The sequence below is a fragment of the Acidovorax sp. GW821-FHT09B03 genome, assembly GCF_059418305.1.
In genome coordinates, this window is record NZ_JBWKPP010000002.1 from 108,269 (window position 1) to 220,677 (window position 112,409).

The 112,409-nt window shown below is 69.2% G+C and carries 98 protein-coding genes, 1 tRNA gene and 1 riboswitch (2 of these 100 running past the window's edge); of the genes, 58 read left to right on the top strand and 41 right to left on the bottom strand.

Annotation, left to right across the window (positions count from 1 at the left end; all coding sequences use genetic code 11):
- The 16 genes from AC07PA_RS03860 to AC07PA_RS03935 all read left to right on the top strand — a co-directional run.
- Positions 1-1,394 carry the 3' portion of an FdhF/YdeP family oxidoreductase gene (locus tag AC07PA_RS03860; RefSeq protein WP_494604282.1) on the top strand. It extends 943 nt beyond the left edge of the window, so the window shows 1,394 of its 2,337 coding nt (coding positions 944-2,337); its start codon lies off the left edge, out of view; it ends in the stop codon at positions 1,392-1,394.
- A complete protein-coding gene (locus AC07PA_RS03865) occupies positions 1,391-1,690 on the top strand; it encodes a hypothetical protein (RefSeq protein WP_494604284.1) in 300 nt (99 codons plus the stop codon). The genes AC07PA_RS03860 and AC07PA_RS03865 overlap by 4 nt, the downstream gene beginning before the upstream one ends.
- Positions 1,687-2,586, top strand: a complete 900-nt coding sequence (fdhD, locus tag AC07PA_RS03870) for a formate dehydrogenase accessory sulfurtransferase FdhD (protein WP_494604286.1) — start codon at positions 1,687-1,689, stop codon at positions 2,584-2,586. Before AC07PA_RS03865 ends, fdhD begins: the two co-directional genes overlap by 4 nt.
- 60 nt (positions 2,587-2,646) lie before the next feature.
- Entirely contained in the window at positions 2,647-3,201 is a 555-nt protein-coding gene (locus tag AC07PA_RS03875; protein WP_494604288.1) for a DUF3305 domain-containing protein, read from the top strand.
- A complete protein-coding gene (locus tag AC07PA_RS03880) occupies positions 3,194-3,865 on the top strand; it encodes a DUF3306 domain-containing protein (RefSeq protein ID WP_494604290.1) in 672 nt (223 codons plus the stop codon). The genes AC07PA_RS03875 and AC07PA_RS03880 overlap by 8 nt, the downstream gene beginning before the upstream one ends.
- Positions 3,825-5,894, top strand: a complete 2,070-nt coding sequence (locus AC07PA_RS03885; RefSeq protein ID WP_494604722.1) for a 4Fe-4S binding protein — start codon at positions 3,825-3,827, stop codon at positions 5,892-5,894. Before AC07PA_RS03880 ends, AC07PA_RS03885 begins: the two co-directional genes overlap by 41 nt.
- A 20-nt stretch (positions 5,895-5,914) precedes the next feature.
- A complete protein-coding gene (locus AC07PA_RS03890) occupies positions 5,915-6,520 on the top strand; it encodes a TorD/DmsD family molecular chaperone (RefSeq protein WP_494604723.1) in 606 nt (201 codons plus the stop codon).
- Between the two features lie 301 nt (positions 6,521-6,821).
- Complete coding sequence (locus tag AC07PA_RS03895) at positions 6,822-7,034, top strand: formate dehydrogenase (protein WP_145695590.1); 213 nt, start codon at positions 6,822-6,824, stop codon at positions 7,032-7,034.
- Between the two features lie 14 nt (positions 7,035-7,048).
- Positions 7,049-10,018, top strand: coding sequence for a formate dehydrogenase subunit alpha (locus tag AC07PA_RS03900; protein WP_494604292.1), 2,970 nt, complete (start codon positions 7,049-7,051; stop codon positions 10,016-10,018).
- A gap of 34 nt (positions 10,019-10,052) precedes the next feature.
- On the top strand, positions 10,053-10,673 hold the full coding sequence (fdh3B, locus tag AC07PA_RS03905; protein ID WP_007861300.1) for a formate dehydrogenase FDH3 subunit beta: 621 nt from the start codon (positions 10,053-10,055) through the stop codon (positions 10,671-10,673).
- Entirely contained in the window at positions 10,670-10,906 is a 237-nt protein-coding gene (locus AC07PA_RS03910) for a hypothetical protein (protein ID WP_494604294.1), read from the top strand. Before fdh3B ends, AC07PA_RS03910 begins: the two co-directional genes overlap by 4 nt.
- Positions 10,907-10,919: 13 nt before the next feature.
- Positions 10,920-12,116, top strand: a complete 1,197-nt coding sequence (locus AC07PA_RS03915) for a formate dehydrogenase subunit gamma (RefSeq protein WP_494604296.1) — start codon at positions 10,920-10,922, stop codon at positions 12,114-12,116.
- A gap of 14 nt (positions 12,117-12,130) precedes the next feature.
- Complete coding sequence (locus tag AC07PA_RS03920) at positions 12,131-12,514, top strand: hypothetical protein (RefSeq protein ID WP_494604725.1); 384 nt, start codon at positions 12,131-12,133, stop codon at positions 12,512-12,514.
- Between the two features lie 64 nt (positions 12,515-12,578).
- Entirely contained in the window at positions 12,579-13,463 is an 885-nt protein-coding gene (locus AC07PA_RS03925; RefSeq protein ID WP_035206378.1) for a formate dehydrogenase accessory sulfurtransferase FdhD, read from the top strand.
- 36 nt (positions 13,464-13,499) lie between these two features.
- A complete protein-coding gene (locus AC07PA_RS03930) occupies positions 13,500-15,077 on the top strand; it encodes a C13 family peptidase (RefSeq protein WP_494604298.1) in 1,578 nt (525 codons plus the stop codon).
- Positions 15,078-15,162: 85 nt separating this feature from the next.
- Positions 15,163-17,682 carry an ABC transporter permease gene (locus AC07PA_RS03935; protein ID WP_494604300.1) on the top strand — a complete coding sequence of 840 codons (2,520 nt, stop codon included), beginning with the start codon at positions 15,163-15,165 and terminating at the stop codon, positions 17,680-17,682.
- A gap of 15 nt (positions 17,683-17,697) precedes the next feature.
- Here AC07PA_RS03935 and AC07PA_RS03940 read toward each other — a convergent pair whose 3' ends face one another.
- The 4 genes from AC07PA_RS03940 to AC07PA_RS03955 form a co-directional block, all read right to left on the bottom strand.
- Positions 17,698-18,441 (bottom strand): amino acid ABC transporter ATP-binding protein, encoded by a 744-nt coding sequence (locus AC07PA_RS03940; RefSeq protein ID WP_494604302.1) that lies wholly within the window; start codon positions 18,439-18,441, stop codon positions 17,698-17,700.
- Entirely contained in the window at positions 18,438-19,178 is a 741-nt protein-coding gene (locus tag AC07PA_RS03945; protein ID WP_494604304.1) for an amino acid ABC transporter permease, read from the bottom strand. Before AC07PA_RS03945 ends, AC07PA_RS03940 begins: the two co-directional genes overlap by 4 nt.
- A gap of 9 nt (positions 19,179-19,187) precedes the next feature.
- Complete coding sequence (locus tag AC07PA_RS03950) at positions 19,188-19,886, bottom strand: amino acid ABC transporter permease (protein ID WP_494604306.1); 699 nt, start codon at positions 19,884-19,886, stop codon at positions 19,188-19,190.
- A 155-nt stretch (positions 19,887-20,041) separates the two neighbouring features.
- On the bottom strand, positions 20,042-20,869 hold the full coding sequence (locus AC07PA_RS03955) for an ABC transporter substrate-binding protein (protein ID WP_494604308.1): 828 nt from the start codon (positions 20,867-20,869) through the stop codon (positions 20,042-20,044).
- Positions 20,870-20,987: 118 nt separating this feature from the next.
- Between AC07PA_RS03955 and AC07PA_RS03960 the strand changes: the two genes are divergently transcribed.
- The 3 genes from AC07PA_RS03960 to AC07PA_RS03970 all read left to right on the top strand — a co-directional run bounded on the left by AC07PA_RS03960 (position 20,988) and on the right by AC07PA_RS03970 (position 22,573).
- The gene (locus AC07PA_RS03960; RefSeq protein WP_494604310.1) at positions 20,988-21,407 is read left to right on the top strand and encodes a group II truncated hemoglobin; all 420 of its coding nucleotides are present in this window, start codon (positions 20,988-20,990) and stop codon (positions 21,405-21,407) included.
- A gap of 87 nt (positions 21,408-21,494) precedes the next feature.
- The gene (locus AC07PA_RS03965) at positions 21,495-22,076 is read left to right on the top strand and encodes a hypothetical protein (RefSeq protein WP_145695579.1); all 582 of its coding nucleotides are present in this window, start codon (positions 21,495-21,497) and stop codon (positions 22,074-22,076) included.
- A 26-nt stretch (positions 22,077-22,102) separates the two neighbouring features.
- Complete coding sequence (locus AC07PA_RS03970; protein WP_035206374.1) at positions 22,103-22,573, top strand: RidA family protein; 471 nt, start codon at positions 22,103-22,105, stop codon at positions 22,571-22,573.
- A gap of 12 nt (positions 22,574-22,585) precedes the next feature.
- On the opposite strand, the gene AC07PA_RS03975 is transcribed toward AC07PA_RS03970, so the two are convergent.
- From AC07PA_RS03975 to radC, 3 genes are all read right to left on the bottom strand, one after another.
- Positions 22,586-23,578, bottom strand: coding sequence for a Bug family tripartite tricarboxylate transporter substrate binding protein (locus tag AC07PA_RS03975; protein ID WP_494604312.1), 993 nt, complete (start codon positions 23,576-23,578; stop codon positions 22,586-22,588).
- Between the two features lie 114 nt (positions 23,579-23,692).
- Positions 23,693-24,337, bottom strand: coding sequence for a Smr/MutS family protein (locus AC07PA_RS03980; RefSeq protein ID WP_494604727.1), 645 nt, complete (start codon positions 24,335-24,337; stop codon positions 23,693-23,695).
- Positions 24,338-24,648: 311 nt separating this feature from the next.
- On the bottom strand, positions 24,649-25,362 hold the full coding sequence (gene radC, locus AC07PA_RS03985; protein ID WP_007861327.1) for a RadC family protein: 714 nt from the start codon (positions 25,360-25,362) through the stop codon (positions 24,649-24,651).
- 87 nt (positions 25,363-25,449) lie between these two features.
- On the opposite strand from radC, the gene AC07PA_RS03990 reads away from it, so the two are divergent.
- Together AC07PA_RS03990 and ispH are read left to right on the top strand one after the other, a co-directional pair.
- Positions 25,450-25,914 carry an FKBP-type peptidyl-prolyl cis-trans isomerase gene (locus tag AC07PA_RS03990; protein ID WP_494604314.1) on the top strand — a complete coding sequence of 155 codons (465 nt, stop codon included), beginning with the start codon at positions 25,450-25,452 and terminating at the stop codon, positions 25,912-25,914.
- Complete coding sequence (ispH, locus tag AC07PA_RS03995; protein WP_494604316.1) at positions 25,914-26,909, top strand: 4-hydroxy-3-methylbut-2-enyl diphosphate reductase; 996 nt, start codon at positions 25,914-25,916, stop codon at positions 26,907-26,909. Before AC07PA_RS03990 ends, ispH begins: the two co-directional genes overlap by 1 nt.
- A gap of 27 nt (positions 26,910-26,936) precedes the next feature.
- Here ispH and AC07PA_RS04000 read toward each other — a convergent pair whose 3' ends face one another.
- On the bottom strand, positions 26,937-27,632 hold the full coding sequence (locus AC07PA_RS04000) for a CBS domain-containing protein (RefSeq protein ID WP_108016318.1): 696 nt from the start codon (positions 27,630-27,632) through the stop codon (positions 26,937-26,939).
- A gap of 179 nt (positions 27,633-27,811) precedes the next feature.
- Between AC07PA_RS04000 and AC07PA_RS04005 the strand changes: the two genes are divergently transcribed.
- From AC07PA_RS04005 to AC07PA_RS04015, 3 genes are all read left to right on the top strand, one after another.
- Positions 27,812-28,753 (top strand): threonine/serine dehydratase, encoded by a 942-nt coding sequence (locus tag AC07PA_RS04005; RefSeq protein ID WP_494604318.1) that lies wholly within the window; start codon positions 27,812-27,814, stop codon positions 28,751-28,753.
- A 33-nt stretch (positions 28,754-28,786) separates the two neighbouring features.
- On the top strand, positions 28,787-30,109 hold the full coding sequence (gene serS / locus AC07PA_RS04010; RefSeq protein ID WP_494604320.1) for a serine--tRNA ligase: 1,323 nt from the start codon (positions 28,787-28,789) through the stop codon (positions 30,107-30,109).
- Between the two features lie 169 nt (positions 30,110-30,278).
- On the top strand, positions 30,279-30,791 hold the full coding sequence (locus AC07PA_RS04015; protein ID WP_494604322.1) for a DUF1993 domain-containing protein: 513 nt from the start codon (positions 30,279-30,281) through the stop codon (positions 30,789-30,791).
- 33 nt (positions 30,792-30,824) lie between these two features.
- Here the strand turns inward: AC07PA_RS04015 and AC07PA_RS04020 are convergent, their stop codons facing one another.
- On the bottom strand, positions 30,825-32,228 hold the full coding sequence (locus AC07PA_RS04020) for an RtcB family protein (protein WP_494604729.1): 1,404 nt from the start codon (positions 32,226-32,228) through the stop codon (positions 30,825-30,827).
- Between the two features lie 258 nt (positions 32,229-32,486).
- Between AC07PA_RS04020 and AC07PA_RS04025 the strand changes: the two genes are divergently transcribed.
- Positions 32,487-32,576, top strand: a tRNA-Ser gene (locus tag AC07PA_RS04025).
- Between the two features lie 231 nt (positions 32,577-32,807).
- A complete protein-coding gene (locus tag AC07PA_RS04030; protein ID WP_494604324.1) occupies positions 32,808-33,443 on the top strand; it encodes an SPRY domain-containing protein in 636 nt (211 codons plus the stop codon).
- Positions 33,444-33,452: 9 nt separating this feature from the next.
- Here the strand turns inward: AC07PA_RS04030 and AC07PA_RS04035 are convergent, their stop codons facing one another.
- On the bottom strand, positions 33,453-34,415 hold the full coding sequence (locus AC07PA_RS04035; protein ID WP_494604326.1) for a cation diffusion facilitator family transporter: 963 nt from the start codon (positions 34,413-34,415) through the stop codon (positions 33,453-33,455).
- Positions 34,416-34,450: 35 nt separating this feature from the next.
- Positions 34,451-35,869: an aminotransferase-like domain-containing protein gene (locus tag AC07PA_RS04040; protein WP_494604328.1), complete on the bottom strand. Its 1,419-nt coding sequence runs from the start codon at positions 35,867-35,869 to the stop codon at positions 34,451-34,453.
- A 38-nt stretch (positions 35,870-35,907) separates the two neighbouring features.
- Between AC07PA_RS04040 and AC07PA_RS04045 the strand changes: the two genes are divergently transcribed.
- The 5 genes from AC07PA_RS04045 (at position 35,908) to AC07PA_RS04065 (ending at position 42,094) form a co-directional block, all read left to right on the top strand.
- Positions 35,908-37,308: a hydroxymethylglutaryl-CoA reductase, degradative gene (locus AC07PA_RS04045; RefSeq protein WP_494604330.1), complete on the top strand. Its 1,401-nt coding sequence runs from the start codon at positions 35,908-35,910 to the stop codon at positions 37,306-37,308.
- A gap of 73 nt (positions 37,309-37,381) precedes the next feature.
- Complete coding sequence (locus AC07PA_RS04050; protein WP_494604332.1) at positions 37,382-38,599, top strand: ABC transporter substrate-binding protein; 1,218 nt, start codon at positions 37,382-37,384, stop codon at positions 38,597-38,599.
- A 37-nt stretch (positions 38,600-38,636) separates the two neighbouring features.
- Positions 38,637-39,554, top strand: a complete 918-nt coding sequence (locus tag AC07PA_RS04055) for a branched-chain amino acid ABC transporter permease (RefSeq protein WP_494604334.1) — start codon at positions 38,637-38,639, stop codon at positions 39,552-39,554.
- A gap of 7 nt (positions 39,555-39,561) precedes the next feature.
- A complete protein-coding gene (locus AC07PA_RS04060; protein ID WP_494604336.1) occupies positions 39,562-41,373 on the top strand; it encodes a branched-chain amino acid ABC transporter ATP-binding protein/permease in 1,812 nt (603 codons plus the stop codon).
- Positions 41,374-41,383: 10 nt separating this feature from the next.
- Positions 41,384-42,094 carry an ABC transporter ATP-binding protein gene (locus AC07PA_RS04065; RefSeq protein ID WP_494604338.1) on the top strand — a complete coding sequence of 237 codons (711 nt, stop codon included), beginning with the start codon at positions 41,384-41,386 and terminating at the stop codon, positions 42,092-42,094.
- On the opposite strand, the gene AC07PA_RS04070 is transcribed toward AC07PA_RS04065, so the two are convergent.
- Positions 42,076-42,474, bottom strand: a complete 399-nt coding sequence (locus AC07PA_RS04070) for a LysE/ArgO family amino acid transporter (protein WP_494604731.1) — start codon at positions 42,472-42,474, stop codon at positions 42,076-42,078. The two genes, AC07PA_RS04065 and AC07PA_RS04070, sit on opposite strands and share 19 nt — an antisense overlap.
- Before the next feature lie 24 nt (positions 42,475-42,498).
- Positions 42,499-42,696: a hypothetical protein gene (locus AC07PA_RS04075; RefSeq protein ID WP_494604340.1), complete on the bottom strand. Its 198-nt coding sequence runs from the start codon at positions 42,694-42,696 to the stop codon at positions 42,499-42,501.
- 215 nt (positions 42,697-42,911) lie between these two features.
- Between AC07PA_RS04075 and AC07PA_RS04080 the strand changes: the two genes are divergently transcribed.
- Positions 42,912-43,223, top strand: coding sequence for a hypothetical protein (locus AC07PA_RS04080; protein WP_007851564.1), 312 nt, complete (start codon positions 42,912-42,914; stop codon positions 43,221-43,223).
- Positions 43,224-43,242: 19 nt separating this feature from the next.
- Here the strand turns inward: AC07PA_RS04080 and AC07PA_RS04085 are convergent, their stop codons facing one another.
- From AC07PA_RS04085 to AC07PA_RS04105, 5 genes are all read right to left on the bottom strand, one after another.
- Positions 43,243-45,594 (bottom strand): CHASE2 domain-containing protein, encoded by a 2,352-nt coding sequence (locus tag AC07PA_RS04085; protein WP_494604342.1) that lies wholly within the window; start codon positions 45,592-45,594, stop codon positions 43,243-43,245.
- Between the two features lie 14 nt (positions 45,595-45,608).
- The gene (locus tag AC07PA_RS04090; protein ID WP_494604344.1) at positions 45,609-47,327 is read right to left on the bottom strand and encodes a FecR family protein; all 1,719 of its coding nucleotides are present in this window, start codon (positions 47,325-47,327) and stop codon (positions 45,609-45,611) included.
- Positions 47,328-47,411: 84 nt separating this feature from the next.
- Positions 47,412-48,110, bottom strand: a complete 699-nt coding sequence (locus AC07PA_RS04095) for a response regulator transcription factor (RefSeq protein WP_007856662.1) — start codon at positions 48,108-48,110, stop codon at positions 47,412-47,414.
- A 97-nt stretch (positions 48,111-48,207) separates the two neighbouring features.
- Positions 48,208-49,290, bottom strand: coding sequence for a formylglycine-generating enzyme family protein (locus tag AC07PA_RS04100; RefSeq protein ID WP_494604346.1), 1,083 nt, complete (start codon positions 49,288-49,290; stop codon positions 48,208-48,210).
- Between the two features lie 5 nt (positions 49,291-49,295).
- On the bottom strand, positions 49,296-49,553 hold the full coding sequence (locus AC07PA_RS04105) for a hypothetical protein (RefSeq protein WP_494604348.1): 258 nt from the start codon (positions 49,551-49,553) through the stop codon (positions 49,296-49,298).
- Positions 49,554-49,690: 137 nt separating this feature from the next.
- Between AC07PA_RS04105 and AC07PA_RS04110 the strand changes: the two genes are divergently transcribed.
- Both AC07PA_RS04110 and AC07PA_RS04115 read left to right on the top strand, forming a co-directional pair.
- The gene (locus AC07PA_RS04110) at positions 49,691-51,667 is read left to right on the top strand and encodes a CHASE2 domain-containing protein (protein ID WP_494604350.1); all 1,977 of its coding nucleotides are present in this window, start codon (positions 49,691-49,693) and stop codon (positions 51,665-51,667) included.
- A gap of 20 nt (positions 51,668-51,687) precedes the next feature.
- Positions 51,688-55,089 carry a FecR domain-containing protein gene (locus AC07PA_RS04115; RefSeq protein ID WP_494604352.1) on the top strand — a complete coding sequence of 1,134 codons (3,402 nt, stop codon included), beginning with the start codon at positions 51,688-51,690 and terminating at the stop codon, positions 55,087-55,089.
- Positions 55,090-55,146: 57 nt separating this feature from the next.
- Here AC07PA_RS04115 and AC07PA_RS04120 read toward each other — a convergent pair whose 3' ends face one another.
- Both AC07PA_RS04120 and AC07PA_RS04125 read right to left on the bottom strand, forming a co-directional pair.
- Positions 55,147-56,451 carry a tryptophan--tRNA ligase gene (locus AC07PA_RS04120; RefSeq protein WP_494604354.1) on the bottom strand — a complete coding sequence of 435 codons (1,305 nt, stop codon included), beginning with the start codon at positions 56,449-56,451 and terminating at the stop codon, positions 55,147-55,149.
- A 45-nt stretch (positions 56,452-56,496) separates the two neighbouring features.
- The gene (locus tag AC07PA_RS04125; RefSeq protein WP_035204385.1) at positions 56,497-57,165 is read right to left on the bottom strand and encodes a site-2 protease family protein; all 669 of its coding nucleotides are present in this window, start codon (positions 57,163-57,165) and stop codon (positions 56,497-56,499) included.
- A 188-nt stretch (positions 57,166-57,353) separates the two neighbouring features.
- On the opposite strand from AC07PA_RS04125, the gene AC07PA_RS04130 reads away from it, so the two are divergent.
- On the top strand, positions 57,354-58,553 hold the full coding sequence (locus AC07PA_RS04130) for a methyl-accepting chemotaxis protein (protein ID WP_494604356.1): 1,200 nt from the start codon (positions 57,354-57,356) through the stop codon (positions 58,551-58,553).
- A 166-nt stretch (positions 58,554-58,719) separates the two neighbouring features.
- On the opposite strand, the gene AC07PA_RS04135 is transcribed toward AC07PA_RS04130, so the two are convergent.
- Entirely contained in the window at positions 58,720-59,355 is a 636-nt protein-coding gene (locus AC07PA_RS04135; RefSeq protein WP_494604358.1) for an L-threonylcarbamoyladenylate synthase, read from the bottom strand.
- An 8-nt stretch (positions 59,356-59,363) separates the two neighbouring features.
- Positions 59,364-60,233: a 3',5'-nucleoside bisphosphate phosphatase gene (locus AC07PA_RS04140; RefSeq protein WP_007856653.1), complete on the bottom strand. Its 870-nt coding sequence runs from the start codon at positions 60,231-60,233 to the stop codon at positions 59,364-59,366.
- 202 nt (positions 60,234-60,435) lie between these two features.
- On the opposite strand from AC07PA_RS04140, the gene AC07PA_RS04145 reads away from it, so the two are divergent.
- The 5 genes from AC07PA_RS04145 (at position 60,436) to AC07PA_RS04165 (ending at position 67,143) form a co-directional block, all read left to right on the top strand.
- Positions 60,436-62,220: a methyl-accepting chemotaxis protein gene (locus AC07PA_RS04145; RefSeq protein ID WP_494604360.1), complete on the top strand. Its 1,785-nt coding sequence runs from the start codon at positions 60,436-60,438 to the stop codon at positions 62,218-62,220.
- A 256-nt stretch (positions 62,221-62,476) separates the two neighbouring features.
- A complete protein-coding gene (locus AC07PA_RS04150; protein WP_494604362.1) occupies positions 62,477-64,246 on the top strand; it encodes a methyl-accepting chemotaxis protein in 1,770 nt (589 codons plus the stop codon).
- A 96-nt stretch (positions 64,247-64,342) separates the two neighbouring features.
- Entirely contained in the window at positions 64,343-64,567 is a 225-nt protein-coding gene (locus AC07PA_RS04155; RefSeq protein ID WP_007856801.1) for a tautomerase family protein, read from the top strand.
- A 72-nt stretch (positions 64,568-64,639) separates the two neighbouring features.
- Positions 64,640-64,733, top strand: a riboswitch (cyclic di-GMP riboswitch).
- Between the two features lie 182 nt (positions 64,734-64,915).
- A complete protein-coding gene (locus tag AC07PA_RS04160; protein ID WP_494604364.1) occupies positions 64,916-66,643 on the top strand; it encodes a methyl-accepting chemotaxis protein in 1,728 nt (575 codons plus the stop codon).
- Positions 66,643-67,143: a chemotaxis protein CheW gene (locus AC07PA_RS04165; RefSeq protein WP_494604366.1), complete on the top strand. Its 501-nt coding sequence runs from the start codon at positions 66,643-66,645 to the stop codon at positions 67,141-67,143. The genes AC07PA_RS04160 and AC07PA_RS04165 overlap by 1 nt, the downstream gene beginning before the upstream one ends.
- Before the next feature lie 29 nt (positions 67,144-67,172).
- Here the strand turns inward: AC07PA_RS04165 and recJ are convergent, their stop codons facing one another.
- Positions 67,173-68,888, bottom strand: coding sequence for a single-stranded-DNA-specific exonuclease RecJ (gene recJ, locus AC07PA_RS04170; RefSeq protein ID WP_494604368.1), 1,716 nt, complete (start codon positions 68,886-68,888; stop codon positions 67,173-67,175).
- Positions 68,885-69,835 carry a phosphoglycerate mutase gene (locus AC07PA_RS04175; protein ID WP_494604370.1) on the bottom strand — a complete coding sequence of 317 codons (951 nt, stop codon included), beginning with the start codon at positions 69,833-69,835 and terminating at the stop codon, positions 68,885-68,887. Before AC07PA_RS04175 ends, recJ begins: the two co-directional genes overlap by 4 nt.
- A gap of 76 nt (positions 69,836-69,911) precedes the next feature.
- Between AC07PA_RS04175 and AC07PA_RS04180 the strand changes: the two genes are divergently transcribed.
- The 4 genes from AC07PA_RS04180 to AC07PA_RS04195 all read left to right on the top strand — a co-directional run bounded on the left by AC07PA_RS04180 (position 69,912) and on the right by AC07PA_RS04195 (position 76,200).
- Complete coding sequence (locus tag AC07PA_RS04180) at positions 69,912-71,162, top strand: lipoprotein-releasing ABC transporter permease subunit (RefSeq protein WP_494604372.1); 1,251 nt, start codon at positions 69,912-69,914, stop codon at positions 71,160-71,162.
- A gap of 18 nt (positions 71,163-71,180) precedes the next feature.
- A complete protein-coding gene (locus AC07PA_RS04185; RefSeq protein WP_494604374.1) occupies positions 71,181-72,434 on the top strand; it encodes a lipoprotein-releasing ABC transporter permease subunit in 1,254 nt (417 codons plus the stop codon).
- Complete coding sequence (lolD, locus tag AC07PA_RS04190) at positions 72,427-73,155, top strand: lipoprotein-releasing ABC transporter ATP-binding protein LolD (protein ID WP_494604376.1); 729 nt, start codon at positions 72,427-72,429, stop codon at positions 73,153-73,155. Before AC07PA_RS04185 ends, lolD begins: the two co-directional genes overlap by 8 nt.
- Positions 73,156-73,296: 141 nt before the next feature.
- Positions 73,297-76,200, top strand: coding sequence for a sensor domain-containing diguanylate cyclase (locus AC07PA_RS04195; RefSeq protein ID WP_494604378.1), 2,904 nt, complete (start codon positions 73,297-73,299; stop codon positions 76,198-76,200).
- Between the two features lie 4 nt (positions 76,201-76,204).
- Here the strand turns inward: AC07PA_RS04195 and AC07PA_RS04200 are convergent, their stop codons facing one another.
- Genes AC07PA_RS04200 through AC07PA_RS04215 form a run of 4 tightly spaced genes read right to left on the bottom strand, consistent with a single transcriptional unit; the run spans position 76,205 to position 80,238 of the window.
- A complete protein-coding gene (locus AC07PA_RS04200; RefSeq protein ID WP_494604380.1) occupies positions 76,205-77,248 on the bottom strand; it encodes a VWA domain-containing protein in 1,044 nt (347 codons plus the stop codon).
- A 19-nt stretch (positions 77,249-77,267) separates the two neighbouring features.
- Positions 77,268-78,275 (bottom strand): DUF58 domain-containing protein, encoded by a 1,008-nt coding sequence (locus AC07PA_RS04205; protein WP_494604382.1) that lies wholly within the window; start codon positions 78,273-78,275, stop codon positions 77,268-77,270.
- Complete coding sequence (locus AC07PA_RS04210) at positions 78,256-79,272, bottom strand: AAA family ATPase (RefSeq protein WP_494604384.1); 1,017 nt, start codon at positions 79,270-79,272, stop codon at positions 78,256-78,258. Before AC07PA_RS04210 ends, AC07PA_RS04205 begins: the two co-directional genes overlap by 20 nt.
- A gap of 30 nt (positions 79,273-79,302) precedes the next feature.
- Positions 79,303-80,238, bottom strand: a complete 936-nt coding sequence (locus AC07PA_RS04215; protein ID WP_494604386.1) for a S1C family serine protease — start codon at positions 80,236-80,238, stop codon at positions 79,303-79,305.
- 101 nt (positions 80,239-80,339) lie between these two features.
- Between AC07PA_RS04215 and AC07PA_RS04220 the strand changes: the two genes are divergently transcribed.
- The 11 genes from AC07PA_RS04220 (at position 80,340) to AC07PA_RS04270 (ending at position 94,041) form a co-directional block, all read left to right on the top strand.
- Complete coding sequence (locus AC07PA_RS04220) at positions 80,340-81,200, top strand: TatD family hydrolase (protein ID WP_007852830.1); 861 nt, start codon at positions 80,340-80,342, stop codon at positions 81,198-81,200.
- A gap of 71 nt (positions 81,201-81,271) precedes the next feature.
- The gene (locus tag AC07PA_RS04225) at positions 81,272-81,820 is read left to right on the top strand and encodes a DNA-deoxyinosine glycosylase (RefSeq protein WP_007852832.1); all 549 of its coding nucleotides are present in this window, start codon (positions 81,272-81,274) and stop codon (positions 81,818-81,820) included.
- A complete protein-coding gene (locus AC07PA_RS04230; RefSeq protein ID WP_007852834.1) occupies positions 81,821-82,582 on the top strand; it encodes a class I SAM-dependent methyltransferase in 762 nt (253 codons plus the stop codon). It abuts the gene before it with no gap.
- A gap of 60 nt (positions 82,583-82,642) precedes the next feature.
- On the top strand, positions 82,643-84,451 hold the full coding sequence (tfpB, locus tag AC07PA_RS04235; protein WP_494604389.1) for a type IV pilus assembly ATPase TfpB: 1,809 nt from the start codon (positions 82,643-82,645) through the stop codon (positions 84,449-84,451).
- A gap of 130 nt (positions 84,452-84,581) precedes the next feature.
- Complete coding sequence (locus AC07PA_RS04240) at positions 84,582-85,070, top strand: tripartite tricarboxylate transporter TctB family protein (RefSeq protein WP_145695535.1); 489 nt, start codon at positions 84,582-84,584, stop codon at positions 85,068-85,070.
- Between the two features lie 18 nt (positions 85,071-85,088).
- Positions 85,089-86,600 (top strand): tripartite tricarboxylate transporter permease, encoded by a 1,512-nt coding sequence (locus tag AC07PA_RS04245; RefSeq protein WP_494604391.1) that lies wholly within the window; start codon positions 85,089-85,091, stop codon positions 86,598-86,600.
- 127 nt (positions 86,601-86,727) lie between these two features.
- The gene (locus AC07PA_RS04250; protein ID WP_494604393.1) at positions 86,728-88,023 is read left to right on the top strand and encodes a DUF3422 family protein; all 1,296 of its coding nucleotides are present in this window, start codon (positions 86,728-86,730) and stop codon (positions 88,021-88,023) included.
- 157 nt (positions 88,024-88,180) lie between these two features.
- On the top strand, positions 88,181-89,113 hold the full coding sequence (locus AC07PA_RS04255) for a DMT family transporter (RefSeq protein WP_494604395.1): 933 nt from the start codon (positions 88,181-88,183) through the stop codon (positions 89,111-89,113).
- A 107-nt stretch (positions 89,114-89,220) separates the two neighbouring features.
- Positions 89,221-90,024, top strand: a complete 804-nt coding sequence (locus AC07PA_RS04260) for an SDR family oxidoreductase (RefSeq protein WP_494604397.1) — start codon at positions 89,221-89,223, stop codon at positions 90,022-90,024.
- 250 nt (positions 90,025-90,274) lie between these two features.
- Positions 90,275-91,384, top strand: a complete 1,110-nt coding sequence (locus tag AC07PA_RS04265; protein ID WP_494604399.1) for a TRAP transporter substrate-binding protein — start codon at positions 90,275-90,277, stop codon at positions 91,382-91,384.
- Positions 91,381-94,041 (top strand): bifunctional diguanylate cyclase/phosphodiesterase, encoded by a 2,661-nt coding sequence (locus AC07PA_RS04270; protein WP_007852854.1) that lies wholly within the window; start codon positions 91,381-91,383, stop codon positions 94,039-94,041. The genes AC07PA_RS04265 and AC07PA_RS04270 overlap by 4 nt, the downstream gene beginning before the upstream one ends.
- A gap of 11 nt (positions 94,042-94,052) precedes the next feature.
- Here AC07PA_RS04270 and AC07PA_RS04275 read toward each other — a convergent pair whose 3' ends face one another.
- Positions 94,053-94,952, bottom strand: a complete 900-nt coding sequence (locus tag AC07PA_RS04275; RefSeq protein ID WP_035202930.1) for a DMT family transporter — start codon at positions 94,950-94,952, stop codon at positions 94,053-94,055.
- 87 nt (positions 94,953-95,039) lie between these two features.
- Between AC07PA_RS04275 and AC07PA_RS04280 the strand changes: the two genes are divergently transcribed.
- A complete protein-coding gene (locus tag AC07PA_RS04280) occupies positions 95,040-96,023 on the top strand; it encodes a quinone oxidoreductase family protein (protein WP_494604402.1) in 984 nt (327 codons plus the stop codon).
- Entirely contained in the window at positions 96,020-96,835 is an 816-nt protein-coding gene (locus AC07PA_RS04285) for an NUDIX hydrolase (RefSeq protein WP_494604404.1), read from the top strand. Before AC07PA_RS04280 ends, AC07PA_RS04285 begins: the two co-directional genes overlap by 4 nt.
- 9 nt (positions 96,836-96,844) lie before the next feature.
- Here AC07PA_RS04285 and AC07PA_RS04290 read toward each other — a convergent pair whose 3' ends face one another.
- The 10 genes from AC07PA_RS04290 to AC07PA_RS04335 form a co-directional block, all read right to left on the bottom strand.
- Positions 96,845-98,503 (bottom strand): Na/Pi cotransporter family protein, encoded by a 1,659-nt coding sequence (locus AC07PA_RS04290; protein WP_007852862.1) that lies wholly within the window; start codon positions 98,501-98,503, stop codon positions 96,845-96,847.
- 319 nt (positions 98,504-98,822) lie between these two features.
- Positions 98,823-99,650, bottom strand: a complete 828-nt coding sequence (locus tag AC07PA_RS04295; protein WP_494604406.1) for a phosphodiesterase — start codon at positions 99,648-99,650, stop codon at positions 98,823-98,825.
- Positions 99,651-99,668: 18 nt separating this feature from the next.
- Positions 99,669-100,736, bottom strand: coding sequence for an ABC transporter ATP-binding protein (locus tag AC07PA_RS04300; protein ID WP_494604408.1), 1,068 nt, complete (start codon positions 100,734-100,736; stop codon positions 99,669-99,671).
- Positions 100,726-101,526, bottom strand: a complete 801-nt coding sequence (locus tag AC07PA_RS04305) for an ABC transporter permease (protein WP_494604410.1) — start codon at positions 101,524-101,526, stop codon at positions 100,726-100,728. Before AC07PA_RS04305 ends, AC07PA_RS04300 begins: the two co-directional genes overlap by 11 nt.
- A 7-nt stretch (positions 101,527-101,533) precedes the next feature.
- Positions 101,534-102,349: an ABC transporter permease subunit gene (locus AC07PA_RS04310; RefSeq protein ID WP_145695522.1), complete on the bottom strand. Its 816-nt coding sequence runs from the start codon at positions 102,347-102,349 to the stop codon at positions 101,534-101,536.
- Positions 102,350-102,354: 5 nt separating this feature from the next.
- Positions 102,355-103,368 carry an ABC transporter substrate-binding protein gene (locus AC07PA_RS04315; RefSeq protein ID WP_145695521.1) on the bottom strand — a complete coding sequence of 338 codons (1,014 nt, stop codon included), beginning with the start codon at positions 103,366-103,368 and terminating at the stop codon, positions 102,355-102,357.
- 49 nt (positions 103,369-103,417) lie between these two features.
- On the bottom strand, positions 103,418-104,410 hold the full coding sequence (locus tag AC07PA_RS04320; protein ID WP_145695520.1) for a LacI family DNA-binding transcriptional regulator: 993 nt from the start codon (positions 104,408-104,410) through the stop codon (positions 103,418-103,420).
- 132 nt (positions 104,411-104,542) lie between these two features.
- Positions 104,543-105,049 carry a signal peptidase II gene (gene lspA / locus AC07PA_RS04325; RefSeq protein ID WP_007852878.1) on the bottom strand — a complete coding sequence of 169 codons (507 nt, stop codon included), beginning with the start codon at positions 105,047-105,049 and terminating at the stop codon, positions 104,543-104,545.
- Positions 105,049-107,907 (bottom strand): isoleucine--tRNA ligase, encoded by a 2,859-nt coding sequence (gene ileS, locus AC07PA_RS04330; RefSeq protein WP_494604413.1) that lies wholly within the window; start codon positions 107,905-107,907, stop codon positions 105,049-105,051. The genes lspA and ileS overlap by 1 nt, the downstream gene beginning before the upstream one ends.
- 113 nt (positions 107,908-108,020) lie before the next feature.
- Entirely contained in the window at positions 108,021-109,073 is a 1,053-nt protein-coding gene (locus tag AC07PA_RS04335) for a bifunctional riboflavin kinase/FAD synthetase (RefSeq protein WP_494604415.1), read from the bottom strand.
- 169 nt (positions 109,074-109,242) lie between these two features.
- On the opposite strand from AC07PA_RS04335, the gene AC07PA_RS04340 reads away from it, so the two are divergent.
- Entirely contained in the window at positions 109,243-109,800 is a 558-nt protein-coding gene (locus tag AC07PA_RS04340) for an HNH endonuclease (protein ID WP_007852885.1), read from the top strand.
- Between the two features lie 149 nt (positions 109,801-109,949).
- Here AC07PA_RS04340 and AC07PA_RS04345 read toward each other — a convergent pair whose 3' ends face one another.
- Positions 109,950-111,344 carry an alpha/beta fold hydrolase gene (locus AC07PA_RS04345; protein ID WP_494604417.1) on the bottom strand — a complete coding sequence of 465 codons (1,395 nt, stop codon included), beginning with the start codon at positions 111,342-111,344 and terminating at the stop codon, positions 109,950-109,952.
- A 79-nt stretch (positions 111,345-111,423) separates the two neighbouring features.
- On the bottom strand, positions 111,424-112,409 hold the 3' portion of the coding sequence (locus AC07PA_RS04350; protein ID WP_007852896.1) for an acyl-CoA dehydrogenase family protein. 130 nt of this gene lie beyond the right edge of the window; only the last 986 of its 1,116 coding nucleotides appear in the window; its start codon lies beyond the right edge, outside the window; its stop codon occupies positions 111,424-111,426.

Sequence of the window (112,409 nt, forward strand, 5' to 3'; positions counted from 1 at the left end):
CCACAGGCTTCGACGCCCTGGCGGCGGACCTGCGCGCCGAGTCCTGGGAGCTGCTGGAGCAGGAGTCGGGCCTGACGGAGGAACAGATGCGCTCCGCGGCCGACATCTACATCGGCGCCAAGAACGTGATCGCCTGCTGGGGCATGGGCATCACCCAGCACAAGTACGCGGTGGCCACGATCCAGGGCATCGTCAGCCTGCTCATGATGCGCGGCAACATCGGCCGCGAGGGCGCGGGCCCCTGCCCGGTGCGCGGCCACAGCAACGTGCAGGGCGACCGCACCATGGGCATCTGGGAGAAGCCCCCGGCGGCGCTGCTCGACCGGCTGCGCGACGTGTTCGGCTTCGAGCCGCCGCGCGAGAACGGCGTGGACACGGTGGAGGCCATCCGCCACATGCTGGACGGCAAGGGCAAGGTGTTCTTCGCCCTGGGCGGCAATTTCGCCGCCGCCACCCCCGACACCTACGAGACCTGGAAGGCGCTGCAGCGCTGCGACCTCACGGTGCACGTGACCACCAAGCTCAACCGCAGCCACATCGTGCACGGCAAGGAGGCGCTGATCCTGCCCTGCCTGGGCCGCACCGAGATCGACGTGCAGGCCGGCGGTCCGCAGGGCGTGACGGTGGAGGACTCGATGAGCATGGTGCACATCTCGGTGGGCATCAACCCGCCGGCCTCCGAGCACCTGCTGTCCGAGCCGGCCATCGTGGCGCGGCTCGCCGCGGCCACGCTGGCCGGGCGCAGCAATGTTCCCTGGATGTGGCTGGTGGAGGACTACGCGCGCATCCGCGACCAGATCGAGAAAGTGTTCCCCGACTTCAAGGACTTCAACCAGCGCGTGGCGGTGCCCGGCGGGTTCCGGTTGCGCAACACGGCCAGCGAGCGCGTGTGGGCCACGGCCTCGGGCAAGGCCAGCTTCCATGCCCACGCCGTGCCGCGCGACACGCCCTCGCACATCGCGCGCGAACGCTACAAGGATGCGGTGGTCTTCACGCTGCTGACCACGCGCTCGCACGACCAGTACAACACCACCATCTACGGCATGGACGACCGCTACCGCGGCGTCTACGGCCAGCGCCGCGTGGTGTTCATCAACGACAAGGACATCCGCGCCCTGGGCATGCAGGACGGCGACTGGGTCGACATCCAGACCGTGTGGAGCGATGGCCAGGAGCGCCGCGCGGACCGCTTCAAGCTCGTGGCCTACGACATCCCGCGCGGCAACCTCGCGGCCTACTACCCCGAGACGAATCCGCTGGTGCCGCTGTCGGCCGTGGCCGATACGGCGGGCACGCCCACCTCCAAGTCCATCCCGGTGCTGCTGCTGCCGCATGGGCCGGGCGCGGCGACCCTGGCGGGCGCCGCCGTGCCGGCGCAGGCCGAGGCGCCATGACCGCCCAGGAGGAAACCCTGGCCTGCGCCATCCTGCGTGCGCTGGCCGAAGAGTCCCGCGGCCAGGACGGGGCGGCGGCGCCCGGTGTGTCGCTGCCGCGCCTGGGCAAGCGCCTGGGGCAGGGCGTGAGCGTGCTCCTGCGCGAGCTCACGCTGATGAGCGGTGCCGCCGTGGGCGGCCAGCGTGGCCCCGGCTGGGTGCGCGTGGACCAGGTGGGCGAGCGCTGGGTGGCCCACCTGACCGACGCCGGCCGCGCCGTGGCGCGGGAGTTGCCGGCCGCGGGGGAGGCCCGATGAGCGCGCAGCCGTTCTCCCTGCCCGACGGCGAGGCCGATGCGGCGCTGGAACTGCCGGCGCTGGCCCAGCGCCCCGTGCGGGTGTTCGGCGAGGCGGGCGTGCCGCAGGACGGGGCCCTGCGCTCCGATACCCTGGCGGCGGAGATTCCCGTAGCGCTGGTGTTCAACGGCGTCTCGCACGCGGTGATGATGGCCACGCCCGAGCAGCTCGAAGATTTTGCGCTCGGCTTTGCGCTGAGCGAAGGCATCCTCGACCAGGCGCAGGACTGCCGCGGCAGCACGCTGCAGCTGGCGGACGCCCTTGCGGCGCACCTGCCTCCCGGCGTGCCGGGGGTCGAGGTGCACCTGGAGATCTCGGCGCGCAGCTTCGAGCGCCTCAAGGACCGGCGCCGCAGCATGGCCGGCCGCACGGGCTGCGGCGTGTGCGGCGTGGAGAGCTTTGCCGCGCTCGACCTGGCGCCCGAGCGCCTGCCGGCGCGCGACTGGATCGGGCGCGTGGACCTGCCCACGGTGCTGCGCGCCTTTGCCGACCTCAAGGCGCTGCAGCCGCACAACGCGCAGTCGGGCTCGCTGCATGCCGCCGGTTGGGCCACGCTGGACGGGCGCCTGGCCCGCGTCTGCGAAGACGTGGGCCGGCACAACGCCCTGGACAAGCTCATCGGCTGGCTGTCGCGCAGCGCTCGCCTGGCCGAGCCCGGCTTCGTCGTGCTCAGCAGCCGGGGCAGCCACGAGCTGGTGCGCAAGTGCGCCCGCGTAGGTATCTCGGCGCTGGCAACCATCTCGGCCCCCACCGCCACCGGCGTGCAGGTGGCCGAACTGGCCGGGCTGCGGCTGTGGGGCCTGTGCCGCGCGCCGCGCGCGGTGCTGTATGCGCCGGGTGCGCATAAGGGGACCTGAGCGACAGGGGAAAACCCTCGCCGCCGCAGGCAGTACCGGCTTGCGCAGTACAGTCGGGCCATGTCCCAGCGCCCCACCCTCGAAGTCGCCGTCACCATGCGCCGCGAGCGCCTGGACAACCGCTGGCAGCCCTGGCGCTGGGTGCTCGACGGCGTTGTGCCCGGCGAAACCGCCTTCGGCGACGTGCCGCGCCTGCTGCGCGAGGACGCGGACCAGGCCCTGTGGCTGTTCCCGGGCTTTGCGGTCGAGCTGTTCAAGGACGATGGCGAGGGCTACCACCTGAACCTGTCGGCACCCGCGCCCTGCTGGTTCGTGCTCTGGCGCATGGACGAGGAGGGCAGCGTTGCCGAGCCGCTGGCGCGCCCCGTGGCCGTGAGCCTGAGCTACCACGATGCCGGCCGCTGGCTCGATGCGCAGGAAACGGTGGAGCAGGTGCCCGCGCCGCCAGAGGTTCTGGCCTTGCTGCAGGCCTTTGTCGACGAGCACTATGCGCCCGAGCCCAAGCGCCGCCGGCGGCCCGACAGCTTCCAGTCGCTCACCGACCGCTTCGGCAATCCGGCATCGGTCTCCACCGACAAGCAGCGCGGTGGCCGGGGCGGCCAGCACCATGGCTGACGGCTTTCTCTCGCGCTGGTCGCGCCGCAAGCAGGAGGTGGCGGCAGGCCGGCCCGTGCAGGAGCCGGAACTCCCGCCCGCGCCCGAGCTGCCGGCATCGCCGGTGGCCACCCCTGCCGCAGAGCAGCCGCCCGTGCCCGCCGCCGTGGAGCCCGAACCGCCCACCCTGGCCGATGCCCAGGCGCTGACGCCCGAATCCGACTTCAAGCCCTTCATGGGCCGTGGCGTGGCGCCCGACGTGCGCAACACGGCCATGAAGAAGCTGTTTGCCGACCCCCACTTCAACGCCATGGACGGCCTGGACATCTACATCGATGACTATTCCAAGCCCGACCCGCTGCCCGAAGGCATGCTGCGCCAGATGGCCAGCGCCCATTTCATGGGCTTCTTCGACCATGAAAAGGAGGCCGCCGGCACGCCCGCGCCGGCAATGGCCCAGCAGGATGCTCAGCCTCGGGATGATGCGGAGTCGGCTGTGCCGCCAGACGTGGCACAGTCCGAGGTATGCACCGCCATTCCTAGCTCGCCAGTACTGGCCGCCACGCCCCCGCAAGGGGACGCAGCGGCCAGGGTAGCCAGCCATACCGAACATGACCACGCTGATCTGCGACTGCAACCAGACGATGCCCCTCGACGCGAAGGCGTTGGGCGCGGCCCTGCATGAGGATCTGACGCTCCACTCCACGCTGTGCCGGCGCGAGGCCGGCGCCTTCCAGGGCGCCATCCGCACCGGCCAGGAGGTGGTGGTGGCCTGCACCCAGGAGCAGCGCCTGTTCGGCGAACTCGGCGCGCAGACCGAAGGCGCGGTCTCGCCAATCCGCTTCGTGAACATCCGCGAGACCGGGGGCTGGAGCCGCGATGCCCGCGAGGCGGGCCCCAAGATCGCTGCGCTGCTGGCCGCCGCGCGCCTGCCCGAGCCGCCGCCGGTGGCCACCGTCACCTACAAGAGCACGGGCCGCCTGCTGGTCATCGGCCCGCTCGACGCGGCCGAGCAGGCCGCGGCGCTGGTGGCCGACGTGCTCGACGTGACCCTGTTCGCGCAGGGCCCGGGCCAGGCCGGCGGCGCCCAGGCGCGGCGCTTTCCCGTGCTCGCGGGGCGCCTCACGGGGCTGTCGGGCTGGCTCGGGGCCTTCGACGTGCAGTGGTCTGCCGACAACCCCATCGACCTGGACCTGTGCACGCGCTGCAATGCCTGCATCGTGGCCTGCCCCGAGAACGCCATCGGCCTGGACTACCAGGTGGATCGGTCGGCCTGCGATGCCAACCGCGCCTGCGTGCGCGCCTGCCAGGTGGCCGGCGCCATCGACTTCGGCCGCGAGGCCGGCGTGCAGCAGGAGCGCTTCGACCTGGTGCTGGACCTGCGCCCGGCCACGGCCGAGCCGACCTTCACCCAGCATGCGTCGCCGCAAGGCTATTTCCGCAGCGACGGGCGCGACATGGCCGTGCTGCTCAAGCTGCGCGAGCTGGTGGGCGAGTTCGACAAGCCCCGCTTCTTCGCCTACAAGCAAAAGCTCTGCGCCCACAGCCGCAACGAGACCGTGGGCTGCAATGCCTGCATCGAGGTCTGTTCTGCCGAGGCCATTTCCAGCGACAAGGGCCGCCAGCAGATCAAGGTCAACCCCCACCTGTGCGTGGGCTGCGGCGCCTGCAGCACGGTGTGCCCCACCGGAGCGCTGTCGTTTGCCTACCCAGGTGCCACGGAGCAGGGCGCGCGCTTCAAGGCCCTGTTGTCCACCTACGCGGCCGCAGGCGGCAAGGATGCCGTGCTGCTGCTGCACAGCCAGGAGCGCGGCCAGGCCCTGGTCGATGCGCTGGGCCGCGCCGCCCAGCTGCGGCGCGCCCAGGGCGTGCCGGCCCAGGTGATCCCGGTGCCGCTGTGGCACACGGCCAGCACCGGCGTGGACCTGTGGCTCAGCGCGCTGGCCTATGGTGCCTCGCAGGTGGTGGTGCTGGCCACGCACGAGGAGGCACCCCAGTACCTCGCCGGCCTGCAGGAGCAGATGGACGTGGCCCAGGCCATCCTGCACGGGCTGGGCTACACCGGCAGCCACCTGCGGCTGCTGCGCGCGGACGACGCGGCAGCGCTCGATGCAGGCCTGCAGTCCCTGCGCCATACGCGCCAGCTGCTGCCGCCCGTGGCCGCGCGCCATGGTGTGGCCCAGGAAAAGCGCGCCACGCTGGAGATGGCGCTGGACCACTTCACCGCCCATGCGCCGCTGCTGAAAGACGGCCTGCCCGAGGCCATCGCGCTGCCGGCAGCCGGCGCGCCGCTCGGGGCCATCACGGTCGCCAAGGACCGCTGTACGCTGTGCCTGAGCTGCGTGAGCGCCTGCCCCGCGGGGGCGCTTCAGGACAACCCGCAGCTGCCGCAGCTGCGCTTTCTCGAAAAGAACTGCGTGCAGTGCGGCCTGTGCGCCACCACCTGCCCCGAGGACGCCATCGCCCTGCAGCCGCGCCTGCTGCTCACGCCCGAACGCGCGCAGCTGCGCGTGCTCGCCGAGACCCAGCCCTGGGCCTGTGTGCGCTGCAGCAAGCCGTTTGGCACGCTCAAGGCCATCGAGGCCATGCTGGAGCGGCTCGCGGGCCACGCCATGTTCCAGGGCGAGGCGCTGGAGCGCCTCAAGATGTGCAGCGACTGCCGCGTGATCGACCTGTATTCTTCCCAAAGCGAAGCGAAAGTGACGGACCTGTGAGCGCCACCGCCCCCCTGACCATGGCGTCCAGCGCTGCCCTCGACGAGGAAACCGCGCGCGCCGAACTCTATGGCCTGCTGGCGCAGCTGTACTACAGCGCGCCGCCCCCGGAGCTGCTGGCCCTGCTGCGCGTGGCCATGACCGAAGCGCCTGCGCAGGGCGGCTTGCTCGAAGACCCCTGGCAGCAGCTGGTGGGGGCTGCCCGGGCGCAGGGCGATGCGGCCATCGCCGCCGAGTTCGAGCGCCTGTTCGGCGGCGTGGGCAAGCCCGAGGTCTTCCTGTACGGATCGCACTACCTGAGCGGCTTTCTCAACGAGAAGCCGCTGGCGCGCCTGCGCAGCGACCTCGACGCGCTGGGCCTGGCCCGCAGCGAGGCCATGCCCGAGACCGAGGACCATATCGCCTACCTGTGCGAAGCCATGCGCTACCTGATCGCCGGCGACGACATGGCGGTGTGCAACCTTGCGAACCAACGGGACTTTTTTGCCGCCCACCTGCAGCCCTGGCTGCCGGCCCTGTGCGACGTGCTCGAGGCCCACCCCGCCGCCCCCTTCTATGGCGCGCTGGCCCGCTTCACACGGGCCTTTGCGGCCGTCGAGGCCCAGGGTTTCGACATGCTGGAATAGAAATGAAGCACCCCCTGAGTCGCTTCGCGCCTTCACCCCTCTCTCGACTCGCTGCGCGAGTCGGGAGGGGGACGCCCCCAGCGCGGCGGGGCGGCCCTTGCGCGGGGGCGCTGGTCTCGGTTGCGCCAGTCTCATGGGTGGCGCGTAATTCGATGACAACCGGAAATGTTGCAGTGCGAGAACGTCGCCCTAAACCCGAGTGCAAACCTATGGGGTGGCCATACCCGATTGCAGCGGGCCGGACACTCGCATAGACTGTATGAACGACATTGCATAGCCGCAAGCCCTCCTGGAGACAACGATGCAGGATAGCCAGCCCCAACCTTCCCGCCGCCGCTTCTTTGCAGGTGCAGCCACCGCAGGGGCTGCCGCCGCAGCCGTCGCGGCCTTGCCGCACATCGCAGCGCCCGATGCCACTGCCGTGGCCGAGCCGGTACCGGCCCCGCCCGAGCGCGGTGGCGGCTACCGCCTCTCGGCGCACGTCCAGCAGTACTACAAGACCACCCAACTCTGACCGCGGGGCGCACCATGTTGCTCACCAAGAAGTCTTCCCACGCCCGGGAGGGCGCTGCGGCCTCCTCCCCTTTTGTCCACAGCCTGCAGCGCGGCCTGGCCAAGGCCCTGCCCACCATGGACCGGCGCGCCTTCCTGCGCCGCTCGGGCCTGGGCGTCGGCGTGGGCATCGCCGCCTCGCAACTCGCGCTGGTCAAGAAGTCCAGCGCCGCCGAGGGCGCCAAGGTCGGCCTGGGCGACAGCAAGATCGAGGTGCGCCGCACCATCTGCACCCACTGCTCGGTCGGCTGCGCGGTGGATGCCGTGGTCGAGAACGGCGTCTGGGTGCGCCAGGAGCCGGTGTTCGACTCGCCCATCAACCTGGGCGCGCACTGCGCCAAGGGCGCTGCGCTGCGCGAGCACGGCCATGGCGAGTACCGCCTGCGCTACCCGATGAAGCTGGTCAACGGCAAGTACGAGCGCATCAGCTGGGACACGGCGCTCAATGAGATCACGGCCCGCATGCAGGATCTGCGCAAGGCCAGCGGGCCCGACAGCGTGTACTTCGTGGGTTCGTCCAAGCACAACAACGAGCAGGCCTACCTGCTGCGCAAGTTCGTGAGCTTCTGGGGCACCAACAACTGCGACCACCAGGCGCGCATCTGCCACTCCACCACGGTGGCCGGGGTGGCCAACACCTGGGGCTACGGGGCCATGACGAATTCGTACAACGACATGCAGAACAGCAAGGTCGCGATGTACATCGGCTCCAACGCGGCCGAGGCCCACCCGGTGAGCATGCTGCACATGCTGCACGCCAAGGAGATCGGCTGCAAGATGATCGTGGTGGACCCGCGCTTCACCCGCACGGCGGCCAAGGCCGACGAGTACGTGCGCATCCGCTCGGGCACCGACATCCCCTTCCTGTTCGGCCTGCTGTACCACATCTTCAAGAACGGCTGGGAAGACAAGCAGTACATCAACGACCGTGTCTACGGCATGGACAAGGTGCGCGAGGAGATCCTGGCCAAGTGGACGCCCGACAAGGTCGAGGAGGCCTGCGGCGTCAAGGAGGAGCAGGTCTTCAAGGTGGCCAGCCTGCTCAACGCCCACCGCCCCGGCACCGTGGTCTGGTGCATGGGCCAGACGCAGCACACCATCGGCAACGCCATCGTGCGCGCTTCGTGCATCCTGCAGCTGGCGCTGGGCAACGTGGGCAAGTCCGGCGGTGGCACCAACATCTTCCGCGGGCACGACAACGTGCAGGGCGCCACCGACGTGGGCCCCAACCCCGACTCGCTGCCCGGCTATTACGGCATTGCCGAAGGCGCCTGGAAGCACTTCGCGGCCGTCTGGGGCGTGGACTTCGAGTGGATCAAGGCCCGCTATGCGAGCCCGGCGATGATGACCAAGTCGGGCCTCACGGTCTCGCGCTGGATCGATGGCGTGCTCGAGAAGAACGAGCTGATCGACCAGGACGCCAACCTGCGCGGCGTGTTCTTCTGGGGCCATGCGCCCAACTCCCAGACCCGGGGCCTGGAGATGAAGCGCGCCATGGACAAGCTCGACCTGCTCGTCGTGGTCGATCCCTACCCCTCGGCCACCGCGGCCATGGCCGCCATGCCCGGCCGGGCCGAGGACCTGAATCCGAACCGCGCTGTCTATTTGCTGCCTGCGGCCACGCAATTCGAAACCAGCGGTTCGTGCACCGCCTCCAACCGCTCGCTGCAGTGGCGCGAGAAGGTGATCGAGCCGCTGTGGGAGAGCCGCTCCGACCACATGATCATGTACCAGTTCGCGCAGAAGCTGGGCTTCGACAAGGAACTGGTCAAGAACTACAAGCTGCAGAAGGTGCAGGGCATGGACGAGCCCGTGATCGAGGACATCCTGCGCGAGATCAACCGCAGTGTCTGGACCATCGGCTACACCGGCCAGAGCCCCGAGCGCCTGAAGGCGCACATGAAGAACATGCACCTGTTCGACGTGAAGACCCTCAAGGCCAAGGGCGGCAAGGACAAGGAGACCGGCTACGACTTCACGGGCGACTACTTCGGCCTGCCCTGGCCCTGCTACGGCACGCCCGAGCTCAAGCACCCCGGATCGTCCAACCTCTATGACAATTCCAAGCATGTCATGGATGGCGGCGGGTGCTTCCGCGCCAACTTCGGCGTGGAAAAGGACGGCCAGAACCTGCTGGCCGAAGACGGCTCGTACTCGCTGGGCTCCGACATCACCACCGGCTACCCCGAGTTCGACCACGTGCTGCTCAAGAAGCTCGGCTGGTGGGATGAACTGACCGACGCCGAGAAGAAGGCCGCCGAGGGCAAGAACTGGAAGACCGACCCCACGGGCGCCATCATCCGCGTGACCATGAAGAACCATGGCTGCCACCCTTTCGGCAATGCCAAGGCGCGCGCCGTGGTGTGGAACTTCCCCGATGCCATCCCGCAGCACCGCGAGCCGCTGTACGGCACCCGGCCCGACCTGATGGCGAAGTACCCCACGCACGACGACAAGAAGGCCTTCTGGCGCCTGCCCACGCTCTACAAAAGCGTGCAGGACAAGAACATCGCCGACAAGGTGCACGAGAAGTTCCCGCTGATCCTGACCTCGGGCCGGCTGGTCGAGTACGAGGGCGGCGGCGAGGAAACCCGCTCCAACCCCTGGCTGGCCGAGCTGCAGCAGGAGTCGTTCGTGGAAATCAACCCCAAGACCGCTGGCGAGCGCGGCGTGCGCAACGGCGAGCGGGTGTGGCTCAGTTCGCCCACAGGCGCCCGCATCAACGTGCAGGCGATGGTGACCGAACGCGTGGCACCCGACACGGTGTGGATGCCGTTCCACTTCTCGGGCCACTGGCAGGGCGCGGACATGCTGGCCCACTACCCCAAGGGCGCGGCCCCGGTCGTGCGCGGCGAGGCCGTGAACACCGCCACCACCTATGGCTACGACAGCGTGACCATGATGCAGGAAACCAAGACCACGGTTTGCAACGTGGAACGCGCGTGAGCACGCAGCACAAGCAGCGACCAGGAGACACCCCATGGCACGAATGAAATTCATCTGCGATGCAGAGCGCTGCATCGAATGCAACGGCTGCGTCACCGCCTGCAAGAACGAGCACGAAGTGCCCTGGGGCGTGAATCGCCGCCGGGTGGTCACGCTCAACGACGGCGTGCCCGGCGAAAAATCCATTTCGGTGGCCTGCATGCACTGCAGTGATGCGCCCTGCATGGCCGTGTGCCCGGTGAACTGCTTTTACCGCACCGACGAGGGCGTGGTGCTGCACGACAAGGACGTCTGCATCGGCTGCGGCTACTGCAGCTATGCCTGCCCGTTCGGCGCCCCGCAGTTTCCCTCGCAGGGCACCTTCGGCGTGCGCGGCAAGATGGACAAGTGCACCTTCTGCGCCGGCGGCCCCGAGACCCATGGCAGCCAGGCCGAGTTCGACAAGTACGGCCGCAACCGCCTGGCCGAGGGCAAGCTGCCGGCCTGCGCCGAGATGTGCTCCACCAAGGCCCTGCTGGCCGGCGATGGCGACGTGGTGGCGGACATTTTCCGCAACCGCGTGGTGCAGCGCGGCAAGGGTGCCGAGGTCTGGGGTTGGGGCACGGCCTACGGCTCCAAGCAGGCCGGCCAACCCACACCGGGAGCCAAGTCATGACCGGGCGCAGCGCGCTGACCCTCTGTGCAGCCTGCGGGCTGCTGGCGCTGGCGGCCTGCACCGAGAAGCCGCAGACCGGCGGCGGCGTGCGCGTCGATGCGCCGCCCTATGCCGGCACGGGCAGCAACTTCACGCAGCCCGGCTGGAAGGCCGGCGACAAGGCAGGCTGGGAGCAGCAGCTCAAGGCGCGCCAGCAGTACGGCCAGAACGAATACACCCGAAGCACCCGCTAGAGCGAGGCCTGCCATGAAAACCATCCTGTGCAGCATGGCCCTGTGTGCCGGACTGGCCTGGGGCACGGTAGCCGCCCAAGCGCCGGCCGATGCGGCCTCGGCGGCCACGCCGGCCGCCGCCGCCGTTGCGCCCGCGCCAGGCGGTATCCAGGGCCAGAACATCTTCCAGGTCAAGCCCGATGCCAGCGAGGAGCCGGGCTATGCCCAGCAGAGCAACGGCGAGCGCGCCAAGGTGCAGCCGGGCAACAACGCGCCGATGTGGCGCCAGGTGGGCGAGGGCGTCACGGGCTACAGCAGCCTGCCCAAGAGCCAGGCGCCCGAGGCCGGCAACCTGATACAGCCCTTCGTGCAGTACCCCGGATCGCGCGTGACCAATGCGGGCGAGGCCTGGCGCCAGGTGCGCAACCAGTGGATCATCCCCTACGGCGGCTCGCTGCTGCTCATCGTTGCGGGCGCCATCGCGCTGTTCTACTGGCGCAAGGGCACCATGCACCTGCACGGCGCCGAGACGGGCCGCAAGATCGAGCGCTTCACGCCGTTCGAGCGCTCCGCCCACTGGGCCAATGCCATCGCCTTCGTGGCGCTGGCCATCTCGGGCCTGGTGATGGCCTTCGGCAAGTTCTTCCTGCTGCCCATCCTGGGCGGCACGCTGTTCGGCTGGCTGGCCTACGTGCTCAAGAACGTGCACAACTTCGCCGGGCCGCTGTTCGCGGTGTCGCTGCTCATCGTGTTCCTCACCTTCGTCAAGGACAATTTCCCGCGCCGCGGCGACCTCACCTGGCTGCTCAAGGGCGGCGGCATGCTCTCGGGCCAGGAGGTGCCATCGCACCGCTTCAATGCCGGCGAGAAGCTGATCTTCTGGGGCGGGGTGCTGTTCCTGGGTGCCATCGTCGTGGCCTCGGGCCTGGTGCTGGACAAGCTCGTGCCCGGGCTCATCTACGAGCGCGGCACCATGCAGATCGCGCACATGGTCCACGCCGTGGCCACGGTGGTGATGATGGTGATGTTCATGGGCCACATCTACCTGGGCACCATCGGCATGCAGGGCGCCTACAAGGCCATGAAGACCGGCTACGTGGACGAGACCTGGGCGAAGGAGCACCACCAGCTCTGGTACGAGGACATCCAGGCCGGCAAGATCCCCTCGCAACGCAGCAGCAGTGCCGAGCCCGCGGGCGAGGCCACTGCTGCCAAGCCCGTTCAGGCATGAGGTCCCCCATGACGATGAACCACCTCCCCCGCACTTTGCTGCTGGCCCTTTCCGCCGCCTGCGCCTGCAGTTCCGCGCTGGCCAAATTGCCGCCGCCACCGCCCGAGGCGGCAGCCAAGGCGGCCGAAGCCGCCGCCAAGGCCGCCTGGGCCGGCAAGGTCGACAATTACAAGCTGTGCCAGTCGCAGGACAAGGTCGCGGCCCACTACCGCAAGACCAACCCCGCCGCCAAGCCTGCCGCTACGGGCGCGGCCTGTGCGGACCCCGGCCCGTTCGCCTACACACCGCCCGAAGCCAAGCCCATCGAGGCGGCGGGGGCGCACTCGCCACCGGGCACGGCCAGCAGCCCGCCCAGTACCCAGACACCCGCGGCGGCCGCTTCGGCCCCCAAGTCCTGAGCACCGCACGGCATCGGCGGGCATGCCCCCGCTGCACCCTGCGGGGATGGGGTACGCTGTGCCCATGAGCACGCCCCTGCCTGCCACCGACCTTCGCCTGCCGCGCCTGACCCAGGCACGGGCGCCGCTGACCCACCGCGTCGAGGTGGTTAACGAACACGGCGAGCGCGAAGAGCTGTCCATCCCCGCCGAGCGGCCGCTGACCGTGTATGTCGACAACCGCGAGCTCGTCACGCTGATGACCCTGGGCGCGCACCCCGAGCTGCTGGTGTTGGGCTACTTGCGCAACCAGCGCCTGGTGGAGTCGGTGCAGGACATCGAATCGATCACCGTGGACTGGGAGGTCAACGCCGCTGCCGTGCGCACGCGCCACGGCATCGCGCGCATCGAGGAGCGCACGGCCAGCAAGGTGGTCACCACCGGCTGCGGCCAGGGCAGCGTGTTCGGCGGCCTGATGGACGAGGTGGACCGCATCGTGCTGCCCGAGGCTCGGCTCACGCAGGGCCAGCTCTACGGCATCGTCAACGCCATCCGCCTCAAGGAGAGCACCTACAAGTCGGCCGGCTCGGTGCACGGCTGCGCGCTGTTCCAGGGCGAGGAGCTGCTGGTCTTCGTCGAGGACGTGGGCCGCCACAATGCCATCGACACCATCGCGGGGTGGATGTGGATGGCCGCGGGTGACGCGGCACCGATGGCGGGCGCCGACAAGGTGTTCTACACCACGGGCCGGCTGACCAGCGAGATGGTCATCAAGTCCGCCCAGATGGGCGTGCCCATCGTGGTCTCGCGCAGCGGCATGACGCAGATGGGGCACGCCGTGGCCGAGCAACTGGGCCTGTGCGCCATCGGCCGCGCCACCAACCGGCGCTTCGTCTGCTACAGCGGCGTGCAGCGGCTGGTGCTGCAGCCCGAACTGGCGCAGGCAACTGCTGCCTCCTCTTCCAGCTGACACCGGGCCGCCGCACGGCGATGGCATGATTGGGTGATGCGCGACCAGAAATCCACCCACGCATGGCCGGACACCTTGCCCAGCCAGTTTGGCCCCTACGACCTCGACGAGGTGCCGGACACCCATCGCATTCCTGTCGAATCCGTACCGGCGGCGACGGACGGGGCCCAGCCCCCACCGGCCACCGCAATGCCTGCTGCGGCGGCCGTGCCCGAGCGGCTGGCCGGGGTGCGCTGGCTGCGCGAGGGGCTGCGCGCATCCGTGCTGAAGCGGCCCCGCACGGGGGCTGCTGTGCCTGCGCCCGGGCAGGCGATCCTTCTCGTCCTGCTGTGCAGTGCCCTGCTCCTGGGCCTGGAGCGCCTGCACATTCCTGGCCCCGCGGCCTTTTACTTCGGGGGCTGGCTCACGCTCTGGTGGTCCTTGCCTGCGTTGCTCGCTGCCGCCTGGTGGGCCCTGTCGCGCCCGCCGGCTGGTGACGCCGGGGGGCAGCCCTCGGGGGGCGTGCCGGCCTGGCTGGTGCTCTCCACCGTGGCCGTGCTGCCCGCCTCGGTCGTGGTCTATGGGCTCATGGCACTGGGGGCGCACTATCCCGCACGCTGGTCCACCGGCTATGGATACTGGGCCTTCTGGGCCATCTATGGCGCGACCTTGCTGTGGGACGTGCTGGTCCATACCGTGCTGATGGCACGCCTCACGCGGTCCCGGGGGCGCACCGCCGTCTTCGTGCTGGCGCTGCTGGCCGTGACCGGGGGCAGCCTGTACTACGTGTCGTCGCAATCGTGGGTGGCCAGGCCGGCGGACAACGGCGAGGACGCACCGCAGCCGGCGCGCCTGCACCTGTCGCAGGCCCTGTTCGAGGCCCAGCAGGACCTCATGCAGCAACAGGCCGAGGCGCTGGTGCCCGAGCGCCCCGGCGTGACCGACGTCTACGCCCTGGTGTTCGCCCCCTACGCCCGCGAGAACGTGTTCCGCCGCGAGAGCACCATGGTCAGCCAGGTCCTGCAGGAGCGCTTTGACGCGCAGGGCCGGGTGCTGCACCTGCTCAACCATGCCGAAACTGCCGACACCCATGTCTGGGCCACACCCGAGAACCTCGATCGCGCGGTGAACGCCCTGGCCGCGCGCATGGACAAGGAGAACGACGTGCTCGTGGTCTACATGACCTCGCACGGCGCCAAGAACCACCAGCTCGCGGCCTCGCACTGGCCGCTGGAGGTGCCGCCCATCAGCCCCGAGATGCTGCGCGAGGCGCTGGACACGGCGGGCATCCGCCACCGCGTGATCGCCATCTCGGCCTGCTACTCGGGCGGCTGGATCGACACCCTGGCCACGCCCTCGACGCTGATCATGACGGCGGCCGACGCCACCCACACCTCGTATGGCTGCGGCGCGCTGTCGGAGCTGACCTTCTTCGGCCGGGCGGTGTTCGACGAACAGCTGCGCAGCACGCATTCCTTCGAGGAGGCGTTCAAGAAGGCCGTGCCGCTGATCCAGCAGCGCGAGGTCGAGGCCGGCAAGACCGATGGCTTCTCGAACCCGCAGATCCGCGTGGGGGTCGAGATCGGGCCGGTGCTCAAGGGGTTGGAAGAGCGCCTCACCACCGCGCCACGCTGAGCCCGCCGGCCCGAAAGGGCCTGCGCGCCGGCTGGAAATGTTTCATGGCCGTGGTTTGGCGCCCTTTTGCGCTAATGTCACGCCCATGAACCTCTCTTTTATCCGCCTGGGCTGGCGCACCCTGCTGCGCGACCTGCGCGCGGGCGAGCTGCGCCTGCTGGTCGTGGCCGTGACCCTGGCCGTCGCCGCGCTCACCTCCGTGGGCTTCTTTGCCGACCGCCTGCAGGGTGGCCTGCAGCGCGATGCCCTGCAACTGCTGGGCGGCGATGCCGTGGTGGCCAGCGACAACCCCACGCCCACGGTGTTCGCTGAACGCGCCAAGGCCCTGGGCCTGCAGAGCGTGACCACCATGGGCTTCCCCACCATGGGGCGGGCCGGCGACGACAAGGGCGGGGCCAGCAAGCTCGTGGCCTTGAAAAGCGTGCAGCCCGGCTACCCGCTGCGCGGCACCCTCACCGTGGCCGTGGGCCCGGGCGCGGCCGAGCAGACCACGCGTGACATCCCGGCGCGCGGCGAGGTTTGGGTCGATGCACCGCTGCTCGAATCGCTGGGCCTGGCCATGGGCGACATGCTGCTGCTCGGCGATTCGCAGCTGCGCATCACGCGCATCATCGTGATCGAGCCCGACCGGGGTGCCGGCTTCATGAGCTTTGCGCCGCGCGTCATGCTCAACGCGGCCGACGTGCCCGCCACCGGCCTGGTGCAGCCCGCCAGCCGGCTGACCTACCGCTTTGCCGTGGCCGGGCCGGCCGCCGCGGTCAAGGCCTTCAGCCAATGGGCTGCGGACGAGGCCAAGAAGCCCGAGCAGCACGGCGTGCGCGTCGAGTCGCTCGAAAGCGGCCGCCCCGAGATGCGCCAGACGCTGGACCGGGCGCAGAAGTTCCTGAGCCTCGTGGCCCTGCTGGCCGCGCTGCTCTCGGCTGTGGCCGTGGCGCTGGCCGCGCGCGGCTTCGCCACCGACCACCTCGACGCCTCGGCCATGCTGCGCGTGCTGGGGCAGAGCCAGCGCACCATCGCCGGGGCCTACACCTCGGAATTCGCGCTGATCGGCCTGTTCGCCAGCACCCTGGGGGTGGCCGTGGGCTACCTGGTGCACTACGTCTTCGTGCTGCTGCTGGCCGGCCTGGTGGAGTCGGCCCTGCCTTCTGCCAGCCTGTGGCCCGTGGCCTTCGGCCTGGGCATGGGGCTCACCCTGCTGTTCGCCTTCGGCCTGCCGCCCGTGCTGCAGCTGGCCCAGGTGCCGCCGCTGCGCGTGATCCGGCGCGACGTGGGCGGGCTCAAACCGGCCTCCATGGCCGTGCTGGGCGTGGGCGTGGCCGGCTTTGCGGCCCTGCTGCTGGCCGTGAGCAGCGACATCAAGCTGGGCCTGATCGCCGTGGGCGGCTTTGCCGGTGCCGTGGCCTTGTTCGCGGGCCTGAGCTGGGTGGCCGTCAAACTTTTGCGCCGCAGCGTCAACGAGGCCACCGCGCCGCGCTGGCTGGTGCTGGCCACGCGGCAGATCTCCGCGCGCCCGGCCTATGCCGTGGTGCAGGTCAGCAGCCTGGCCGTGGGCCTGCTGGCGCTGGTGCTGCTGGTGCTGCTGCGCACCGACCTCATCAGCAGCTGGCGCCAGGCCACGCCGCCCGACGCGCCCAACCGCTTCGTGATCAACGTCATGCCCGAGCAGGCCGACGCCTTCCAGCAGAGCCTCAAGGATGGCGGCGTCAAGCGCTACGACTGGTACCCCATGATCCGCGGCCGCCTGCTGGCCGTGAACGGCAAGGCCGTGGGCCCGGCCGACTATGCCGACGACCGCGCCAAGCGCCTGGTGGACCGCGAGTTCAACCTGTCCACCGCCGTGCAGCAGCCGCCCCACAACCAGGTCGTGGCCGGCAAATGGACCGAGAACGAGCAGGGCACCATCAGCGTGGAAGAAGGCATTGCCGAAACCCTGGGCCTGAAGATGGGCGACACGCTGCAGTTCGACATCGGCGGCGTGCAGAACGAGGCGCGCATCACCAGTCTGCGCAAGGTGGACTGGGGCTCCATGCGCGCCAACTTCTTCGTGATGTACCCGGTGGACCACCTCGAAGGCGTGGCCGTGACCTACCTGGCGGCCTACCGTGCGCCCGACAAGGCAGGCTTCGACAATGCGCTGGTGCGCCAGTTCCCCAACATCACCAACGTGGACATGGGCGCCACCATCACCCAGGTGCAGCGCGTGCTCGACCAGGTGATCCGCGCGGTGGAGTTCCTCTTCGCCTTCACCCTGGCCGCCGGCCTGGTGGTGCTGTTCGCTGCCGTCACCGCCACGCGCGAGGAGCGCGCGCGCGAGTTCGCCATCATGCGCGCCGTGGGCGCCCGCGCCAGCCTGCTGCGCCAGGTGCAGCGCGCCGAGCTCATGGGCGTGGGCCTGCTCGCGGGCTTCCTGGCCAGCACGGTGGCCGTAGTCGTGGGCTGGGCCTTGGCGCGCTTCGTGTTCGACTTCACCTGGACGGCATCGCCCTGGGTGCCGCTGGCCGGTGCGGTGGCTGGGGCCGTGCTGGCGCTGGCTGCGGGCTGGTGGGGGCTGCGCGACGTGCTGCGCCGACCCGTGGTGGAAACGCTGCGCCGCGCCTCGGAGTAAGGCCGCCAAGGCGGCTTATGCCGCCTTGGCGAAGGGCGTGCGGATGTCCGAGAGGAACTGCTGCGCGCGCGGGTGCTGCGGGCGGTTGAAGAACTCGCCGGGCGTGGCGCGTTCCAGCACGCGGCCCTCGTCCATGAAGAGCACGCGGTCGGCCACCTCGCGGGCGAAGCCCATCTCGTGCGTCACGCAGACCATGGTCATGCCGTCGCGGGCCAGGTCGCGCATGACCACCAGCACCTCCCCCACCATCTCGGGGTCCAGGGCGCTCGTGGGCTCGTCGAACAGCATCAGCGGCGGCTCCATGGCCAGGGCGCGGGCAATCGCCACGCGCTGCTGCTGCCCGCCCGAGAGCTCGCTGGGCCAGGCATGGGCCTTGTGCGCCAGGCCTACGCGCTCGAGCAGGGCCAGGGCGCGCTGCTCGGCCTGCGGGCGCGACAGGCTGCGCAGCTGGATCGGGGCCAGCGTGCAGTTGTCCAGCACCGACAGGTGCGGGAACAGGTTGAACTGCTGGAACACGAAGCCGATGCGCGAGCGCAGCGTGTTCACGTTCACGCCCGGCCCGTAGATGTGGTGCCCGTCGATCAGGATGCGCCCGCCCTGGATGGGTTCGAGCCGGTTGAGCGTGCGGATCAGCGTGGACTTGCCCGAGCCCGAGGGCCCGCAGACCACCACCACCTCGCCTTGCTCGATGGTTTCGGTCACGTCCACCAGGGCGTGGTAGCTGCCATACCACTTGTTGACGTCGTGCAGTTCGATCATGTTGCGAGGGGCCGGGTGGGGGTGGTGGAGGAAGAGGCGGAGGAGGCCGATGGCGCTGCGCCGCGCCGCGCCAGCCGACGCTCGAGCGCGTAGGCCAGGCGCGACAGGCCGAAGCACAGCACAAAATAGGTGAAGCCCAGGATGCCGAAGACCTCGGCGGGCCGGATGAAGACCTGGCTGTTGATCTGGGTGGCGATGAAGGACACCTCGGTCAGGCCGATGATGTAGCCCAGCGAGGTCTCCTTGATGGTCGAGACGAACTGGTTGACCAGCGAAGGCAGCATGCTGCGCAGCGCCTGCGGCAGCACCACCAGGCGCATGGCGCGCGGGTAGGACAGGCCCAGGGCGCGCGCGCACTCCATTTGCCCGCGCGGCACGCCGAGGATGCCGGCGCGCACGATCTCGGCCAGGTAGGCCGCGTTGAAGATGACCAGGGCCAGCAGCATGGTGGTGAACTGGCCGGTCTTCACCCCCGTCACGCTGGGCAGGAAGAAATAAGCCCAGAAGATCACCATCAGCAGCGGCGTGCCGCGCACCACGAAGACGATGCCCGTGACGGGCCAGCGGATCCAGCGCCAGGGGCTCACGCGCGCCAGGCCGAAGAGCACGCCCAGCGGCAGCGCCAGCAGCAGGGCACCGGCCGCCAGCAGCAGCGTGAGCGCCAGCCCGCCGAGGGGACCATTGGGGTATTGGCCAACCAGGAAGTACAGCCAGTAGGTGTCGATGAGTTCCAGCATGCTTGGGAGTCAGATGGTGCGTACTGGGTAGCGGTGGTGGTACCAGCTGGCCAGCCCCGTGATGAGCAGCGACACCGTGAGGTAGGCCGCGCTCGCGAAGGCAAAGGCCTCGATGCTGCGGAAGGTGGCACTCTCCACCTTGGCGGCCTGGTACATCAGCTCGGCCACGCCGATCACGGTGGCGATCGAGGTGTTCTTCCAGAGGTTCAGTGCCTGCGAGATCAGCGGCGGCACGGTCACGCGCAGCGCCTGCGGCAGCACCACGCGGCGCATGGTGGCCAGGAAGCCAAAGCCCAGGGCGCGGCCCGCCTCCATCTGCACCGTGGGAATCGAGCGGATGCCGCTGCGGATGTCCTCGGCCATGAAGGCCGCGGTGTAGAGCGCCAGCGCCACGATGGCGGCCGCGGCCTCGGCATGGCCGCTGTCGTAGAGCCACTGCTTGGCCGCCTCGGGCAGCAGCTCGGGCGCGCCGAAGTACCAGAACAGCATGTGCGCCAGCAGCGGTACGTTGCGGATGCCTTCGACGAAGGCGAAACCGGCCCAGCGCAAAGGGGCCGCCGGCGCCAGGCGCAGCAGCGCCACCACCAGCGCGATGGGCAGGGCCGCGAGCAGCGCGGCGGCCAGCAACTGCAGCGACAGCAGCAGGCCCCCCACCATCATCAGGTGGTACTTGCCGCTCAGCAGCAGGGAATAGTCAAACAGGGGCATGCATGCCAGTCGTTCAGAAAAGCGGCACGCGCCAGGCGTGCGCGGCGGCATGCCAGCCGGGAGGCACGGGGAAGCGGCGTAGCGCGTGCACCAATGGCCCGCGCGCCATCCCCGTCCCAGCCCCGGCGATCACGCCGCCGTGGGTTCTCCATCCATCAACCGTCGATCTTGTCCGACTCGAACTTGAAGGGGCGGGTGGTGAACTTGATCTTGGTTTGGGGGCCGTACCACTTGAAGAAGATCTTCTCGGCATCGCCCGACTTCTCGAGTTCGCGCAGCGTGTCGTCCACAATGGATTTCACGGCGGTCTCGCCCTTCTTGATGCCCAGGGCCAGCGGCTCCACGCTCAGGTTGGTGGGCAGGATGGCGTAGTCCTTGTTGCGCTCGCCGAGCTTGCCGAAGTCGTCGATCAGCGAGGACTCGTCGTTCACGTAGCCCACGCCCTTGCCCTGCTGCAGCGCCAGGAAGGCCTGCTGCGTGGTCTCGAAGGTCACGACCTCCACGGTGGGCACGGCCTTGCGCACATTGGGTTCCTGCGTGCCACCCTTGACGGTGACCACGCGCTTGCCGGCCAGGTCGGCCACGTCCTTGATGCCGCTGGCCTTCTTGACCAGCACCTTCTGGCCCGTGACGAAGGTGGTCAGCGAGAAGTCGATCTGCGCCTCGCGCTCCTTGTTGTGGGTGAGCGAAGCGGCCAGGATGTCCACATGGCCCTGCTGCAGCTCGGGGATGCGCGCGGCCACGGCCAGTTGCTTGAACACGGGCTTGACGCCGATCTTTTTGGCGATGGCCTTGCCCAGGTCCACGTCGTAGCCGATCAGCTCGCGCGTCTTGGGGTCGATGAAGCTGTTGGGCTCGTCGGTGCCCAGCACGCCGACGACCAGCTCGCCCTTCTTCTTGATGTCGGCCAGCTGGTCGGCGTGGGCGATGCCCGACACGGCGAACGCGGCGGCGACCAGGGATGCAATGAAACGGATGCGCATGATTTCTCTCTCTCCAGACTTGTTGAAGCCCAAAGGCTACGCTTCCAACCGAGAGATATGAACATCGCATTTCTTATAATCAAACTCGCCAAACGTGCTTGGCGCAGACTGTGACCCCATGGACGACGACACCCCCGAAAACACCACGCCCTTCGAATGGATCGGCGGCGAAGAGCGCGTGCGCGCCCTGGTCGAGCGCTTCTACGACCTGATGGACCTGGAGCCGGGTTACGCCGCGCTGCGTGCTGCCCATGGCAGCGACCTCGCCAGCGCGCGGCAGAAGCTGTTCTGGTTCCTGTGCGGCTGGCTCGGCGGGCCGTCCTACTACACCGACCAGTTCGGCCACCCGCGCCTGCGGGCGCGCCACATGCCGTTTGCCATTGGCGCGGAGGAGAGCCGCCAGTGGGTGGCCTGCATGGACCAGGCCATGGGCGAGACGGGCGTGCCCGAGGCGCTGCGCACGCGCCTGCGCGAAAGCTTCACGGGCACGGCGGACTGGATGGTCAACCAGCCCCTGGTGACCAAGAAGCTGATGTGAGCGGCCGCGGGGGCGCACGGGCCTGAACCCCCGGGCTGCGGCCGCAGGCATACTGCGGCTGTCCATTCCACCCGAGGAACCCGCGCCATGAAGCCTTCCCTTGTGCTTGCCGCCAGCCTGCTGGCCTGTGCCCTGTCGCATGCCCAGCCGGCCCCCGCCGCTGGCGACACCTGGAGCAATGTGCCGCCCGCATCGGACGACCGCTTCACCAACCCCAAGAGCAAGCTCTACGCCGGGCCCAACGGCTGGCACAACTTCGGCGAGGTGCGGGCCGAGGTGGCCAATGCGGCCAAGAGCCGCTATGCCTTCAAGACCGGTCTCAATTACCTCTCGACCCCCAAGGCCTTCGTGTTTGCCACGAACTCCCAGACGCAACTGGTCGAGGTGGACTTTGGCACCGACCGCCCCGCACCTGGGGCCTACGAGGTGGCGGCCAAGCCGGACCCGGCCCAGAAGAAGGTGCGGGTCTCGCTGGTCGACGCCTCGGGCGGCAAGCTGCTGGGCTGGCAGAGCGGCGACAAGGCTGGCACCGTGGCGGTGTCCAAGGTGAATGGCTACCTGTACTTCACCGCGCGCAACCTGCGCCTGGCGCCCGTGGGAATGAGCAACACGGGTGATCTCAAGCAGCCCATGTCGCTGGGCTTCGAGGGCGCCGTGGCGCCCGAATGAATCTTTTGACGGGAGAACGGCTGTCCATGTCCTGCGATGAACGTTTTGCACAGGAGGCCCAGGCACTGGGCTACTCCTTCGACGGCGAGATCAAGATCGGCGGCAACTACGTGCCGCTGGTGCGCGATGGCCGCCACCTTTACCTGAGCGGCCAGATCCCGCGCGTGGGCGATACCGTGGTGGTCACCGGCGCGGCCGGCGCCGATGCCTCGCTGCAGGACGCGCAGCGTGCCGCCAAGGTCTGCGCCATGCGCGCCCTGGCGCTGCTGCAGCGCGCGCTGGGCACGCTCGACGCCGTCAGCGCCGTGCTGCGCATCACCGTCTACGTGCAGTCGGCCCCGGGTTTCACGCAGCAGAGCGAGGTCGCCGATGGCGCCTCGGAAGTGCTCTACCGCGTGCTCGGCCCGGTGGGCGCGCACACCCGCACCTCGGTGGGGGTGCTGCAGTTGCCCAAGAACGCGACCGTCGAGGTGGACCTCATCGCGACCACCGGCTGACGCAGCGGTGCTTCACTCCGCCTTGATGCCTGCGGTCTTCACGATCTGGGCATAGCGCCCGTATTCGGCCGCCACCTGGCGCTGGAACTGCTGCTGCGGCGTGCCCGTGGCGTCGATGCCCTGTGCCGCCAGCTCGGCCCGCGCGGCCGGCGTCTGCACGATGCGAGCGGCATCGGCGGCGATGGTGTCGAGCACGGCCTGGGGCGTGTTTGCCGGCGCGAACAGGCCGAACCAGGTGCCTGAGCGGTAGCCGGCGTAGGTCTCGCCGACCGTGGGCACCTCGGGCAGCAGCGTGTTGCGCTTCTCGCCCGTGGTGGCCAGCGCCACCACGCGGCCGCTGCGGATGTGCGGCAGGGCAGGGCCCAGGGCCACGAACATCACTTCCACCTGGCCGGCCACCACGTCCTGCAGGCCCAGGGGACCGCCGCGGTAGGGGATGTGGGTGGCGAAGAAGCCGGCCTGCTGCTTGAGCAGCTCCATGCTGAACTGCAGTGCGCTGCCGTTGCCGGCCGAGGCGTAGCTGTAGCGGCCCGGCTCGGCCTTGGCGGCCCGCACGAAATCGCCCAGGGCGCGGAACCCGGTCTTGGCGTTGGCCACGAGCACGAAGTCCACATGCCCGAGCGAGACCACGGGCACCAGGTCGCGCTGGGCGTTGTAGGGCAGGTTGTGCTGCAGGTTGGGCAGGATGGTGATGGGGCCGTCACCGCCCACGAGCAGGCTGTAGCCATCGGCGGGCGACTTGGCCAGCGCATCGGCGGCGACGATGCCGCCGGCCGCGCCACGGTTGTCCACCACCACGGGCTGCTTCCACTGCTCGGCCAGGCGCTGCGACAGGTAGCGTGCCAGCACGTCGGGTGCGCTGCCGGGCGAGTTGTGCACGGTCAGGCGAACGGTCTTGGCGGGAAACGCATTGGCGGCCGGTGGCTGCTGCGCCGCGGCCGTGAGGGCCACGCATGCGGTGGCCCAGGCCACGGCGATGGATTTGAGAGGGGCAGCAGCGTGCATGGCCGGTTCGCAAGGGAGTCGAGGAAGGCCGCGATTCTGGATCGGCCCCTTGCAAACAGGAACGATCCTTTTGTCACTTGCATAGCTGCAAATGATCTAAGCCGTCGCCCGCGGCTAAGCGTTCCGCGGTCCTGCAGGCTGCAACAGTACCAAAAGCGCGCCTGCACCCCCATCGACGGGCCGGGCCTGCACGAAGGCCAGCACCTCGTTCTTCTGCACCAGCCAGCGCTGCACCCGGCCCTTGAGCACGGGGCTCCTGCCGGGCGATCCCAAGCCCTTGCCGTGCACCACGCGCACGCAGCGCAGCCCGTTGCGGTGGGACTGGCGGATGAACTGGCCCAAGGCCTCGCGCGCCTCGTCCACGCGCAGCCCGTGCAGGTCGAGCTGGCCCTGGATGCTCCAGTAACCCGAGCGCAGCCGCTGCGTGACCTGCACGCCGATGCCGGGGCGCCGGTAGCTCAGCGCGTCGTCGGTGTCCAGCAGGGTGCTCACGTCGAAGTCGTCGCTGATGGATTCGAGCAGCACGCGCTCCTCGTCCAGCCAGTGCTGCAGCGGCAGCGGCTGGGGCAGGCGGCGCTGCAGGCGCGCCAGGTTGCGCACGCGCAGGGGCGTGATGGGCCCCACGCTGCGGCTGAACAGCTGGCGCTCTGAGTCCGCCCGGGCGGCCGCTTCGCGTTGGGCTTTTTCTTCGGCCTGCTCACGCTCGTGCTGCTCGCGCAACTGGCGCGCCACCGTGGCCAGCTCCTGCAGGTCGGTGATGCGCTGGCCGGCGCGCCGGGGCGCGGGTGCGGTCCGCCGCGGGAGCTTTGCCGCAGGGGCCGGGGCGGTGGCGGGGGGCCGGGGCACGCGCGCAGGCCGGGCAGCGGCCAGGCGGGCCGCCGCCGATGCACGCCGGGCGGCGCGCGTGGGTTCGGGCACCGGTGGCAGCGGGGCGGGCAGGGCGGCTGCCAGGGCGGGGGGCAGGGCCTCCTTGCCGGCGCTGTCGGCGGCGCGGGCCAGTGCCGTCTGCAGCGCGGTGGGCGCTGCGGGTGGCAAGGGGTGCGAGGGCGGGCGCGCCGGCGGTGCAGGGCTCACAACAGCCCCTTCTCGGCCATCGACAGGGCCTGCCCCGGGGCCACGATGACATGGTCGAGCACGCGCACGTCGATCAACGCCAGCGTGGTCTTCAAGGTCTGGGTCAGGGCCTCGTCGGCGCGGCTCGGCTGCACGCTGCCGCTGGGGTGGTTGTGGGCCAGCACCACGGCCGCGGCCTGGTGGTGCAGGGCGCGCAGCACCACCTCGCGCGGGTAGACGCTGGCCTGGGTCAGCGTGCCGCGGAACAGTTCTTCGAGCGCCAACAGGCGGTTCTGGTTGTCCAGGAACAGCACGGCGAACACCTCGTGCCCCTTGGCCGCCAGGTGCAGTTGCAGGTAGTGCTTGACGGTGTCGGGCGAGTCGAACACCTCGCGCTCGCGCAATTGCTGGGCCAGGGCGCGGCGCGCCAGCTCCAGCACGGCCACCAGCTCGGCGCGCTTGGCCGGGCCCAGGCCCTTGATGCGCGAAAGATCGTCCGCGCTGGCGTGGAGCAGGCCGGCGATGCCGCCAAAACCGCCCGTGACCTTGCCGCTGGCGGCGTCCAGCACCGGTGGGTCGAGCAGTTCCTGCGCCATCTGCAGCACGCCCTTGCCCACGATGCCGGTGCGCAGCAGGATGGCCAGCAGCTCCGCGTCGGCCAGCGCAGCAGGGCCACGCGCGAGCAGTTTTTCGCGCGGCTGGGCGTCGGGTGGGAGGTCTTTGATGGCCATGGCGTGCAGGAAATAAGGGGTCTCGGACACCCAGCCATGGGGGATTGCCCGTTTTTCTACAATAGAGGCCAGTTTATCGGGACTTTCATGACCTCTACCGCCACCGCCCTTCCCACCGTACAGCCGGGCTCCTTTCTCACGCTGCACTATCGCCTGGCAGGTCCGGCGGGGGATGTGATCAACACCTTTGCCGACAAACCGGCCACGCTGTCGCTGGGCACGGGCGAGCTGTCGCCCGCCATGGAGCAGCATTTGCTGGGCCTGGTGGAGGGTACGCGCGCCACCTTCGAGCTGGCCGTGGGCGAGGCCTTCGGCGAGCGCAACCCCGACATGCAGCAGTGGGTGGCGAAAAAGCTGCTCAGCGACCTGGGCAGTGCCGACGAAAAATACAGCCCCGGCGACGTGGTGCAGTTCCCCACCCCCGACGGCATGGGCAGCTATGCCGGTGCGGTGATGCAGGTGCGCGAGGATGGCGCCGTGCGCTTCGACTTCAACCACCCGCTGGCCGGTCAGCCCGTGACCTTCGAAGTGCATGTGATCGGAATCCTCTGATGCAGACCCCCCAGGAAATCCTGCTGGCCGAGCCACGCGGCTTCTGCGCTGGCGTGGACCGCGCCATCGAGATCGTCGAGCGCGCGCTGCAGAAGTTCGGCCGCCCGATCTATGTGCGCCATGAGATCGTGCACAACACCTACGTGGTCAACGACCTCAAGGACAAGGGCGCGATCTTCATCGAAGACCTGGCCGACGTGCCCCCGGGCGCCACCCTGGTCTTCAGCGCCCATGGCGTGAGCAAGGCCGTGCAGGAAGAGGCGGTGGCGCGCGGCTTTTCCATCTTCGACGCCACCTGCCCGCTGGTGAGCAAGGTGCACGTCGAGGTGGCCAAGCTGGCCAAGGAAGGCTACGAGTTCATCATGATCGGCCACAAGGGCCATCCCGAGGTGGAAGGAACCATGGGCCAGCTCGACCACGGCATCCACCTGGTGGAGGACGTGGCGGACGTGGCCCATGTGCAACCCGGGCAGACCGCCAAGCTCGCCGTGGTCACCCAGACCACGCTGAGCGTGGACGATGCGGCCGAGATCTCGGCCGCCGTGCGTGCGCGCTTTCCCCAGGTGCGCGAGCCCAAGCACCAGGACATCTGCTACGCCACGCAGAACCGGCAGGACGCCGTCAAGGTGCTGAGCCCCCAGGTGGACCTGGTGATCGTGGTCGGCAGCCCCACCAGCTCCAACAGCAACCGCCTGCGCGAGCTGGCGGCCAAGCTCGGCACCACGGCCTACATGGTCGACAGCGCGGAGGAGTTGAAGGCCGAGTGGTTCACCGGCGTGGCGCGCGTGGGCCTCACGGCGGGGGCCTCGGCGCCCGAGATCCTGGTCCGGCAGGTCATCGACCGCATCAAGGCGCTGGGCGCGGTGTCGGTGCGCAGCATGAACGGCATCGAGGAAACCATCAAGTTCCCGCTGCCCAAGGGCCTCAAGATCGATGCCGCCACCGGCTTCGAGATCAAGGAGCGCCAGCCCGAGACCGGGCCGGCCGCTCATTGAAGCCGGGTAAGTAGGCGCTCACAACGCCTACAGTGCCACGGCCGGGCCGCTCCACAGGTCCAGCGGCGGGTCGGCCGCCACCGCGCGCAGGATGTCGGTGCGCGAGATGAAGCCGGTGAGCCTGCCCGTGTCGTCCGTCACCGGCAGGCCGGGCAGGCCGGTGTCCAGCAGCACGGCGGCCACGCGGCGCAGTTCCGTATCGGCCGCCACGGCGGGCACGGGGCTCACCATCACCTCGGCCACGGGCCGGCGCGCCAGGTCGATGGCCTGCTTTACCGCACCGGGTTCGGGCAGCAGGTCCAGCGGCGCCATGTCGGCGCGCAGCAGCAGGCCCACCACGCGGCCCTGGGCGTCCACCACCGGGGCTTGGGCGACATGGTGCTCGGCCAGCGTCTGCCAGGCATCGTTGACCATGGCCTCGGGTGGCACGGTCAGGGCCTCCTGGGTCATCACGTCGCTCACCAGCGTCAGGGGCTTGCGCGCCTGCTGGGGGCCTTGTTCCGTCTGGGCATAGGCGCTCACGGCGTCTTGCAGGCGCAGGTTCACGGGTGGCGCCACGGGGTGGGCTGCCGGCTGAACGGGCAGCTCGGGCAGGGCCTGCTCGTCCAGCGAGCGGGTGCGCAGGGCCTGGGGGCGCTGCACGCGCCGCACCGGTGCCACGCTGGAGAGGTTTTCTGCCCCGCCACGGTACATCTGCCCCGAAGGGCCGAACACAAAGAACATGCCGCCAACCTCCTCAGGGGCAGGCCTGCAAAAATAATGGCTGCCCCCTGCCCATGTTATCGGCAGCAAAAAGGGCGGGGCACAGGCCAGGGTGTATCCGTGTGTGCCAAATGTGCGCGGCCGCGGGCATCTACACTCACCGGTTGTCCTGAACCGGGCCTTTGGGGCCCCCCATTTCCATGATCGACCGCGCTGCCATCTCCGCCGCCCGCACCCAGCTGGCGTCCCGCCCCGACTTCCTGCGCACCACGCCGCTGCTGCGCCTGAGCGGCCGGTCCCTGGGCGTGGACTGCGCCGAGGTCTGGCTCAAGCTCGAGCACCTGCAGGTGGGCGGCAGCTTCAAGGCGCGCGGCATGCTGTACCGCCTGCTGGCCAACCCCGTGCCCGAGAGCGGCGTCATCATCGCGTCGGGCGGCAATGCCGGCATCGCCGTGGCGGCCGCGGCCCGCGCCCTGGGTGTGCGCTGCGAGGTCTTTGTGCCCGAGGTCTCGCCCGAGGCCAAGCGCGCGCGGCTGCGCGCCCTGGGGGCCGACGTGGTCGTCACTGGCGCGGCGTATTCCGAGGCCTTCGAGGCCTGCGTGGCGCGCCAGAAGACCTCCGGCGCCCTGCAGGCCCATGCCTATGACCAGCCCGAGGTGGTGGCTGGCGCCGGCACCCTGGCGGCCGAGATCGAGGAGCAGGGCGGCCGCCTGCCCGACACCGTGCTCGTCAGCGTGGGCGGAGGCGGCCTGATCGGCGGCGTGGCCGCCTGGGTGGAAAGCCGCGCCCATGTGGTGGCGCTGGAGCCCGAGCGGGCGCCCACCCTGCACGCCGCCCGTGCCGCCGGCGCACCGGTGGACGTGGAGGTCGGCGGCATCGCCGCCGATTCGCTGGGCGCGCGCCGCATCGGCGCCATCGGCTGGGAGGTGAGCCAGCGCCATGTGCACGCATCGCTGCTCTTGCCCGACGAGGCCATCCGCTCGGCCCAGCAGTGGCTGTGGAAGGAGTTCAAGCTGGCCGTCGAGCCGGCCGCTGCGCTGGGCCTGGCGGCCCTGCAGACCGGCGCCTACAAGCCCCAGCCGCAGGAGACCGTGGCCATGATCCTTTGCGGCGCCAATTTCGATCCGGCAAGCCTTGCCTGAAGCGGCTTTGCGCCGCCCCTCTAAAATCCCCCCATGCTAGACATTCTTCTTCTCCGCAAAGACCTCGACACCGCCATCGCGCGCCTGGAAACCCGCAAGAAACCCCAGGCCTTCCTGGACGTGGCTGCCTTCCAGGGCCTGGAAGCCGAGCGCAAGACCCTGCAATCGCGCACCGAAGAGCTGCAATCGCAGCGCAACCAGCTGTCCAAGCAGGTCGGCATGCTGATCAGCCGCGGCGACAAGGACGCGGCCGAGGCCGCCAAGGCCCAGGTCACCGCCATGAAGGCGGAGCTGGAGCAATCGGCCGCCCGCCTGGAGCAGATCCAGGCCGAGCTGCAGGCCATCCTCGTGGCCGTGCCCAACCTGCCGCACGAGAGCGTGCCCGTGGGCTCGGACGAGTCGGGCAACGTCGAGGTGCACCGCTGGGGCACGCCCGGCACCTATGCCTTCGAGGTCAAGGACCATGTGGATGTGGGCACGCCCCTGGGCCTGGATTTCGACATGGGCGTCAAGCTCTCGGGCTCGCGCTTCACGGTGATGAAGGGCCAGATCGCCCGCCTGCACCGCGCGCTGTCGCAGTTCATGCTGGATGTGCAGACGCAGGAGCATGGCTACACCGAGTGCTACGTGCCCTATGCCGTCAACGCCGACTCGCTCAAGGGCACGGGCCAGTTGCCCAAGTTCGAGGGCGACCTGTTCGCCGCCAAGAAGGGCGGCCAGGACGGCGAGCCCGTGCCCGACAACGCGGCGCTCTACCTCATCCCCACCAGCGAGGTGCCGCTGACCAACTTCGTGCGCGACGTGATCGTGGCCGAGGCCGAGCTGCCGATCAAGCTCACGGCGCACACGCCGTGCTTTCGCTCCGAGGCCGGCAGCTACGGCCGCGATACGCGCGGCATGATCCGCCAGCACCAGTTCGACAAGGTCGAGATGGTGCAGATCGTACACCCCGAGAAGAGCTACGAGGCGCTCGAGGAAATGACCGGCCACGCCGAAGCCGTGCTGCAAAAGCTCGGCCTGCCCTACCGCGTGATGAGCCTGTGCACCGGTGACATGGGTTTCGGCGCCGCCAAGACCTACGACCTCGAAGTCTGGCTGCCCGCGCAGAACACCTACCGCGAGATCAGCTCGGTGAGCAATTGCGAGGCCTTCCAGTCGCGCCGCCTGCAGGCCCGCTTCAAGAACGCCCAGGGCAAGAACGAGCTGCTGCACACCCTCAACGGCTCGGGCCTGGCCGTGGGCCGCACGCTCGTCGCCGTGCTCGAGAACTACCAGCAGGCCGACGGCAGCGTGACCGTGCCCGAGGTGCTGCGCCCCTACCTGGGCGGCCTGGCCGTGCTGGCGCCGAAAGCCTGAGTTCACCTGCGGATCCAGCGCACCACGGGCCTTCGGGCCCGTTTTTCATGCCCGCAAGGGACTGCGGCGGCGCCGCAAGCAGCTTCTGGCGCGTTGTGGTGCAATCCGCTTCCGATGCGGGCGGCTGCCGCTGCATCGCTACAACACCTACCTACCAGGACCGATCTCCATGACCTACCCCATGCACACCTCCAGCATCCCCGTGTTCCGCCAGATGCTGGGCGCCCTGAAGGACGTGCTCGCCAAGACCGAGGCCCATGCCACCGCGCGCAAGATCGAACCCGACGCGCTGCTGCAGGCCCGCCTGTACCCCGACATGTTCCCCATGGCGCGCCAGGTGCTGATCGCCTGCGACTTCGCCAAGGGCGTGAGCGCGCGCCTGGCCGGTGTCGAGGTGCCGTCCTTCCCCGACGGCGAGCGCCCCGGCTTCGCCGAGCTCAACGAGCGCATCGACACGGTGCTGGCCTTCATCGAAGGCCTGCCCGCCGAGAACTTCGCCGAGGCCGCCACCCGCCAGATCACCCTGCAGCCCGGCACGCCGCGCGAACGGCAGTTCGAGGGCCAGGCCTACCTGCTGCACTACGGCCTGCCGCAGTTCTTCTTCCACGTGACGACCGCCTATGCGCTGGCACGCCACAACGGCGTGGAGCTGGGCAAGAAGGACTACATGGGCAAGGCCTGAGCCAAGGCCGCGGGCACCTTCCGGGGACCGGCGTCATGCCTTGAACGTCACCCAGGGCCGAAGCCGCACAGCCGGTCGCACCAGCCCTGCCGACTCCTGGGCGTCGATCACCGGCCCGATGGGTTTGTAGGCCTGCGGTGCCTCCTCGATGCGGCGCTCCTCGCGCAGCGTCACGCACTGCCAGCCCTGCTCGCCAGCGTTGGCCGGATCGGGGCGCATCGCCCGCATGGCCTGGCGCCGCATGCTTCGACCTGCGCCATGGCTGCAGGACCAGAGCCATTCGGCCGACCCCAGGCCTGTCACCAGGTAGGAGGCATCCCCCATGGACCCCGGAATCAGCGCGAAGTCGCCTTCGTTCGCTGGGGTGGCTCCCTTGCGATGGATGTTCATCCCTTTCTCTTGCAGGACCACGTTGTGCGGCACATCCACCACCAGGCGCGAATCGGACGCGCCGATGAGCTGTTCCAGGTCCTTGCGGACCAGCTCGGCCAGCACGACGCGGTTGGCCCAGGCGTACCGGGCGGCAACGCCCATGGCTTGCAGGTATTCCTCAGCCAGAGGCCCTGACAGACCATACAAGCCGCTGGCGGGGTGCCTCTGCCCGTGCGGCCATTCAGCCTTGGCGCGGTCCATCCAGGCCTGGCCCACGTAGAAGCCGATGTCGCGTGAGCCACTGTGGATCATCACCACCACGTCACCAGCGCGCAGTCCGGCATGGTAGGCGGCATGCCGGTCCAGGATCTTCTCGACCACCTGCAACTCGACGAAATGGTTGCCCGAGCCCACGGTGCCCAGGCAGGGGTCGCGGAACACGGCATGCCGTTCCTGCAAGTAGGCGTCGGGCGCGTAGCGTGCACTGCCACCGAAGCTCGCCAGGCCAATGCATTGATCGAGCTCGGCATGCAAGCGGGCCGTGTCGGTATGGGCCCAAATCCCGTCGCTACCCAACCGGTCGATAAAGGCCTGCGGCCCTTCATCGAAGAGCGCGCGGAACGCTCGGGTAGTCACAGGTACGTCGCGCCCGTTGTTCAGCAGACTTGCCGTGAGCAGATTGACCAGCCGCTCCTTGTGCGGGGCCAACTGGTCCAGCCGGGCGCCCGTGGTCAGCAGGCGAACGCTGCAGTTGATGTCCGTGCCGATGGCGGCCGGAATCACAAAGTCTGCGGGCGTGGCCACGATGCTGCCGACGGGCGCCACCGTGCCCGGGTGAAAGTCCGGTGTGGCGCAGGCCCGGCAGACAGCGGCGTGCCCATCCGGCCGCTGTACGGCTGCAAAGGCCAGGAGCTGGCGAACTGCCTTGTCCTCCAAGGGGAGGCTTTCGGGCAAAAGAATATGGGCCTCGGTCTGGCCATCGCGCACATGGTAGATGCCGTCGCGATAGTCCAGGGCGATGCCGGTGCGCGCAAAGGCGCGCTGAAGTCGTTGGTAGGTACCCATGGCTGCAAATTCCGCGAGGCCGGTTGGCACTCGCTGTGTCCGGGGCGCTTCGGTCGTGTGAAGCAGCCTGATCCCGGACGATGAAAGACACCCGGGGCCTGTGAGGGCCCGGGAAGCGTCCTTCTTGCAGCAGCAGGGTCAAGAAAGGAAAGGCGCGCAGTATATCCGTGCCGCTCCGGGCTGGGCAAGCGGGAGTGGCGGGCAATGCAATTGCAATACGCAAAAAAAGCCTGCTATAATCGCAGGCTTCGACACATAGGAGAGGTGGCAGAGTGGTCGAATGTACCTGACTCGAAATCAGGCGTAGTGGCAACACTACCGTGGGTTCGAATCCCACCCTCTCCGCCACTGACAAAGCCCCGTGCCATCGCAAATGGCTCGGGGCTTTTTCTTTTGCCCATCGCATCCTTGGCAGGGCTGGCTTGGTGCGCGCGCCCATGGGCCGTGGGATCGTGGGTCATGCTCGCTTTCTGCATCTCACCCGTTTGTCGCTATCTCTTGGGTTCTCTTCGTGTGAGAATTTGCAGGTAGATTCATTCGCCCTGCTTTGCCAGTTCCTGACGTCAAAAGGATGTGTTCATGATGCTTCGTAAAACTGCCGCTGCCTTCGCCTTCGTCGCTGGTGCGGTCATGATGTTGCCGGCCCACGCGGCCGACCCCGCCGTGTTCGACGCGGCCACGGGCCGCCTGCGCTTCCCCATCCTGCAGATCGACGGCAACCTCAAGTTCCGCGACGTGGTGATCCAGCTGGTCTCGCCCGGCCAGCTGCGCCTCAACGATTCCAGCGTGGGTGCGGACATCAGCTTCACCTCGGCGGGCAATGTGCTGCGCATTCCGCAGCTGAACTTCGGTGGCACCCTCTACCCTGCCGTCAGCTTGACCGGCCCCGGCTTCACGCTGGTGAGCTTCGGTGATGTGGTCATCGATGCCGGCACCCCCAGCAACGCCACCCTGGACATCCGCGTGACGGCCCAGGGCACGCCCGTGCCCCTGATCACCATCAACAACATGCCCAAGCCCAGCAACCAGGCCGCGTTCTGCAGCGATCCCGCGCTGCAGCAGACGGTGCTGGAAAACGCCGGCGCTGCGCAGGCCACCTGGACCATGTCGACCTGCACCTTCAGCGGCAACACCGGCCGCATGACGGGTACGCTGACCATCACCACGCCCGTGGCGGCCGCCATCCCTATCGTCGCGAACTTCACCTACCGCTGATCGGCCGGTTCAGTGCGGCTGGGCCTCGATGTGGCCCGGCGCATCCACCTGCACCGTGGCATGGCCGATGCCATGCGCGCGGCGCAGGTAGCCGGCCACCTGTGCCGGCAGGGCCAGCGGGTCGGTGCCCGGTGCGGGCGCCACATGCACCGTGGCCACGGTGCTCTCGTCCGTCAGGGTCCAGGCATGGAAGTGGCCCACCTCGGCCACGCCGGGCAGGGCGCGGATGCCCGCCGCCGCTGCCGCCAGGTCCAGCCCCTTGGGCACGGCCTGCAGCAGCACCACCAGCGCATCCGACACCAGCCCCCAGGCCGAGCGCACCACCAGCACGGCCACCAGCACCGAGAGCAGCGGGTCGAGCACCGTCCAGCCCGTGGCCATGATGCCGATGGCCGCCGCGATGGCGCCCACCGAGCCGAGCAGATCCCCGACCACATGCAGCAGGGCGCCGCGCAGGTTGCCGTCGTTGCGCTCGCCACGCATGAGGATCCAGGCGCCCACCAGGTTCACCGCCAGGCCGATGGTCGCCACGATGAGCATGGGTCCGGCCTGCACTTCCGAGGGCGTGCGAAGGCGCTGCACGGCTTCCCAGGCGATCCAGGCCACGAGCAGCAGCAGCGAGGCCCCGTTGGCCAGTGCCGCAAGCACGCGCGCGCGGTGAAAACCGTAGGTGCGCTTCAGGTCCGGAGTGCGCCGCGCCACGCGGTAGGCAATCAGCGCAAGCAGCAAGGCCGCCGCGTCGGAGACCATGTGCCCGGCATCGGCGATCAGCGCCAGCGAGCCCGACAGCGCCCCGCCCACGGCCTGCACCGCGGCATAGCCCGCCGTCATCAGGAAGACCAGGCGGATGCGCTGCTCGTTGGAGGCGGTGACCGACGGTGCATGGCTGTGCTCGCCGCCCTGTGAATGGCCGTGGTCGTGGTCCCCGTGCCCGTGGGGCTCGCCGGGTGCGTGGGCGTGTGGTTCGTGCATGGCGGTCATTCTGGACCAGGCGGAGCGGCTGTCCCTCAGGCCCGCCCGGCGGCCTCCGCCGCCTGCACCAGCGCCTGGCGCAAGGCTTTGGCAAAACGTGGGTCGGTCACCGCGCCCACGTTGAAGCGCGACCAGCGCGAGGTGGCTGCAAAGTCCACCGAGAAGATGCGCCCCGGTGCCATGACGATCTTGCGCGGCAGCATCTGCTGGGCGAAGGCCAGCGAGTCCTGCACTCCCGGCAGGGCCACCCACTGGTACAGCGACTGCGGGTTGCGTGTGAACACCTCGGCACCCACGGCGTCGAAGAGCTGCGTGGCGCTCTGCGTGGCCGCGGCCAGACGGTCGCGCAGGCGCTGGATGTGGCGCTGGTAGTGGCCTTCGCTCAGGATCACGTCCACGGTGCGCTCGCTGTACTCCGAACTGCTCACGTGGATCAACGCCTTGAGGTCGGCAATGTCGCTGGCCAGGTCGGCCCCGCAGGCGATGTACCCCACGCGCAGCGCGGCCGAGAAGGACTTGGAGAAGCTGCCGATGTAGATCGTGCGTTCGAGCTGGTCCAGCGAAGACAGGCGCGGCGCGCTGGTGGGCTTGAAGTCGGCCAGCGGGTCGTTCTCCACGATCATCAGGTCGTACTTCTGCGCCAGCTGCAGCACGCGGTAGGCCTTGGCCGCCGTGAGGTCCGAGCCCGTGGGGTTGTGCGCCACCGACTGGGTGAAGAACAGCCGCGGCTTGTGCACGATGAGCAGCTGCTCCAGCGCGTCGAGGTCGGGCCCGTCGGCCAGGCGCGGCACGCCCACGATGTGCGCGCCCGCCAGCTTGAGCTTGCCGAACAACGGGTAGTAGCCCGGGTCGTCCACCAGCACCGGCGCGCCCGGCGGCACGAAGTAGCGCACCACGATGTCCATGGCCTCGTTGGCCCCGTGCGTGAGCACGATCTGCCGCGGCTCGGTGCCGATGCCCAGGTCCGCGAGCTTGCGCACCAAGTGGTTGCGCAACGGCTCGTAGCCGAAGCGGTTGCCGTAGCGGAACAGGGCCCCGAGACCGGTGCGCACCACCTTGTGGTGGAACTTGTCCAGGCGCACGTCGGCCAGCCATTCCACGGGCGGAAAGCCATCGCCCACGGCCAGTTCGCCGGGCTCGGACTTGAGCTGCTCGCGCATCAGCCAGACGATGTCCATGGCGCGGCCGAGTGAGCCGGCCTCTTCCTCCTGGGCGGAGGCCTGGGGCTGCGCGCGCACGAAGTAGCCCGAGCCCCGGCGCGGCTCGATCAGCCCGCGCGCCACCAGCATCTCGAAGGCCGCGACGATGGTGTTCTTGGCATAGCCGTGCAGTTGCGCCAGCTCGCGCAGCGAGGGCAGCTTGTCCCCCGCCTGGTAGGCGCCGTCGCGGATCTGGCGGTCGATGGAGTCGGCCAGGGTGAGGGTCAGCGAGGAGGTCTTGGGCGCGGCTTTCATGGGGGTTCCAAAGCGGTTGGGCCACTATGACACAGCCCATGTGTACCCGGACAGATGGGACAACTGTCCCTGAAAACTGTACCTATCGACACTGGTACAGATGGCCTAGAGTCCGCCCCATCGCCCAACGACTTACATCCCGAGGACAACCCCAAATGGTCGCCGACTCCCGCCTTCCCCAGTTCCGTGCACTCAGCCCTGCCCAGCGTTTCGACCACGTGGTGCAGGCTGCGGGGCTCACCGCCGACGAGGCCGCGCTGCTGGCCCGGCCCGGCGCGCTGGGCGTGGAGCGGGCCAACGGCATGATCGAGAACGTCATCGGCACCTTCGAGTTGCCCTTGGCCGTGGCCGGCAACTTCCAGGTCAATGGCCGCGAGGTGCTCGTGCCCATGGTGGTGGAGGAGCCCTCGGTGGTGGCCGCGGCCTCGTACATGGCCAAGCTGGCGCGCGAGTGCGGGGGCTTCCAGGCATCGAGCACCGGGCCGCTGATGCGTGCCCAGGTGCAGGTGATCGGCGTCGCAGACCCGCATGGCGCGCGCCAGGCCCTGCTGCTGCAGCGCGAGGCGATCCTGGCCGTGGCCAACAGCCGCGACAAGGTGCTGATCGGCCTGGGCGGCGGCTGCCGCGACATCGAGGTGCATGTGTTCGACGACGCGCCGCGTGGCGCCATGGTCGTCATGCACCTCATCGTGGACGTGCGCGACGCCATGGGCGCCAACACCGTCAACACCATGGCCGAGGCCGTCTCGCCGCTGGTGGAGCAGATCACCGGCGGCACGGTGCGCCTGCGCATCCTGTCCAACCTGGCCGACCTGCGCCTGGCCCGGGCGCGCGTGCGGCTCACGCCCGAGGTGATGGCCACGGCAGAGCACAGTGGCGAGCGCATCATCGACGGCATCGTCGACGCCTGCAGCTTCGCCGTGATCGATCCCTACCGCGCGGCCACGCACAACAAGGGCATCATGAACGGCATCGACCCCGTCATCGTCGCCACCGGCAACGACTGGCGCGCGGTGGAGGCCGGCGCCCATGCCTACGCCTGCCGCGGTGGGCGCTACACCTCGCTCACGCGCTGGGAGAAGGACGCCAGCGGCGCCCTGGTCGGCAGCATCGAGATGCCCATGCCCGTGGGCCTGGTGGGTGGCGCCACCAAGACCCACCCGCTGGCGCGCCTGGCCTTGCGTATCCTCGGCGTGCAGTCGGCGCAGGAGCTGGGCGAGGTGGCCGTGGCCGTGGGCCTGGCGCAGAACCTGGGCGCGCTGCGCGCACTCTCCACCGAAGGCATCCAGCGCGGCCACATGGCGCTGCATGCCCGCAACATCGCACTGGTGGCTGGCGCCTCGGGGGACGAGATCGACCGCATTGCCAAACAGATGGCGCAGGAGCACGACGTGCGCGTGGACCGCGCGCTGGCGCTGCTGGCAGAGATCAGAAGCTGACAGAGCCCTCGGGCAAGCCCGGCAGGCCCGCAACAGGGCCGCCTTTTCCAATGACAACGACAGGAGACAAGACATGACGACGAAGACGCTGAACCACCGCATTCCCTCCCTGGTCCGGCCGCTGATCGCGGCCGCGGCGCTGGCGCTTGGCCTGTCCGCGGCCCAGGCGCAGGACATCCGCTTCGGCTTCAATGCCGACCAGTCGGGCACCGGCGCCGCCGAGCTGGGCGTGGCTGCGCGCCATGGCTTCGACCTGGCCATCGAGGACATCAACAAGGCCGGCGGCCTGTTGGGCAGGAAGGTCGTGGGCATCGTGCGCGACGACACGGGCCAGCCGCCCAAGTCCATCCAGAACATGACCGAGCTGATCGATAGCGAGAAGGTGGCCGCCGTGGTCGGGCCCACCAACTCGGGCAATGCGCTGGCCTGGCTGCACATCCCGCAGCAGAAAAAGGTGCCCGTGATCGTGCCCGTGGCCACGGCCACCGACATCACCAAACGCTACGCCAACGAGGCGCAGAACTACATCTACCGTGTCTCCATGGTGGACCGCGAGCAAGTGGCGCTGCTCATCGCCTACGCCGTCAAGGCCACCAAGAACCAGAAGATCGCCTTCATCGCCGACTCCACGGGCTTTGGCCAGCAGGGCGTGAAGGACCTGACCGAGGTGCTGGCCCTGCACGGCAACAAGGCCGTGGCGGTGGAGAAGTTCGGCCCCAAGGACACGGACATGACCTCGCAGCTGGCCAAGATCCGCGATGCCGGGGCCGACACGCTCATCGTCTACGGCCTGGCCGATGCCAATGCCCAGCTGCTGCGCAGCATGGAGAAGATCAACTACATGCCGACCACGCTGGGCACCTGGGGCAACATGAGCACGCCGCTGCTCAACACGGCGGGCAAGAAACTGGCCGAGCACATCATCTTCGCCACCTCCACGGCCGAGGACAGCAACCCGCGCGCCGTGGCACTGGCGGCCCGCGTGCGCGAGCGCTACCCGCAACTGCCCACCTTCGTGGCGGCCGCGCAGTCCTACGACTCGGTGATGCTGCTGGCCGCCGCCGTGAAGAAGGCTGGCAGCACCGATGGCGACAAGCTCGCCGCCACGCTGGAGAACGGCCTGCCCGACACCCAGGGCGTGGTCAAGCTCTACCAGAAGCCGTTTGCCAAGGGCGACCATGAGGCCCTGTCGGTCGCCGACTTCCACCTGGCGCGCTGGCGCGATGGCAAGGTGTCGGCCTATGAAGACGCCATCACCAAGGCGCTGACGCCGGCCGACTACAAGAAGTGATGCGCGCCCAGCGCGCCAGAGCGGAGCCCCACAGCCCATGACCAATGTCCTGCAAGCCTTGCTGAGCGGCCTGGCCCTCGGTGGAATCTATGCGCTCGTCGCCCTGGGTTTCAGCATCACCCACACGACGACCAAGACGCTCAACTTCGGCCAGGGCGAGTTCCTGGTCGCGGGCTCCTTCATCGCGGTGGCCTCCTTGCTGCTGCTCTCGGGCAAGGGCCACACGGGCGTGCTGGCCGCGGCCGACGTGACGTTTGCGCGCTATGGCCTGGCACTCGTGGTGTCGCTGGCGGTGCTGGCGCTGCTGGGTGTGGTGCTGTACTTCACGGCGGTGCGGCCCTTCGTCGGTGCCACCGGCATGGCCTGGGTCATGAGCACCATCGGCTTCGGCATCATCGTGCAGAACACGGCGCTGGCCATCTGGGGCCCTGGCTCCATGGCCATGCCTTCGCCGCTGGGCGACGAAGTGATCCGCATCGCCGGGGCCGGCATCCGCGCGCAGGAGATCCTGGTGCTGTGCGTCACGGCCGTGATCATGCTGGTGCTGGACCATGTGCTGCGCCGCACCAAGGTCGGCAAGGCCGTGCGTGCGGTGGCGGTGAACAAGCAGGCCGCGGCCCTCATGGGCATCAACGTCGGCGCCATCGTGGTGCTGGCCTTCGTGATCTCGTCGAGCCTGGCAGGGCTGGCCGGCCTGCTGATCGCGCCCATCACCACGGCCTCGGTCTTCATGGGCCTGGCCATCGCGCTCAAGGCGTTTTCGTCGGCCATCGTGGGCGGGCTCACCAACCCGCGCGGCTGCATTGCCGGCGGGTTCATGCTGGGCTGCATCGAAGCCCTGGTGGGCCTGTGGCGGGCCGAGCTGCGCGAGATCACGGTCTTCGCGCTCATCATCCTGGTGCTGGTGGTCAAGCCCGAAGGGCTGTTCGGCCAGAAGCCTTTCGAGAAGGTCTGACCGCACCATGCGCACCCATACCCTTGCGTTCATCGCCGCCGCTGCGGCGGCCGTGCTGGTCCCGCTGGCGATCAGCAACGACTTCCATCTCAAGATCATCTTCACGGCCGGCATGTACTACCTGGCTGCCGCCGGCCTGAACGTGCTGGTCGGCTGGAGCGGGCAGAAGTCGCTCGGCCATGCCGGCCTGTTCGCTGCCGGGGCCTACACGGCGGCGCTGCTCACGGCCCAGGCCGGCTGGAACCCCTGGCTGGCGCTGCTGGCCGCGGCCGTGGTGGCGGGGCTCTTCGGCGTGCTGATCGCGTTGCCCTCGCTGCGCGTCAAGGGGCCGTCGCTGGCCATGGTCACCATCGGCTTCGGCATCGTGGTCGAGAAGATCGTGACCGAATGGCAGGTGCCCTTTGGCGGCCAGCAGGGCATCTACGGCATCGTGCCGCCGTCCATCGGCGGGCGCATGCTGGACATGCGCGGCTGGGCCTGGCTGGTGCTGGCCTTTGCGCTGGCCACCCACCTCCTGCTGCGTACCCTGCTCGGGGGCAAGTACGGCCGCGCCTTCCAGGCCGTGCAGGCGGCGGAGGTGGCGGCCGAGAGCGTGGGCATCGACGTCTACCGCACCAAGGTGCTGGCCTTCGTCCTCAGCGCCGTCACCTGCGGCGTGGCAGGGGCCCTGGTGGCGCAGCAGAACCAGTACATCAACTCCGACTTCATCAGCTTCAACCTGTCGATCTTCCTGCTGCTCATCGTGCTGTTCGGCGGCCCGTCCGTCATGGGTCCGGCGGTGGGCGCCATCGCCCTCACGCTGCTCGACGCCTTCCTCGCGCGCTGGCCCGGGTTGCAGCATTTCACCTACGGGGCGCTGCTGCTGTTTGCGCTCTATGCCATGCCCCAGGGCCTGGCCGGCTCGCTGCAGCGGCTCGGGCGGCGCCTGTGGCCGCGGCTGCAGCAGGCGCCGCCATTGCCGGTGGTGCAGGGCGAGTGGCAGCCGCGCCAGGCCGCGGGGGCACCGGCCGGGGGCGTGATGCTCAACGCCAGCGGGCTGTACAAGGCCTATGGCGGCGTGGTGCCGACCAACGAGGTCAGCCTGTCGCTGCGCGCGGGCCATGTGCATGCGCTGATCGGCCCCAACGGTGCCGGCAAGACCACGCTGCTCAACATCCTCTCGGGCATCGTGGCGCCGGACCGGGGGAGCATCGAATTCGCAGGCCAGGGCATCGCCCGCGTGCGCACCAGCCAGATCTGCCGGCTGGGCATAGGGCGCACGTTCCAGAACCTCAAGCTGTTCACCCACATGAGCGTGCTGGACAACGTGCTGGTGGGCCTGCACCCGCACCTGCGCGTGGGCTTCGGGGCCAGCCTGCTGGGCCTGCCCGCGGCGCGGCGCGAGGAGCGTCAGGCGCGCGAGGAGGCGGTGCGGCTGCTGCAGTTCGTGGGCATGCTCGACCGTGCCCACGACGAGGCCGGCAGCCTGCCCTATGGCCTGCAGCGCCGGCTGGAGCTGGCCCGTGCGCTGGCCACCCAGCCGCGCCTGCTCCTGCTCGACGAGCCGGCTGCCGGCCTGAACCCGCAGGAGACACAGGCGCTGACGGAGCTGATCCGGCGCATCGGCGCCAAGGGCATCACCGTGCTGCTGATCGAGCACCACATGGACCTGGTGATGGCCGTGTCCGACCACGTGGTGGTGCTCGACTACGGTGCCAAGATCGCCGAGGGCACGCCGGCGGCCATGCAGGTGGACCCCAGGGTCGTCGCCGCCTACCTGGGCGTGGATGACGAGGAGGAGAGCATCGCCGTCGCCACACCATCCCCTGTCCCTGCCTGAGGCGTCGTCCATGCTCCAAATCGAACAACTCGCAGTGAACTACGGCGCCATCCAGGCCCTGAAGGGTGTGAGCCTCACGGTGGCGGCCGGGGAGGTGGTGACCCTCATCGGCGGCAACGGCGCGGGCAAGAGCACGCTGATGAAGGCCATCTCGGGCCTGGAGCACTGTGCTGGCGGGCGCATTGTGTTCGACGGCCAGGACCTGGCGCGCACGCCGGCGCACCGGCGCGTGGCCCTGGGCATCGCCCAGTCGCCCGAGGGGCGCCAGGTGTTCCCGGACCAGAGCGTGCGCGACAACCTGCTGCTGGGCGCCTACCTGCGGCCTGCGGGCGATGCATCCGTCGGCTCGGACCTGGAAGCGCAGTTCACCACCTTCCCGCGCCTGCGCGAGCGCCAGCACCAGATGGCCGGCACCCTGAGCGGTGGCGAGCAGCAGATGCTGGCCATCGGCCGGGCACTGATGGCGCGCCCGCGCCTGCTGCTGCTCGACGAGCCCTCGCTGGGCCTGGCGCCGCTGATCGTCAAGGAGATCTTCGGCGTGATCCGCGCGCTCAAGCAGCGCGGCATGACCATCCTGCTGGTGGAGCAGATGGCCAACCAGGCGCTCAAGGTGGCCGACCGGGCCTATGTGCTCAAGACCGGCGAGATCGCCTCGTCGGGCCCGGCCCGGGCCCTGCTGGAAGACCCCGCCGTGCGCGAAGCCTACCTGGGCAAGCACTGAGCCCAGGCCAGGTAGGCCGCCATGCCCAGCATGGCCAGGGCCACGCCCGCGTCGAGCAGGCGCCCGGTGCGCGCAGACGCCATGTGGCGCCGCGCATGCCCGGCACCCGCCACCAGGGCGACAAACCACAACAGCGACGCAGCCACGGCCCCGGCGGCAAAGCCCGGTCGGGCACCGGGGGCCAGCGAGGCACCCACGGTGCCGATGACGAGGACCGTGTCCATCCAGGCGGCCGGGTTCAGCAAGGAGGTCAGCAGCACAGGTCGCAAGCCTGCGGACCGATCCGGCGCGGGGCCCGGGCGTGGTTCATGAACGGGGTGCAAGGCACTGCGCAGGGCCTTGGCGCCATGCACCAGCAGCAGGCCGATGCCCAGCCACAGGGCCGCAGCCTGCCAGCCCGGGGCCTAGTTCAACACGGCCGACAGGCCCAGGATGCCCAGGGCGATCAGGGCGGCATCGCTGCCCACGCCCACGCCGATCAGCACTGCTGCGGGCCGGCCCGCCAGGGCCTCGCGCAGGATGAGGATGTCCTTGGGCCCGGGGCACAGAAAGACACCGAGGCCCAGAATAAAGCCCTGCAGGAGGGAAGAGAGGTCGAACATGGAACATGCCGACAACCTCTCAAGCTGGACCGGTACAGATGGTGTGCCGCCATCATAGGGGATCCTCCCGCAGGTCGTTGGCCGCCAGCGGCTCCTGCGGCCGCAGTGGCGCCCGTCCTACAGGTCTTCGGGTGCTGCGGGAGGCCAGGAATCCCGTGTCCAAAAATACCATGGAGCCAGACACAACAGACCTCGCGGTCGAAAGGAAGGCTTCCATGAAAAGTTGGTACAAGCTATCGCTGGGCAACGATGCCCAGGCCTTTGAGCCCACCCAGCGCATCCAGCAGATGTTCATGTCGCAGTTCCTGGTCTCGCCGGCAGGTTCCAAGCGCGCGCTGTTCTCGTGCTACGACAAGCAGGCGGACAAGCTATGGCTGTTTTTCTCGCCCGCCGCGCAGGACATTGCGCTGCGCGTGTATGCCAAGCCTTGCGATCCACCCACGGCGCTCGACTGCATCGGCCTGCTGGCCGGTGAGGGCGATGCCCTGGCCGACCCGGTGCACCTGGAAGCCGAAGCCACGGCCTGACGGCCATCGGTGGCGGCGGCTACTGCGCAGGTGCCTCGCCCTGGGGCAGCACCAGCCTGAATTCCGCGCCCTTGCCTTCGTCGCTCTCGACCTCGATGCTGCCGCCATGGCGCTGCACGACGGTGCGCACCAGGGCCAGCCCCAGCCCCACGCCGGCGATGCCGGGGTGGCTGCGGTCATGCAGGCGCTGGAAGGGGGCGAACAGCTTGTCCTGCAATGCGGGGGCAATGCCGGGACCTTCGTCGCGCACCGCCAGCACCCACTTGCCGGGCCGCTCTGCCAAGGTGCAATGGACGGTGGTGCCCCGTGGGCTGTACTTGACGGCGTTGTTCACCACATTGGCCAGCGCGCGGCACAGCAGCGAGCGGTCGCCCATGAACGGGGCGGTCTCCGGCGCCCCGGCCACCAGCACCTGCACATCTGCGTCGCGCGCCAGCACCCAGACCTCGTCCACGGTCTGGTGCAGCACGTCCACCAGGTCCAGGGGTTCGCGCCGCATCGCCTGCGATTCGGCACTGGCCAGCTGGATGAAGTTCTCGGCCATGCCCAGCGAAGTCTTGGCATAGCGCGCGATGAGCTGCATGAGTTCAGCGTCCGACATGCGGCCCGGATAGGCCTGGTGCATCTCCAGCAGCGTGAGGATGGATGCATTGGGCGCGCGGATGTCGTGCGAGATGAAGTGCATGGCCTCGTCACGTTGCTGCAGCGCGCTGCGGATCTCGGTCAGGTCCACCAGGGTCACGAGCCAGCCCGATTGCGCCAGGTCGGTGAACTGGCGGCTTTGCACCAGCACGCTGCGGCCCTTGGCATCGCGCCCCTCGCGGCGCGCGGGCAGGTTGCGGCTGGCCAGCCGCTCCGGGGTCACCAGCGGCTGCTCGGTGGCGATGTCGATCAGGTCGCCGAGCACATCGGCGATCTGGCGGCCCTGCAAGGGCCAGACCATCGGGTCGCCCTCGACCTCGGCCACGCCCAGCAGGTGCCGCCGCGCGGCCGTGTTGGCCAGCAGGATGCGGCCCTCGGTGTCGCAGACCATGGTGGGCGAGGGCAGCTGCTGCAGGCTCTCGCTCACGAAGTGGTGCATGTCGCGCAGCTGGCGCGAGGCATATTCCACCGCGTTGATGCGCCGCTCCAGGAAGTCGCCGCTGCTGGCCGCCGGGCCGCGCAGCGGGATCACCAGGCCCTGGCGCTGCAGGTTCTCCATCTGCAGCCTGAGGAACTGGGCCGCGGCACTCAGGCGCCGCCAACTCCACAGCGGGTAGGCCAGCACCAGCCCGATCAAGGCCGCAGCGGGCGCGAATTGCAGGCCGCTCCAGGCGGGCAGCAGCACGGCCAGGGCCAGGGTCAGGGCGCCCAGTGCAATGCTGGTGAGCAGGGCGGCGAAGGGGCCGAGCAGCAGTAGCGCCAGCAGCGCCAGCACCACCGGCAGCAGGTTGAAGGCCATGTTCAGCGCCGGCGGTGCGCTGTGGATGTGCACCCCCGCGAGGTCGGCGTCGAGCACCTGGGCGATGACTTCCACGCCCGGCATCAGGCGCGACTCCTGGCCCACCGGGGTGGCGAACATGTCGCCCAGCCCGGCGGCGATCGAGCCCACGAGCACGTACTTGCCGCGGAAGGCATCGGCTGGCACCTCACCGCGCAGCACGTCGATGTAGGAGTAGGTGGTGAAGTGCCCCGGCCCGCCCGCGTAGGGGATCAGGCGGCGGCCCGCACGTTCCCAGCGGGCGCCGTCGGCAGGGGGGTCGCTCCAGCGCGCCGGCGGGCAGCCACCGAGGGATGGCGTGGCCACGCAGCGCATGGCGATGCTGAAGTGCTGCCAGGGCGCGCTGGCCGGTCCCTCGCGAGCATACAGGCTGCGCACCACGCCGTCCTCGTCCGTGGCCACGTGCACATGCCCGAGCCGGGCGGCGGCCTGCTCCAGCGCGGGCATCGGCCGGTCGGCACCATCGCCCGGTTCGTACGGGCCATGGCGCTGCATCACCGGCAGCACCACCCGGCCACTCCTGGCGACGGCATCGGTCAGCAGCAGATCGTCCTCGGGGTAGTCGAGGTCTTCTTCGTTGAACAGCACGTCCATGCCGATCACCAGCGGTGCCTGGCGCGACACGTTCTGGATCAGCTGGGCATGCAGGGCGCGCCGCCAGGGCCAGCGGCCGATCACGCCGATGCTGCGGTCGTCCACCGCGATCACGGCGATGCCGGGCTGCGGCGGGCGCGACACCAGGCGCAAGCCGGTGTCCTGCACCAGGTGGTTGGTGCGCGGCAGTGCGCTCGGTGCACTCAGCCATGCCACCAGGGCCAGCAGCGTGAGCGCGATGGCGGCCCATTCGACCCGCCGCTGCTGGTTGCGCGTGCGGGAGTGCTGCGTGGGCATCGACCGCAAGGGGCTCAGGGACGGCGCACGGGCTCACCGCCCATGGTGGACAGGGGCAGCCCGGAGCTCGTGTTCAGCCCCGTGCCTACACGGATGCTGCGCGGCGGTGAGAACTCGCTTTGCAGGCCCGAGGGGTCGAGCACCTGGATGCGCACGAAGTAGGTGCCCGCAGGCAGGTCGGCCGCGGAGGTCCAGCGCGGTTCGTCGAGCTGGGTGTCCTGCAGGACCTTGCTGAACTCCAGGTCCGGCGCCAGCTGCACGCGGAAGCGCTGGCCGGCCTGGGCCGGCCAGTGCAGGCGCACGATGGTGTCGCCATCCGTCGCCTGCATGGAAGACAGGTCCAGCGCGGCGGGCTGCTGCGCCACGGTGAAGGGCTGCGCGGGTGCGAACGGCCCCTGGTCCAGCGCACCGCCCGCGAGCTCCGCGACCGTGGCCGCGCGCCAGAAGTAGTTGCCCAGGGGCAGTGTGGCCAGCGTCAGCTGGCAGGGGTTCAGGCGTCCCTCGTCCAGCAGCGGGGTGGCGAAATCCGCGCTGGCCGCCACCTGGATGCGGTACCAGCGGGCCCCGGGCACTTCGGTGCAGCGCAGGCTGCCGGTCACGCGCGGCAGCACGGCACCGGGGGCAGGCTGCTGGTACAGCGGCGGCACCGGCCGGGTCTTGATGGTGATGGGGCGCGTGGCGGGCAGGCCGGCAATGCCGGCCTCGTCCACGGCGCGCACGGCCAGGTGGTAGCTGCCATCGTCGAGCGCGGCCCAGCGTAGCTGGCCGTTGGCAAAGCGGCCGCTGCGCAGTACCTGCGTCAGGGCTGCATCGCGGGCCACCTGGGCCACGTAGCCGCTGGCGCCGGGCGTGGCCGGCAGGTTGATGGCCAGCAGGCCCAGGTCATGCAGCTGCGCCGGCACGGTGGACAGGTCGGGCGGGGCCAGCAGCGGGCGCGGGGCACCCAGGGTGCCGTCGGGCGCCACCGACAGGCCTTGTCCGCGGGCCAGCAGGGTGGCGTCGGCAACCGGCTGCGGGGCATTCTCGGCGCGGGACTGTACGGCCACCGTGCCTTCGAGTACCGAGGCAGTCGCCTGGCCCGAGGCCGCCAGCGCCACGCCGAATTCGGTGCCGCGCACGCTGGTCACGGCGCGCGGTGTTCGGATCTCGAAACGGCGCAGCGCATCGGTGCTGGGGGCGACGCTCGACTCCACACTGCCGGCGCGCATCTCCATCACCGACTGGATGCTGCCCGCGCGTCCGCGGCGGCGCAGCTGGCGCAACTGCAGGTCGGATTGGGGCTGCACGCGCACCAGCGTGCCGTCGGCCAGGCGCACGGCGACGAAACTGTCCGGCCCCACCTGCAGGCGCGTGCCTTCGTCCAGCCGGGCACCTGGCGCCAGCGCCTGCGCCTCGCCCCGCTGGGGCTGTGCCGTGGCATTGCCCTGCACGAACTCCACCTGGGCCGATGCCTGCGGCTGCAGGCGCACGGGGATCCACACGGTGGAGCCCGGCTGCAGGCGCCTGGGGTCGGCCACCTTGTTGCGCTGCTGCAGCAGCGGCCATTGGCGCGGATTGTCCAGGTAGGCGTTGGCCAGACCTTCGAGGGTGTCGCCGGCCCGTACCGTGTGCGGGATTTCGTCGGTCTGCGTGTCGGAAGGGGCAGTGGGGGTGGCTTGCGCATGCGCGCAGCCGAGGCCCGCCACGAACATGGCGGCGGCGGACAGGGGCAATGCAAGGCGGTGGATGACCACGTCAACTCTCCTACGGGCCGCAGGCTGCGGCGGTCTTCATCATTCTCGAGGGGCGGGCTTCGCTGTGGAAGCCCGGGGGGCGCATCACGGCTTGCGATCAGGCTCCACGGCTTCGAAGCGGTAGCCCACACCATACACCGCGGTGATGAAGTAGCCGTTGACCGGGCGCAGGTCCAGCTGCGTGCGCAGGCGCGAGACATGGGTGTCGAGCGAGCGCGAAAGCACGTCCGAGCCCTGGCCCCAGATCACCTCCTTGAGGTGGTCGCGCGAAAGCAGGCGCCCCATGTTCTGGAACAGGAACAGCGCCAGGTCGTATTCGCGGTTCTTGAGCTCGGCCACCTGGCCATTGACCTCCAGCGAGCGCGACTCGGGGTAGAACTTGTAGCGCCCGAAATCCAGCGCGCCACTGGTGCTCTGTGGGTAGGCGCGGCGCAGCAGTGCCCCCACGCGGGCATTGAGCTCGCCGATGCGCACGGGCTTGACCATGAAGTCGTCGGCCCCGCTGCCCAGGCCTTCGACGATGTCGCGCTCTTCCTGCCGGTTGGTCACGAACAGGATGGGCAACTGCTTGCCCACGTTCTCGCGCACCCAGCGCACCACCTCGGGGCCGGTGGTGTCGGGCAGGTGCCAGTCCACGATCAGCAGGTCGAAGGTCTCGCGGCGCATCTCGCGCATCAGCGCGGCACCGGTCAGGTGGGTGTGGCACACATGGCCCATCGCTTCGGTGGCCTGTTTGATCAGATCCAGCTGAAGCGCATCGTCGTCTAACGCCGCTATGCGCATGGTTCTCCGTTCCGTTCAAGATTCACCCCGCATTATTCGCGATGTGCGGCAGTCCATTCCATGCCCCATCTTGGGGATCACCAAGTTTGACAGTTGTTCACCGTACCACGGGCGATGCCAGGCGGCGCGCGGCGACAGGGCGCGCGCCAGGCCGGGCGGCCGCGGCGGGTGCGATTTCACGCAGCAGCCGCATGCCCACCAGGGTGTAGCGGGTCTGCGGGCTGTTCCAGTTGCGGTAGCCGCAGCGTGCATAGAACGACCAGGTGTGCCAGGACCCACCGCGGCGCACGCGCACGCTGCCCTCGGCCGGGCCCCCGGGGTCCACGGCGGGCGACTCGGCGTAGTAGCTGTCGCCATGCCAGTCGGCCACCCACTCCCAGGCATTGCCCAGCATGTCCTGCAGGCCGAAGGCGTTGGGCGCGTAGCTGCCCACGGGCGCGGTGAAGGCATGGCCATCGCTGCTGCGCAGGGCATGCTGGCGCCAGCGCTCCCAGTGGGGTGCGGCCTCCTGGTCGAAGGTGTTGGCGTTCTGGAGCAGGCCCTCGGGGTCGTCTCCGTGCGGGTAGCGGGTGCGCGTGCCGGCACGGCAGGCGTACTCCCACTCGGCCTCGGTGGGCAGGCGGTAGCGCTGGCCTTCGGTGCGGCTCAGCCATTGGGCCAGGGCCTGTGCGTCGTTCCAGGTGACGTTGACCACGGGGTGGTCGTCACCCTGCGCAAACCCCGGGTTGCGCCAGGAGTAGCGCGGGTCGCGCCCCTCGAAGGCATCGCCGCGACGGGTCGTGGCCGGGTCGTAGCGGGGGTTGTAGCCATAGCCGCCGGTGCCGTCGGCCTCCGACTCGGGCTGGTAGCCCGAGGCCTGCAGGAAGCGCCGGAACTGGCCCACCGTCACCTCGTGCTGCCCCAGGTAGAAGGCCTGGCGGATGACCACCCGGTGGGCCGGGCCTTCATCGACCAGCTCGGCAAAGCGCTTGGGCTCCAGCTGCGGGTAGGCCCGCGCCAGCACGTCGGGCGCCTCGGGCCCGCCCATCACGAAGCTGCCGGCGGGCACCTTCACGAACGGCATGCCCAGGCTGTTGGTCCACACCGGGTGCTGCCTGTCGTGGCGCATCTGGGCCTGCGCGGGCAGGGCAGCGGCCAGCACGAGGACGGCGGTGGTGGCGGCCGTTCGGCACCGGGCCATCGGGCTCAGCGGTTGGGGTTGTCGCTCACGCACTCGAAGACCAGGCGCGAACCCTCGTTGCGCAGCAGCTTGGGGAACAGCGCCAGCTTCTGGCACTCCCGGGTGGCGGCGTTGTAGGCCGGCGAGGCGTCGTTGCCATAGACCGGCACGCTGAAGGTGCGGTCCCGGCCCGAGGCCATGGGGCCCGACGGTGGGCGGATGGTGGCCGATTCGCAGCCCGCCAGCAGGGCGAGCAGGGTGGCCGAGGCGATCAGTGCTTTCATGGGATTCTCCCCGTGTTGGAGGGCAGTCTAAGGGACGGTGGGGCAAAAAGCCGCGCCCCATTTGTAACCCCGGGGTCTGAACCCCTTGCGCTGCCTCCCCCCTGCGATACAGTACGTTACAACTGACGGAAGAACGTATGGCCTGGATCCGGTCGGCAGTGGCAAGGGACGCGGGGCGCCAGTGGGCGCTGCGCTTGCTGGTGCCGCTGGTGTTGCTGGCCGTGCTACACCATCTGCCGGTATGGCAGCCGCTGCAGCGGCTGGAATACGATCTCTTCAGCAGCCTGACCGCGCCCGTGCGGCCCGATGCGGGCGTGGTGGTCATCGGCATCGACGAGCCCAGCCTCGCGGCCCTGCAGGCCGCGCCGCCGCTGCCGCGCCGCCTGCATGCGCAACTGGTCGAAGCGCTTTCCGCGACCGGCGCGGCGGGGCTCGGTATCGACCTGCTGTTGTCCACTGCCCAGTCCCCCGAGGACGACGCCGCCCTCGGGCGTGCCCTGCAGGGGCGCATGCCCGTGGTGCTGGCCAGCGCCCGGGTGGCCGTGCACAGCGGCCAGGTGGCGCAGTACCAGCAGGCATTGCGCTCGATCTTCGGCCAGGCGCTGCACGGCGACGTGGGCATGCAGCCCGACGACGATGGCGTGCAGCGCAGCGCGCCGCTGCACGCCGATGCGATGTGGCGCGTGCTGGCGCAGGCCGCGGGCCGCAGCGTGGTGCCGCCCCCGCCCGGTGCGCTGCTGCGCTACTACGCGCCCGAGGTGGCGCTGCCCTATGTGCACTACACCCAGGCGCTGGACCCGGCGCGGCAGCTGGCGCCCGGCGCGCTGCAGGGGCGATTGCTGCTGCTGGGCCAGAACACGCCGGTGGGCGGCGTGGACCAGTTCACCACGCCGCTGCGCACCCTGGGCCAGGGCACGCAGTCGGGCGTGATGCTGCATGCCACGGCCCTCATCAATGGCCTCACGGGCGACTGGATCGTGCCCGCGCACCCGGCGGGCCCGCTGCTGCAGGCCGCGGCGGCCGTTGCCGTGGTGGCCGCGCTCACGCGCCGCTGGCGTGGCTGGCTGGCCGTGTGGCTGAGCGTGGCGCTGGCCCTGCTGGCGCTGATCGGCGGGCTCTGGGCCTACCTGCAGGGCGTGTGGTGGCCCACGCTGCCCACGCTGGTGGCACTGGCGCTGCATTTCAACGTCGGCGCGACCGACAGCTACTGGCGCGAGCGGCGCCAGCGCGAGCGCCTGCGCCTGGACTTCGGCCGCTATGTGCCGCCGGCCGTGGTCAGCGCGCTGATCGCCAGCGGCACCGCGCCGGCCATCAGCGGCGAGCGGCGCGAGCTCACGCTGCTGTTCTCGGACCTGGCGGGCTTCACCTCGGCCAGCGAGCGCCTGCCACCCGAGGGCGTGGCCCGTGCACTCAACGCCTACTTCACGCGCATGACCTATGCCGTGCACCGCCACGGTGGCACGCTCGACAAGTTCATCGGCGATGCCGTCATGGCCTTCTGGAACGCCCCCGTGGCCGAGCCGCAGCACGCGGCACGCGCCCTGGCCTGCGCGCAGGAGATGCAGCGGGAAATGCAGGCCCTGCGCAGCCAGTGGGCGGGCACCCCCTTTGCCGAGCTGCAGCTGCGCATCGGCCTGCACACCGGCGAGGCGGCGGTGGGCCACCTGGGCTCCGAAGGCCGCTTCACCTACACCGCCGTGGGCGATGCGGTGAATACCGCGGCCCGCCTGGAAGGCGCGAACAAGGCCTTCGGTACCGGCATCCTGCTGTCCGAGGCCACGCGCAGCGCCTTGCCGCGGGAGGGGGCGCAGCCGCCACCCCTGCTCTGGCTCGACGCCGTGGTGCTGGCCGGGCGCAGCAGCGGCATCGATGTCTACACCCCCTGCGACGATGCGCCGCTGGTGGCCACCAGCCTGGTTTTGCAGGCCCATGTGCATGCGGGCCGCTGGGACGAGGCCCTGGCGTGCTGCGCCGAGTGGCGGGCCCGGGCCGTGCACCTGGCACCGCTGTGGGCGGCCCAGGCCGACCGGCTGCAGGCGCAGGTGCAGACACTGGCCAGCGCCCGGGCGCCGGTGGCAGCGGGCGCTGTCTTTGCGCATGCGCTGGACAAATGAGTACCCGGAAAGGCCCCGCCATGCCATCGACACACCTGTGGATCAAGACCCCCATTGCCCTGGCTGCCACCCTGTGCCTGCCCAGTGCCTGGGCGCAGTGCGCCGGGGTGTCCGTGGCCCCCGATACCGTGGCCGCGCAGATCGTGGCCCTGGCCGGCCAGGGCCAGACCCGGCCGCCCGGCGAGGGGCCCTGGTCGCCCGCCGTGCTGGCCCAGCAACTGGGTGCGGGTGCGGGCGTGCGCACCCTGGAGCTGTCGTCGGCCGCGCTGCTGCTGGCCGATCGCACGCAGATCCGCATGTCGGCCAATGCCCAGTTGCGCCTGTGCGCATCGCAGCCCGAGCGCACCCTGCTGGAGCTGGCTGCCGGGCGCCTGTGGGCGCGCACCAAGAAGACCCCGGCCTCGCTGCAGCTGCAGACCCCGGCGGCCCTGGCCGTGGTGCGTGGTACCGACTGGGACGTGGAGGTCGATGCGGCGGGGCGCACCACGCTCACCGTGCTGTCGGGCCAGGTGGATCTTTCCAATGCCTTCGGCCGGGTGGAACTGGGGCCTGCCGAGCAGGGCTATGTGGAGCCTGGCAAGGCACCGGTCAAGCGCCTGCTGGTGCGCCCGCGCGAGCGCGTGCAGTGGGTCATGGCCAACCCGGTGGACGCCACGCGCTGGGTGGAACTGCAGGGTGACGCCGTGGCACCGCCGCTGGCCGCGATCCGTGACGACCTGCGCACGGGCCAGTGGCCGCGCGCACGCGAGCGGTTGCTGGCGCTGTCTGCCAGCGGGCAGGGCGGGGCCGTGGTGGAATTGCTGCTGGCCGACCTCGACGTCTTTGACGACCGCATGGACGCGGCCCAGCAGCGCCTGGCCGCCGCCTGGCAGCGCACGCAGGACCCGCGCACCGCCGCGCGCCGGGCCGAGCTGCTGCTGGCGCTGGACCAGAACCCTGAGGCGCGCGCCTGGCTCGGTACCGCACGCACGCAGGCACCCGAGGCCACTGCGCTGCTGCTGGCCGACGCCGACTGGCAGCGCCTGGAAGGCCGGGGCGAGGAAGCCATTGCCCTGTACCGGCGAGCGGTGGCCGGTGCCGAGGCACGGCGGGAGCCTGCTACCGACCAGGCCGCAGCCCAGTGGGGCCTGGGGCGCGCCCTGCGCGAGCGGGGTGATCTGCGCGGTGCGCGCGAGGCCCTGGCGCGTGCCGTGGCGCTGGCGCCCGCGCAGCCCGCCTACCAGGGCGAGCAGGCCACCCTGGCGGCAGAGGCCCTGCGCCTGGGCGATGCGCGTACGGGCTTTGACGCCGCGCTGGCCCAGGCCGGCGATGACTATGTGAGCCTGGCCGGTGCAGGCCTGCTGGCGCTGCAGCAGGGCGACCCCGGGGCGGCGCGCAGCCAGCTGCTCAAGGCCCTGGTGATCGAGCCGCGCTATGCGCGCGCCCAGGTCTGGCTGGCCGTGGCCGAGTACCAGCTGGGCGAGCAAGCGGCGGCGCTCGACTCGCTGGCGCGCGCCCGCGTCGCCGACCCGAACGATCCCTTGCCCTGGCAGATCGAATCCACCCTTCGCAACGACAGCGGGCAGCCCGTGCAGGCGATCGCCGCAGCGCGAGAGGCGCTTGTGCGGCTGCCTTTCCTCAAGTCGCTCAATCCGCTGGCGTCGGACAGCCGAGGGTCGGCCAGTCTGGGCAAGGCACTGGGTGACTTCGGCATGGAGCACTGGGCACGGGCCTATGCCGCAGCCTCGTACTACCCCCTGTGGGCCGGCAGCCACTTCTTCCTGTCCGACCGCTACGAAAGCGACTTCAATCGCCGCTCCGAACTGTTCCAGGGCTACCTGACCGACCCCACGGTGTTCGGTGCCAGCGAAAAGCGTGCACCGCTGCTGCTGTCCACCGGCAGTGAATGGAGTGCGGGGGCGAGCGCCGAACGCAACCCGCTGCGGCACAACGCCACGGTCGATGCAGGCCACCGTGGCTTTGCGACGGCGCCCATCCCTGTGGCCTGGCTGGTGCGGGGGCAGGACATCCAGATGTGGCCGCGCGAAGGGCCCGCTGCATCGCGCTATCGCCTGTCGTCCCCGGATCTGGCCATCGCCGTCGGTGCCAAACCCAGTGAAAGCCTCTCCCTTTTCCTGCAGCATACGGACAGCACCCTGCGCTACCGTTTTCCGGACGGGCGCGATTTTGGCAACGGCATCACCTTCACGGGCGGCGCTGAGACCCGCGCACGCCGCACGGACGCCGGGGGATCGTGGCGCTGGTCCGCCGACATCCAGACCTGGATCCAGGTGCACGGGGGGCGCCAGACCTCCGGCCTGGTGCTGGACGATGCGCGCTTCGGACCGCAGGACTACCACTATGCAAGCGAAGAGAAGGGCCTGTTCCTGCGCCATACCCTGCTGCAGGGGCCACACCGCTTCAGTGCCGGCTGGGAGCGCGTGACCCGTGATACGGACAGCGCGATTGCCGATGCGCAGGTGGTCAGCCCTCGGGCCAACACCGAACGCTATGACATGCCCTGGATGGCAGGGGAGTGGCGCAGCGGACCGTGGAGCGTGATGGCGGAAGCCTATTGGCCCAGGCTCTCCACCGCCCAGAGCGACCGCTTCACCGACACGGCGGGCCAGGACCTGCTGGATCCGCAATTCGACGGTACCGCGCGCCGCCGCAAGTTGCTGCCGCGTGTGGGTGCCAGCGTGCGGCTGGGCCCCGGGCGGGCCCTGCACTGGGCCTGGCAGGAGAGCATGCGTGCCCCCGGTACGCACACGCTCGCGCCGGTGTCCACCGGTGCCATCGCCGTGGACAACCAGTACCTGCTGCCAGGCAGCCTGGCACGCAAGCACGCGCTGCAATTGGACTGGGAACTGGGGCCGTCCACCTTCCTGGGCGCCAGCCTTTCAGGCCAGCGCATCCACAACCTGGTGGCCCGCGACGGGCGGCTGTTCGCCATGAACACGGCGGCCTTGTTCGACAACATCAATACGGTCGCGCCCGTCGTGCTCAGCGCACAGACTTCATTGAACACCTACGAGGAGACGCCGGTGTTCGGACAGGGGCATCTGGTCCAGTCCAGCGTGTCCGTCAACCACCTGCTGGGGCCGCGCTGGAGCGTTCTGGGCAGCTACATCCATACCGATTCGCGCAATACGGGGGAGGGGTTCTCCGGAAACCTGCTGCCAGGTTTCGCGCGCCATGTGGCGCTGGGGCAGACCACCTGGCGGCACGAGGGGCGCGGCTTTTCGCTGCTGCGGCTCACCTGGCGCGGGATGCGCTACCGCGATGAGGCCAACTTCCTGCAGCGCCCGCCGGGCTGGAGCATGGCCTTGGCCCACGGCTGGGAGTCGCAAGATCGCCGCTTCACGCTGGTGGGCTCACTGGAGACGGGCTTGCGCAGCGGCGAGCGGCCCACCTTGTGGGCGCTGCTGCGCTACCGGGATTGAGTTGCGCGCCTGCAGGTTGCCAAGCCTGGCGTCCCGCCGCGCAGGGGCATGGGCGCCTCAGGCTGCCGCCGCAGCCTCGGCCAGCGCCTGCAGCGCCGCTTCCACGTCGGCCTGCGCAACGCCATCCACCGGCGCCAGGCGAGGTGCCAGGGCCTGCAGCGCATTGCCGTCCTTTTGCAGCTGGGCGATCGCCTGCCCGGCGTCCTTGGGCGCATCGAAGCCCGTGCTCTGCAGCAGCAGGCGGCCATCGGCCGCGACGAACTTGAAGTAGAACTTGCCATCGGCCTCGCGGTACTGCTTGAACGAGGGCAGGGCCACCTTGGCGGCCTTGGCCGCCTTGGTGGCAGCGCCGGCCTGCACCAGGCTGCGCAGGCCCACGGCCGAGCGCAGCTCGCGGATGAAGGGCGTGGCCAGCGCGCGCGCGCGCTCGGCACCGGCCAGCAGCGTGGTCTCGATGCGGGCCGGGTTGTTGATCAGCTCTTCGTACTGCGCGCGCATGGGGGCGATCACCTGGTCCACGCGCTCGAGCAGCACCTGCTTGGCATCGCCCCAGGCAATGCCGTCGGCATACTGCTGGCGCAGGGCGGCGGTCTCGGCCTCGGTGGCGAAGGCCTGGTAGATCTGGAACAGTGCCGATCCTTCCACCTCCTTGGGCTCGCCGGGCGCGCGCGAGTCGGTCAGGATGCCGCCGATGAGCTTCTTGAGCTGCTCGCGCGAGCTGAACAGCGGGATGGTGTTGTCGTAGCTCTTGCTCATCTTGCGGCCGTCGAGACCGGGCAGGGTGGCCACGTGGTCGTCGATGGCGGCCTCGGGCAGCACGAAGTGCTCGCCGTACAGGTGGTTGAAGCTGGCGGCCATGTCGCGCGCCATCTCGATGTGCTGGATCTGGTCGCGGCCCACGGGCACCTTGTGGGCCTTGAACATCAGGATGTCGGCGCCCATGAGCACGGGGTACATGAACAGGCCCGCGGTCACGCCGTCATCGGCATCGCGCTCGGCCGCCATGTTCTTGTCCACGCTGGCCTTGTAGGCGTGGGCGCGGTTGAGCACGCCCTTGCCGGTCACGCAGGTCAGGAGCCAGGTGAGTTCAGGAATCTCGGGGATGTCGGACTGGCGGTAGAAGGTGACCTTTTCGGGGTTCAGGCCCGCGGCCAGCCAGCTGGCCGCGATCTCCAGCGTGGAGCGCTGGATGCGCACCGGGTCTTCGCACTTGATGAGCGCGTGGTAGTCGGCCAGGAAGTAGAAGCTCTGCACGCCGGGCGTGAGGCTGGCCGCCACCGACGGGCGGATGGAACCCACGAAGTTGCCCAGGTGGGGAGTGCCCGTGGTCGTGATGCCGGTGAGAAAGCGCGTGGTGCTCATGGGAAACGGATTCTGCGAAAAGGGGGAGAGAAAAAGCGGAGCCGCTCAGCGCAGCAAGGCCATCAGCGGCGTGAGCAGCAGGTTGATGGCGCCATAGCCCAGCGACATCAGCGGGCGCAGCCAGATGGTGCCCACCACGCCGGCCACCACCAGGCCCATCACGATGAAGAAGCCGAAGGGCTCGATGCGCGAGACCATGTGGGCCGCCTTCCAGGGCAGCAGGCCGACCAGGATGCGGCCGCCATCGAGCGGGGGCAGCGGGAACAGGTTGAAGGCCCACATCACCAGGTTGACCAGGATGCCGGCGCGCGCCATCTCGATGAAGAAGCGCTCGGTCACGCCCATGCCAAGCAGCAGCACCAGCAGGACGGCCCAGAAGATGGCCTGGAAGAAATTCGAGGCCGGTCCCGCGAGCGCGACCCAGATCATGTGCCGCTTGGGGTTGCGCAGGTTGCCGAAATTGACCGGCACCGGCTTGGCATAGCCGAACAGGAAGGCCCCGGAGGTGGCGAAGTACAGCACCAGCGGCATCAGGATGGTGCCGATGGGGTCGATGTGCTTGAGCGGATTGAGGGTGATCCGGCCCATCATGAACGCCGTGTTGTCGCCGAAGTGGCGAGCGGCATAGCCATGGGCAGCTTCGTGCACGGTGATTGCAAAGAGCACCGGCAGGGCATAGATCAGAACGGTTTGGATGAGATTGGAGATGTCCACCCTGCCAATTGTCTCAGACACACGACAACAACCCTTTGGCGCAGTCACTTTCCGGGATTGTTACGATGGTTCCGTTGTTTCAAATGGATACAGGCGTGGCAGACTCGGGTGAGGTTGTGCGCGCGCTACATTGTTGAATGCAACGGTCGCCATAAATACATACAACACTGATATCGGAGATGAATCCCATGGGCCTGGATCGTTTGAAGATTGGAACGCGCCTCATTCTGGCGTTTGGTGCCATTGCCTTGCTGGTGGCGGTACTGATGGTGGTGGCCAGCTCGGGCATCGGCCAGGCCGACGATGCCTACCGCGCTGCGGTGGGGTCGGCCACCGGGCTCACCGCGGAGCAGCGCGCGCCCCTGGAGCAGGCCATCCGGGCCGGCCAGGGCCACCTGGAGAGCGCGCGCCTGTGGGTGCTGCTGCTGGGGGCCGGCGTGTTCGTGGTCTCGCTGGCGTCCTTCGTGCTGCTGCGCAGCGGCATCGTGCACCCGCTGAACCAGGCCATCCTGATCGCCGAGACGGTGGCGGCGGGCGACCTGAGCCAGGAGTTCTCGTCCGAGCTCGAAGGCGACTTCGGCCGCCTGCTCACGGCCCTGGGCACCATGGAAGACACGCTGACCGAGCTGGTCTCGGGCATCAAGCAGTCCACGGACTCGATCACCGAGGCCGCGGCGGACATCGATTCGGGCAACTCCGACCTGGCGCGCCGCACGGAAGACCAGGTGAGCTCCCTGGCCGACACGGCCGGCAGCATGGCCGAACTGACCTCCACCGTGCGCCAGAACGCCGAGCGCGCGCGCTCGGCCAGCAGCCTGGCCGTCAACGCCTCGCAGATCGCCGAGCGCGGTGGTGCCGTGGTGGGCGACGTGGTGCAGACCATGCAGGCCATCAGCGGCAGCTCGCGCAAGATCGTGGATATCATCCAGGTCATCGAAGGCATTGCCTTCCAGACCAACATCCTGGCGCTCAATGCCGCCGTGGAAGCGGCCCGTGCGGGCGAGCAGGGCCGCGGCTTTGCCGTGGTGGCCAGCGAGGTGCGCAACCTCGCGCAGCGCAGTGCCGTGGCGGCGCGCGAGATCAAGACCCTGATCAGCCAGTCGGTCGACCAGGTCGAGAGCGGTGCCGGTCACGTGGGCCGTGCCGGCAAGACCATGGAAGAAATCGTGGGCGCCGTCGGCCAGGTCACTGCGTTGCTGGGCGAGATTTCCGGTGCGCTGCATGCGCAGAGCTCGGGCATCGAGCAGGTGAACGGCGCCGTGGCCCAGATGGACAGCGCCACGCAGCAGAACGCGGCCCTGGTGCAGCAGGCGGCCAGCGCCGCCTCGGCCCTGTCCTCGCGCGCGCAGGAGCTGCAGCGCGCCGTGGGCGCCTTCAAATTGGACTAACACCCCCTGAGTCGCTTCGCGCCTTCACCCCTCTCTCGACCCGCTGCGCGAGTCGGGAGGGGGACGCCCCCGGTGCGGCGGGGCGGCCCTTGCACGGGGGCACTGGTCTTGGCCGCGTCAGTTCATGCGCCGCGAACAGTGGCAATGATGAGCGGTTGAAACGGCCCTACAGCCCCAGCGCTTGCAGGCTGCCGCGGCCTTCGCGCACCACTACGGGGTCGCCGCCGGTGCCCATGGGCGTCAGGTCGACCACCGTGGTGGGTTCCCGTGGGCAGGCCCCTGCATCCACGATGGCATCCACCAGCTTTTCATAGCGCTCGCGGATTTCCTCCGGGTCGTTCAGTGACTCGGTTTCGCCGGCGGGGATCAGCGTGGTGGCCAGCAAAGGCGCGCCATGCAGCTCCAGCAGCAGCTGCAGGCCCTTGCGGTCGGGCACGCGCAGGCCGATGGTCTTGCGCGAGGGGTGGCTCACGCGGCGCGGCACTTCCTTGGTGGCTTCGAGGATGAAGGTGTAGGGCCCGGGCGTGCCCAGCTTGAGCAGGCGGTACTGGCGGTTGTCCACGCGCGCGTAGTTGGCCAGCTCCGAGAGGTCGCGGCACAGCAGGGTCAGGTGGTGCTTTTCGTCCACCTGGCGGATGCGGCGCAGCCGGTCCACGGCATCCTTGTCATCGAGGTGGCAGACCAGCGCATAGCTCGAATCGGTGGGCACGGCCACGATGCCGCCTTTTTGCAGCAAGGTGGCGGCCTGCTTGAGCAGCCGGGGTTGGGGGTTGTCGGGGTGGACTTCGAAGTACTGGGCCATGGTGAAGGTCAGGCGGCGGCTGCCGGGCGGATGCGATCGGCCAGCAGTTCCCACACGGGGGTCAGCGTGCCGGGCAGCGGGGGCAGGGTGCCCAGGTCGGTGTGCGATTCGTCGGGGCTGTGGAAGTCGCTGCCACGCGAGGCGGCCAGGCCGAACTCCTGGGCCATGGCGGCATAGGTCAGGTACTCGGGCGGGCTGTGGCTGCCGGTCACCACCTCGACGCCACGCCCGCCGTGGGCCTTGAATTCGGAGAACAGCGCAAACTCCTCGTTGGCGCTGAACTTGTAACGGGCCGGGTGGGCGATCACGGCCATGCCGCCGGCCTCGGTGATCCAGCGCACGGCATCGCCCAGCCGGGCCCAGCGGTGCGGCACGTAGCCGGGCTTGCCTTCGGTGAGAAAGCGGCGGAACACCTCGGAGGTGTCCCTGCAGACACCCGATTCGACGAGAAAGCGCGCAAAGTGCGTGCGCGAGATCAGTGCCGGGTTGCCCACGAACTTCAGGGCGCCTTCGTAGGCCCCCTCGATGCCCACCTGGGCCAGCTGCTGCGCCATGTCCCGGGCCCGGTCACCGCGACCGCCGCGCGTGGCGACGAGGCCCTCGGCCAGGCGGGCGTCGTCCGGATCGAACCCCAGGCCGACGATGTGCACGGTGGTGTCGGCAAAGGTCACCGAGATCTCCACGCCCGTGAGGTAGGCCATGCCCTGTGCGCGGGCGGCCGCGGCGGCCCGGTGCTGGCCGCCGATTTCGTCGTGGTCGGTCAGCGCCCACAGCTCGACCCCGTTGGCCTTGGCGCGCGCGGCCAGGTCCTCGGGGGTCATGGTCCCGTCGGATACCACGGAATGGCAGTGCAGGTCGGCGTTGAGCAAGGTGGTCACCGACCCATTTTAGGGCTTGTACCGATAACGCGGGGTGCCGATTCCAGCAACACTGGTTACAAGGGCGCGGGCTCTGTTGCCGTCCGGCCTGTGGCCGTGACGGCGGCTGGTGGTTTGAAGACGGTTTCCTGAGGCAAAAACCCACAAAGCAGGGGCAGGTGATGCCCTTGCAAAGCACAAGAACCTGTTGCAAGGATCGACCATGAAATTCGACAACCTGCGCGTGGCCCACAAGATGTGGAGCGTGATCCTGGGCCTGCTGGCACTGATGCTGGTGACCGCCATCTGGACCCAGTGGTATGGGCGGCAGGTGACGGCCGAGACCGAGCGGTCGGTCGAGAAGTACGAGTCCGCCATCACCACGGCAGTGAGCTGGCGCGGGCTGGCCGAGGTGGCCGTCACCATGTCCATGGCCAGCTTCGTGACCACGGACGCAGCGCTCAAGGCTGACTTCGATACGCGCGTGGCGGCCCTCACGGCGCGCATCACGCCGGTGCAGGAAAAGATCGGCAAGAGCTCGGTGTCGGCCGATGACAAGGCCGCCCTGGCCCATGTCGCCGCCACCCGTGCCGACATCCGGGGGCAGACCGACAAGCTCAAGGAGCTGACCGACGCGGGCGACGCGGCGGCCAAGCAGGACTACCTGGCCAAGGTCTACCGCCCGAAGGCGGTGGCCTACCTGGAGGCCATCGACAAGTTCGTGGCAGTGCAGGAGCGCCAGCGCGACGCGGCGGTGCAGGCAGCCCGCGACTCGCGCGCCAGCCTGGTGGTGATCGGCGCGGTCGCCGCCATTGCCGTGGTGGTGCTGGGCATGTTGATGGCAGCCCTGCTGGTGCGCTCCATCACCCGCCCGCTCGATCGCGCCGTGTCGCTGGCCGAAGCCATCTCCGCCGGCGACCTCACGCAAAACATCCATGACGACCGCAAGGACGAACTCGGCGTGCTGACGCGTGCCCTGTCCGGCATGTCCACCCGCTTGCGCACCGTGGTGAGCGAGGTGCGCGTGGGCGTGGACTCGGTGTCCTCGGCCTCGGTGGAGATTGCCAATGGCAACCACGACCTGTCGGCGCGCACCGAGCAGACGGCCTCCAACCTCGAAGAGACGGCGGCCAGCATGGAGCAGCTCACGGCCACGGTGTCGCAATCGGCCGACACGGCGCGCCAGGCGAATCAACTGGCCGGTACCGCCGCCCAGGCGGCAGCACGCGGCGGCGAAGTCGTGGGCCAGGTGGTCAGCAGCATGCAGCAGATCACCGACAGCTCGCGCAAGATCGCCGACATCATCGGCACCATCGACGGCATCGCCTTCCAGACCAACATCCTGGCACTGAACGCCGCGGTGGAAGCAGCCCGTGCCGGCGAACAGGGCCGGGGCTTCGCCGTGGTGGCCAGCGAAGTGCGCAGCCTGGCGCAGCGCAGTGCCGAGGCGGCCAAGGAGATCAAGACCCTGATCGGTGCCAGCGTGGAGAACGTGGAATCGGGCTCGGCCCAGGTGGCGCAGGCCGGCCAGAGCATGGAAGAGATCGTCTCCAGCGTGCGCCGGGTGAGCGACCTGATCGGGGAGATCACGGCCTCATCAACCGAGCAGCGCGACGGCATTGCCCAGGTCAACCAGGCGGTGACGCACCTCGATCAGATGACGCAGCAGAACGCGGCGCTGGTGGAAGAGTCCACGGCGGCAGCCGCATCCATGCGCGACCAGGCACAGAAGCTGGCCGAGGTGGTGTCGATGTTCAACGTGGGAGCCATGCCGGCACGGGCGCCAGTGGCAGCACCGCCACGGCCTGCACCGGCTGCCAGCCGGCCGGTGGCCGCGCCAGTCCGCAAGGGCGTTGCCGGCAAAGCGCCCGCACCTGCCACCGCACGGCTCACGGCGTCGGCGCCCAAGCCGGCAGCGGCCCACAAGCCTGCTGCAGCCGGGCCAGCCCCCGCACCGGCCCCTCGGGCCACGGCCAAGGGCGGAGACGACGATTGGGAAAGCTTCTGAGGTCGTCCCCAGGGTTCCAGGCGCAGCGGCCTGGGGTGCATCGCCTTGACTGCCATTGGGCTGGTGGCGGCACCACGCCCGCCTGAATGTCTCTGGAGTGCTTCCTCCAAATTGGGGTTTTTCCCGGTGGGCTGAGGCATTTGCCGGCGCCCGGCTGTCGTAGGCTATGGGCTGTTGGATGTAATTAAATGTTTCTGCGGCCAGGTGCCCGCAGTCCATCGGGCATCCGGGCCAGATCCACAAGGGAAAGAGATCCATGCAATTCGACAATATCCGCGTCTCGCGCAAGCTCTGGGGTGCATTCCTGGGGCTGATGATCGCGATGCTGCTGCTCTCGAGCTTCGCCCAGAACCGCGGCAACAACGCCATGTCGTCGGCGATGGACGACATCATCGAGATCGAGGGGCGCATCTCCTCCGCCGTGCGCTGGCGCGGCGCCACCGAGACGGCCGTCAACATGGTGATGGGCGGCGCCGTGACCACCGATGCCGTGCTGGCCGAGCAGTACGGCGCCAAGGTCAAGGAGATCATCGGCGCCATCAACAAGGTGCAGGAGAAGATCGTCGCCTCGGCCACCGCGCCCGAGGAAAAGGCGGCGCTCGACAAGGTGCTCGATGCGCGCAAGGCCGTGCTGGCCGCCACCGCCAAGACCTGGGAGCTCAAGGGCGCGGGCGACGCCGTGGCCACGCAGCAGTTTGCGGACAGGGAGTTCGCACCCCTGGTCACGGTCTACCTCAAGGCCCAGGACGATTTTGTGGCGGTACTGGAAAAGCGCCGCGATGCGATCCGCGCCGACGCCACGGGCCGCCGCATCCAGAACGCCATTTCGGGGATCATCCTGTCCATGGTGCTGCTGGGGGTGGGCATCTTCCTGGCCTGGCGCCTGGTGCATTCCATCAGCGACCCGCTCGACCAGGCGGTCAAGACCATCGACGCCATCGCCGCGGGCGACCTCACGCGCGAGCTGCACGCCACGCGCAAGGACGAGTTCGGCCACATGCTGCGCTCGCTCTCGGCCATGTCGGCGCGCCTGCGCGGCGTGGTGACCGAAGTGCGCCACGGCGTGGACTCGGTGTCCTCGGCCTCGGTGGAGATCGCCAACGGCAACCACGACCTGTCGGCACGCACCGAGCAGACGGCCTCCAACCTCGAAGAGACGGCGGCCAGCATGGAGCAGCTCACGGCCACGGTGTCGCAATCGGCCGACACGGCGCGCCAGGCGAATCAACTGGCCGGTACCGCCGCCCAGGCGGCAGCACGCGGCGGCGAAGTCGTGGGCCAGGTGGTCAGCAGCATGCAGCAGATCACCGACAGCTCGCGCAAGATCGCCGACATCATCGGCACCATCGACGGCATCGCCTTCCAGACCAACATCCTGGCACTGAACGCCGCGGTGGAAGCAGCCCGTGCCGGCGAACAGGGCCGGGGCTTCGCCGTGGTGGCCAGCGAAGTGCGCAGCCTGGCGCAGCGCAGTGCCGAGGCGGCCAAGGAGATCAAGACCCTGATCGGTGCCAGCGTGGAGAACGTGGAATCGGGCTCGGCCCAGGTGGCGCAGGCCGGCCAGAGCATGGAAGAGATCGTCTCCAGCGTGCGCCGGGTGAGCGACCTGATCGGGGAGATCACGGCCTCATCAACCGAGCAGCGCGACGGCATTGCCCAGGTCAACCAGGCGGTGACGCACCTCGATCAGATGACGCAGCAGAACGCGGCGCTGGTGGAAGAGTCCACGGCGGCAGCCGCATCCATGCGCGACCAGGCACAGAAGCTGGCCGAGGTGGTGTCGATGTTCAACGTGGGAGCCATGCCGGCACGGGCGCCAGTGGCAGCACCGCCACGGCCTGCACCGGCTGCCAGCCGGCCGGTGGCCGCGCCAGTCCGCAAGGGCGTTGCCGGCAAAGCGCCCGCACCTGCCACCGCACGGCTCACTGCGTCCAAGCCGGCAGCCGCGGCCCACAAGCCCGCCCCCGCCGCAGCGGCCCCGCGTGCAACCGCCAAGGGTGGGGACGACGACTGGGAGAGCTTCTGACCCTGCGCCCGGAGCGCCAATACCCATGAAAGGGCAGCCCAGGCTGCCCTTTCTTCATGCAAGATCGGCCCCATCGCCATCGAAGAAAGGTCTGCCATGCCCCTGGTCAACATCCGCCTTGCCAACCGCGACATCCCCACCACCTCGGCCCAGAAGGCCGCGCTGATCGCCGGCGTCACCCGGCTCATGGTGGAGGTGCTCGACAAGAAGCCCGAGACCGTGACCGTCATCATCGACGAGGTCGATCCCGACAACTGGGGCGTGGGCGGCGAGCAGGTGACCGTGGTGCGCCAGCGCAGCAAGGGCCCGACCCAGGCCTGAGGAGGAGGGGGCACAGCCCCCCTCGCCTATACCCGACCAACTTCCTGACATATTTACTTACAGGTAGGATCGGCCGCACAAAGGCACACCCGTACGAAAGTCGGGGTCGCAAAGCTTCCGGTCTGAGACCTCGTGCGCGAGGGGGTATGGCAGCGGGGCCGCTGATTTCCGGATGACTTGCGTCCTCGGGTGACTTGCCGCCAGGCAGGGCGCCCCTTCAGGGCGCGCCACTGATCGCGTGCCCGCTTCTGCTCCCCGTGTGTCGACTGCCTTTGTGGCGCCCCTCCCGGGATGGACGGGGCTGGGCGCCCCTGTTCCAGTCCACACGATGAATCTCGGGGAAAAGCAATGAAGTTGAACGATATCCGGGTGGCCACCAAGATGTGGGGCACGATCCTGGGCCTGTTGGTGCTGATGCTGGGGGTGTTTGTCTTCACCCAGTACCGCTCCAGCCTGGCCATGGAAGCGGCGCTGGCCGACGTGCAGCGCTACGAATCCAACATCACCGCGGCGGTGCGCTGGCAGGGCCTGACCGAGACCAACACCGAGCGTTCGCTGGCCAGCATGGCGAGCTCCGACGAGGTGATCGAGAAATTCTTCGCCAGCCGCCAGGATGCGGGCTCGGCCCTCATCAGCGAGGTCCAGACGGGCGTGCGTGCCACGGCGGTGTCGGAGTCCGACAAGGCCGCGCTGGCCAAGGTGGGCGAAGCCCGCGGCACCCTGCTCGACACCCTCAAGAAGCTCCCCGCCGTCAAGGCATCGGCCGAGCCCGGCGCACGCAAGGAGTTTGCGCTCAAGGAATTCCTGCCGACCTCGGTGGCCTACGTCGATGCGCTCAAGGGCTTCGTCAAGGTGCAGGAGGCACAGCGCGACGCGGCCAAGATCGAGGCCCGGCATGCGCAGCGCAACGCCACGCTGCTCGGCCTGTCCAGCGCCGCCGTGGTGTTCGTGATCGGCATCGTGCTGGCCTCCCTGCTGGTGCGCTCGATCACGCGCCCGCTGGACCGCGCCGTGACCGTGGCCGGCGCGATTGCGGGCGGGGACCTGACCCAGCAGGTCCACTCCACGCGCAAGGACGAGTTCGGCCAGTTGCTGCAGGCCCTGTCGCTGATGGTGGGCAAGCTGCATGGCGTGGTGACGGAGGTGCGCCGCGGCGTGGATTCGGTGTCCACCGCCTCCAGCGAGATCGCCAACGGCAACCACGACCTGAGCAGCCGCACCGAGCAGACGGCCAGCAACCTGGAGGAGACGGCCGCCAGCATGGAACAGCTGACCGCCACGGTGTCCCAGTCCTCGGAAACGGCGCAGCAGGCCAACCAGCTGGCCGTGGGTGCGGCCCAGGCGGCCACCCATGGCGGCGAGGTGGTGGCCCAGGTGGTGGTCAGCATGCAGCAGATCAGCGATTCGTCCAGGAGGATCGCGGACATCATCGGCGTGATCGACGGCATCGCCTTCCAGACCAACATTTTGGCGTTGAACGCGGCGGTCGAGGCGGCCCGGGCGGGTGAGCAGGGCCGTGGCTTTGCGGTGGTGGCCGGCGAGGTGCGCAACCTCGCCCAGCGCAGCGCCCAGGCGGCCAAGGAGATCAAGACCCTGATCGGCGCCTCGGTGGAAACCGTGGAAAAGGGCTCGGCCCAGGTGAGCCAGGCGGGTCAGGCCATGGGCGAGATCGTGGGCGGCGTGCGCCGCATGACCGATTTGATCGCGGAGATCGCCGCGTCGGCGAGCGAGCAGCGCGATGGCATCGGGCAGGTGAACCAGGCGGTGACCAACCTGGACCAGATGACGCAGCAGAACGCCGCGCTGGTGGAGGAATCGGCCGCGGCAGCGGCGGCGCTGCGCGACCAGGCCCAGCACCTGGCCGAAGTGGTGTCGGTGTTCAACGTTGGCGCGGCGGCCGTGGGCTACGCCAGCACGCCTGCCGCAGCCCCGGTGCGCAAGTCCCCCGCAACTGCGCCGCAGCCCCCGAAGGCGGCGCCGGCCAAGGCGGCACTGCCGACCCGAAAGGGCGTTGCGCCGCGGCTCGCGGAAAAGGCCGCCAGCACCCAGGACGATGACCAGTGGGCGAGCTTCTGATGAACGCATTGAACCCGACCGCCGGCGTGCCGCTGGCCGCTGCAGGCCAGTACCTGAGCTTTCGCCTCGGCGAAGAAAACTACGGCATCGACATCATGAAGGTGCAGGAGATCCGCTCCTACGAGCAGCCAACGCGCATGCCCAGCGCCGCAGGCTTCCTGCTGGGCGTGGTGAACCTGCGCGGCGTGGTGGTTCCCATCCTCGATCTGCGCGTGCGCCTGCACTGCGCGGACAGCGCGTTCACGCCCTCCACCGTGGTGATCGTGATCGACCTGGGAACCCGCGTCGTGGGCGTGGTGGTGGATGCCGTGAGCGACGTGGTGACGCTGGAGCCCGGCATGGTGCACGCGGCCCCGGGGCTGTCGGGCGCGCCGGATGCGGGCTGCATCAATGGCCTGGCACAGGTCGGCGAGCGCATGCTGATCCTGCTCGACATTGATGCCCTGCTCGGCGATACGCCGCCGGTGCAGGCCGGCGAAGGGCTGGTACCCGCTGCCTGAGCGCTGCGCCGCTGGCGGGCGCGGGGCCGTCAGAGCTCGGCGCCCTCCACCAGGAACTGCACCTTGCGCTCGCCGCGCCACTCGTTGACATCGAGGCGAAAGGCCAGCAGCACGCGGGCCGGCAGCTGCTCGGTGTGGCCGAACCAGATCGCGTCGACCGGGTTGCCCTGGTGCATGAGCTTGATGGACAGGTGGTTCTTGGCCTCGCCCACCAGCCGCTGGCTCACCACCTGCACCTCTTCGCTGAAGGTTGGCGGCGCAAAGCCCTGGCCCCAGACCTCCTGGTGCAGCGTGTCCACGACGTCGGCGCGGCAGTACTCGGGGGCCAGCGGGCCATCGGTCTCGATGCGGCGCGTGAGCGTCGAGGCGTCGAGCCATTCCTGCGCCACCTGGGCCAGGGCCTGTTCGAAGGTATCGAAAGCCTCCTCGGCCACGGTACAGCCGGCCGCCATGGCATGGCCACCGAACTTGAGCAGCACGCCCGGGTGGCGCTTGGCCACCAGGTCGAGCGCGTCGCGCAGATGGAAACCGGGGATGGAGCGGCCCGATCCCTTGAGTTCATGCTCCTTGCCCGGCGCGCTGCTGGCAGCGAAGACGAAGGTCGGGCGGTGCAGCTTGTCCTTGATGCGCGAGGCGACGATGCCCACCACGCCTTCGTGGAAGTCGGGGTCGAAGACGCTGATCGCGGGCGGCGGGTCTTCGCTCTCGTCGAACAGGTTCTCGGCCATCAGCATGGCCTGCTCGCGCATGCCGCCTTCGATCTCGCGGCGTTCGCGGTTGATGGTGTCCAGTTGGCCGGCCAGGTGGTTCGCGCGGCCCGCGTCGTCGGTGAGCAGGCATTCGATGCCCAGCGTCATGTCGGCCAGGCGGCCGGCGGCGTTGATGCGCGGGCCCAGCGCAAAGCCGAAGTCGAAGGTGGTGGCCACGGGCGCCTTGCGGCCGGCCGCCGTGAACAGCGCCGCCACGCCCGCCGGCATGGCCCCCGCGCGGATGCGTCGCAGGCCCTGGGCCACCAGGCGGCGGTTGTTGGCGTCCAGGCGCACCACGTCGGCCACGGTACCCAGCGCGACGAGGGTGAGCAGCGGGTCCAGCTTGGGCTGGTTGGCGGTGTCGAACACGCCCCGCTTGCGCAGCTCCGAGCGCAGCTCCATGAGCACGTAGAACATCACGCCCACGCCGGCCAGGGACTTGCTCTCGAAGCTGCAGCCAGGCTGGTTGGGGTTGACCATGGCGTCGGCCGCGGGCAGCTCGGGTCCGGGCAGGTGGTGGTCGGTGACCAGCACCAGGAGGCCCAGGGCCTTGGCCTCGGCCACACCCTCGACGCTGGCGATGCCGTTGTCCACAGTGATCAGCACGTCGGCGCCGCGCTCCTTCACGCGGCGCGCAATCGGTGGCGTCAGGCCGTAGCCGTCGGTCACGCGGTCGGGCACCAGGTAGTCCACATGCTTTGCGCCCAGCAGGCGCAGGCCGCGCACGGCCACGGCGCAGGCGGTGGCACCATCGCAGTCGTAGTCGGCCACCACGCACAGGCGCAGGTCCCGGGCCATGGCATCGGCCAGCAGGCGGGCGGCGTCCCCGATGCCCTTGAGCCCGGCGGGCGGCAGCAGGCGGGCCAGCCCGTCGTCGAGTTCGTCCTTGTCGCGCACGCCGCGCGCGGCGTACAGGCGCGCGAGCAGTGGGTGCACGCCTGCCTGCTCCAGCGCCCAGGCGGCACGTGGGGGAATGTCTCTGGCCGTGATTTTCATAATTGGGATGCCACCTGGGCAAAGCGGGTGGGCTGGAAGTAGGCCTTCATGCGCTGCACCAGGCCGCGTGGGGCGCTGTGGAAGGCCAGGGCGGCACGCTCGCCGCACAGGGTGAGGCGCACGGCGCCGCCCTGCTCGGCCTGGCGCAGCAATGCGGCCACAGGGCCTGCGTCCAGCGCCGTCCAGGCAGCCGCCCAGGCGCGCCAGTCCTCGCGCAGCGCCGCGTCGCGCAAGGCCAGCGGCATCGAGGGCGCCGGCCCGGTGGCCGTGGCGGGCAGGGCGCCTGCGCCATGCACCCAGAAGGAGTTGACCGGGGGCAGGCCGCGCTCGGCCCGCGCGTCGTTGAAGGCATGGGTATAGAGCAGCATCTGCATCTCGCTGTGCAGGCGGTGCAGGGTGCGGGCCCGGGCGGCATCGGGCATCCAGGCACGCACGTCGCGCAGCAGCACGCGGTCGAGCGACGCCGTGGCCAGGTCGGCGAACAAGGGGCCTTGGGCGAGCCAGCGCGTGGGCTGGTCGTAGTGCAGGTGGATGCCGTCCTCGGCGAACCAGGGCGAGACGATGGCCAGCAGGGCGCGCGAGGACGCTTCATCGAGGCCCAGGGCCTCGGGGTCGCGCAGGGTCACGTGGTCGGTGGTCACCTGCCACTGGCAGGGGGCCACGAAGGCCCAGGCCTGGCCGTCCGCGGGCTGGCCCTGCTGCTGGCGGTACCAGGCGGCCCAGGGCGTGCGCCCGTCGTCCGGGGGCAGGCCCAGGGCCTGGGCCAGGGCGCGCTCATGGGGTGCAGAGAAGCTGGTTTCCTCGGCGCTGCTGGAGCCAGCGGGATCGGCTGCGAGCCGCGCCAGCAGGCGATCGAGGTGCGGCAAAGGCAGGCTGGCCAGCGTTTGCCGGCACCCCTCGGAGGCGCTGGCAGCGTAAGGGATGAGCAAATGGGGGATGTCCGACATCCCCCTATTGTCCGGGATGCCACAATCGCCTGCGCCGAGTCCGGTCCTCCTTCCGGGCCCAGCCCCTTTTTTCAACATGCAACTTCCCTACGAACTGGCCCTGGGCCTGCGCTACACCCGATCGGGCCGGGCCACGCGGCGCAACGGCTTCATTTCCTTCATCTCCGGTGCGTCCATGCTCGGCATCGCCCTGGGCGTGGCGGCGCTGATCGTGGTGCTCAGCGTCATGAACGGCTTCCAGAAGGAAGTGCGCGAGCGCATGCTGGGCGTGGTGGCCCATATCGAGGTCTTCGCCCCCCAGGGCGCGGCCATGCCGGATGCAGCCCGCACCATCGCCGAGGTGCGCCAGAACCCGGCCGTCACCGGCGCCGCCCCCTATGTGGCCGCCCAGGCCCTGATTGCCCACGGCGACGACATGAAGGGGGCCCTGGTGCGCGGCATCGATCCGGCCCTGGAAGGCTCGGTGACCTCGCTGGCGGCCTCGAACGCCGAGGTGCTGGCCACCCTGCTGCCCGGGCAGTTCCGCGTGGTGCTGGGCAGCGAGCTGGCCAAATCGCTCGGGGTAAAGGCCGGCGACGCCGCGACTCTGGTGGTGCCTGCCGGCCAGGGCGGTAGCCAGAGCGGCCCGCGCTACCAGCCGCTCACCGTGGCCGGCACGGTGGATTCGGGGCATTTCCAGTACGACTCCACCCTGGTCTGGATGCACCAGGCCGACGCCATGGCCACCTTCGGCCTGCGCGGGCCCACGGGCATCGGCCTCAAGCTGCAGGACCTGGAGCAGGCCAATGCCGTCGCCTACCAGCTGGCGCGCAGCGTGAGCGGCGACCTGCTGCTGCGCGACTGGACGCAGCAGAACCGCACCTGGTTCGAGGCCGTGCGCCTGCAAAAGCGCATGATGTTCATCATCCTGGCGCTGATCGTCGCCGTGGCGGCCTTCAACCTCGTCTCCACGCTGGTGATGACGGTCAACGACAAGCGCGCCGACATCGCTATCCTGCGCACGCTGGGCGCCAGCCCGAAAAGCATCATGGGCGTTTTCGTGGTGCAGGGCGCCATGGTGGGGGTGATCGGCACGCTGGCCGGCCTGGCCCTGGGCCTGTCCATCGCCTACAACATCGACGTCATCGTGCCGGCCATCGAGAAGGCGCTGGGTGCCACCTTCCTGCCCAAGGACATTTACCTCATCGACCGCATGCCCAGCGAGCCGCAGGGCGCCGACATCGTGCCCATCGCCCTCATCTCGCTGGCGCTGGCCTTCGTGGCGACCCTGTACCCGAGCTGGCGCGCCAGCCGCGTGAACCCCGCAGAAGCGCTGCGCTATGAATGACGGCGGCCTGACCTAGCTATGCAAATTCCCTACGAACTGGCCCTGGGCTGGCGCTACACCCGCGCAGGGCGTGCCACGCGTCGCGATGGCTTCATCTCGTTCATCTCGGGCGTGTCCATGCTGGGCATCGCCCTTGGTGTGGCGGCGCTGATCATCGTGCTCTCGGTGATGAACGGCTTCCAGCGCGAGGTGCGCGACCGCATGCTCAGCGTGGTCTCGCACATCGAGATCCTGGCGCCCCAGGGTGCGCCGCTGCCGGACGTGGCCACCACCCTGGCCGAGGTCAGGCGCAACCCGAACGTGACGGGCGCCGCGCCCTTCGTCGCCGCCCAGGCGCTGCTCTCGCGCGGCCAGGACATGCGCGGCGCGCTGGTGCGCGGCATCGACCCGGCGCTCGAAAGCTCGGTGACGGACCTGGCCGCGGGCAACGAGAAGACGCTCAAGCTCCTGGTGCCCGGCGAGTTCCGCGTGGTGCTGGGTGGCGAACTGGCCCGGGCCATGGGCGTGCGTGCGGGCGATACCGTGACTTTGATCGCGCCCGCAGGCCAGGTCACCCCGGCCGGCGTGGTGCCGCGCCTCAAGCAGATGACGGTAGCCGGCACCTTCGACTCGGGCCACTACGAATACGACGCGGCCCTGGTGCTGCTGCACCATGAGGACGCCCAGCGCATCTTCCGCCTCGAATCTCCTACGGGCATACGCCTCAAGCTCAAGGACGTGCACCAGGCGCGCGCCGTGGCCGCCGAGCTGGCCGGCACGGTGAGCGGCGGCCTGGTGGTGCGCGACTGGACGCAGCAGAACCGCACCTGGTTCGCCGCCGTGCAGCTCGAAAAGCGCATGATGTTCATCATCCTCACCCTGATCGTGGCGGTGGCGGCCTTCAACCTCGTCTCCACCCTGGTGATGACGGTGACCGACAAGCGCGCCGACATCGCCATCCTGCGCACCCTGGGCGCCAGCCCGAAGAGCATCATGGGCGTCTTCGTGGTGCAGGGCGCCATGGTGGGGGTGATCGGCACGCTGGCCGGCCTGGCCCTGGGCCTGGTCGTCGCCTTCCACATCGACGTGATCGTGCCGGCCATCGAGCACGCGCTCAACGCGAGCTTTCTGCCCAAGGACATCTACCTCATCAGCAAGATGCCGAGCGATCCGCAGAGCTCGGACATCGTCCCCATCGCCCTGATTTCCCTGGTGCTGGCCTTCGTGGCCACCCTGTACCCCAGCTGGCGCGCCAGCCGTGTGAACCCCGCCGAGGCGCTTCGCTATGAATAAGAACATCGCTCCATCCGCCACATCCCTGCCAGCCGCACCGCCCGCCTGGGGCGAGGTGGTGCTGCAGGCCCAGGGCTTGACCAAGCGCTTCACCGAAGGCCGGCTCGACGTGACCGTGCTGCACGGCGTGGACCTGCAGGTGCATGCGGGCGAGACCCTGGCCATCGTCGGTGCCTCGGGCTCGGGCAAGAGCACCCTGCTGCACCTGCTGGGTGGCCTGGATGCGCCCACGGCCGGCAGCGTGCGCCTCAAGGGCCATCAGCTGTCGTCGCTGTCGCCCGAGCAGCAGGGCCAGTTGCGCAACCAGCACCTGGGCTTCATCTACCAGTTCCACCACCTGCTGCCCGAGTTCACCGCGCTGGACAACGTGGCCATGCCGCTGCGCATTCGCCGAATGCCCCAGGAGCAGTGCCATGAGGAGGCTGCGCGCGTGCTCACCTCGGTGGGCCTCAAGGAGCGCCTGCACCACCGCCCCGCCGAGCTGTCGGGCGGCGAGCGCCAGCGCGTGGCCATTGCCCGCGCCCTGGTCACGCGCCCGGCCTGCGTGCTGGCCGACGAGCCCACGGGCAACCTGGACCGCAACACCGCCGACGGCGTCTTCGCGCTCATGCTGCAGCTGGCGCGCGAGCAGGGCACGGCCTTCGTGATGGTCACGCACGACGAATCGCTGGCCGCGCGCTGCGACCGGGTGGTGCACCTGGTGCTGGGCAAGCTCGGCTGAGGCAAGTGCCCGCCCGGTGGTGGCCGGCGGGGTGCGGGAACTGCTGGTTACCATCGCATCGCGCTGCGGTGCCATGGAAGGGTTCGCTTTGGCGCGATCCCGTCTTAAGATGCTCGCAGTTGGCTTCAGGAGATTCGCCCGATGACGGTTCCGGCATCCATACCCTCCGATGAAGTGCGCAGGCTGGAGGCTTTGCGCGCCCTCATGGTGCTGGACTCCCCTGCCGAGCCTTTGTTCGACTCCATCGCCCGCATGGCGGCCGATGTCTGCGGCGTGCCGATCGCGCTCATCAGCCTGGTCGATGCCGAGCGCCAGTGGTTCAAGGCGAGCGTCGGCCTGCCCGGTGTCAACGAGACGCCGCGCGACGTGGCCTTCTGCGCCCATGCCATCCTGTCGGATGAGCTCATGGAGGTGCACGACGCCGCGCAGGACGCCCGCTTCGCGCGCAATCCCCTGGTCACCGAGGCGCCCGACATCCGCTTCTATGCCGGCGCGCCCCTGGTGGCCGGCGATGGCGGCGACCGCGTGGGCACGCTGTGCGTCATCGACCGCCAGGCGCGCGAGCTCACGCCGCAGCAGCGGGCCACGCTGCGATCGCTCTCGGCCATGGTGTCGCAGGCGCTGGACATGCGCCGCGACCTGATCGCGCGCGCCTTCTCGGTGCGCCAGGAGTACGAGAAAGCCCTGTCCGAAAGCGAGCTGCGCTACCGCACCATGGTCGAGGCGCAGACCGAGATGGTGTCGCTGGCCTGGCCGCATGGCGAGGTGTTCTACGTCAACCCGGCCTATGCGCGCCATTTCGGCCTCGCGCCGCGCGACATGGTGGGCAAGGACCTGTTCTCGTACGTCGATCTGGCCGACCGGGAGGCGGTGCGCTCGCGCATAGCCGAGGTCTTTCGCACCGAGGGCACCACCCAGGGTGAGAACCGCATGCTCAGCGCCGACGGGGTCGAGCGCTGGATGGCCTGGACCAACAGCTTCCTGCGCGACAGCGAGCACCGGCCTTACCTGCACTCCGTCGGGCGTGACATCACGGCCCAGAAGGCGGCCGAACGGGCGCTGCTGGCCAGCCAGCAATTGCTGGAGCGCACGGGCCATGTAGCCCGCGTGGGCGGCTGGGAGCTCGACCTGCGCAGCCGCCGCGTCTCCTGGTCTGCCGAGACGCGGCGCATCCACGAAGTGCCCGCGGACTTCACGCCCAGTGTGGACAACGCCCTCGATTTCTACACGCCCGATGCGCAGCGCACCATGTCGGCCGCCGTGCGCCAGGCCACCATGACAGGCGTCTCGTGGGACCTGGAGGTGCCCCTGGTGACGGCCACCGGGCGCCGCATCTGGGTGCGCTCGGTCGGTGAGGCCGAGTACGAAGGCAGCGCTGTGGTGCGCCTGTTCGGCGCGTTCCAGGACGTGACCGAGCGCCGGCGCATGGCGCAGCAGCTGGCCAACAGCGAGCGCTTCGTGCGCCTGGTCACCGACGGGCTGCCGATCCGCATCGGCTACGTGGACCGGGAGTTGCGCTTTCGCTTTGCCAACCAGGCCGCATGCCAGCGCTTTGGCCTGGGCCGCGAGGAGGTCATCGGGCGCACGCGCGAGGAACTGCTGGGCGAGCCTGCCTCGCCCGAGGTGGCGCAGCGCGTGCAGCAGGTGCTGGCAGGCATGCCCCAGCGCTACGAGGCCGACGAGCTGCGCGATGGCGTGGTGCACCGCATCGAAAGCCAGCTCGTGCCCGACGTCTCCGACGATGGGCGGGTGCGCGGCTTCTTTTCCACGGGCATCGACATCACGCAGCGGGCCGCGGCCGAGCGTGGCCTGCGCGTGCTCACGGCCATCCTCGAGCACACCTCCGATTTCGTGGTGCAGACCGACCTCAAGGGCCGGGTCAGCTACATGAACCCCGCGGCGCGGAGGGCGCTCGGCTTTGCACCCGACGAGGACGTGGGCACCCACATGTTCACGGAGTTCAACACCCCCGAGACCAATGCGCTGTACGTGCAGGCCATCCTCCCGGCCGTCCGGGCCCACGGCATGTGGGTCGGTGAGACCACGGTGTACGCGGCCCGGCAGCGCGTGGTGCCGGTGAGCCACATGGTGATTGCCCACCGCGATGGGGAGGGGCGCATCCAGCACTTCTCGGCCATCATGCGCGACATCTCGGAGGCGGCGCAGGCGCGCGCGGCCCTGCTCAAGCAGACGGCCACCCTGCGCTCCATCACCGAGGCGCTGCCCTCGCTGGTGGCGGTGGTCGGGCCGGACGAGCGCTACCAGTTCGTCAACAGCGCCTTCGAGCGCTGGCACCGCGTGCCGCGCGAGCAGATCCTGGGCCGCAGCATGGAGGAATTCCTGGGTGCGGCAGAGTACCCGCGCACCCGGCCCCTGGTGCAGAAGGTGCTCGGTGGCGAGACCCTGACCTTCGACCAGGACCATCCCCAGCGCGTGCCGGCCAGCCACGTCACCATTCACTTCATTCCGCTGTGGTCCGAGCCAGGCGCGGTCGACGGCTTCGTCTCGATGGCGCAGGACGTCACCAGCTACCACCAGGAGGCCGGCCGGCTGCTGGAGCTGGCGCAGCACGACCCGCTCACCGGCCTGCTCAACCGGGCGGGCCTGCAGGCCTACGTGGGCCAGAAGGACCTGGCGGCGGAAGGCGCGCAGCTGGCCCTGCTCTACATCGACCTGGACCACTTCAAGCCGGTGAACGACGAGCACGGCCATCCCGTGGGGGACCTGCTGTTGCAGGCCTTCGCCCAGCGCCTGCTGGCCCTGGTGCGGCCCAGCGACGCGGTGGCCCGGCTGGGCGGTGACGAGTTCGCCGTGGTGCTGGCCGGCGTGCGCGAGCCGGCCCATGCCGAGGCCGTGGCCGGCAAGATCCTGGAGGCGGCGCACGCGCCGTTCGAGATCGGCGAACTGCGGCTGTCGGTCGGGGCCAGTGCGGGATTGGCGCTGGGCACCGATGCAGCCAGAGGCTGGGCCGATCTCATGGCCCGCGCCGATGAAAAGCTCTACCTGGCCAAGCGGTCCGGCCGGGGCCAGTTCCAGGGCGGCTGATGCCCTACATCACCCGCCCGTACCACCAGACCGACAGGCCGGCCGCGAGCAGCGCCAGTGCCGCACCGACCAGCGCGAACAGCGCCGAGATCTCGGTCTCCTTCTTCTCCACCGTGAGGCGCGAGCTCAGCGTCTCGTAGACCTTCTTGAGGTCCGCCGCCGTGGCGGCGTGGAAGTATTCGGCCGCGGTGCGGGTGGCGACGGCCTTCAGGGTCTCCTCATCCAGGCGCACGCGCATGGACCAGCCCTCGAAGCCGATGGTCTCGCCCTGCAGCGTGCCCACGCCCACGGTGTAGACGCGCACGCCGCGGTCGGCTGCCCACTTGGCGGCCTCGAGCGGGTCCACACCGGTGGTGCGCTGCCCGTCGGTCAGCATGATGATGGCGGCCGAGTTGTAGGAGCCCGGCGCCACCGGCGTGAAGGGCTTGGCGGGGTCCTGCTTGTTGAGCTCGTCCAGGGGGCGCGGCTTCATCGCCTGGCGCCCGCCCAGGGCCGAGATGTCGATGCCGGCATCGGGGAAGATGGTGGCCAGCGACAGCATGATGCCGTTGCCCGTGGCCGTGCCGCGCTGCAGCTGGAAGCTGTCGATAGCCTTGACCAGGTCCTCGCGGCTCTGCGTGGGCAGTTGCGCCAGCTGGGCGCTGCCGGCAAAGGCCACGATGCCCACGCGCACATGGCGCGGCAGCTCGGCGATGAAGGCCTTGGCCGCGTCCTGCGCGGCGGTGATGCGGTCGGGCTGCACGTCGGTGGCGCGCATGCTGCCCGAGACGTCCATGGCCAGCATGATGGTCTGGTCCTGCGAGGGCAGGGTGATCACCGCCAGCGGCCGGGCCGCGGCCAGCAGCAGGGCCACCAGCGCCAGCAGGAAAAGAAAGGGCGGGATGTGCCGGCGCAGGTGCTGGGCCGGGCCCATGGCCTCGCGCACCAGTGCCAGGCTGGAGTAGCTCAGCGCCGTTTTCTTGCGCCGGTGCAGCAGCCACCAGTACAGCAGTACCAGGAGCGGCACGGCCAGCAGCATCCAGAGCAGGGTGGGCCAGAGAAAGACCATGGTGGCGTGTCCTGTGTTGTCAGGCGGCGGCCTGCGGGGCCGTCCATTGGAACGAGGGGTGCGATGGCGGCCGCACGCGGTGCTGGCGCAGGTCCATGAAGCGCAGCAGCGCATCCACCAGGTCGTCGTCGGTGCGCAGCTCCAGCGTATCGGCCCCGGCCCTGGCCAGGCCGTCGCGCAGCACGGCCTCGCGCTGGGCCGCCAGGCGCGCAAAGCGGTGGCGAAAGCCGCTGTCGTGCGTGTCCACCTGCAGCTGCTCGCCGCTTTCGGCATCGCGCAGCGTGACCAGGCCCACGTCGGGCAGTTCCAGCTCCAGCGGATCGAGCAGGCGCACGCTCACCACGTCGTGCCGCCTGGCGAGCTGGGCCAGCGGCTTCTCCCAGCCGGGGGCGCTGATGAAGTCCGACACCACGAACACCGTGGAACGCCGGCGCAAGGTCCCCAAAGCGCCCTGCAGCAGCAGGTGCAGCTCGGTGCTGCCCGATTGCAGCTTGGGCGCGGGCTTGAGCAGCTGGTGCACCAGGTGCAGCACATGGGCACGGCTGCTGCGCGGGGGCAGCACGGTGTCCACGGCCCGTGCTGGCGCGCCGCCGGCACCGTAGAGCATGGCACCCACCCGGTTGCCATGGCGCGTGAGCAGGCGCGAGAGCACGGCCACGAATCCGGTCAGGATGTCGCGCTTGGCGTTGCCTTGGGGCCCGAAGTTGACCGAGGGGCTCAGGTCCAGCAGGAACCAGGCCGACATCTCGCGGTCCTCGGTGAACACACGCACGTGGGGCAGGTTCAGCCGGGCCGTCACGTTCCAGTCGATGTGGCGCACGTCGTCGTGCGGCTGGTACTCGCGCAGGTCCGCCAGGTCCAGCCCGGCGCCGCGCATCAGCGTGCGGTAGTCGCCCTGCAGCAGCCCGTCGAGCCGGCGGATGACGCTCCACTCCAGCTGCCGCAGCAGGCGGTCGGCCTGGCCGGGCAGGGTGGGGAGCGCGCGCGGCGGCGCAGCCCCTGTTGTGTCAGGCGGCTTTTTGCTCATGGTGCAGTGGCTTGGCAGGGGCGGGCACCTTGGCCATGATGCGCGCGATCAGCGCGTCGGCATCCAGGCCTTCGGCCAGGGCTTCGTAGGACAGGGACAGGCGGTGGCGCAGCACGTCGGCCGCCAGGTCGGTCATGTCCTCGGGCAACACATAGCTGCGCCCGCGCAGCATGGCCAGGGCCTGGGCGCCTTCGGCCAGGCAGATGGTGGCGCGCGGGCTGGCGCCGCAGGCAATGAAGCCGGCCAGGTCCTTGAGGTCGTGGCGCGCCGGTGCGCGGGTGGCGGCCACCAGCTTCACGGCGTACTGCAGCAGCGAGGGGTCGACGTAGACCTCCCGGCACTCGGCCTGCAGCGCGGCCAGCTGGGCGGTGGTGGCCACGGGCAGCACCTGCACCGGCTTGTCCAGCGCGCGCTGGGCGATCACGAATTCCTCTTCCTCGGTCGGGTAGTCGATCAGCACCTTCATCATGAAGCGGTCCACCTGGGCCTCGGGCAGGGCGTAGGTGCCCTCGGTCTCGATCGGGTTCTGCGTGGCCATCACCAGGAAGGGCGAGGGCACCTTGTGCGTTTCGCCGGCGATCGTCACCTGGCGCTCCTGCATCACCTCGAGCAGCGCGCTCTGCACCTTGGCGGGGGCGCGGTTGATTTCGTCGGCCAGCAGCAGGTGGGTGAACACCGGGCCCAGCGAGGTGCTGAACTCGCCCGTCTTCTGGTTGTACATGCGGGTGCCGACCAGGTCGGCGGGCACCAGGTCGGGCGTGAACTGGATGCGCTTGAAGCTGCCCTGGATGGTGCTTGCCAGGGTTTTCACGGTCAGGGTCTTGGCCAGGCCCGGCACGCCCTCGACCAGCAGGTGGCCCTGGGCCAGCATGGCCACCATCACGCGTTCCAGGAAGCGGTCCTGCCCCACCACGACGCGCTTGACTTCGTAGAGCACCTGCTCCATCAGTGTGGCGGTGGCGGCATTCGAGGCAGAGGGCAGCGGGGTCGATTCCATGGGACTCCTTGCGATGGGTGAAAGTAGAGTTCAGAAAGGCGACATGCCCACGGCCGAGGCCGCGTTCTCGATGGGCACGGCAAAGCCGATGCCGATGAAGGTGCGTGCCGGCGTGGGGTTCAGGATGGCGGTGACGATGCCGACCACCTCGCCGTCCATGGTGACCAGCGGCCCCCCCGAGTTGCCGGGGTTGGCCGCCGCGTCGAACTGGATCAGGTTGCCCAGCTCGCGCTTGCCCTCGGGCGAGGTGAACTGGCGCCCCAGGCCCGAAATCACGCCCGCCGAGGCCGACGGCCCGATACCGAAGGGAAAGCCCACCACGGCGACCTGGTCGCCCGGGCGCAGGTCGTTGGTGGAGCGCAGGGAGGCGGCTTCCAGGTCGTCGGGCACCTTGTGGGCCTGGAGCACGGCCAGGTCGTTCTCGGGCTGCACGCCAGTGATGGTGGCCGTGGTCTGCAGCCCGTCGTGGAAGGTCAGCTGGATGCGGTCGGACCCCTGCACCACGTGCAGGTTGGTGAGGATCACGCCCTTGTCGACGATCACCACGCCCGTGCCCACGCCGCGTTCCACCTCTTCCTTGCCGCTCTTGCTGCGCCCGAAGCCGACCACGCGCACCACCGAGGGCGCGATGGTTTCCACGGCGCGCGCCGCGGCCGAGGGCAGAGTGGTGGTTTCCAGCGTGCGCAGCACCGCCTTGTCGATGTCTTCCTGGGTGAGCTTGCGGGGCACGGTGCGCTGGCTCTGCCAGACGCTTGTGAGCAGCAGGGCGGCCAGCAGCAGCACGGCCGCCCACAGGGCGTAGAGGTTGCGGCGCGACAGGGTGACCGCCTGGGGCCTGCCAGCGGGCTGGCTGGGGGCGGGCGCCGCAGCAGAAGCCGCCGCCTCGGGCACAGCGCTGCTCGGGGCCGCGGCCCCGGAAGGGCGGCGGGCGGGGCGGGAGCTGCTGTAGACAGTGGGTCTGGGCATCCTGTCACCTTCCGGTACACCTGGGCGCGGTGCATGGTTTCACAGTAGCACGGATCGCGCCCTTGTGCATCCCCCGGGGTTTCATGGTGCATCATGTTTCCATGAGCTTCTGGATAGATACCCATTGCCACCTCGATGCCCCCGAGCTGGCGCCCGATGTGGATGCCGTGCGTGCACGGGCCCGTGCGGCGGGCGTGGCGCACTGCGTACTGCCGGCGGTGCAGCGCTCCAACTGGGACGATGTGCGCACGCTCGCGCACCAGCATGGGGACAGCTATGCCCTGGGAATCCACCCCCTGTGCACCGGCAGTGCCGCGGATGAAGACCTGGAATGGCTGGCGCAGGCGTTGGCGCAGCATCGGAACGACCCGCGCCTGGTCGCCGTGGGCGAGATCGGGCTGGATTACTTCGTGCCGGGGCTCGACCCGGACCGGCAGGAGCACTTCTACCGCGAGCAGCTCAAGCTGGCGCGGCGTTTCGAACTGCCCGTGATCCTGCACGTGCGCCGCTCGGCCGATCGGCTGCTCAAGGGCCTGCGCGAGGTGAAGGGCCTGTCGGGCATCGCCCACGCCTTCAATGGCAGCGCGCAGCAGGCCCAGGCCTTCTTGGACCTGGGGTTCAAGCTGGGGTTTGGCGGAGCGGTCACCTATGACCGGGCCCTGCAGCTGCGCCGCCTGGCCACCGAGTTGCCGCTCGGCTGCCTGGTGATGGAGACCGATTCCCCCGACATCCCGCCGCACTGGCTCTACACCACCGCTGCCGAGCGCGAGGCAGGCCGGCCCCAGGGGCGCAACACCCCGGGCGAGCTGCCGCGCATCGGCGAGGAGGTGGCCGAACTGCGCGGCATGCCGGTGCAGGCGCTGGCCGAGGCCTCCACCGCCAACGCGCTGGCGGCCCTGCCGCGCCTGGCGCCCCTGCTCCAAGGCCGGCCGCAAGCGTCACCGTCTTTTACCGATTCTTGACAGTCGGTTGGGGTTTTTAGCTATATATTTGATAGTGATCGGATGCCTGTGCATCCGGCCTTCCACGCCGCATGCCTTCCACCTCCACCACGTTGCCGCCCAACGATGCCGCCCCCCGCCTGGCCGGACTGCCCGCCGTGGTATCCGCCAGCACCGTCGTGCTGGTGCTGGGCAGCTTCCCCGGCGCGGCCTCGCTGCGTGCGCAGCAGTACTATGGGCACCCGCAGAACCACTTCTGGCGCATCCTGCAGGCGCTCTGGCCGCAGCACCCCCTGCCGGGGCCTGCTGGGCCTGCCAGCTATGCCGAGCGCTGCGAATGGCTGCTGGCGCGGGGCCTGGGTTTGTGGGACGTGTATGCCAGCTGCGAGCGCGAGGGCAGCCTGGACGCCGACATCCGCCATGCCGTGGTGAACGATTTTGCTGCGCTGCGCGATGTGGCGCCGCGCCTGGCCGCCATCGCCCACAATGGGGGCGAAAGCTACAAGCACGCAGCGCGCACCGCGGCCCTGGGCGTGCCGGTGCACAAACTGCCCTCCACCAGCCCGGCCAACGCCTCCTGGAGCTTTGAGCGCAAACTGAACGCGTGGGCCGAACTGATGGCCCGCTACCGACTGACCTGAATGACCCGCAAGAAGACCAGCACCGCCGAACTGCCTGAAGTCAGCGTCTCCGACGATGGCGAAGTGCGCCACCTGCACCTGGGCACGCCCTGGATCCAGGGCTCCATGCGCGTGGACGAACCGTTCGCGCTGGAGCTCGAATACGTGCAGCGCATGATGGCCTGGCTGCTCTTCGTCGAGCCCGCCTCGGTGAGCAAGCGCCACGCCATGCAGTTGGGCCTGGGGGCGGGCGCCATCACCAAGTTCTGCCACAAGAAGCTGCGCCTGTGCGCCACGGCCATCGAGCTCAACCCGCAGGTGGTGGCCGTGTGCCGCCAGTGGTTCAAGCTGCCGCCCGACGGCCCCAAGCTGCGCGTGGTGCTGGCCGATGCGGCCAGGGAGATCCAGAACCCCATGTGGCTGGGCACCGTCGATGCGCTCGCCGTGGACCTGTACGACCACGACGCGGCCGCGCCCGTGCTCGACAGCCCCGACTTCTACGCCGACTGCCGGGCCCTGCTGTCCGAGGATGGCAGCATGACCGTGAACCTGTTCGGCCGCTCCTCCAGCTACGAGAAGAGCCTCCAAAGCATGGCCAGCGCCTTTGGCGAGGACGCGCTGTGGGCCTTCAAGCCCACGCGCGAAGGCAATACCGTGGTGCTGGCCCAGCGCACGCCCACCCGCCCCAAGCGCGCCGAACTGGCCGCCCGGGCCGAGGCCATCCAGGCCCGCTGGGACCTGCCCACGGCGAAGTGGATGCGCGTTTTCAAGCCGGTGGCTTGAACATGCGGGTCCCCATTTATTCGTCCTGCCCCGTCCATCCCCTCTGAGAGGCCCGCAGACATGAGCACCACCCTCACCCCTCCCGTCCCCGCTGCCAAGGCGGCCATCAAACCGGTCAACCACATCGGGCCCGTGGACTGGCGCCGCATGGTCGAGTGGCTGAGCGCCGACGGCGTGATCTCCCAGGAGGAGGCGCAGCGCACCATTGCCCGCTGCTCTCAGGCCGAAAGCTCGCAGCCGGCCCTGGTCCGCCTGGCCGCGGTGGCCATGACGCGCGCCTCCGATGGCAAGCCACTGGACATCGAGCTGCTCACCGAGTACCTGGCGCAGCGCTCCGGCCTGCCGTACATGCGCATCGACCCGCTCAGGGTCGACGTGGGCCGCGTGGCCGACACCATGAGCGCCACCTATGCCGAGCGCCACAAGGTGCTGCCCGTGCAGGTGACGGCCAAGGAGGTGGTGGTGGCCACGGCCGAGCCCTTCGTCGACGACTGGGTGGCCGAGGTCGAGCGCCAGGCGCGCCGCACGGTGCGCCGCGTGGTGGCCAACCCGCAGGACATCCACCGTTTCACGGCCGAGTTCTTCGCCCTCGCCAAATCCGTGCGCGCGGCGCAGAAGGCCGGGGGGGCATCGGGCGGCAGCAGCTTCGAGCAACTGGTCGAGCTCGGGCGCAGCAACAAGCAGCTCGACGCCAATGACCAGGGTGTGGTCAAGGTGGTGGACTGGCTCTGGCAATACGCCTTCGACCAGCGTGCGAGCGATATCCACCTGGAGCCGCGACGCGAGCAGGGCGTGATCCGCTTTCGCATCGACGGCGTGCTGCACCCGGTTTACCAGATGCCCATGGGCGTGCACAACGCGATGATCTCGCGCATCAAGCTGCTCGGGCGCATCGACGTGGTGGAAAAGCGCCGCCCGCAGGACGGCCGCATTAAGACCCGCAACCAGCGCGGCGACGAGGTCGAAATGCGCCTGTCCACGCTGCCCACCGCCTTCGGCGAGAAGATGGTGATGCGCATCTTCGATCCTGACAACACCGTCAAGGACCTCGATGCGCTGGGCTTTGCGCAGCACGACGCGACGCGCTGGGAGACGCTGGTCAAGCGCCCGCACGGCATCATCCTGGTGACCGGGCCCACGGGCTCGGGCAAGACCACCACACTGTATTCCACGCTCAAGCGCGTGGCCACCGAAGAGGTCAACGTGAGCACGGTGGAGGACCCGATCGAAATGATCGAGCCGAGCTTCAACCAGACGCAGGTGCAGCCGCAGCTCGACTTCAACTTCGCCGAGGGCCTGCGCGCGCTGATGCGCCAGGACCCGGACATCATCATGGTCGGCGAAATCCGCGACCTGGAGACGGCCGAGATGGCCATCCAGGCGGCGCTCACGGGCCACCTGGTGTTCTCCACGCTGCACACCAACGACGCGCCCTCGGCCATCACCCGCATGATGGAGCTCGGGGTGCCGTCCTACCTCATCAACGCCACGCTGCTGGGCGTGCTCGCGCAGCGCCTGGTGCGCACCTTCTGCAAGCAGTGCAAGCAAAAGGACGAGTCGGCCGACCGCGAGGCGCTCAGCGCCTTCATCAAGCCCTGGAAGCTCAGTGGCGCCTACCAGCCCTACAAGGCCGTGGGCTGCGTGGACTGCCGCATGACCGGTTTCCAGGGCCGCATGGGGCTCTATGAACTGCTCACCGTGAGCGAGGCGCTCAAGGACAAGATCACCACCGCGCCATCGATGGAGGCGCTGCGCCGGCAGGCCATCGCCGACGGCATGCGGCCCCTGCGCCTGGCCGGTGCGCTGCGCGTGGCCGAGGGCGTCACCACCCTCGAAGAGGTGATGTCCGCAACGCCGCCCATGGACTGATTTGCATGCTGCGTACATAGGGAAAACGCGCAGTCCCGAGTGTTACCGGGTGTAGGTGGAATCCACATCCGGCGAGCCTCCTGTTGCCAGCACAATCGCACGGTTGTGAAATCCGCATAGGAGACAAATCGTGCAAATCAAAAGTCAGAAAGACTTTTTTTCCGGCCTCATGTTCATGGGTGTCGGGGTCGCGTTTGCGTGGGGAGCCACCACGTACAACGTCGGCAACGGCGCCCGCATGGGCCCCGGCTACTTCCCCCTGCTGCTCGGTATCCTGCTGGCCATCATCGGCGCCGTGATCACCTTCAAGGCCACCACGGTCGAGACGGTGGACGGTGACAAGATCGGCAAGTGGGCCTGGAAGCCGCTGTTCTTCATCCTGGCTGCCAACTTCGCCTTCGGCATCCTGCTGGGCGGCCTGCCCAGCCTGGGGATCCCGGCGATGGGCCTGATCGTCGGCATCTATGCGCTGACCTTCATCTCCAGCCTGGCCGGCAACGAGTTCAAGGCGCGCGACGTGTTCGTGCTCGCCACCGTGCTGGCCGTGGGCAGCTACGTGGCATTCGTCTGGGCGCTGAAGCTTCAGTTCCCGGTGTGGCCCAGTTTCATTTCCGGTTAAGCCAGGAGCATCCACACCATGGAATTGATCAACAACCTGTCGCTGGGCTTCGGCGTAGCGTTCACGTTCCAGAACCTCATCTACTGCTTCATCGGCTGCCTGTTGGGAACGCTGATCGGCGTGCTGCCTGGCATCGGCCCCGTGGCCACCATCGCCATGCTGCTGCCCGCCACCTATGCTCTGCCTCCCGTGGCAGCGCTGATCATGCTGGCCGGTATCTACTACGGTGCGCAGTACGGTGGTTCCACCACCGCCATCCTGGTCAACCTGCCCGGTGAATCGTCCTCGGTGGTGACTGTGATCGATGGCTACCAGATGGCGCGCAAGGGTCGAGCGGGGCCGGCGCTAGCGGCGGCCGGGCTTGGCTCGTTCTTTGCAGGCTGCGTGGGTACGCTGATCCTGGCGGCCTTCGCGCCTCCGCTGACCGAAGTGGCCTTCAAGTTCGGTCCTGCCGAGTACTTCTCGCTGATGGTGCTGGGCCTGATCGGTGCCGTGGTGCTGGCCTCGGGCTCGCTGCTCAAGGCCGTGGCCATGATCGTGCTGGGCCTGCTGATGGGCCTGGTGGGTACCGACGTGAACTCGGGCGTGGCCCGCTTCAGCTTCGACATCCCTGAACTGACCGACGGCATCGGCTTCGTGACCATCGCCATGGGCGTGTTCGGCTACGGTGAAATCATTGCCAACCTCTCGCGTCCCGACGACGAACGCGAAGTGTTCACTGCCAAGGTCGAGGGCCTGTTCCCCACCAAGGAAGACTTCAAGCGCATGGTTCCTGCCGTGCTGCGCGGTACGGCCCTGGGCGCTGCCCTCGGTATCCTGCCCGGTGGCGGTGCGCTGCTGGCTGCCTTCGCTGCCTACACGATCGAGAAGAAAACCAAGCTCAAGCCCGGTGAAGTGCCGTTCGGCCAAGGCAACATCCGCGGCGTGGCATCGCCCGAGTCGGCCAACAACGCCGGTTCGCAGACCTCCTTCATCCCGCTGCTGACGCTGGGCATCCCTCCCAACGCCGTGATGGCGCTGATGGTCGGTGCCATGACCATCCACAACATCCAGCCTGGTCCCCAGGTGATGACCAGCAACCCCGAGCTGTTCTGGGGCCTGATCGCCTCGATGTGGATCGGCAATGCGATGCTGGTGATCCTGAACCTGCCGCTGATCGGCATCTGGATCAAGCTGCTGACCGTGCCTTACCGCTGGCTGTACCCTTCCATCGTGCTGTTCTGCGCGGTCGGCGTGTACTCCACGAACAACAACACCTTCGACATCTGGATGGTGGGTGCCTTCGGTCTGGTGGGCTACATCTTCCACAAGCTGGGCACGGAGCCTGCGCCCCTGCTGCTGGGCTTCATCCTGGGCCCGATGATGGAAGAAAACCTGCGCCGTGCCCTGCTGCTGTCGCGCGGCGACTGGAGCGTGTTCGTCACGCGTCCGCTGTCGGCCGGCCTGCTGGCGGCTGCCGCCCTGCTGCTGGTGATCGTGCTGCTGCCTGCTGTGAAGAGCAAGCGCGAAGAGGCTTTCGTCGAGGACTGATCTCCCCGGCCTGCTTCGACAGCCAACGCAACGGCGCCTTCGGGCGCCGTTGTTTTTTGGCGAGTCCACCCCATGGGGCCCGGGGCACCCCGTGGACAATGGCGTGAACACCTTCCCAGAGCCCTGCATGCCTGCCCCTACCAGCCTCCAGCAGCACCCGCACCGGGCCCTGCTGCACAACGAGATCCATGCCCGCCCGCCCGAGGCCATGGCGGCGCCGCTGGCGATTGCCCACATCGTGATGCTGGCCGACGCTGCCGGACGCGAAGCCAGCCGGGCCCATGTGGCCGCGCTGCTGCGCAACCACCACCTGGCCCTGCCCGATGCGCACACCACCCACCTGCGCATGGACCTGGGTGCGTTTCGCATGCGCTGGGAAATGCACACGGAGTTCGTCACCTGGACCTTCATGGTGCCGGCGCAGGTCGACGCCTTCGGCGACCGCGACCCCGTGGGCGCCACAGAGGCCGTGCCCCACGAATGGCTGGCGGCCCTGCCCGGCCAGTGTCTGTGCAGCCTGAACCTGTGGGTGCTGCCCACGCACACCTTCGGCTCGGGCTCGCTGGTCAAGCATGTGCTGCACGAGGACACGCTGGTCGCCTCCACCGTGGCCGATGGCCATGGCGAGGTGTACACCGACTTTGCGATCCACGCCGACGGCTTCTCGCGCATGGTGCTGCTGGCCGGCGGCATGACGCCGCGCCGCCTGGGCCGGCTGGTGCAGCGCCTGCTGGAGATCGAGACCTACCGCATGGCCGCGCTGCTGGGCCTGCCCGCTGCGCGCGAGGCCGCCAGCGTGCTGGCCTTTGCCGAGCGCGAGCTGGCCGAGCTGGCCGATGCCATCCGCACCGCCAACCGCGATGCCGAGCCCGCGCTGCTCGATCGCCTGACGCGGCTGGCCGGCCAGGTGGAGAGCCAGTACGCGGCCACGCATTCGCGGTTTTCGGCCAGCAGCGCCTACTTCGAGTTGCTGGACAAGCGCATCCAGGACGTGGCCGAGTCGCGCCTGGCGGGCATGCAGACCATCCGCGAGTTCATGGACCGGCGCCTGACCCCCGCCCGCAGCACCTGCGAGTGGGCCGCCCGGCGCCAGGACGCGCTGTCGCAGCGCGTCTCGCGCATGAGCAACCTGCTGCGCACGCGCGTGGAGATCGAGCAGCAGCAAAGCAGCCAGGCCCTGCTGGCCACCATGAACCACCGCCAGGACCTGCAGCTCAAGATGCAGTCCACCGTGGAAGGACTGTCGGTGGCGGCCATCACCTACTACATCGTGGGCCTGGTGAGCTATCTGGCCAAGGGCGCGCAGAAGATCGGCTGGCCGCTGTCGGCCGAGACCACGGCGGCCCTGGCGATCCCGCTGGTGGCCGTGGGCGTGTGGTGGTCGCTGCGCCGGCTGCACCACACCATCTTCCGCAAGCACTGATCCCGGAGCCTGCCCGGCGGAGGGCGGCCATCGCCGATGGCGCTGGCCCACGCACGCAGGGCCGATGGCGCGGGTTATTGCTCCCGTGCCACACTGGCAGGCTGCTCGAAGGCGCCTGCAGACCGCAGGCGCCCGACCGTTGACGCGAGAGAAGCCTTTGTCGAACCCCCAGCCCCCCTCGGCCGCCAAGGCCGGCAGCCAACACCTCGCCTCGGGCTTCCTGCTGGCCCTGTTCGGCTCGATCGCCTTCAGCGGCAAGGCCATCATCGTCAAGCTGGCCTACCGCCACGGGGTGGATGCGGTCACGCTGATCATGTACCGCATGCTGTTCGCGCTGCCCATCTTCGCCGCCATGGGCTGGTGGGCCAGCCGCGGCAAGCCGCCGCTCTCGGGCAAGGACTGGCTGGGCATCGTCGGCCTGGGCATCACCGGCTACTACCTGGCCAGCTTCCTGGACTTCGCCGGGCTGGCCTACATCAGCGCCAGCCTGGAGCGCCTCATCCTGTACCTCAACCCCACGCTGGTGATGATGCTCGGCTGGCTGCTGTACCGCCGCGGCATCCGCTGGGGCCAGGCCCTGGGCATGCTCGTGAGCTACTGCGGCGTGGTGCTGGTCTTCGGCCACGAGGCCAACCTGCAGGGCAGCAACACGGTCCTGGGCGCGCTGCTGGTGTTCCTGAGTGCAGTGAGCTATGCCATCTACCTGGTCTACAGCGGCGAGATGGTCCAGCGCATCGGCGCGCTGCGGCTGGTGGGCCTGGCGACCACCGTGGCCTGCCTGTGCTGCCTGCTGCAGTTCGTGGTGCTGCGGCCGCTCTCCGCCGCCGTGGTCGCGCCCGAGGTGGTCTGGCTGTCGGTGCTCAATGCCACGCTGTGCACGGCGGTGCCGGTGCTCATGGTGATGATGGCCATCGAGCGCATCGGCGCCGGCATGGCCGCGCAGATCGGCATGGTGGGGCCGCTGTCCACCATCCTCATGGGCATCTGGATCCTCGGGGAGCCCTTCACGGTGTGGGTGGCCTGCGGCACGGCGCTGGTGGTCGCGGGCATCTTCGTCTTCACCCGTCCGGCCCGCAGGCCGGCCTCCTGAGCGCACGGTGCGGGCAGTGCCCCGCGGCGGGCAGGGCTGCCCAAGTCCACTTATGATTTGGTGAACGGGGTGCGGTGTGCACTTTCCGATGAATCACGGAGTTGGACATGGATCTGGGTATTGCAGGCAAGTGGGCGTTGGTGTGTGGTGCGAGCAAGGGCCTGGGCTTTGGCTGCGCCCAGGCGCTGGTGAACGAGGGCGTGCACGTCGTCATCAATGCCCGCAATGCCGATGTGCTGGCCCAGGCCGCATCGCGCCTGCAGGCGCAGGGCGCGGCCGGCAAGGTGCAGGTGCTGGCCGTGGCAGCCGACATCACCACGCCCGAGGGCCGCGCCGCGGTGTTCTCGGCGGCCGGCGGCCCCGGGCAGGGCTTCGACATCGTGGTCACGAATGCCGGTGGACCGCCTCCCGGCGACTTCCGCAACTGGGACCGCGACGCCTGGATCAAGGCCGTGGATGCCAACATGCTCACTCCCATCGAGCTCATCAAGGCCACGGTGGACGGCATGGCCGAGCGCGGCTTTGGCCGCATCGTCAACATCACCTCCAGCGCCGTGAAGGCGCCCATCGACATCCTGGGTCTGTCCAATGGCGCGCGCAGCGGGCTCACGGGCTTTGTGGCCGGTGTCGCGCGCAGCAAGCTCGCGGCAGGCGGCGTGACCATCAACAACCTGCTGCCGGGCAAGTTCGACACCGACCGGCTGGCCACCACCATCGGCGGCGCGGCGGCCAAGTCGGGCACCAGCGTGGAAGAGTTCCGCCGGGTGCAGCAGGCCCAGATCCCGGCGGGCCGCTATGGCACGGCCGAAGAGTTCGGCGCCATCTGCGCCTTCCTGTGCAGCGTGCAGGCCGGCTACATGACGGGCCAGAACGTGTTGGCCGACGGGGGGGCCTACCAGGGCACGTTCTGAGGGCCGTGCGGCACGGCTGCCTTGTGCGGTGCCAGGGCCTGGCGGCGCCTTGATGTCCGTCAAGGCATGTGGAAAGAGGGGCACCCCAGGTGTTGCAAGGGGTGCTTTTCCGCGTGTTTTCCCGGTATCCAGCCGGGGTTGCGAAGGCACAATGGGCTGATGGACCTGCCGGGGTCCGTTGTGTTTTGCGCACATTTTTCCCATACTTTGGGAATCTAGGACGAACAATAAGGCCGGAGATACCATCGCCATGAACCTGTCCCGTGTCCTGACGAGCCGATTCGCCACGCTGGCCCTGCTGGTTGCCGGAGTGTGGGCGTGCGGCAACGGTGCGGCCTGGGCCCAGGCCGCCGGGGCCGGACCGGGCGCCAAGACCCCAGCGCCGTACAAGCTGCGCATCGTCGGGGGGCTGGCCGGCATCAACCAGTACACACGCCAGGAGGAGCCCTTCTGGAGCAAGGAGCTGGCGCGCCTGAGCGGCGGCAAGTTCGATGCCGAGATCGTGCCCTTCGACCGTGCCGGCGTGCCCGGTGGCGAGATGCTGCGCCTGCTGCAGCTCGGGGTGGTGCCCTTCGGCACCACGCTCATGAGCTCCTTCTCGGCCCAGTACCCGGAGTACACGGCGCCCGACCTCGCGGGGCTCAACCCCGACATCGCCACCCTCAAGAGCACGGTGGCGGCGTTTCGCCCCTACCTGGAAAAGGCCCTGCGCGACCAGCACGGGGTCGAGGCCCTGGCCATCTACGTCTACCCGGCCCAGGTGGTCTTCTGCAAGAAGCCCTTGCGCAACCTGGCCGACCTGTCGGGCCGGCGCATCCGCGTCTCCTCGTCGAGCCAGGCCGATTTCGTCGGGGCGCTGGGCGGCATTCCCGTGCTCACGGGCTTTGCGCAGATCGTGACCAGCCTGTCGGCCGGCAACACCGAGTGCGCGATCACCGGCACCATGTCGGGCAACACCCTGGGCCTGCACACCATGACCTCCCACCTGCATGCGCTGCCGGTGAACTGGGGCCTGGCCGTGTTTGCCGCCAACCAGGCCGCCTGGGAGGCTTTACCGCCCGATCTGCGGGCGCTGTTGCGCCGCGAGCTGCCCCGGCTGGAAGCCGGCATCTGGGAGGAGGCCGAGCGCGAGACCGCCGACGGCATGGCCTGCAACCGCGGGGCGGCCAACTGCACCGGTGGGCGCAAGGGCAACATGGTCGTCGTGCCGGTCTCGGAGCAGGACGAGAAGAGCCGCCGCGAGATCCTGGCCTCCACGGTGCTGCCACGCTGGGTGCAGCGCTGCGGCCCGCGCTGCGCCGATATCTGGAACCGAACCATCGGGCCCGTGCGTGGCCTGGCCGCGGCGCCTGGCAAATGAACCCATCCTCGCCTGCCCGCATCAAGATCTACGTCTCGGGGGCGGTTGCCTTCTTCCTCGCGTCGGTGGCCCTGGTGGCGGCCACGCTGGTCTGGAATGCGCGCCAGGTGGCGCTGGCCGACAGCGCCACGCAGGCCACGCGTTTCGTGGCCGGTGCCGAGGCGGCGCTCAACCGCTCGCTGCTGTCGGTCGACGTGCTGCTGGCCAGCATGGACGAACTGCTGGGCCTGTCGACCGCCATGGTGGAGTGGATCGACTCCGACGGCGCCAGCCAGCGCCTGCGCAGCTCGGCCCGCCAGAACCTCATGGTGCGCTACGTGGCGCTGGTGGATGCCCAGGGCAAGGTGGTCGCCTCCTCCGACGCGGCAGGCAGCCGGCTGGCGCTGGACCTGCCGGCGGGTTTCCTCGACGAGGTGCTGAACCAGTCGGTCTCGACCCTCATGGTCAGCCAGCCGGTGGTGAGCTTCGCCAGCGCCGAGAAGGTGCTGTACTTTGCGCGCCACCTCAAGATGGCCGACAGCTCGCGCGTGGTGGCGCTGGCCGAACTGCCCGTGGCCTCGCTCAGTTCGGTGCTGGTGCAGGGCGTGGACATCAGCGGCCTGCAGGTCACACTGGAGCGCGCGGGCGGGCAGATGCTGCTGAGCGTGCCGGGCCGCGAGGACGTCGTCACCCACACCCTGTCCCCCCCGCTCGATACCCTGGACGAAAGCGGCCCGCACTGGCGCGCCCCGGCGCGCCTGAGCGGTGAGGTCGCGCTGGTGGTGTACCGCCCCATCCTGTACCAGGACCTGCGCATCTCGGCCAGCATCCCGCAGCGCGATGCCCTGGCCTCCTGGCGCACCGAGCGCAATGCCGTGGGCCTCACCGCGCTGGCCTTCCTGGCCATGATCCTGGCGGCCGGGGTGTTCGCGCTGCGCTACATCGACCGCATGATGCAGGCCCGCCTGGCCATTGCCCAGAGCAAGGCCACGCTGGACCAGGCGCTCGAATCCATGGTCAGCGGCTTCGTGCTGCTCGATGGCCTGCAGCGCGTGGTGCAATGGAACCGGCGCTTCGAGGAGATCTTTCCCTGGCTCCAGCCCATCCTGGCGCCCCAGGTGCCGTTTCGCAGGGTGCTCGAGGAAAAGGCCCGGCACCACCTGCCGCACGCCTCCGATTCGGAGCGTGCCCTGTGGATCGAGCACCGCCTGGCGCTGCAACTGCAGCCCCAGGGGCCGCACGAGCAGTCCCTGCCCGATGGCCGCGTGATCCAGATCACCGAGCGGGTGACACCGGAATCGGGGCTGGTGATCACCTACCACGACGTGACCGAGCTGCGCCAGGCCAGTGCCGAGATCGAGAGCCTGGCCTTCTTCGACCCGCTGACCAACCTGCCCAACCGGCGCCTGCTCATGGACCGCATGCAGCAGGCCACGGCCGCCAGCGTGCGCAGCGGCCAGCACGGTGCGCTGCTGTTCCTGGACCTGGACCACTTCAAGACCCTGAACGACACCCTGGGCCACGAGGTCGGCGACATGCTGCTGCGCCAGGTGGCGCAGCGCCTGAAGACCTGCGTGCGGCGCGAGGACACGGTGGCCCGCCTGGGCGGCGACGAGTTCGTGGTGATGCTCAGCGACCTCTCGGAGCACAGCAGCGAGGCCGCAGCCTATGCCCGCCGCGTGGGCCAGAAGATCCTGCGCAAGCTCAACCAGCCCTACACGCTCGGGACCCACACCTACCACAGCACCCCGAGCATCGGCGCCACCTTGATGGGCGGTGCCATGCAGCCCTCGGTGGACCTGCTCAAGCAGGCCGACATCGCGATGTACCAGGTCAAGTCCCAGGGCCGCAATGCGCTGTGCTTCTTCGATCCGCAGATGCAGATCGCGATCAGCCAGCGTGCGCAGCTCGAGAGCGACCTGCAGGCGGCCCTGACCGGCCGCCAGTTCGTGCTGCACTACCAGCCCCAGTTCCACCTGGACGGCCGCATCGTAGGGGCCGAGGCGCTGATCCGCTGGCGCCACCCCGAACGCGGGCTGATCACGCCGGGCCACTTCATCGGCGTGGCCGAGGAGAGCGAGCTCATCGTGCCCATGGGCCACTGGGTGCTGCGCACGGCCTGCGAGCAGCTGGCGGCCTGGCAGGGCGACCCGCGCTACCGACATGTGCAGCTGTCGGTCAACGTCAGTGCGCGGCAGTTCCGCCAGCGCGATTTCGTGGCCCGGGTGGTCGAGGTGCTGCGCGAGACCGGGGCCCGGCCGCACCTGCTCAAGCTCGAGCTCACCGAGTCCCTGGTGCTCGACAACGTGGACGACACCATCGCCAAGATGGGCCTGCTCAAGACCAAGGGCGTGCGCTTCTCGGTGGACGATTTCGGCACCGGCTACTCCTCGCTGGCCTACCTCACGCGGCTGCCACTGGACCAGCTCAAGATCGACCAGTCCTTCGTGCGCAACCTGGGCGTCAAGCACACCGACGACGTGATCGTGCAGACCATCATCGGCATGGCGCGCAACCTGGAGCTCGACGTGATCGCCGAAGGCGTGGAGACCCAGGCGCAGAAGGACTTCCTGGCCCTGCACGGCTGCCAGTTCTTCCAGGGCTACCTGATGGGCCGCCCCGTGCCCGTGGCCGACCTGGAAAGCCTGCTCGGTGCCAGCAGCGCGGCACTGGCCTGAAGCGCGGGCCGTCAGCGCCGCGAGGACACCACGATCCCGCCGACGATGAGGGCGAACGCCACGCCGTGGAACAGCTGCGGCGTATCGCCCAGGAAGGCCGCCGACAGCATCGCGGCGAACAGCGGCGTGAGGTTCACGAAGAAGCTCGCCAGCGCCGGCCCGGCACGCTGCACCCCCACGCCCCAGAAGCGGTAGGCCAGCACGGCCGGCCCCACCGCGATGAAGGCCAGCGCGGCAACCAAGGGCCCGCCCCATTCGATGTGCGTGCGCCCGCTGGCCCACTCCAGCCCGGCAAAACTGCCCGACCAGGCCAGGCCGAACACCATCTGCGCCATCAGGAAGGCCGCCCAGTCGCCGCGGATGGTGGCCGGCTCGCGCGTGCCCGAGAGCATCCAGCTGTAGAACGCCCAGGAGATGGTGGCCAGCACCATGAACAGGTCGCCCGGCACCAGGCGCAGGGCCAACAGCTGGCTCCATTCGCCGCGCGAGAGCACCAGCAGCACGCCGCACATCGACAGGAAGGCACCTGCCACCTGGCGGCGCGTGACCGGTGCCTTGAAGAACATGGCCCCCACGGCCAGCATCCAGACCGGCATGCTCGATCCCACCAGCGTGGCGTTGATCGGGGTGGAGGTCTGCAGCGCCATGTACTGCAGCGCGTTGTACAGGCCCACGCCCAGGAGGCCCAGCAGCGCATAGCGGCGCCAGTGGGGCCACAGGGGGCTGTCCCTGCGCAGTACATGGTGCGCCAGCGGCAGCAGGATGCCGAAGGCCAACACCCAGCGGATGAAGTTCAGGGTGAGGGGCGGGATCAGGTCGTGCACCAGCCGGCCCACCACGGCATTGCCGGCCCACAGCATCGGCGGCACCACCAGCATCGCCGCCGTGCCGGGCGAGAGTCTTTGCGTCATGGCGCTAATGTATCGACCCGCGTCGGGCAAGCCTTGCAGATTCATGGCAGGATGGCCGCCGTTCCCAGCCACCAGGAGACCGATCCCATGAGCCTCGCCGTCCAGATCCGCCAGCATGGCGGCCCCGAAGAACTCCACCTCGTCGACGTCACCGTGGGCGAGCCCGGCCCGGGTGAGATCCGCATCCGCCACCATGCCATCGGGCTGAACTTCATCGACGTGTACCACCGCACGGGCCTGTACCCCCTGAACATGCCGGCCACCATCGGCATGGAGGCCGCTGGCGTGGTCGAGGCCGTGGGCGAGGGCGTCACGCACCTGAAGGTGGGCGACCGCGCCGCCTACGCCAGCCAGCCGCCCGGCAGCTACTGCGAGCTGCGCGTGCTGCCGGCCAAGTGCGTCTGCAAGCTGCCCGATGTCATCAGCTTCGAGACCGGCGCGGCCATGATGCTCAAGGGCCTCACCGCGCAATACCTGCTCAAGAAGACGCTGCCCGTGCAGGGCCTCGTGGCCGGCGACCATGTGCTGTTCCACGCCGCTGCCGGCGGCGTGGGCCTGATCGCCAGCCAGTGGGCCAAGGCCCTGGGCCTGCAGCTCATCGGCACCGCCGGCACCGATGCGAAGTGCCAGCTGGCGCTGGCCAATGGCGCGGCCCATGCCATCAACTACAACACCGAGGACTTCGCGGCGCGCGTCAAGGAAATCACCGGCGGCCAGGGCGTGAAGGTGGTGTACGACTCGGTGGGCAAGGACACCTGGGACAAGTCGCTCGAATGCCTGCGCCCCTTCGGCCTCATGGCCAGCTTCGGCAATGCCTCGGGTCCCGTGCCGCCGTTCGCACCGGGCTCGCTCGGTGCCAAGGGCTCGCTGTACGTCACGCGCCAAACCCTGTTCACCCACATCGCCACGCGCGAGAGCACGCAGGCCATGGCCGACGACCTGTTCGCCGTGGTGGCCAGCGGCCAGGTGAAGATCCACATCGACCAGCGCTACCCGCTGGCCGAGGTGCAGCAGGCGCACCGCGACCTCGAAGGCCGCAAAACCACCGGCTGTACCATCCTCACGCTGTGAGCACGTCCGCGCAGACCATTGCCGGGTGGCTGGCGGCGGCACGGGTCGCTGCCCGGCAACCGCCGGCGCAGGCCCGGTTGCCGCTGCAGGTGGCCGGACAGGTGGTGGGCTCGGTGGCCGAAGGCGTGCTGGACATGGTGGCGCCCGCGCTGGAGGGCGGCCACCGCCTGCACAGGGCGGCAGGTGGCTGGCACCTGGATGGCCCGGCCACCGCCGGCCTCAATGCCATCGCCGCCGTGCTGCGCGCCCGGGGCCAGTGCGGCCCGTGGCGCAATGAGCAATTGGCCGTGCCCAACGCCCAGGGCGAGGTGATCGCCACCGTGGAGCGTGGTGCCGTGCGCGTGCTGGGCATCGCCACGCGGGCCGTGCACCTGGTGGGCCTGGCGCCCGACGGGCGCATGTGGGTGCAGCTGCGCTCGCGCACCAAGCCCAACAACCCGGGCATGTGGGACACCCTGATGGGCGGCATGGTCGCGGCCGTGGACACGCTCGACCAGGCCCTGGCGCGCGAGACCTGGGAAGAAGCGGGCCTCGCCACGGCGGATCTGGCCGATGTCGCGCAGGGCGGCCATGTGCTGTTCTCGCGTCCCAGCCGCGAGGGCGGCGGCATCGGCTACATGGTCGAGCGCATCGACTGGTTCCGCGCCACGGTGCCCGCGGGCATGGAGCCCGCCAACCAGGACGGCGAGGTCGAGCGCTTCGAGCTGCTCGGCCTGGATGAAGTGCAGCAGCGGGTGGCCCGCAGCGAGTTCACGCAGGAGGCCGGGCTGGTGATCGGCGCCTACCTCGATTCCACCACCGCTGGCGCGTAGCGGCGCGCCTTACTCTGTCGTCACGGCGGCGCGCAGCCGGCTCGGCGCCAGCGCGCCCGCCGATTCCAGGATCGGGTAGGCCACCGAGCACAGCAGCGAGTTGATGCGCTTGAGCTCGCTGATCAGGTCGATGTGCAGCGAGCTGGTCTCGATGCTCTGCACCGTGTTGTCCGACAGGCGCACCAGGTGGGTGGCCGAGTAGGCGCGCTCCAGGTCGCGAAAGCGCGCCTTTTCCTCGAGCAGCTTCTGCGCGTCGCGCACGTTGCCGTTGAGGAACACGCTCATCGCCAGGCGCAGGTTGTCCAGCAGGCGGGCGTGCAGCTCGTTGATCTCTTCCATGCCGGCCTCGGAGAAGTGGCGGCCCTTCTTGATCTTCTTGTCCTCGATGTCGATCAGCACGCGCTCGATGATGTCGCCGATCTGCTCCATGTTGATGGTGAAGCTGATGATGTCGGCCCAGCGCCGGCCTTCGCGCTCGTCCAGGGCCTCGCGCGAGATCTTGGTCAGGTAGTACTTGATGGCCGAGTACAGGCCGTCCACCTCGTCGTCGAGCTTGCGCAGATCCTGCGCCAGCTTGAGGTCGTCGGTGCGGATCACGGTGTGCAGGCCGATCATCATGGATTCGACCACGTCGGCCTGGTGCAGGGCCTCGCGTGCCGCGCAGGAGATGGCCAGCGACGGGGTCGCCAGGGCCGAGGGGTCCAGGTGCCGCGGGCGCGTGCCGGCCGACGAGGCCTGCGCATCGGGCTGCGGCAGCAGCCGCTGCACGGCACGCGCCACGGTGCCCGTGAGGCCGATGCAGATGATGCCCACCACCAAGTTGAAGGCCAGGTGGAACAGCACCACCAGCGTGGCCGTGTCGGGGACATGCGGGCGCACGTGCTGCAGCCACAGGCCGGTGAGCGGCGTCATGATGGCCACGCCGATGATCTTGAAGAACAGGTTGCCCAGGGGCACCTGGCGCGTCTGCACATTGGCCTTCATGGTGGTCAGCACGGCCAGCAGGCCGCTGCCCAGGTTGGCGCCGATCACCAGGCCCAGCGCCACGTCCACCGGGATGCCGCCCGAGCCGGCCAGGGTGGCGGTCAGCAGCACCGTGGCCAGGCTCGAATAGGCCACCACGGCCAGCACTGCGCCGGTGAAGATCTCCAGCAGCAGGTCGCTGGTGAGCGCGCCCAGCAAGGTGCGCACCGTGGGTGACTGCGTCAGCACGGTGGTGGATTCGGTGATCAGCCGCAGCGCCAGCAGCATCAGGCCCAGGCCGATCAGCACGCGGCCCACGCGGCCGGCGGCCGTGTCCTTGCGGGTGATGAACAGCACCACCCCGACGAAGATGAACAGTGGCGACAGCCACGAGAGGTCCATGGAGAACACCACGGCCATCACGCTGGTGCCCACGTCGGCCCCGAGCATCACGGCCAGGGCCGCGGGCAGGGTCACCAGGCCTTGGCCGACGAAGGAGGACACGATGAGCGCGGTGGCCGTGCTCGACTGCACCAGCGCCGTGACCCCGATGCCCGACAGCACGGCGGTGATGCGGGTGCTGACGCTGTGCGCGATCAGCTGGCGCAGGTTGGCGCCGAACACGCGCAGGATGCCGGTGCGCACCAGGTGCGTGCCCCAGATCAGCAGCGCGACGGCGGCCAGGAGATTCAGGAGATGCTTCATGAGTAAACGCTAACTTTTCTTATTTTTGACCTGCACTGTGAAGCACGTGCCATGCCCGCTGCAGCTGCCTTGGGGGCAGCCGGGGCCCACCAGCGGTGGCGCCGCGGGGCAGGCTGCTGTTGCCCGGAACGGGCGCGAGAAGGGTTTGCGAAGCCCGCAAACCATGGGAGCGCCCGTTTTAGTCACAAAACTGTCACATTACGGACGCTCTAGCATACTCCTGAATCCATAGCACAGGAACCATGTCCATGACACGGCAAGGTGTGTTGCGCCGGCCGGGCCGGTAAAAAGGCGGGCGGCACCCCGTACCGCCACCGCTTCAATCGATCAGTTGCCCACCGTCGTGGAAGGGGTAGGGCCCCTCGTACACGCCGCTGGCCACGGCATGGCTCACCAGGCGACCCCCCTCGGGAAGGGCATGCAGGCCGAAGCCGGGCGGCTCCAGCGTCCAGGCCGAGGCCGCATCGGGCGCCAGGTCCAGGCAGACCTGGTGGGCCGGGGAGGGGACGGTCATGGCGATCGAACCGCCAAAGCGCACCTGGATGCTGCGGTGCAGGTGGCCGCAGACGATGCGCTCCACGTTCGGGTGGCGTGCCACCAGCGCTTCGAGTTCCGCCGCGCCGCTGAGCAGACCGATGGCGTCCATGTGGCCGATCAGGGTCTGGAACGGTGGGTGGTGCATGGCGATCACCACGGGGCGGTGGCGGTGGGCGTCGAGCGCACCGGCCAGCCAGGCCAGGCGTTCGCCGCACAGGCTGCCCTCGCTGGCCCCGGGCACCACGGTGTCCAGCGCGATCAAGGTCAGGCCGCCCACGGGCACGCAGTACTGCACGAAGCCATCGGTACCCAGGTAGCCGTGCTCCGGAAAGCTCTGGCGCAGCTGGGCGCGTTCGTCGTGGTTGCCCGGCAGCAGGTAGGTGGGCAAGGGCCCGAGCGGCGCCAGCAGCGCGCGCAGGTGCGCGTACTCGGCCGCGCGGCCGAAGTCGGTCAGGTCGCCGGTGATCACCAGCGCGTCGGGCCGCTGCGGCAGGCGCAGCATGGTCTGCACTGCCTGCGCGAGGTAGGGCGCGGTGTTGATGCGGCCATAGGCCAGGCGGCCGGGTTCGCGGATATGCAGGTCGGACAGTTGCAGCAGCAGGGTGGTCATGGAAGTGCGTGGCAGTGGTCAGGAAGCCCCGTGGCTGGGCATGAGGTGCTCGGGCCGGATGCGGATGGCCACCTGCTGGCCCTGGCGGGCCGGGTGGTCGCGGGGCACGTCGGCCTGCAATGGGGCCTGGCCCGCCAGGGCCAGGGTGAGCTGCACACGCTCGCCCAGGAAGCTGCGGCGCGCCACGTCGGCGCGGGCCCAGCCATCGCCTTCTGCGGGGCCTGGCTGCACCTCGATGTCCTCGGGCCGCACCAGCAGCACGGTGTCGGCGGCGCAGGCCGTAGGGCAGGGCATATCGATCCCGCCCAGGGGCAGCACCTGGCGCTGGCGCGCCGCCTCGTCGCGCTGCAGCCGGTTCACCCTGCCCAGGAAGGCCGCCACGAAGGGGTGGGCCGGCGTGCGGTACAGCGTCTCGCCATCGCCGACCTGCACGATGCGGCCGGCCTGCATCACCGCCAGGCGGTCGGCAATGGCCAGCGCTTCCTGCTGGTCATGCGTGACGTGGATGGCCGTGATGTGCAGGCGGCGCAGCAGCTCGGCCAGCTCGTCGCGCAGCGACTCCTTGAGCTTGGCGTCCAGCGCGGTCAGGGGCTCGTCGAGCAGCAGCACGCGCGGCCGCACGGCCACCGCGCGCGCCAGGGCCACGCGCTGGCGCTGGCCACCCGACAGCTCGGCGGGGCGCTTGCCCTCCAGCCCGTTCAGGCGCACCAGGTCCACCAGCTCGCCGACCACGCGGCGCTGCTCGGCGGCATCGGCACCGCGGATGCGCAGGCCGTAGCCGATGTTGGCGGCCACCGTCATCTGCGGGAACAGTGCGTAGTGCTGGAACACCATGCCGATGCCGCGCTGCTCGATGGGCAGCTGCGTCACGTCCGTGCCGCCAAAGGCGATGCGGCTGCCCGCGTCGGGCGACTCCAGCCCGGCGATCAGGCGCAGCAGGGTGGTCTTGCCGCAGCCCGAGGGGCCCAGCAGGGCCAGCACCTCGCCGGGCTCCACCGTGAGGTCGGTGGGTTGCAGGCCGCGTGTGCCGTCGGCATAGGTCTTGGCGCAGTGGACCACGTCCACGCGCGTGCGTTCAAGTTCCATGGTGTTTCTCGATGAGGCTGCCGAGGGCCTGCAGGCCCCACAGCACGGGCAGGATGACGATCAGGAAGACCAGCGTGTAGGCCGAGCCGATCTCGATGCGCATGGAGGCATAGCTGTCGGCCAGGCCCACGGGCAGGGTGCGCGTGAGCGGGGTGTGCAGCATCCAGGTGAGGTTGAATTCGCCCACCGACAGCGTGAACACCATCAGGCTGCCCGCCACGATGGCCGGCAGCACGGCGGGCACCAGCACCCCGAGGAAGCGCTGCGTGAAGCTGGCGCCCAGCGAGCGCGCAGCTTCTTCGAGCGAGCGCAGTTCGTCCTTCTGAAAGGCCGCGCCCACGGTGCGCACCATGAAGGGCAGGGTGAACACCATGTGCCCGACGAGGATGAAGGCGAAGCTCTGGCGAAAGCCCGAGAGCGTGCCGTAGGCCAGGATCAGCGCCAGCGCGCTGGCCAGCCCCGGCACGGCCACGGGCAGGGTCAGCAATTCCTCGAACAGCCGCGCCCAGCGCGAGCGGCTGCGCGCCAGGGCATAGGCGCAGGGCACGCCGATCAGCAGGTTGCCCGCCACGCACAGCAGCGCCAGCAGCAGCGAGGCGCCCACGGTGCCGCCATAGTTCTCCCAGACCTCGCCGAGCCAGCGCAGCGTGAGGCCGCTTTGGAGGCCCGCGCTGTAGTTGTTCACCAGCCCGGCCAGGACCGACAGCGCAATCGGCGCCAGCATGAACAGGGCCACCAGCGCGGTGAGCGCCACCAGGGACCAGGGGGCTTGTCGTGCGTTTCTCATCATGGATGCTTCAGAAGGCCGAGGTGCCGGATGCGCGGCGCGCCGCCCAGAGCACCAGCCAGGTGATCAGCCCCAGCGTGATCGACAGGCTGGCCGCCAACGCGAAGTTGGCGTAGTTGGTGAACTCGTTGTAGATGGTGATGGGCAGCACCTCGAACTTGCTGGCCAGGGTGAAGGCCGTGCCGAAGGCCCCCATGGCGGTGGCGAAGACGATGGCGCCGCAGCCCAGCGTGGTGGCGGCCAGCTCGGGCAGCCACACGTCGCGCGCCACGCGCCAGCGCGAGGCACCAAGCGAGCGGGCGGCCTCCTCCAGCGCGGCGTCCATGGCGCCCGCCGCCGCGGTGTAGGTGGCGATGGCGCGCGGCAGCGAGAAATACAGGTAGGCCAGGAACAGGCCCGTGAGGCCATAGGCGAAGGTGGTGCGGCCCGCGCCCAGCGCGTCCGACAGGTCGGCCACCAGCCCCTGGCGTCCGCCCAGCAGGATCATGAAGAAACCCACGATGACGCCCGGGAAGGACAGCGGCAGCGTGAGCAGCGACAGCAGCAGCTGCCGCCCGCGAAAGCGCTGGCGCGCCAGCGTGATGCCCACCAGCGCCCCCAGCACCAGCGTGGCCAGCGTGACGGTGAGCGACAGGCCCAGCGTCTGCAGCAGGCTCTGCAGGTAGCGGGCATTGGTGAGCACCGCGAAATAGGTGGCCCAGCCCTTGCCGGCCGGCAAGGCCAGCAGCAGGGCCACGGGCAGCAGCCAGAAGGCCGCGAAGAAGGCCACGGCCGGCGCGGCGCAGGCAAGCAGCAGCGTGCGCGAGGGTGCGAAGCCGTGGCGCATGGCGCTTACTTCACTTCAGCGAGGTAGCGATCGGAGAAGGCCTTCTGCACGGCAGCCATGCGGCCGTAGTCCACCGTCTTGGCACGCGCGTACTCGCTCGCTGGCAGGAAGCGCGCCTGCACTTCCTTGGGCATGGCGCTGGCGCGCACCGGGCGCAGGTAGGCATTGGCCCACAGCGCCTGGCCTTCGTCGGAGAGCACGAAGTCCAGCACCTTTTTGCCATCGGCGGCATGGGGGGCGCCGGCCACCAGGCCCATCACGTAGGGCACCACCAGCGTGCCTTCTGCGGGGATCACGAACTGCACGTTGGCCTTGTCCTTGTACTTGGCGCGGTAGGCGTTGAAGTCGTAGTCCAAAAGGATCGCGATCTCGCCCGAGAGCACGCGCGCATACGAGGTCTGCTTGGGCACGATGGGCTCGTTCTTCTGCAGGGCCTTGAAGTAGTCGATGCCAGGGGCGAAGTTCTCCAGCGTGCCGCCGCGCGCCTGGTTGGCGGCCACGGCGCCCACGTAGCCCACGAAGGCCGAGGCCGGGTCCAGGTAGCCGATCAGGCCCTTGTAGTCGGGCTTGAGCAGGTCGGCCCACGATTGCGGCACGGGCTTGCCCTTGAGCGCATCCACGTTGACCATGAAGCCGAGGGTGCCCGAATGGATGCTGAACCAGTGGCCAGCCGGGTCCTTGAGGCCATCGGGGATGTCCTTCCAGGCGGCCGGTTGGTAGGGCGCGATCAGGCCGTCCTTGTGCGCCTGGATCGCAAAGGTCACGCCCAGGTAGGTCACGTCGGCCACGGGGCTGGCCTTCTCGGCCGCGAGCTGCGCCAGCGACTGGCCCGAGTTCTTGTTGTCCGGTGGCACGGTGATGCCGGTCTTGGCCTTGATGGCCTTGATCTGGCTGCCCCAGTCGGCCCATTCGGGCGGGCAGTTGTAGCAGATGGCCGTCTGTGCCATGGCTGCGCCGCTGGCGGCCAGGCCCAGGGCGAGCGCGGCGGCACGCATGAAATGGGTGAGCGGAAGGGTCATCGGGAACTCCTGTGGAGAGAGGTGGCGGGGGAGGTGGACGAAAGAGGGATCAGGCAGGGGCGCAGGACTCACCGGTGCGAAAGTGGTGTGCCAGGGTCAGCCCGGCGTCGGGTGCCAGCGGCGTGCCGCTGGCCATGGCCTGCACCAGCAGCTGCACGCTGCAGCGGCCGATATCTGCGTTGGGCTGGGCCACGGTGCTCAGCATGGGGGTCAGGTCTTCGCCCAGGGCGATGCCGTCGAAACCCGCCACGCTCAGGTCGCGCGGCACGGCCAGGCCGGCCAGGTGGGCGGCGCGGATGCTGCGGATGGCCAGCAGGTCGTTGGAGCAGACCAGGGCCGTGGGGCGACCAGGGCCTTGCAGCAGGGCCGTGACATCCTGCACCGCGGTTTCGATGAAGGGCACCTCGCGCACCGGCCCTGCGGGCAGGCCGGCGGCGGCCATGCCGAGGTGAAAGCCCCGGCTGCGCTGCTGCGCCCGGTCCGATGCGGCGAGCTGGCCGCTGACCATGGTGATGCGCCGGTGCCCGAGAGATGCCAGGTGCGCCACCAGTTCGGCCACGGCCTGCTCGCCATCCACCGAGACGCAGGGGTGGTCGGGGTGCCGGTTGTAGGCCAGCACGTAGGGCAGGCCGGCTTCGGCCAGACGCTGCAGTGCGCTCGACGTGGCCGGGTTGGAGACCACGAGGACCATGCCGTCCACGTTGCCGGCCAGGAGCAGGTGCACGGCCCGGTCTTCCTGGGCGATCTGGTACTCGGTGGCAAACGGCAGGATGGCGTAACCGGCGGCGACGGCCGCTTGCGCAAGGCCCTGCAGGCATTCGGCGAACACCGGGTTGAGCAGGGTGGGCAGCACCACGCCGATCACGCGGCTGCGCTGGGTGCGCAAGGTGCGCGCGCTGGCGTTGGGCAGGTAGCCCAGGGCCTGGGCCACCTGCTGCACATGCTCGCGCGTGGCCGGCGTCACCTTGTCGGGCAGGTTGAAGACCCGCGACACGGTGGCGACCGACACCCCCGCCTGGCGGGCAACGTCCTGGATGCTCATGGAACCTCGTTGCAATGTAAACGTTTACATTGGAGCGAAGCCGTGTGACGCGCGTGTGACCGGGTGCCAGGGCCGGGCCATGCAAAACGGCCCTCGAGAGGGCCGTTCAGGAATGCGGGAGCAGGGGGGCGGCTACTTCGCTTTCTTCATCCGCAGCAGCTCGTCGAGCACCAAGCACACCGCGCCCACGGTGATGGCCGAGTCCGCCAGATTGAAGGCCGGGAAGTGCCAGCCGCGTGCGTAGAAGTCCAGGAAGTCGACCACGTAGCCGTGCATCAGCCGGTCCACCACGTTGCCCACGGCACCGCCCAGGATGCTCGACAGCGCAAAGCAGAACAGCTTCTGTTCCGGATGCGCACGCAGCTGCCACACGATGAACAGGGTGGCGGCCACGCCGATGCCGGTGAAGGCCCAGCGCTGCCAGCCCCCGGCATCGGCCAGGAAGGAGAAGGCCGCGCCGGTGTTGTGCGCGCGCACGATATTGAAGAAGCTGGTGATCGGGGTCGCATCGCCCAGGCGGTAGGCGTCCAGGATCAGCGACTTGGTGATCTGGTCGGCGACCAGGATCACCAGCGCCCAGGCCAGCCAGGGCCACATGCGGCCCAGGGCCGAGGTGGGGGTGCTGCTTGCTGCTGCCATCACGCGTGCACCCGGCTTTCGCCGGCGCCATACAGGTTGCTCGTGCAGCGGCCGCAGATCGTCGGGTGGGCGGCATCCTGGCCCACGTCGGCGCGGTAGTGCCAGCAGCGGTCGCACTTGGCGTCGGCGCTGGGCTTGACGCTGATCTGCAGGGCATCGCCGGCCACCAGTTCGACGGCCGAGGTGATGAACACGAAGCGCAGGTCCTCGCCCAGGCTGGCCAGCAGGGAGTGGTCCTCGGGCGCCGCGGTGAGCACCACGCTGGCCTGCAGCGACGAGCCCACCTGGCCGTCGGCGCGCAGCACCTCGATCTGCTTGTTCACCCCATCGCGGATCTCGCGCAGGCGCGCCCACTTGGCCAGCAGGCCTTCGTCGGCACCGGCGATGGAGCCGTAGGTCTCCACGAAGATGGAGTCGGACGCGCCGAACACTTTCCACGCCTCTTCGGCCGTGAACGACAGGAACGGCGCCATCCAGCGCAGCATGGCGTGCGTGATCTGGTAGAGCGCGGTCTGCGCGCTGCGGCGTGCCAGGCTCTTGGGCGCCGTGGTGTACAGGCGGTCCTTGAGCACATCCAGGTAGAAGCCGCCCAGGTCTTCCGAGCAGTACAGCTGCAGCTTGGCCACCACGGGGTGGAACTCGTAGACCTTGTAGTGCGCGAGCACCGTGGCCTGGAACTCGGCCGCGCGCGTCAGCGCATAGCGGTCGATCTCCAGCATCTGGTCGAAAGGCACGGTGTCGGTGGCAGGGTCGAAATCGCTCACGTTGGCCAGCAGGAAGCGCAGCGTGTTGCGGATGCGGCGGTAGGCGTCGACCACACGCGCCAGGATCTTCTCATCGCCCGCGATGTCGCCCGAGTAGTCGCTCGCGGCGACCCACAGGCGGATGATTTCGGCGCCCAGCTTCTTGTTGATCTCCTGCGGATCGATGCCGTTGCCCAGCGACTTGCTCATCTTGCGGCCCTGGCTGTCCACGGTGAAACCGTGCGTCAGCAGGCCGCGGTAGGGCGCGCGGCCTTCGAGCGCGCTGGCCAGCAGCAGCGAGCTGTGGAACCAGCCGCGGTGCTGGTCATGGCCTTCCAGGTACAGGTCGGCCTCGGGGCCGGTGTCGTGGTGCACGCCAGGGTGCGTGCCGCGCAGCACGTGGAAGAAGGTCGAACCCGAGTCGAACCACACCTCCAGGATGTCGGTGCTCTTGGTGTAGCAGGCTGCATCCTCGGCGCCCAGGATCTCCTCGGGCGTCACACGGCTCCAGGCCTCGATGCCGCCCTTCTCGACGATGTCGGCCGCCTGGTCCATGATTTCCATGGTGCGCGGGTGCAGCTCGCCCGAGTCCTTGTGCAGGAAGAACGGGATGGGCACGCCCCAGCTGCGCTGGCGCGAGATGCACCAGTCGGGCCGCCCGGCGATCATGTCGTGCAGGCGGGTCTTGCCGTTCTCGGGGTAGAAGCTGGTGTGCTCGATGGCGTCCAGCGCGATCTGGCGCAGCGTCTTGGCGGGCTTTTCACCGGCCTTGGTGAACACGCCTTCGCCTTCGTCCATGCGGATGAACCACTGCGCGGCCGCGCGGTAGATCACCGGCGTCTTGTGGCGCCAGCAGTGCGGGTAGCTGTGGGTGATGTCCTTGGTGGCCATCAGGCGGCCGGCGTCGCGCAGCGCCTCGATGACGACCGGCACGGCTTTCCAGATGTGCTGGCCGCCGAACAGCGGGAAGTCCGGCGCATAGGTGCCGTTGCCCTGCACGGGGTTCAGGATGTCGTCGAGCGCCAGCCCGTGGGACACGCAGGAGTTGAAATCCTCCAGCCCATAGGCGGGCGAGGAGTGCACGATACCGGTACCGTCATCGGCCGTGGCGTAGTCGGCCAGGTACACGGGCGACAGGCGGCGGTAGCCGGCATCGACGTCGTACAGCGGGTGCTCGAACTCCAGGCCTCCGAGCTTTTCACCCAGGGCCGTGGCCAGCACCTGGCCGGTCAGGCCGTAGCGTGCCATGCAGTCTTCCACCAGCGACTCGGCCAGCACCAGCAGGCCGCGCTCGGTGTCCACCAGCGCATAGGTCAGCGCCGGGTTCAGGTTCAGCGCCTGGTTGGCGGGGATGGTCCAGGCGGTGGTGGTCCAGATCACCACGAAGGCATCCTTGGCCAGCGCCGGCAGGCCGAAGGCGGCCGCCAGCTTGGCGGGCTCGTGCGCCTTGAAGGCCACATCCAGCGTGGTGCTCTTCTTGTCGGCGTATTCGATCTCGAACTCGGCCAGCGAGCTGCCGCAGTCGAAGCACCAGTACACGGGCTTGAGGCCGCGGTAGACGAAGCCGCGCTCCATCACGCGCTTGAAGGCCCGGATCTCGCCCGCTTCGTTGGCGAAGTTCATGGTCTTGTAGGGGTTGTCCCATTCGCCGAGCACGCCCAGGCGCTGGAAGTCGCCCATCTGCTGCGCGATCTGTTCCGTGGCGTAGGCGCGGCTCTTGGCCTGCATGTCGTCGCGACTCAGGTTGCGGCCGTGCTTCTTCTCGATGGCGTTCTCGATCGGCAGGCCATGGCAGTCCCAGCCGGGCACGTACAGCGCGTCGAAGCCCTCGAGCTGGCGCGCCTTGGTGATCATGTCCTTGAGGATCTTGTTGACCGCGTGGCCCATGTGGATCTGGCCGTTGGCATAGGGCGGGCCGTCGTGCAGGATGAACTTGGGCGCACCGCAGCGCGCGTCGCGCAGGCGCTTGTACAGGCCCTTGTCCTCCCACTCCTTGACCCAGCCCGGCTCGCGCTTGGGCAGGTCGCCGCGCATGGGGAAGGGGGTGTCGGGCAGGTTCAGGGTGCTGCGGTAATCCGGGGCGGTGGATTCGGTGGTACTGGCGTTGTCGGACATGGGGGAGCCTTAAAACGGGGCATTCCGGGGCAGGCCCGGAGCAAAAGCGGGAAGAAAGAAGGGGTGTGGGGAGGTATCCGGCCTGCAGGGCAGGCGCTGCGCAGGCAGCCCCCTCAAATTCGGTCGCGCGTGGTCTGGCGCCGGGTCTCGGTGTGGTTGGTGGGTGCGTGGGCCGACGCGAAATAGGCGCGCGCATCAGCACAGTCCTTGGCAATGCCCGTCGTCAGGGCATCCAGACCGTCGTACTTGAGCTCGTCGTGCAGTTTGTGCAGCAGTTCCACCCGCACGATTTTACCGTACGCCCCTTCGGCCCCCAGATCGGCGGGCCATTGCAGGCAATGCGTCTCCAGCAGCACGCGCCCGCCGTTCACGTCGTCGGGGTCCAGCGAGGGGCGCACGCCCAGGTTGGCCACGCCCGGCAGCGGGGTCTCGCCCAGGCCGTGCACGAGCACGGCGAAGATGCCGCTGGCGGCGGGTTTCCAGTGGGCAAAGCGCAGGTTCAGCGTGCGAAAACCGTCGCCCGCACCCTCGGCCGTGGCACCCAGTTCGCGCCCGAGCTTGCGGCCATGCACCACGTGGCCCGAGATGGAGTACGGCCGGCCCAGCAACCGGGCGGCGGCCTCCATGTCGCCCTGGCCCAGCGCCTGGCGCACGGCCGAGCTCGACACGCGCAGCCCGTGCACCTCGTAGCTGTTCATGCGTGCCACGTCGAAGCCCCGGGTCTGGCCCGTGGCGTCCAGCAGCGCGTAGTCGCCCGCGCGCTGGGCGCCGAAGCGGAAGTCGTCGCCCACCAGCACATAGCGCGCGCCCAGACCCCGGACCAGCACCTCGTCGATGAAGGCCTGGGGCGACTGGGCTGCCAGCCGCGCGTCGAAGGGCAGCACCACCGTCTGCTGCACGCCACAGCGTGCCAGCTCGGTGAGCTTGTCGCGCAGGGTGCCCACGCGCGCCGGTGCCAGCTCGGGCTTGTGCAGGGCCCCGGCAAAGTAGTCGCGCGGGTGGGGCTCGAAGGTCAGCACGCAGCTCTCCACCCCGCGATGGGCGGCCTCGCTGTTGAGCAGGGCCAGCATGGCCTGGTGGCCGCGGTGCACGCCATCGAAGTTGCCGATGGTCAGCGCGCAGGCGGGGGCGATGCCGGGGTGGTGGAATCCGCGGAAGATCTTCATTGATTTGTTATCTTTTTGATAGCAGCTTGGGCCGATGGGTAAAGCACCAGACGCCAATCTGTCACGAAAACAGAGTATATTGTGTACCACGGACTTCACAGCGCAGTGGGGTCCGCGAGACATCCGCGTTCCGATTCCTTGTGTTCATTCTTGTTCCAGGAGGCGTGTTTTGAAGGTCTTGAAGCTGTCAGCCCAGGGGCTGCCCCAGTCGTGGATATCGCTGGAGCAGGCCGTCACCCATTACGCAGCCGGCGAAGTGCGCTGGGAGTCCGGCGGCGAGGTCGCGCTTTTTCGCGGCGGCTACAACGCCGTCACGGGCGAGCAGTCGGTGATCGCCGTCAACAGCATCATCGGCACCAAGGGCGTACCCAGCATCAACCCCTTCGACCTCAAGCCGGGCCTGACCAACAGCAAGCTCTTCATCCGCGACCGCAACGTGTGCGCCTACTGCGGCGGGCATTTCCACGAAGACAACCTCACGCGCGAACACATCGTGCCCTTCGCGCGTAACGGACAGGACCACTGGATGAATGTGGTCACGGCCTGCCGCCCCTGCAACCACCGCAAGGGGCCGCGCACCCCGGAGCAGGCGCACATGCCGCTGCTCTATGCGCCCTATGTGCCCAGCCTGTGGGAAGACTTCATCCTGCGCAACAGAAGAATTCTTGCAGATCAGATGGAATTCTTGATGGCCCACGTCCCCAAATCTTCGCGTCTTCTCGCCTAGCGGGTGGAGCGGCCAATACGACCCTTCTGGCGTCGTTGTTCCGTCTTGCCGTACTAGCGTACTGCCTGCGACGAAACGCCTAGCCATAAGGGCCGTCTTGACCACTCTTGGGGTGGAGCGGCGCAAATACAAAGCCTGGGTATTTGTTCTTAGTAGGTGAGTTCCAGAAACACCAGATGTCCGTTGGCAGCCGGCCAGGTCTGTCCCACCACCCGCTCGCCATTGAACTGCGCGGCCACGCTGCGCTGGGCCGCCCCTTCGGGCTTGATCTTGGCCGAGGCCGCGCCGGCGCCGGCCGGCACGCCCACGGGGGGCACACCGTCGAACAGCATCTGGTCGCGCTCCGGGTCCAGGTAGCCGCGGGGGCGCGTCATGCTGACCACGCTGGCGGCGGTCTTGTCGGCATCGGCGATACGCTCGGCGCGCAGGTGCACGATGGTGCTGCTGCGCGGAAAGCCGCTGCGGTAGATGTGGGTGGTGGCGTAGCCGGGTGCGGTGATGGCGAATTCCAGCGGTGCGCCGGTGGGCACCACCAGGGGGCCCCACTGGCCATCGGCCGCCACGGTGGTGCGCAGCAGGGCATTGCCGCTGCGGGCACCCGTGGCCGGGTCGGTGGCATAGACCTCCAGCTGGGCGCCGGGCAGGGGCAGGTTGTTGCTGAAATTGCCGGTCTTGGCATCGAGCGGGTCCACGCCCAGGCCGGTGACCTTGCCCGACAGGGCCACACGCGCCTCATTGGCAATGGCGGCTGCCGCAGGTGCCTTGCCGGTAATGAACTGGTAGGCGGCTGCAAACGCGGCCTGCGAGTACGAGGTCTCGCGGTGGTCGATGCGCGGGAGCACCACGTTGGTCGCGCCCTTGAGCTCGGGGCCGGCCGCCGTGACATTCGTGGCCGTGCCCTTCTGGCCGATCCACAGGCCGTCGGGCTGGGCGAACTTGTCGTTGCCGTCCGAGCGCACGGTCAACCAGCGCACGGGGCCAGTGACCTCATCGCCTGCGGCGTTCTTGGGCGCGTTCAGGCCCTTGAGGAAGGGGCCGGTGCCCGCGAACTCGTTGTCTTCGCGAAAGCCCGGGATCGCCCAGACGCCATGGTTGGGCGTGCCGCCCAGAATGGCATGGCTCACGGTCTGGTCGCCGCCGCCGTTCTGGATGTAGTTGCGGATCGCATTGCCGCCACGCGAGTTGCCGATCAGCACCACCTTGCTGGCGCCCGTGGCCTGGCGCACCTTGTCCACCTCGGCCTTGAGGTAGGCCATGTGCTCGGCCGCCGAGGTGCGGCCGGGCTGGGCTTTGCCGTCGTCGTCACGGTTGAGCGGGTAGGGCACGTCGATGGCGTGCAGGCGCTCGCGCGGCCAGCCGTTGGACTCGAAGCGCCACGCCGTGGTCTGCCACAACGCCGCCGTGTCGCCGTTGCCATGCACGAAAACGATGGGCGGTAAGGCCTCTTGTGACGAGCCGGAGGTGGCGCAACCCGTGAGGGCCAGCGCGGCAGTGGCTGTGGCGATCAGTGCCAAGCGGCGGTGCAGGGAAATCATCGTCGTCATCGTGTTCTTCTCCAGAAATGAAAAATGCCCGTGGACCGGGTGATCCACGAGCATGTCATGCGGGTGTTACGTGCCTGCGTCAGGCAAACACGCCAGCCGTGTCCTGCATGCGGGCCGACACCTCGCCCAGGTGGTGCAGCGTGTCGCCAAAGGCCATTTCCAGCTGCGTGAGTTTCTTGAAGTAGTGGCTGCCGATGTACTCGTCGGTCACGCCGATGCCGCCGTGCAGCTGCACAGATTGCTGGCCCACGAAGCGCATGGACTGGCCCAGCTGCACCTTGGCGCGGGCCATGGCGGCGCGGCGCTCGGCGGCGGGGGCACCCAGCTTGAGGCTGGCGTAGTAGCTCATCGAGCGGGCCAGCTCGAGCTGCATCTTCATGTCGGCCACGCGGTGGCGCAGGGCCTGGAAGCTAGAGATCAGCACGCCGAACTGCTTGCGCTGGTTCATGTACTCGACCGTGGCGGCCACGGTCTTGTCCATCACGCCCACGGCTTCGGCGCAGGTGGCGGCAATGCCGGTGTCCACGGCCAGTTCCAGCGCGGCCAGGCCGTCGGTGGTGACCAGGGTGGCGGGGGCATTGGCCAGTTGCACTTCGGCGGCGCGGCTGCCGTCCTGCGTGACGTAGCCCTTCGTGGCCACGCCGCTGGCCGAGCGCTCCACCAGGAACAGCGCGATCTTGCCGTCCAGCTGGGCCGGTACGAGGAAGGCGTCGGCCTGGTCGCCCGCGGCGACGATGCTCTTGGTACCGGTCACGCTGTGGCCACCGGCGGCTGCCGTGGCCTTGGCATCGCACACATCCAGGCGGTAGCGCGCCTTGCGCTCCTGCTGGGCCAGCACCACCAGGGCTTCGCCGCTGGCCACGCGGGGCAGCCAGGCGCCCTGCACCTCGGCCGGTGCGTACTGCGAGAGCACGGCACTGGCAATGAAAGCCTGCGCCAGGGGCTCGAGCACCATGCCGCGTCCCAGTTCCTCGGCCACCACCATCGCATCGATGGCGGTCTGGCCCAGGCCGCCGTTGTCCTCAGGCACGGTCAGTGCCGTCAAGCCGAGCTCGGCCAGTTCAT

Bases quoted from the DNA above. Each gene is read 5' to 3' on its own strand.
- AC07PA_RS04060 (WP_494604336.1), top strand. From the start codon at position 39,562: ATGCGCACCCATACCCTTGCGTTCATCGCCGCCGCTGCGGCGGCCGTG.
- AC07PA_RS04045 (WP_494604330.1), top strand. From the start codon at position 35,908: ATGTGTACCCGGACAGATGGGACAACTGTCCCTGAAAACTGTACCTAT.
- AC07PA_RS03880 (WP_494604290.1), top strand. From the start codon at position 3,194: ATGGCTGACGGCTTTCTCTCGCGCTGGTCGCGCCGCAAGCAGGAGGTG.
- AC07PA_RS03955 (WP_494604308.1), bottom strand. From the start codon at position 20,869: ATGCGCATCCGTTTCATTGCATCCCTGGTCGCCGCCGCGTTCGCCGTG.
- AC07PA_RS04105 (WP_494604348.1), bottom strand. From the start codon at position 49,553: ATGAAAGCACTGATCGCCTCGGCCACCCTGCTCGCCCTGCTGGCGGGC.
- AC07PA_RS04040 (WP_494604328.1), bottom strand. From the start codon at position 35,869: ATGAAAGCCGCGCCCAAGACCTCCTCGCTGACCCTCACCCTGGCCGAC.
- AC07PA_RS04320 (WP_145695520.1), bottom strand. From the start codon at position 104,410: ATGAGCATCCAGGACGTTGCCCGCCAGGCGGGGGTGTCGGTCGCCACC.
- AC07PA_RS04095 (WP_007856662.1), bottom strand. From the start codon at position 48,110: ATGCGCATAGCGGCGTTAGACGACGATGCGCTTCAGCTGGATCTGATC.
- AC07PA_RS03925 (WP_035206378.1), top strand. From the start codon at position 12,579: ATGAGCACGCCCCTGCCTGCCACCGACCTTCGCCTGCCGCGCCTGACC.
- AC07PA_RS03960 (WP_494604310.1), top strand. From the start codon at position 20,988: ATGGACGACGACACCCCCGAAAACACCACGCCCTTCGAATGGATCGGC.
- AC07PA_RS04020 (WP_494604729.1), bottom strand. From the start codon at position 32,228: ATGGGTACCTACCAACGACTTCAGCGCGCCTTTGCGCGCACCGGCATC.
- AC07PA_RS04220 (WP_007852830.1), top strand. From the start codon at position 80,340: ATGAGCTTCTGGATAGATACCCATTGCCACCTCGATGCCCCCGAGCTG.
- AC07PA_RS04290 (WP_007852862.1), bottom strand. From the start codon at position 98,503: ATGAAGCATCTCCTGAATCTCCTGGCCGCCGTCGCGCTGCTGATCTGG.
- AC07PA_RS03970 (WP_035206374.1), top strand. From the start codon at position 22,103: ATGTCCTGCGATGAACGTTTTGCACAGGAGGCCCAGGCACTGGGCTAC.
- lolD (WP_494604376.1), top strand. From the start codon at position 72,427: ATGAATAAGAACATCGCTCCATCCGCCACATCCCTGCCAGCCGCACCG.
- AC07PA_RS03915 (WP_494604296.1), top strand. From the start codon at position 10,920: ATGAAAACCATCCTGTGCAGCATGGCCCTGTGTGCCGGACTGGCCTGG.
- AC07PA_RS04335 (WP_494604415.1), bottom strand. From the start codon at position 109,073: ATGAAGATCTTCCGCGGATTCCACCACCCCGGCATCGCCCCCGCCTGC.
- AC07PA_RS04250 (WP_494604393.1), top strand. From the start codon at position 86,728: ATGCCTGCCCCTACCAGCCTCCAGCAGCACCCGCACCGGGCCCTGCTG.
- AC07PA_RS04075 (WP_494604340.1), bottom strand. From the start codon at position 42,696: ATGTTCGACCTCTCTTCCCTCCTGCAGGGCTTTATTCTGGGCCTCGGT.
- AC07PA_RS03885 (WP_494604722.1), top strand. From the start codon at position 3,825: ATGCCCCTCGACGCGAAGGCGTTGGGCGCGGCCCTGCATGAGGATCTG.
- AC07PA_RS04280 (WP_494604402.1), top strand. From the start codon at position 95,040: ATGAGCCTCGCCGTCCAGATCCGCCAGCATGGCGGCCCCGAAGAACTC.
- AC07PA_RS04005 (WP_494604318.1), top strand. From the start codon at position 27,812: ATGATCGACCGCGCTGCCATCTCCGCCGCCCGCACCCAGCTGGCGTCC.
- AC07PA_RS03895 (WP_145695590.1), top strand. From the start codon at position 6,822: ATGCAGGATAGCCAGCCCCAACCTTCCCGCCGCCGCTTCTTTGCAGGT.
- radC (WP_007861327.1), bottom strand. From the start codon at position 25,362: ATGGCCATCAAAGACCTCCCACCCGACGCCCAGCCGCGCGAAAAACTG.
- fdhD (WP_494604286.1), top strand. From the start codon at position 1,687: ATGAGCGCGCAGCCGTTCTCCCTGCCCGACGGCGAGGCCGATGCGGCG.
- AC07PA_RS03945 (WP_494604304.1), bottom strand. From the start codon at position 19,178: ATGCTGGAACTCATCGACACCTACTGGCTGTACTTCCTGGTTGGCCAA.
- AC07PA_RS04165 (WP_494604366.1), top strand. From the start codon at position 66,643: ATGAACGCATTGAACCCGACCGCCGGCGTGCCGCTGGCCGCTGCAGGC.
- AC07PA_RS03865 (WP_494604284.1), top strand. From the start codon at position 1,391: ATGACCGCCCAGGAGGAAACCCTGGCCTGCGCCATCCTGCGTGCGCTG.
- AC07PA_RS04160 (WP_494604364.1), top strand. From the start codon at position 64,916: ATGAAGTTGAACGATATCCGGGTGGCCACCAAGATGTGGGGCACGATC.
- AC07PA_RS04115 (WP_494604352.1), top strand. From the start codon at position 51,688: ATGCCATCGACACACCTGTGGATCAAGACCCCCATTGCCCTGGCTGCC.
- AC07PA_RS04245 (WP_494604391.1), top strand. From the start codon at position 85,089: ATGGAATTGATCAACAACCTGTCGCTGGGCTTCGGCGTAGCGTTCACG.
- AC07PA_RS04345 (WP_494604417.1), bottom strand. From the start codon at position 111,344: ATGACGACGATGATTTCCCTGCACCGCCGCTTGGCACTGATCGCCACA.
- AC07PA_RS04270 (WP_007852854.1), top strand. From the start codon at position 91,381: ATGAACCCATCCTCGCCTGCCCGCATCAAGATCTACGTCTCGGGGGCG.
- AC07PA_RS04035 (WP_494604326.1), bottom strand. From the start codon at position 34,415: ATGCACGAACCACACGCCCACGCACCCGGCGAGCCCCACGGGCACGGG.
- AC07PA_RS04185 (WP_494604374.1), top strand. From the start codon at position 71,181: ATGCAAATTCCCTACGAACTGGCCCTGGGCTGGCGCTACACCCGCGCA.
- AC07PA_RS03950 (WP_494604306.1), bottom strand. From the start codon at position 19,886: ATGCCCCTGTTTGACTATTCCCTGCTGCTGAGCGGCAAGTACCACCTG.
- AC07PA_RS04265 (WP_494604399.1), top strand. From the start codon at position 90,275: ATGAACCTGTCCCGTGTCCTGACGAGCCGATTCGCCACGCTGGCCCTG.
- AC07PA_RS04150 (WP_494604362.1), top strand. From the start codon at position 62,477: ATGCAATTCGACAATATCCGCGTCTCGCGCAAGCTCTGGGGTGCATTC.
- AC07PA_RS04110 (WP_494604350.1), top strand. From the start codon at position 49,691: ATGGCCTGGATCCGGTCGGCAGTGGCAAGGGACGCGGGGCGCCAGTGG.
- AC07PA_RS04155 (WP_007856801.1), top strand. From the start codon at position 64,343: ATGCCCCTGGTCAACATCCGCCTTGCCAACCGCGACATCCCCACCACC.
- AC07PA_RS03910 (WP_494604294.1), top strand. From the start codon at position 10,670: ATGACCGGGCGCAGCGCGCTGACCCTCTGTGCAGCCTGCGGGCTGCTG.
- tfpB (WP_494604389.1), top strand. From the start codon at position 82,643: ATGAGCACCACCCTCACCCCTCCCGTCCCCGCTGCCAAGGCGGCCATC.
- AC07PA_RS04015 (WP_494604322.1), top strand. From the start codon at position 30,279: ATGACCTACCCCATGCACACCTCCAGCATCCCCGTGTTCCGCCAGATG.
- AC07PA_RS03935 (WP_494604300.1), top strand. From the start codon at position 15,163: ATGAACCTCTCTTTTATCCGCCTGGGCTGGCGCACCCTGCTGCGCGAC.
- AC07PA_RS04315 (WP_145695521.1), bottom strand. From the start codon at position 103,368: ATGACCCTTCCGCTCACCCATTTCATGCGTGCCGCCGCGCTCGCCCTG.
- AC07PA_RS03990 (WP_494604314.1), top strand. From the start codon at position 25,450: ATGACCTCTACCGCCACCGCCCTTCCCACCGTACAGCCGGGCTCCTTT.
- AC07PA_RS03890 (WP_494604723.1), top strand. From the start codon at position 5,915: ATGGCGTCCAGCGCTGCCCTCGACGAGGAAACCGCGCGCGCCGAACTC.
- ispH (WP_494604316.1), top strand. From the start codon at position 25,914: ATGCAGACCCCCCAGGAAATCCTGCTGGCCGAGCCACGCGGCTTCTGC.
- AC07PA_RS04030 (WP_494604324.1), top strand. From the start codon at position 32,808: ATGATGCTTCGTAAAACTGCCGCTGCCTTCGCCTTCGTCGCTGGTGCG.
- AC07PA_RS04275 (WP_035202930.1), bottom strand. From the start codon at position 94,952: ATGACGCAAAGACTCTCGCCCGGCACGGCGGCGATGCTGGTGGTGCCG.
- fdh3B (WP_007861300.1), top strand. From the start codon at position 10,053: ATGGCACGAATGAAATTCATCTGCGATGCAGAGCGCTGCATCGAATGC.
- AC07PA_RS04310 (WP_145695522.1), bottom strand. From the start codon at position 102,349: ATGCGCCACGGCTTCGCACCCTCGCGCACGCTGCTGCTTGCCTGCGCC.
- lspA (WP_007852878.1), bottom strand. From the start codon at position 105,049: ATGGCAGCAGCAAGCAGCACCCCCACCTCGGCCCTGGGCCGCATGTGG.
- recJ (WP_494604368.1), bottom strand. From the start codon at position 68,888: ATGAAAATCACGGCCAGAGACATTCCCCCACGTGCCGCCTGGGCGCTG.
- AC07PA_RS03875 (WP_494604288.1), top strand. From the start codon at position 2,647: ATGTCCCAGCGCCCCACCCTCGAAGTCGCCGTCACCATGCGCCGCGAG.
- AC07PA_RS03975 (WP_494604312.1), bottom strand. From the start codon at position 23,578: ATGCACGCTGCTGCCCCTCTCAAATCCATCGCCGTGGCCTGGGCCACC.
- AC07PA_RS04120 (WP_494604354.1), bottom strand. From the start codon at position 56,451: ATGAGCACCACGCGCTTTCTCACCGGCATCACGACCACGGGCACTCCC.
- AC07PA_RS04210 (WP_494604384.1), bottom strand. From the start codon at position 79,272: ATGGAATCGACCCCGCTGCCCTCTGCCTCGAATGCCGCCACCGCCACA.
- AC07PA_RS04200 (WP_494604380.1), bottom strand. From the start codon at position 77,248: ATGGTCTTTCTCTGGCCCACCCTGCTCTGGATGCTGCTGGCCGTGCCG.
- ileS (WP_494604413.1), bottom strand. From the start codon at position 107,907: ATGTCCGACAACGCCAGTACCACCGAATCCACCGCCCCGGATTACCGC.
- AC07PA_RS03930 (WP_494604298.1), top strand. From the start codon at position 13,500: ATGCGCGACCAGAAATCCACCCACGCATGGCCGGACACCTTGCCCAGC.
- AC07PA_RS04305 (WP_494604410.1), bottom strand. From the start codon at position 101,526: ATGATGAGAAACGCACGACAAGCCCCCTGGTCCCTGGTGGCGCTCACC.
- AC07PA_RS04050 (WP_494604332.1), top strand. From the start codon at position 37,382: ATGACGACGAAGACGCTGAACCACCGCATTCCCTCCCTGGTCCGGCCG.
- AC07PA_RS04205 (WP_494604382.1), bottom strand. From the start codon at position 78,275: ATGAGCAAAAAGCCGCCTGACACAACAGGGGCTGCGCCGCCGCGCGCG.
- AC07PA_RS04065 (WP_494604338.1), top strand. From the start codon at position 41,384: ATGCTCCAAATCGAACAACTCGCAGTGAACTACGGCGCCATCCAGGCC.
- AC07PA_RS04225 (WP_007852832.1), top strand. From the start codon at position 81,272: ATGCCTTCCACCTCCACCACGTTGCCGCCCAACGATGCCGCCCCCCGC.
- AC07PA_RS04085 (WP_494604342.1), bottom strand. From the start codon at position 45,594: ATGCCCACGCAGCACTCCCGCACGCGCAACCAGCAGCGGCGGGTCGAA.
- AC07PA_RS04215 (WP_494604386.1), bottom strand. From the start codon at position 80,238: ATGCCCAGACCCACTGTCTACAGCAGCTCCCGCCCCGCCCGCCGCCCT.
- AC07PA_RS04130 (WP_494604356.1), top strand. From the start codon at position 57,354: ATGGGCCTGGATCGTTTGAAGATTGGAACGCGCCTCATTCTGGCGTTT.
- AC07PA_RS04000 (WP_108016318.1), bottom strand. From the start codon at position 27,632: ATGTTCTTTGTGTTCGGCCCTTCGGGGCAGATGTACCGTGGCGGGGCA.
- AC07PA_RS04295 (WP_494604406.1), bottom strand. From the start codon at position 99,650: ATGACCACCCTGCTGCTGCAACTGTCCGACCTGCATATCCGCGAACCC.
- serS (WP_494604320.1), top strand. From the start codon at position 28,787: ATGCTAGACATTCTTCTTCTCCGCAAAGACCTCGACACCGCCATCGCG.
- AC07PA_RS04175 (WP_494604370.1), bottom strand. From the start codon at position 69,835: ATGTCGGACATCCCCCATTTGCTCATCCCTTACGCTGCCAGCGCCTCC.
- AC07PA_RS04100 (WP_494604346.1), bottom strand. From the start codon at position 49,290: ATGGCCCGGTGCCGAACGGCCGCCACCACCGCCGTCCTCGTGCTGGCC.
- AC07PA_RS04135 (WP_494604358.1), bottom strand. From the start codon at position 59,355: ATGGCCCAGTACTTCGAAGTCCACCCCGACAACCCCCAACCCCGGCTG.
- AC07PA_RS04180 (WP_494604372.1), top strand. From the start codon at position 69,912: ATGCAACTTCCCTACGAACTGGCCCTGGGCCTGCGCTACACCCGATCG.
- AC07PA_RS03920 (WP_494604725.1), top strand. From the start codon at position 12,131: ATGAACCACCTCCCCCGCACTTTGCTGCTGGCCCTTTCCGCCGCCTGC.
- AC07PA_RS03940 (WP_494604302.1), bottom strand. From the start codon at position 18,441: ATGATCGAACTGCACGACGTCAACAAGTGGTATGGCAGCTACCACGCC.
- AC07PA_RS04145 (WP_494604360.1), top strand. From the start codon at position 60,436: ATGAAATTCGACAACCTGCGCGTGGCCCACAAGATGTGGAGCGTGATC.
- AC07PA_RS03965 (WP_145695579.1), top strand. From the start codon at position 21,495: ATGAAGCCTTCCCTTGTGCTTGCCGCCAGCCTGCTGGCCTGTGCCCTG.
- AC07PA_RS03900 (WP_494604292.1), top strand. From the start codon at position 7,049: ATGTTGCTCACCAAGAAGTCTTCCCACGCCCGGGAGGGCGCTGCGGCC.
- AC07PA_RS04080 (WP_007851564.1), top strand. From the start codon at position 42,912: ATGAAAAGTTGGTACAAGCTATCGCTGGGCAACGATGCCCAGGCCTTT.
- AC07PA_RS04195 (WP_494604378.1), top strand. From the start codon at position 73,297: ATGACGGTTCCGGCATCCATACCCTCCGATGAAGTGCGCAGGCTGGAG.
- AC07PA_RS04300 (WP_494604408.1), bottom strand. From the start codon at position 100,736: ATGGAACTTGAACGCACGCGCGTGGACGTGGTCCACTGCGCCAAGACC.
- AC07PA_RS04260 (WP_494604397.1), top strand. From the start codon at position 89,221: ATGGATCTGGGTATTGCAGGCAAGTGGGCGTTGGTGTGTGGTGCGAGC.
- AC07PA_RS04230 (WP_007852834.1), top strand. From the start codon at position 81,821: ATGACCCGCAAGAAGACCAGCACCGCCGAACTGCCTGAAGTCAGCGTC.
- AC07PA_RS04055 (WP_494604334.1), top strand. From the start codon at position 38,637: ATGACCAATGTCCTGCAAGCCTTGCTGAGCGGCCTGGCCCTCGGTGGA.